This window comes from Pseudomonas sp. AC070 (assembly GCF_979258635.1).
Window position 1 is genome coordinate 4,236,534 of sequence record NZ_OZ409871.1, and the last position, 115,343, is coordinate 4,351,876.

Sequence of the window (115,343 nt, forward strand, 5' to 3'; positions counted from 1 at the left end):
CTCGCTTTTCAGCACCAGGGTGCCGATGCGGTCCGGGCTGGCGGCAGGGGTTAGCGGGCGCAGGCTGATGGTGGCAGGAAGGTCGGCATTGAGGTTGAAGCCGCGAACATCCAGTAACTCGGCTAAATCGATCTGACCATGTTCAACCACACGAATCGGCGCGCGGCGGTTGATGCGGCCGAGGCGTTGTACCAGCGCGTCGTAGTGTTCGTCCGTTACCAGGTCGCGCTTGCTCACCAGAACGCGATCTGCGAACCCAACCTGGGCCTGGGCGATGGGCTCGGCCAGGTGGCGGTCGGCGTTGGCGGCGTCGACCACGGTGATGATGCCGTCGAGCACGTAGCGCTCACACAGTTCTTCTTCTGCGAAAAAGGTTTGCGCGACTGGCGCCGGGTCGGCCAGGCCGGTGCACTCGATCACCAGGCGATCGAACGCCAGCTCGCCGCTGTCCAGACGGTCGAGCAGCAGGTAGAGGGCTTTCTCCAGCTCGACGTGAATGGAGCAGCACACGCAGCCGTTGGCGAGGGTCATCACCTGCACCGGCTCGGTGCCGAGCAGTTCGCTGTCGATGGGGGTTTCGCTGAATTCGTTTTCGATAACGGCAATTTTCAGCCCATGTTCGGCCTTGAGAATATGCCGCAGCAAGGTGGTTTTGCCGGCACCGAGAAACCCGCTGAGAACGGTGACGGGAATGGGAGCGTGACTCATGGTTACGTCCTGAACAGTGACGCCGTGGGGCGCCTAAATAGAAAACGCCACGACAAGCGTGGCGCCAGAAATTTCAACAGAAGAAAAGTGCGGTCGATTCAGCAGCAGCGAATGGGCCGCCCCTTTCCGCCGCCATAACGGGCTTCCTGACGTTCACGAAAGAACTCTTCGTACGTCATTACCGGTTTGTCCGGATGCTTGTTCGCCATGTGCTCGACGTAATTGTCGTAATCGGGCATGCCCACCAGCATGCGCGCGGCCTGCCCCAGGTATTTGCCCATGCGACTCAGGTCATTGAACATGGTCTGTCCTCAATAAAGCGGGCCGGCGCGGTGCCGGCCCGTGTCCACACAACGAATTGCTTAGATGTGCGGAATGGGTTCAAACGGGGTTTCTTTGTCGCTGCGCTCCGGGCGAACCCAGGCCGCGCGGCCGACTTTGATGGCGTAGAACAGCACGCTGAACACGACGAACAGGAACAGCACCGTGAGGGTGGCGTTGGTGTACGCGTTGAAGATCACGTGCTGCATTTGCTCCGCATCTTTAGCCGGGGCAATCACCTGGCCGGCGGCCAAGGCATCGCTGTACTTGCGGCCCAGCGCGACGAAACCGACCGCCGGGTTGCTGTCGAACAGCTTGATCAGGCCCGCAGTCGTGGTGCAAATCAGCAGCCAGGCAGCCGGCAGCATGGTTACCCACGCGTATTGCTGACGCTTCATTTTGATCAGCACCACGGTGCCGAGCATCAGCGCGATACCGGCCAGCATTTGGTTGGAAATGCCGAACAGCGGCCACAAGGTATTGATGCCGCCTAACGGATCGACCACGCCTTGGTACAGCAGCCAGCCCCACATCGCCACGCAACCGCCTGTGGCAATGATGTTGGCCACCCAAGAATCGGTTTTGCGCAGCGCCGGCACGAAGTTGCCGAGCAGGTCTTGCAGCATGAAGCGTCCCGCTCGCGTACCGGCATCAACCGCCGTGAGGATAAACAGCGCCTCAAACAGAATCGCGAAGTGGTACCAGAAGGCCATGGTGTTTTCACCCGGCAGCACGTGGTGCAGGATTTGCGCGATGCCCACCGCCAAGGTCGGCGCGCCGCCGGCACGGGCCAGAATGGTGGTTTCACCAATGTCACGCGCCGTGGCTTCCAGCACCTCAGGCGTAATCATGAAACCCCAACTGCTCACGGTTGCCGCGACCGAAGCCACGTCGGCACCCACTACAGCGGGTGGGCTGTTCATGGCGAAGTACACACCCGGTTCAATCACCGAGGCAGCGACCATGGCCATGATTGCCACGAACGACTCCATCAACATGCCGCCGTAACCGATGTAGCGCGCATGGGCTTCGCTCGCCAGCAGCTTCGGCGTGGTGCCGGAAGAAATCAGCGCGTGGAAACCCGACACTGCACCGCAGGCAATGGTGATGAACAGGAACGGGAACAGACCGCCCTTCCACACCGGGCCGGTGCCGTCGACAAACTGAGTGAGCGCCGGCATTTTCAGCTCTGGCATGGTGATCAGAATGCCCAGCGCCAGCGCGATGATGGTGCCGATTTTCAGGAAGGTAGACAGGTAATCACGCGGGGCCAGCAGCAACCACACCGGCAACACCGACGCCACGGCGCCGTAGCCGATCAGCATCCAGGTAATTTCAATGCCGGTGAAGGTGAACATCGGCGCCCATTCCGGGCTGGCAGCGACCTGGCCTCCAAGCCAGATGGAACCGAGCAACAGCAGCAGGCCCACCACCGAAATTTCACCAATGCGGCCCGGGCGGATATAGCGCATATACACGCCCATCAGCATCGCGATCGGGATGGTCGCCATCACGGTGAACATACCCCACGGGCTCGACGCCAGGGCTTTCACCACGATCAGCGCCAGCACCGCGAGGATGATGATCATGATCAGGAACGCGCCAAACAGCGCAATGGTGCCGGGCACCTGGCCCATTTCTTCGCGCACCAGCTCACCCAGCGAGCGGCCGTTACGGCGCGTGGAAATGAACAGCACCATGAAGTCTTGCACCGCACCGGCGAGAATCACCCCCGCAATCAGCCAGAGCGTACCGGGCAGGTAACCCATTTGCGCAGCAAGCACCGGGCCCACTAACGGACCTGCGCCTGCAATAGCCGCAAAGTGGTGACCGAACAGGATGTGCTTGTTGGTCGGCACGTAGTCCAGACCATCGTTATTCAACACAGCGGGAGTGGCGCGGTTGGGGTCCAGCTGCATCACCTTATTGGCGATAAACAAACTGTAGTAACGGTAGGCAACTAGATAGAGGGCCACGGCGGCCACCACTATCCATAACGCGTTGATGGCTTCACCGCGGCGCAAGGCCACGACACCCAAGGCACCGGCGCCCACTACGGCCAACACTGCCCAAGGCAGATGGCGTAGGACGCTATTGTTATTGTTCATGGAAAACTCCGAATGGATGGACGTACAAGCGGCCTTTCGAGTTTAGACGTTTCCGTGCCGCAAGGTATCCGACGTTGGTCTAGGCGCACTGCATAGACCCCCAGCGGCCAGGAAAATCTGTGTACGTAGTGCCACGACCTCAGGCTGATTTAGTCGAGTCAAAGCGTCGTGTGGGGATTGGAAACGGCACTACCAAGTCACACGAACAAAATTATTGAGTGACGCGAAAAAACCTGCAACTTCCACAAGTCCTACATCAATAAGGCCAACTTCACACATTTTATATCCCCCCTACAACCATGTAGGCAGCAACTGACATTCGCAGGCGAACCACATTCTACTCGGTAGCTCTAGGCGCATTAAGAATGCATCTCCCCATAGATGCATAGATTACCGACCATGAACCCATCTACCGTTTCACAAGCCGGCGACACCAAACCGCTATCTTCACGACGCCACTTCTGCTCGCTCTCCGACGCGATAGTTAAAGCCGCACTAATCGGTGTTTTCGCGACCGCCGTTTCACCGTTGGTGCAAGCGGCGGATCCAACTCCGCGGATTAGCCCTATTGACCGCGAACAAGACTTGCAAAACAAACAGCGGCAACAGGAGGAAATAAACCGCCAACTCGAAAAAAACCAACGGGATTCCCAGGCCCCTCAACTGCAACTGTCCGAGCCACCCGAGCCAACTGACAATGGGCCTAAGTTCCTGATCACTACGATCACCATCAATAGTGGCGATCAAAGCAATAGCACTGTCAATGTTGATGAAGTGCTCGCTAAATATAAAAACCGCGAACTCGGCAGCAGCGATCTGTTCGGCTTGATTCGAGACGTCAGTAATCGATATGCCGATGAAGGTTTCTCTACTACGACCGTAAGCCTTGTGCCCAAAAACATGAAGCAAGGCGAAGTAGAGCTGAAGATAAATTGGGGCTACGTCGAGGGTTGGTTAATTAACGGAAAACCGCCCAGCGGTCCGTACCAAAAACTCTTAACCGCATCGGCCATGCCCGCACTTTCAGGGAAGCCATTAAACATTCGGCAAGTTGACCAAATGGTAGAAAACCTGAATAACGCAGCGAAAACCGCGCGCGTTGATATTCAACCTTCTGAGCGTCATGGTTATTCATATTTGAACTTGGTTATTGAGGACAAAGGGCTGCCGAGCGTCACGGTCAAGGTTGATAATTCTGGAATGGACAGCCCGAGCAAAGGCCGTTACCGCTTCAGCGCATCGACCAGCATTAGTGATCTGTTACTGGGCAACGATACCGTCGGCCTTAACCTGAGTACCCGGCGCTATGAACTCAGTGAAAGCAATTCAGAGTACAACGCCGGCGTTACATACTCGGTTCCGTTCGGATTTTCTAAAGTTGATCTTCGATTCAACCATTCGCAGTACGAGCGACTAACGCCTGGCGGTAACTACGGCACCTATAACACCAGCGGTGACTCGCAAACCTACGCCGCCAAGTTCAGCCATGTACTCAGCCGCGGAAAAACGGACAAATTAACAGCATCAGCTGAAATAGAACATAAAGAAAGCGCCAACTATCTAGAAGATGCTTTTCTGGGTACAAACAGCATGCCTTATTCCAACGTCAAGTTCGGCCTGGAACATATCACGCAGCTCGCCGGTGGTTCTTTATATTCCGACGCCACGTTTAGCCAAGGCATCTCCTCCTGGGGTTCCAAACAAGCCGCTTACGATGATCATCACCAGCCCAAGCACTTTCAAAAGCTTGGATTCAATACTGCCTGGTCCCGTCCATTCAAATGGCAAGACAGGGACTTTAGCTTTTCGTCCCGGATTGGCGGTCAGTACTCAAAAGATAACTTGCTAGTCGCCGAAAAAATGGGACTTGGCGATGAGTTCACCGTTAGAGGATTCAGGGGCCCGCCTCTATGGGGCGACCAAGGGATCTATATGTCAAACACCCTAACGCGCTCACTGCAACTATTAGGCGGATCTATTTCTCCATTGATCGGCCTCGACTCCGGCTATGCGCGAGACGTAACTAAAGAGAGCAACGGTGGCGCGATTGCTGGGTTAGCCATAGGAGGCAGCGGAAATTGGCGCTATGGCGGCGCCTCAATAACGCTAGGCCTTCCGTTGTATATGCAAGACGAATTAAAGGACAGCAACGACAGTGCCGTCCTTTATATGAGCACCTACGTCAACTTTTAAACTACTTATATTCAACAGGATGCACTTTCATGAACAAAAATTGTTTTCGACTGATATTGAGCAAAACCATTGGCTGCTTGATCCCCGTCGCAGAAATCTGCACAGCACAACGCAAACCTGGGCAAACGCGGGGCGCATCCGCTACCGGTACACATCGCTGGGCTCTGAAAGCGCTGCCTCTCGCGCTGCTTGGAATCTTGCCCCAGGCATTCGCACAAATTGTGATAACGCCAAACCAACAACCAAATATGACCCAATCCGCCAACAACGTACCGGTGATGGAAATCGCCGACCCTAATGGCAAAGGCCTTTCTCATAACCGTGTCAACGATTTTAACGTGACGAAGCCAGGGCTCATTTTCAACAACAGCATGCACGATGGTGACAGCCAGATGGGTGGCTATGTTATCCATAACCCGAACCTGAGAAACGAAGCCACCGCGATCCTTACGGAAGTAACAGGCAATGGCGTCAGCAGCCTGTCCGGTACACTTGAAGTCTTCGGCGGGCGAGCGGACTTGTTCATCGTAAACCCCAACGGCCTGTACCTGAACGGCGTCATGACGCTGAACAGCGGCGGCCTTATAACCAGCACGGGCCGCTTCGGAACTAGCGCCGATCCGTGGGGCCTTACCGTAGGCGAATCCAGCGGGCGCATAATCATCGGCGCCGAAGGGGTGAATACCGACGGTCTGAGTTATTTCGAGGTCGTTGCACGCGGCATCGATATCAATGGCGAAGTCGGCTCTGCCTCTGCGCAGACGGATATCGGTCTCATCGCGGGTCTTAATACCTACAACCTCGAAAATCGCCGTCACTACGTCCAGGCCACCAGCGCAGCGAATACGCCGCAAGTGGCAATCAGCGGTTCCGCAGCGGGTGCCATGCACGGCCGGTTTATTACCCTGCGAAGCACTGAGTCCGGCGCGGGCGTCCGCCATGACGGCCAGATTCATTCGGCTAAAGACATTCTCATCTCCTCGAATGGCGATGTCGTTCTGGACGAAATGCATAGCAGCTTTGACGTAACCCTAGAAGCCGCTGACATTTCAATCAAAAGCGTCGAAGCAGGCAACGACGCGATGCTGAAAAGCAGTTCGAACATAGCGGTGAATCGCCTCACCACCGGCCGCAACGGCATTCTGCTTAGTAAAGATTCCATCACCCTAGGGGCCAGCGATCCGGGCGACGGCGCGCGAATCGCTGGCTCCCTAGATCTTCATGCAGATAAGAATGTTCGCGTTAATAACGACATTCAAACCGACATGCTCAATGTCAAAGCGCAAGGTTTGCTCATTGACAACGCGGTTGTGCATGCCACTGGTAAACAAGCCACCAGCGTTACGAAAGCGGTAATCATCGACGTTGATGATTTTACGTTGGCTGGCGAAATGGAACTCTTCGATAAAGATGGAATGAATCTGCTTCCGATTGAGAACGGTTTAATCGGATCAATAGGTTCCCCCTCGATAGCGGACGGCGTAGGCGTTTCAGCCGCCGAATTCGTACTGAAACAAACAGCCGCGTTGTTATCTGATGGTGGCATTGATATCAGCGCCAACCGCTTCGACAACAAAGAAGGGTTAATAAAAGACACCAGTACACTGGGTATTAACATCAGTGCAGAGAAGCTAACTAACCAAGGCATCGTGCAAACAGCCGGCGACATTGCATTAACAGCAGATGTGTTAGCCAACCTGTGTTTTAGCGGTGCGCAGGTTGCCGGCGGCGAACAACTATTATGCGGCGGTCTGAGCGCGGGCGGCGACGCAACTATTAAAGCCGGACTATTACGTAACGAAGGTGGCCTCGGTGCCCAGGGCTCGCTCGCCCTCGAACTGGGTGCAGGTGAACATACTAACGGCACGCGTGCAGGGATCGTCGGTAAGGAAAGCTTGCGCATAACCAGCATGGGCGGCCAGGAAAGTAGCCTGACCAGCGAGGGCACCATAAAGTCGGAGAAAGATCTGCACATTACCCTCGACGCGCTAACCTCAACTGGCGACGGAGAGATAATAGTGAGCGACGGTGCCATGTCGCTTGATTTGCAAAAAACTTTCGACAACGCAGGATTAATCCAGGCTGGCACCTTAACTGCTTATGCGAAAGATATCTTTAACCGAGACGGTGCAAAAATAGAGACTACAGGCGACACAAAACTCTCCGCGAAGAACAGCATCCATAACGAATTCAATACCTACATCGTTTCATCGGGCGATCTTGAATTTACCGCCGGTAAGGATATTTGGACGGCTGCGGATATCTCCGCATTAGGGGACAATACAATTTTCCAAGCGGGCGGCAATTTAACGAACGCAGAAGGTAGCGTGTATGCGGGCCAAAACCTCACATTGATCAGCGGCGAAACGCTGACAAACGAAAACGGTGCCAACATTTTCGTCGAAGACACACTAACGATGACGAGTGCCGAAGATATTAACAACCTCACCGGCTCGATGATCGCTTCCAACAACCGCTTTATTATTTCAGCCGGGGGCACATTAACAAACTCTGACGAGTCGATGATCTTTGCCAAAGACGTAACTATAACCGCGGCAAAAGTAGTTAACTCAGGCGAATCGACGATCTCGGCCGAAAAATCGCTGAACGTCACCGTGAGCGGCGACATTCAAAACGAGTCGGGCTCTTTAATCGAAAGCGGCGTCGTGAATCTCAGTGCTAAAGGTGGGATTGTAAACGACAACGCTATCATTACCGGCGACACGCTGGATATCGCAGGCGGCACTGTAACTAATAGCAACAAAGCCGAAATAGATGGAACAAACGTTAATATCACTGCGGACGGCAAGTTCCTGAGCGAAGGCGGTGCTACGACAAAAGGGGATTTGGTCACCATCGATGCCAAGCAATTCGATGCCCAAAACAGTTTTGTTCTAGCGTCTGAACATTTGGATATCAGCACCGAAGAGATAAAAAACACCGCGACCGTTCACTCTAAAAAAACCACTACCGTCAATATGAAAAACGGCGCGAGCATGGTGATCGGCGTAGGCGATAAAGGCCCCACCGCTGACGTTTTGCTCACCCTTAACACGCACGACTTGCAGGTGAATGGATCACTCAGCAACCCCGGTAGCGTTCAGATCAACGCAGCTGGCAACGTGCGTAACGACGGGGATATTTTTAGTGGCGGATGGCTCAATATCGACGCGAAAGGCAGCATAGACAATCTCGCCAAGCGCCTTATTTGGGCTAAAAATGCCATTGTTCTTAAGGCAGGTACGACCATCACCAACTGGCGCGACGGGATGTTTCGCACCTCCGAGAACCTGACACTTGCAGCGAATGCAGTCATCAACGATGTAGGTCGAATTGAAAGCGGCGGCGATATCAAAATTGATGCAGCCCTGTTGGAAAACCGCAGCGAACTGACTGGCGATATCACGCTGAAAGAAATCGGCGGTGATAAGGGCATTGTGCATACAGATAATTGGTATTCGGAAGACTACGGGTTGATCGAGACAGAATACTTTCATACCGAGTTCTGGACGCCACGCTACTCTGCGGACGAGTTAGTGGTCAAACAAGGGATAATCAAAGCAAGCGGCAATTTATTTATCAACCAAGGGTCCGGTAAAGTTGGAAATCCATTAGTTCGCAACCTTGGAGGCCAGATTCTAGCCGGCAAAAACATGTCAATTTTCGGAGACCTGGAAAACTTCGGCGCCGCAAAACATATTTCGCTGATCGACATGCTGAAAAACGCAGGCGCTTACGCGCGGTGGAGCGTAACTAGCGGTGTTGTGCATGATGGCCCGGAGCTCCATACAAACCTATTTGACTTGTTCGACAAGAATCTTTTAGCAGAAGACTCATCTGCAATAGTGATTCAGGGTTTTGACAAATGGATGTATTCCCTGCGCAAAACCTCAACACCTGAAGGTAATACGTTGTTAAGCGCCATCTTCGGCGCGGACTGGAAGAACCTGAACCACGCCACGATGCGTAAACGCTGGGTTGCCTTTAAATCCGCACCCGACCAAACAATGGACTTTTACGCTGACAAACAGGCCGAGATCTCGGCTGGCGGCACTCTTCTTCACACCGGCGGGTCGCTTAAAAACGGCATCGGCGTAGAGTGGGGAGAAAACCGCACCATTGATGTACAAATTGGCGACGAGCAGTTAACTACCGTAGCCGGCGAATTGGACGCCCTGTTCAATCGCGACAGCGCTTTCGACTTCAACGGCGATTATCTGGAAGACCTACGCAACGCCCTTAACTCACTGGACACGTTAGAAGAATTAATTAAGGACAATCCATTATTTACAGCTAACCCGCTGCCTGACTTTAGCCTGGTTAACACTTCCGTTACGATTGATCCAGTCACGGGCCAAGCGCGTCCTGCGTACCAAGGTATCTATCCGTTGTACACAACTCGCGTGTCGTACGACACAGACGCGTTCTACGGGTCGGAATATCTGTTCGGAAAAATCGGCTATGACCCAAGTTTGACCGTTACTGTGCTCGGCGACGCATACTTTGATAACGAGCTTATCGTTCGTTCAATTGACCAAACCGTCGGTAACTTCTTCGCCGTGAATAAAGGGCTGAGCGGTCCTAAATTGGTGCAACAACTTCTGGACAACGCGGCCGTAGAAGCGGCCAAGCAGGGTTTCGTACTGGGGCAACCGCTCACGCAAGAGCAATACGAGAACCTGGAGAGCGACATTGTCTGGTACGAGCCGCAAATAGTGGATGGCCAGACTGTTCTTGCGCCCAAGTTGTACGTGAGCAAGAGCACACTTGAAGCGCGCAAGCAAGATCAAAACAGCGGCGGCATGATTACCGCGGAAAACATATACGTTGATGCAACGTCGGTAGATAACATCAACGGTGTGATGCGCAGTAAGAATGACACCGTGATCTATTCAGAAACCGACGTTAATAACGTTTCCCAAGGCGGGACCGACACCGGCATCTACAGCGGCGACCGAGGCCGCCTCACCGTAGCCGCTGAAGGTAACGTGCTAAATCAAGGGGGCAACCTCCAAGGCTTCGAACAAAATGTTGTGGGCGGCACGGGCGTGACCAGCACGGCCACCACTGGCTTCAACGAGAAGGGAAACCTGGAAGTGCGCAACAACGGCTTCCTTGGCGGCGGCCAGACCGCTGCGGGTATCGAACAGAAACTCGACGCCTTGGAAAAAGAACAACAAGCACAAGCAGCCGCTCGTGCGGCCGCAGCAGCTGCGGCCGCTGCGCTAGCGGCGGCCGAGAATGGGCCGTCGGACCCAGCGGGTGCTGCTGCACCGCATGTAGCAGCTGCGGCCAAGCCCAAGTTGGAAGTTCCCAAACCGGACGTTCGAGCAATATTCGAAGAGGTCATGCAGCAGTCGCAAGCAGGAAAAGTTGCTGACGACGCGGTTTCTTCTTTGAAAGTCGCTTCCGGTGGGAACATTAACCTGATCGGCGCCCAAACAGCGGCAGATCGCGTGGAGTTACAAGCTGTTGGCGATGTGAACATGGAAGACATTATGGAGGTCAGTTCCGACTTCACATCGAGTACCGAGCATGGCTTCCTTTCTGTCCAAACTACGAGAGAGACCTTCGGGAACGCTTCTTCCCATGGCAACCAACTCAATGCTAACGAACTGACCATCACCGCCGGCGGCAATTGGAACGTAACGGGTAGCGACGTTAATGCCTTAAGCAGCGAGGTGGACATTGGCGGAGATGTGACGGTTGCAGCCGGCAAAGAACTCGCTAACTACGAGAAAGTCCAGAAAACGATGCAAATTGTTGCTGACGTTACTGCAGGGGCAGTGGGCCATGAAGCGAAGGCTGGTTTTAATAATTTTGATACTCAACAGGGGCCTACTGGCGGCAAAAATCCGTCCTTCTCTGATAAAGACCTTAATGAAAACGGCGGCGACGTTTCCGGAGCTAACAAGAATCGCGGAGATACAAACGGCGTGCGGGCCAGAGTTGGGCTGGAAATCGTTGAGACCAAGGAGGTCATTCAGGACAAGGTTTATACGAACTCGCAGCTGAACCTTGGCAGCGGCTCAATGAACGTAAGAGGCACGCTCGACATCGGTGGCGCTGATATCAACGCCTACGCGCAGCTAACCGCTGAACAGCGCGAAACCATGAGCGCTCAGGAAATCGAAGACATGCGCAACTCAATGCCTACGCTTGACATTGTCGCGGATGAGATTAAAACCACGAAGTTTGAGGACACCCACAAACATACATTTGAACGGGAAGAGACATTCATCGGAGCGACCGCGGAAGCTCACTCTTCGCTGCTGGATGTTTCGGCGAATATTCAAAAAACCATCGAAAAGGCTAACGATGGTATGGAGATTGATCCAGCGCTTACCGCAGCCGCTCAAGCTGGCAACGTTACGCAGGCTGTCTTCGGCGACACACTTGGCGCGTCTCGGAGTGTGGGTGTCAAGAACACTAAGACCACCACTGAGACAGAAAGCAAATCCGAAAACATCAATCAAATCGGTGGGAACATCAGTCTGACAACCACCAGGGGCAACATTGATCTAAACGGAGTGAATATCGCCGGAGGTAGCGTAGCCCTCGATTCTGCGGGAGATATCAATCAGCGCGCAGCTCAAAGCAGTAGCACCAGCAAATCGGAAACCATGATCCATAACGTTGGCCTCACAGATTCCGTCAGCGTAGGCCCAATGGGAGCCGGGGCTGGAGTGTCGATAGGCGCGGACGGTAACTACGACAAAACCAAGGAAAACTCGCAGACCTTCACTAACGGGATGATTAGCGGCACCGACGTCAGCATCAAGGCCAAAGGTGACCACAATATGGAAGGCGCCAACATCGAAGCCGGCCATTTGGATTACCACATTGACGGCAACCAGAACATCACGAGCAAACAGGATGTTCATAACATGGAGCATGAGCGTGGCAGTTGGAGCGCTTCTGTAGGGGTCGCAGTCACTACCAATGGAATTATCCAGCCAACCGGTAGCTTCTCGGGTTCTGGCGGCAAGGACTATGACAATAGCCGCCTGACCGCTGAGCAATCGGGTATCAGCTCCGGTTCCATGGACTTCTACGTAGGGGGCAACCAAACGCTTACCGGCGCCCACATTCTTAACTCTTCGGGTCAAGGCTCATATCGAGTAGAGGGCACCACTACGGCTGCTGCTCTGGAAGACTTCCGTAACAAAGATGGTGGCTACGGTGGCGGAGGCGCTGGCGTGAGCAAGACGGGCGTGCCGTCGGTGACCATTCAGGCCGGTCGCGTTGATCAGGTTAAATACAACGCCACGCAAAACAGTACCGTCGACTTGGGTGGTATGGAGATGAGTGTGGGCGGCGGCGTGGTAGGGCAACTCAACCGCGACGGCAATAAGCTGACTAACGTAACGCAGAATCGGAAGATCGCGGGTACCGACATTAAAATCGAGCTTAGCTTGCCGACCTATAGCAAGCAGAAGAAGAAAAACAAAGTTGAGCCTCAGCGAAAGCTTGCTGACACCGGCTCGGCCAATCCTCCTTCTGCTGCCCGGCCATCTACCAGCTCTGTTGATCTGCCAAACGCTCCGTCTCGACCAACCAGCGCGGCGAGCGCAAACGTAGATGTGCCTAACGCTCCATCGCGACCAACCAGCGTGGCGAGCGCAGACGTGGATGTGCCTAACGCCCCATCGCAACCAACCAGCGCGGCGAGCGCAAACGTAGGTCTTCAAAACGCTCCATCGCGACCAACCAGCGCGGCGAGCGCAAACGTAGATGTGCCTAACGCTCCATCGCGACCAACCAGCGTGGCGAGCGCTGACGTGGATGTGCCTAACGCTCCATCGCGACCAACCAGCGTGGCGAGCGCAGACGTAGATGTGCCTACCGCTCCATCGCGACCAACCAGCGTGGCGAGCGCAGACGTGGATGTGCCTAACGCGCCATCGCGACCAACCAGCGTGGCAAGCGCAGACGTAGATTTGCCGAGCGCTCCATCGCGACCAACCAGCGTGGCGAGCGCAGACGTGGATGTGCCTAACGCTCCGTCTCGACCAACCAGCGTGGCGAGCGCAGACGTAGATGTGCCTAGCGCGCCATCGCGACCAACCAGCGTGGCAAGCGCAGACGTGGATGTGCCTAACGCTCCGTCTCGACCAACCAGCGTGGCAAGCGCAGACGTAGATTTGCCGAGCGCTCCATCGCGACCAACCAGCGTGGCGAGCGCAGACGTGGATGTGCCTAACGCTCCATCGCGACCAACCAGCGTGGCGAGCGCAGACGTGGATGTGCCTAACGCTCCGTCTCGACCAACCAGCGTGGCAAGCGCAGACGTAGATTTGCCGAGCGCGCCGTCGCGGCCGACCAATGTGGCGAGCGCAGACGTGGATGCTCCCGATTCATCATCCAAGCAGCCCGTCAGTACAGCGAGCGCGGACGTTGCGATTAAGGTTCCAGCACGCAAGCGTACCAGCGGTAATAACGACTTAGCTCGCCACATAACGTCGCAACAGGTCGGCACGCAGCTAAAGAATGCCTTGGCGAAACTCAACGCGCCTGACAACGCCACGGTGAACTCGCTGAAAACCGCGCCGGTGACCGTTAAGGTTGTAGGCCCTAATGGCAAGCCCGTTAACATAAAAATCACCGACGCTTCGTCGCTAAAAAAGCTTCACGGCATGCGTATCGTGACGGGCGAGCAGGCAGTCGGGATCAAGCCGGTGGGGAGTAAATACGGTAAGAGTTCGGAGACGTACATCACTATCAAGGAAGTATCGCAAGGACGATTCATCTACAACTTTACGTCGAGGAAACCAGCAGCTTTAAAAATGTAAACCTCGTAAATGCCATAGCGGTGGGTGCTCACTAACCCACCAACCTCAATAAAAAAGGGCTGGTTTCTAACCAGCCCTTTTTTTGTGCCTGCAATTTAGCGTCCGACGTTAAGCCGGTTGCTTGGCATACCGTGCCAGTTGGGCGTCTTTGCTCATCACATCCAGCGTATTGGCCAGCACTTGCTCGCTGGTCACGTCCGCCTTGGAGAAAATGTTGCCGAAGTTTTGATGGGTCACCTGGGCGAAGTGCGCGCGGTCGCCTTTTTCAACGCCGAGCAACGTGGCGTAGGCGTCTAACGCTTCCCCCTGACCTTGGGCCATGTCTTCGGCAATGGAGTCGAGCATGCCGTTCATGGCCAGCATGGAGCGGCCGCCGTACCCGAGTTTGACGTGCGAGTCGCAGCCGTTGGTGCCAGAGGTGAGGCCAAACGTGGCGTTCCCGGACGTGCCGTTGGTGGTAGTCGCGAGCAAGTGTGGCGCTAGGCCGCGCTGCCCTTCAAACAGCATGTTGCCCCATCCGCAGCCACCGCCGCCGGCCTGATCGGCCTGGGCCGCAAAGCTGGCCGCGCTGAGTACCGCCACTATCAAACCTTTGCCAAGCAATCGCTTATCCATGTCTGCGCTCCGCAGTGATTGTTTTTTAAACGCTCTTGCAGCTTTGGTGACACATACCCCGCTGTCAAACCGACGCCGGACGACCGGTAGGCTTGGCACGCCTTCAGCGCTCATGCACCATGGCGCGCCGCCTCCCTTGAGCCCTGCTGCACGTGCCCGTTTCACTGCCTTTGTGGCGAACCCTTTGCGTTGTTTTTTTGGCCGTCATCACCCTGGCCGGCTGCGAGCGGCCGCCCGCGATTGCGCTGGATCAGCAGGTGTATATCTGGCAGCGGCAGTGGCGCGCGAGCCATGCCCAAGCGCTTGCCCAAAGCCGTGCCGACTTTTCCACGCTGCGCGTATTGGCCGCGCAACTGCATCCACGTGAAGGATGGATCCAGGCGCGCATCGACCCGCAGTTGCTCAAGCAAGATGGCCGGCCGCTGGTGGCGGTCATCCGCCTCGATGGTCAACTGCCCCGCCTCGACAGCGCCGCTATCGCCGTACAGATGAAGACTTTGATCAGCACCTGGCAGGCAATGGGCTTGAACCTGCGTGGCGTGGAAATTGACCACGACTGTGCGAGCAATCGGCTAAGCGAGTACGCCGCCTTTCTTCATACCCTGCGCAGCCAAATCCCACTTAACCTCGCCCTGAGCATCACCGCCCTGCCCGCCTGGCTGAGCAGTCCGACGCTGACCGCTGTGCTTGCCGAGGTCGACAGTTCGGTGCTGCAAGTGCACGCCGTTCGCCGCCCTTCGCTTGGCTTGTTCGAGCCAGAGCAGGCGCTGCGTTGGGCCGTTGCCTACGGCGCGCTTAGCCCGAAACCGTTTTTGCTCGCCCTGCCCGCCTATGGCGTGGCGCTGGCTGACAACGGCGAGGTGGAAAGCGAAGCGCCGCCGATGCAAGGCGGCACGCGCCGCGAGCTGCAAGCCGATCCACAGCAAGTGGCCGCATTGCTCAAACAATTGCAAAGCACGCCCATCAATCACCTGACCGGGCTGATATGGTTTCGCCTGCCGCTGGCCGAGGACCGCCGTGCCTGGCCGCTGGCGACGCTGCAAGCGGTGCTGCACCAGCAGCCGTTGCGCGGCGATGTGCAGGTCGTCGTGCTTGAGCACGGTTCGCTGTATGAAGTGAGCGTGACCAACCAGGGCAACGCGTCCGCCCCGTTGCCCGCGGAACTGACGACGCCAGCCAAAGGCTGCGAGGCCGGCGACGGCGCGCGCGATTACCGCCTGCAAGGTCCGCTCGACAACCCACGCTTCGTGCGCCAACAGCCCGCCCAACTCGCCGCCGGCCAGACCCGCGTACTCGGCTGGGTACGCTGCCATCATCTCGATCAAGGAGGATTTCGTGTCACACCTTAAGTTGCGTCGTCACGTGCTTGCCGTCGCCGTCAGTGCGGTTCTGGCGAGTGCCGCCGCCGAGGCCTGCGGCCCGGATTACCCGTTGCGATTGCTGGGCGACCGCGCCAACAGTCTGGCCGAGTTGCCTGAAAGCAACTTCACCTTCGAGGCCGGACGTCTCGCCGTCTCGGTGCCAGCCCTGAAACCCGCAGCGCCAGCAGACACCGAAAGCCGCTGGGATGAAGCGCAAAACCGCTACCTCGACGAGCGGGAAGTGGCCGAGCCCAAAGGTTTAAGCCCTGACCAAATGGCGAAGATCCTCGAACTGCGCCAGCTCACCGACGCCGCTCAGGCCGAAGCAGCGGGCGCAAGCTTGCCCGCCGAGCTGCGCCTTTACACCGCCGGCGCAGTGGCGTTCATGCAGGCGGACGATGCCACGGCGCAGGCGTATTTCCGTCAGGTGCTGGCGCTGCCGGCCGGCGAACGTCAGCTGCGCGGCGCCTGGGCGGCCTATTCCCTGGGACGCAGCCTGGCCCGTTCCGCCGACGCGGCGCGCGCCGCAGACCTCACCGATGAACAACTCAGCCACGCGCGCCAGGCAGATGTCGACGGCGCCAAACAAGCCTTCCAGCAAACCCGCCAACTGGTGCTCGACGGCGCCAGCGATGCCATGGAACTGGGCATCGCCAGCCTCGGCGAAGAGGCGCGCCTGGAACTGGATGAAGGGGATTGGTCGGCTGCTATCGGGCTGTACGCCAGCCAGCTGAAACTCGGCTCTACCACCGGCTACAGCTCCATGAAGGCGCTTGCCGTCGACCTCAGCCAGATGCCGGAAGAGCAACTGGCGCCGCTGCTTCAGCAAGTGCCGGTGCAGCGCCTGCTGACGGCCTACCTCATTAGCCATGCCGGCTGGTCGTATGGCGAGCAACCAGCGGGCGAGCAAACCTTGGTGAAACTGCTGCAACGGGGCGACATTGCCAATATGGCCAACGCCGACCGCCTCGCCGCGCTGAGTTATCAAGTGGGCGACTACGCCGCCACCGCCGCCCTGCTCGAACATGCGCCCGACAATGGCCTGACGTGGTGGCTGCGAGCAAAAATCGCCTTGCGCAACGGCGATCAGAGCAGCGCCCAGGCCGCCTATGCCAAAGCCGCCCAGGCCTTTCCTGAAGACGAGTCCTGGGGCTGGCGCCGCGACGCTGACTGGAACAGCGAAACCCTGCAGCCGCACTGCCGCGTCGAGGGCGAAGGCGCCATTCTGGCGCTGCAACGCGGTGACTACCTCGAAGCCTTCGAAGCCTTGTACCGCAGCGGTTATATCTACTGGGGCGACACAGCCGAAGTCGCCGAACGGGTGCTGACCACCGACGAGCTGAAAGCCTTCGTCGACGCCAACGTGCCGGCCCCGCCCTCGATTGCCACCCCGCCCGAACCGTACGTTTACCAACCGCGCTCAGTCGCCGCCCAACTGCGGCAACTGCTGGCACGCCGCCTGTTGCGCGACGGGCGCTATGACGAGGCGCCGGGCTATTTCTATGAAGTCAGCCTGCAAACTGCTGCTCGCGAGTACGGCCAAGCCCGGCAAGCGGCGCAGTCGCGCTGGACCGACACGGGTAAAGCCGAGGCGCTTTATCAGGCCGGCAAGCTGGCGCGCAGGCAAGGCATGGAGTTGCTCGGGTATGAAATGTCGCCCGACTTCGCCTGGTTCGACGGCATGTATTCCCTGGACCGGGTGCAGGTTCAGACGCCAGGTGGACTGTTGAGCCAAGCTGAAACCGAGCGGCAAAACGCCAACCTGGCGCAGCCCAACAACCGCTACCACTACCGCTGGGTCGCGGCCGAACTGGCTAACCAAGCCGCCGACTTGCTGCCGACCACCAGCCAGGCCTACGCCGCCACGCTGTGCCGCGCCACCGGCTGGATTATCTACAGCGACCTGCCGCTGGCGCAGCGCTATTACCAGCGTTACGTGGACAACGGACCGGTGGTGCCCTGGTCCGGAAATTTCGGCCAGAACTGCGAGGAGCCGGATTTCGAGCACGTTACCCAGCGCCTGTGGCAGTACCGCCTCGACACCACCTGGAAAGCCCTGCGCCCGCATAAATTCTGGCTGTTCGGCCTGGCGCTGGTCGCCGGCCTGGCAGTGGTGGGCTACCGGCGAAAAAAGCGCGCCGTCACACTTCAGCCAACGCAGCCATAGCCGGTGCCGCAGCCTTGGCTATAGTGATGGAACCGAAATGCCCCGATGAAATCGGATAGACACTGCCTACTGGAGCAAACCCCATGAGTGAGTCAACCAACGAGCGTCGGCGCTTCCAGCGCATTGCCTTCGACGCCAGCACCGAAATCGCCCAAGGCGATCAGCGCTGGACGGTTGAACTGCACGACCTTTCGCTAAAAGGCCTGCTGGTACAGCGTCCGGAAAACTGGAATGGTGATGTCAGCCAGCCGTTCGACGCCCATGTGCACCTGAGCCCCGACGTGCATGTGCGCATGGAAGCCACCCTGGCCCGCGACGAAGGCGGTTTGCTGGGCTTCGAATGCCGGCACATCGACCTCGACTCGGTCAGTCATCTGCGTCGGCTGGTGGAGCTGAATCTGGGTGATGAGGATTTGCTTGAGCGAGAACTGACCTCGCTCGGCGAGGCCTGAGGGAAACGACGTTCTATCCCCCCACCGTCATCCCCGCGCAGGCGGCGGTCCGACGGTTCGGGATCCAGAATATTTCGACGAACGCCTATTCAGCCCCAACCAAGACTGCGCGTCGTGAACAGCGCTGGCTTCACCGCCCCTACTCAAACAACGCATCCAACGCCTGCTCCAACCGCGTCACCGCAATAATCTGCAGCCCTGGCGGCGACTCTTTCGGCGCGTTGCCTTTGGGCACAATGGCGCGTTTGAAGCCATGTTTAGCCGCCTCTTTCAAACGCTCCTGCCCACTGGGCACCGGTCGCACTTCACCCGACAACCCCACCTCGCCGAAGACCAGCAAGTCGTGGGGCAGCGGCCGGTTGCGCAGGCTCGACATCACGGCGGCCATCAGCGCCAGATCGGACGCGGTTTCCATCACTTTCACGCCACCGACCACGTTTAAAAACACGTCCTGGTCGTGGGTCGGAATACCGCCATGGCGGTGCAGCACGGCGAGCAGCATCGCCAGCCGGTTCTGGTCCAGGCCCAGGGTCACGCGCCTCGGGTTGGCCAGGTGGCTGGTATCGACCAATGCCTGCACCTCGATCAACATCGGCCGTGTGCCTTCCCACGTCGCCATCACCACGCTGCCCGGCACTTCTTCCTGAGCGCGGGTGAGGAAAATGGCCGAAGGGTTCGACACTTCCTTTAAGCCACGGTCTGTCATCGCGAACACGCCCAGCTCGTTCACCGCGCCAAAGCGATTTTTCACCGCCCGCAGTAAGCGCAGGCGACCGTCGGACTCGCCTTCGAAATACAGCACGGTATCGACCATATGTTCGAGTACGCGCGGCCCCGCTAGCGCGCCTTCTTTGGTCACGTGGCCGACCAGAAAAATCGCCGTGCCGCTCTGTTTGGCATAGCGCACCAACAGCGCCGCGCTCTCACGTACCTGCGCCACGCCGCCGGGGGCCGATTGCAGTTGTTCAGTAAATATCGTCTGGATGGAGTCGATCACCATGACCTTGGGCTTTTCTACCCGCGCCGTGGCGATGATCGATTCGATGCAGGTTTCGGTCATCACCTTGAGCTTGTCTTCCGGCAAACCGAGACGGCGGGCGCGCATGGCCACTTGTTGCTGCGATTCCTCGCCGGTGACGTACAGCGCCGGCAGGCGCGTGGCGATGTTGCATAGGGTTTGCAGCAGGATGGTGGATTTGCCGATGCCGGGGTCGCCGCCGATCAGCACCACCGAGCCGTCGACCAGACCGCCGCCGAGCACGCGGTCCAGCTCCACCGAGGCGGTGGAAAAGCGCGGCATTTCTTCAACGCTGACTTCGGCCAGGGTTTTGAGCTGCGCCTGTTGCCCAGCCCAACCGGCACGTCCGCTGGCCGCCGTTTCGCTGCCGACCTCGATCATGCTTTCGACCAAGGTGTTCCAGGCGCCGCATTCGCCGCACTGGCCGGCCCATTTGGGGAAGGTCGCACCGCACTCGGTGCAGCCATACATACGCTTGGCCTTGGCCATCTCAACCCCCTCGCCGAAAAGCGCCGATGATAACGCAGCTACCCCGTTTCAACGCGGCGCGGGCGTGCGAATTTCACCGGTGGCCAGCCGAGCGGCGCTGTTGCCCAGGCCATCTTCGGCGTTCAAATCCGCACCTTTGGCGGCCAGGGCATCGAGCAGTTCCGCGCGGTTGAACAGGCCGGCGTACATGGCGGCGGTTTGGCCGGCGCCGTTGCGTTGGTCCGGGTTGCAATCGGTTGCCAGCAGGCGCCGGGCAATGCTCACCTCGCCCTTGAAAATGGCGCCCATCAAGGCAGTGTTGCCGCGCTGGTCTTGCTGACAGGCGTCGGCACCGGCCTGCAACAGCAGCTCCACGGCCGCTTGCTGGCCGTGGTAGGCCGCCAGAATCAATGCGGTGTAGCCCTTCTCATCCTGGCTATCGAGCGGGTAATGGGCGTCGATAAAGGTTTGCAGCACCGGTACATCGCCTGCCCGTGCTGCCTCAAAAAAGTAGCTGCGCAGTTGCGCCTGTACATCGGCGGGCTCGCTCGGAGTAGCCGCCGAAACCAGCGCGCTGAATGCCAATGCGCCGAGCAGTACAACGGTTCGAATAATCATCACAGCGCTCCTGAAAAAACGGCGGCCCTCAGCAGAAGGCCGCCGCTATTACCCTTAGTCCGACAGCTTGGCGGCCAAGGCTTTCACTCGCTCCAAGTCGCCCTTGGCGACCTTCGCGACACCCGTGCCGTATTCAGGGTCGGCCTTGTACAAGAACGACAGGATGATGTGCTTGCTCTGCTCATCGGTGGTAGCCAACGAACCGCCGAAGCTTGCGATCAGATCGTCGCGCTCTTTCTTGCTGTAAGAGCGGTACAGATCACCGGCCTGTTTGAAGTTTTGCTCGCGCTGAATCTTCTTCTGCTCAGTGCTGCCCGACAGCGGCAAGCTGCTGTAGCGCGCGCTGGCAACTTCTTCACGCGGCTCCAGGCGGCTGGGCTGATAGTTGACCCCCGAGGTGGTTTTGCCGCTGTTCATGGCGCCGTCCTGATTGCCGTTGTTCACCTTCACCCGCGGCTGGTTGATGGGCAACTGCAAGGCATTCGCGCCCAGGCGATAGAGCTGGGTATCGGCGTAGGAAAACACGCGACCCTGCAGCAAACGGTCTTCGGAAGGTTCGATGCCAGGCACCAGATTGGCGGGCGCCATGGCCACCTGTTCGGTCTCCTGGAACACGTTGTCGGTATTGCGGTTAAGCACCATCTGCCCCACTTTGCGCTCGGGCACATCCGGCCAGATTTTAGTGGCGTCCAGCGGGTCGAACGCGAACGAGCTCAGCTGTTCAGGCTTGAGCACTTGCACGTACAGATCCCATTTGGGGAAGTCGCCTTTTTTAATGTGCGCGATCAGATCATTGCCCAAGTGGCTGTAGTCCTTGCCCTGCACTTGCTCGACTTGTTTGGGGTCCAGATTATTAATGCCTTGCAAGGTTTTCCAGTGAAACTTCACATAACGGATTTCACCGTTGGCATTAACCAACTTGTACGCGTGCACACCATTACCGTCCATTTGCCGATAGCTGGCCGGGGTGCCGTAGTTGGAATACAGCTCGGTTAACGTACGGGTCGATTCAGGCACATGGGAGAAAAAATCAAACCGGCGCGAATCATCATCCAAGTTGGTACGCGGGTCCGGCTTAAAGGCGTGCACCATATCGGGAAACTTGATGGCATCGCGAATAAAGAAAGTTGGGAAGTTATTACCTACTAAGTCCCAGTTACCGTCGGCGGTGTAGAACTTGGTGGCAAAACCACGGGGGTCGCGCAGGGTTTCGGGGGAGTGGTTGCCGTGTACTACGGCGGAGAAGCGCACGAACACCGGCGTGACTTCGCCGGCGGCAAACACCTTGGCTTTGCTCAGGTCGCTGAGGTCGTTGGTCACCGTGAACGTGCCATGGGCCCCGGTGCCACGGGCGTGTACGACACGCTCAGGAATGCGCTCGCGGTCAAACCGTTGCAGCTTTTGCAGCAGTTGTACGTCTTGCAGCAGCACCGGGCCCGTGGCACCGGCCGTTTGCGAGTTCTGGTTGTCGCCTACCGCTGCGCCGTTATCGCGCGTGAGCGTGGCGGCCTGGACGGAGAGGGAAAGAAACCCCACACAAAACAGTGAGGTGGCAGGAACAAAGGTTTTTCTACTCATGATCGTCTCCCTATTATTCTTCAGCGCATCGATTGCGCTTTAGGAGACTAGAGCGGCAGTGCCGAGTTTCTAAATAGAAACTTCCAACCGAACCGATAAAGAGAAACTGCTAGTTGATGGAACAATGCAGGCGTATTCGCGCGAATAACTTACTACCCACATAAGTAACTGACCGATATCAATTCGAAATAAATACCAAACCTGCCGCGAGCATAAACCAGAAATAACCGAAACGTTAATTACATTATTCCGTCTATATAAAGACGGTTTAGGCGGACCAACCCGCTCCCTGGGCGAGCGGCTTGGCCCGCGTGGGCGAACTAACCGTCTTTGGCTGCCTTTTCCAGCCGTTGCGCAATGTCGAGGCTGAGTCTCACCCGCTCGTTTTTCAGCGCCTTGAGCGCCATGTCATCCATGGCCTGACGCCCGTCCTCCACCTGGAAAATCTGCTTATCCAGCGCCGCGTATTCGGCGGCGAGTTTGCTGAAGTGCGCGTCCTGGCCCAGCAGCCGTTGCAGCTCGCCCTGATATTCGGGGTATTCCACATGCAGCGGATGATGTTCGAGGGTCATAGGCCGTCTCCTGTCGCAATGGGTGGGTTGACTCTCTGACAGCCTAGACCAGAGGCAAAAACGGGGAACGCCCGGCGCCAGGGCCGGTCACTTGAAGCTGGGAGCGGCGAAACGGGTGCTCTACACTGCCCCCCAACCATCATTAGCAACAGGGAGTCGATCTATGAGCATACTCAGCGAGTTCAAAGCGTTTGCAGTCAAAGGCAATGTCGTCGACATGGCGGTCGGTATCATCATCGGCGCCGCGTTTGGCAAGATCGTGTCGTCGTTTGTGGGCGATGTGATCATGCCGCCTCTGGGTCTGTTGATTGGCGGCGTCGACTTTTCTGATCTCGCCATCACCCTCAAAGCCGCCCAGGGTGACGCCCCGGCCGTGCTGCTGGCCTACGGCAAATTCCTGCAAACCTGCCTGGACTTCGTGATCGTGGCCTTCGCCATTTTCATGGGCGTGAAGGTCATCAACAAACTGCACAAAGAGCACGCCAAAGCGCCTGCTGCGCCAACTGCCGAAGTGGTGTTGCTGACTGAAATTCGCGACCTACTGAAAACCGAGCAAGCGCCTGTGCCGCCCACCGTAGACAGGCAACAACCGCTCTGACCCTTGCCGTTCGGGGAGCGGCTTGAGCCGCTTCTAGAACAGGCTTTTGGCCAGGGTCGCCGCTGACATCAGCACCAGCACGCCACCGATCAGCCCATGCAATGCCATCGGCTTGCGCCGAAACAACACCTGCCCCGCCACATTCCCCAGCAGCGCCGGCACCAGCAGGCTGGCGGCCAGGCTCAGGTGTTCATGGCCGAGCACGTTCAGCCAGCACAAACTTCCCAGCGCCAGCACATCGCTCACGGCGAAAAACACAATGGCGGTGGCCCGCACACTCGCCGCTGAAAGCCCGCTGCGCAGCAAGTACACCACCACCGGCGGCCCGCCTGCCGACGCCATGGCCGTGACCAGCCCGGACACAAACCCCGCCGACACCGCCCAGCCAGTCTTCACCTCACTGACCGCCGCCGGCTTGCGCCACAGCACCAGCACCCCGCCCACCAGGCAGAGCAGCGCGACAACCGGCGCCATCCACTGTTCGGGCACGCGCGCCAACGCCAATGCCCCCACCGGCACCGCCAGCACCATGCCGAGCACCAGGCGAATGCCCACGCCCCGGTGAAACTGCCGGACCGCGCCCGACCACAGGCTTGCGCTGCACAGCAGGTCGAGCAGCAGCACCACAGGAATTGCCAATGCTGGCGGGCACACGGTGAGCAAGCCCAGCGCCAGCACCATGGCAAAACCGAAGCCGCTGTAGCCGCGCAACAGCCCGGCGACGAACGCGAGTATCAACAGCATGTCAGGCACCCCTGGTGGTGGAGGCGCAAGTGTAAGGAGGCGGCTCACCTTGCTGCGAGGGCCAGATCCGCCAAGTCGCCGAGCCACCTGGCGCGTATTGCACCGTTTTCGCTCCACGCACCGAGCGCGCACCAAAATGGCGCACCAAATCGGCCGCAGCCGCTACCATGCCGTCGATAAAAGCTGATCAACAGGCCAACAAAACCGCCGTCTTTGGCAGCGTTGCCCTGCCGAGCGCACCGCTTCAGCGCAAGAGGCACGGCTATTGCTCTAACCCGTCACAGTCCGAATTCAATTAAGCCTTTGATGAACGCACCGCTCACCCCAGCCCTGTTCACGCCCAACTGGTACGCCGAGTTGGAGCTGGCCTATGCCCGCCAGGGCGAGAGCACGCGCCCGGTCATGCGCCGGCATCAAGGCCCGCTGCGGGTGCAGAAGCATTTGTATGCCGAGGGGCCTGAGGTGTGTCAGCACATCATCGTGCACCCACCGGGCGGCATTGCCGGTGGCGACCGTTTGAACATCAGCGTGCAGGTGCAGGAGCAGGCCTGGGCGCAGCTCACCAGCCCCGGCGCGGCCAAGTGGTACCGCGCGGCGGGACCGGCGTATCAGCAGCTGAACATCAGCGTCGCCGCCGGCGCCACGCTGGAATGGCTGCCGCAGGAAACCATCGTCTACTCCGCCGCCCAGGCCGAGCTCACCACGTGCATCGAGCTACACGGCGATGCGCGTTTGCTCTATTGGGACATGGTCGCGTTAGGCCGCCCGGCCGCTGGCGAGCGCTTCGACAAGGGCCACTTTCAAGCCCACCTGGATATTCGCCGCGACGGCACATTGCTCTGGCATGAACGCCAACGGGTAATCGGCGGCGATGGCCTGCTCGACTCGCCCATCGGCCTCGACGGCCACCCTGTATTTGCCACGCTGCTCATCACCGGCGAGCTGGACGCTGACTTACTGGAACAGTGCCGCGAACTCTGCGCCGGGCCCCATGCCCGCGTGCGCGGCGACCTTAGCCAATTGCCCGGCCTGCTGGTTGCACGCTGCCTCGCTGTCGAGGCGCTGCACGCGCGAGCCTGGCTGATCGATCTTTGGCGTGTGCTGCGCCCGGCCCTGCTGGGTCGCGCTGCCGTCGCGCCGCGAATCTGGAGTACCTGACCGATGGACCTGAGCCCACGCGAAAAAGACAAGCTGCTGATATTCACCGCCGGCCTGGTGGCCGAACGGCGCCTAGCGCGGGGCGTGAAGCTCAACTACCCGGAAGCCATGGCGTATATTTCCGCCGCCCTGCTCGAAGGCGCGCGCGACGGTCGCACCGTGGCCGAGCTGATGCATTTGGGCACCACGTTGCTCAGCCGCGAGCAGGTGATGGAAGGCATCCCCGAGATGATCGCGGAAATTCAGGTTGAAGCCACCTTTCCCGATGGTACAAAGCTGGTCACTGTTCACCAGCCCATCGCGTGAGAACAACCAGATGATTATTCGTGACGCCCTTGCCGCCGACCTGCCCGCCATCCGCGACATCTTCAACGACGCCGTGCTCAACACCACGGCCATCTGGATGGACAGCACGGTCGATCTCGCCAACCGCGAAGCCTGGTTCGCCGCCCGTGCGCAGCAGGGTTACCCGATTCTGGTGGTGCTCGACGACAGCAGCGAGGTGGTCGGCTACGCCTCGTTTGGCGACTGGCGCCCCTTCGACGGCTTCTGCAACACCGTCGAGCACTCGGTGTACGTGCGCGCCGACCAACGCGGCAAAGGCCTTGGCCCGTTGCTCATGCAAGCGCTGATCGGGCGCGCCAAAGGCTGCGGCAAACACGTGCTGGTGGCGGCGATTGAAAGCGGCAACGCCGCCTCGATTCGTCTGCACGAGCGCCTCGGTTTCAGCATCACCGGACAGATGCCACAAGTGGGTCGCAAATTCGGCCGCTGGCTCGACCTGACCTTTATGCAACTGATCGTCACCCCCGAAAGGAGCGCGCCATGATTCCTGGGCAATACCAGATTCAAGACGGCGAAATCGAACTCAACGTCGGCCGCCGCACCGCCACGGTGAACGTCGCCAACAGCGGCGACCGGCCGATTCAGGTGGGCTCGCATTTCCATTTTTTCGAAACTAACGACGCCCTCACCTTCGACCGCGCCGCCGCGCGCGGCATGCGCCTGAACATTCCCGCTGGCACCGCCGTGCGCTTTGAGCCGGGGCAGTCGCGGGATGTGGAACTGGTGGAACTAGCCGGCTTGCGCCGCGTGTTCGGCTTTGCCGGGCGGGTGATGGGCGAGCTTTAAAAGCCCCTCACCCCGGCCCTCTCCCGCAAGCGGGAGAGGGGGCGTTGGCTTGGCTCCCCTCGCCCATTTATGGGAGAGGGGCTGGGGCTGAGGGCAAGGGCACACACAGAAGCACTTCTGGAAACCGACTATGAAAATCAGCAGACAAGCCTACGCCGACATGTTCGGCCCCACCGTCGGCGACAAAGTGCGCCTGGCGGACACCGAGTTGTGGATCGAGGTGGAGAAAGACTTCACCAGCTACGGCGACGAAGTGAAGTTCGGCGGCGGCAAGGTGATTCGCGATGGCATGGGCCAAAGCCAACTGTGCGCCGCCGACGTGGTGGACACCGTGATCACCAACGCGCTGATCATCGACCACTGGGGCATCGTCAAAGCCGACGTCGGCCTCAAGGGCGGGCGCATCGCCGCCATCGGTAAAGCCGGCAACCCGGACATTCAACCTGAGGTCACCATCGCCATCGGCGGTGCCACCGAAGTGATCGCCGGCGAAGGCATGATCCTCACCGCTGGCGGCATCGACACGCACATTCATTTCATCTGCCCGCAGCAGATCGAAGAAGCCTTGATGAGCGGCACCACCACCATGATTGGCGGCGGCACCGGCCCGGCCACCGGCACCTACGCCACCACCGTCACGCCCGGCCCATGGCACATGGCGCGCATGCTTCAGGCTGCGGATGCGTTCCCGATGAACATCGGCTTTACCGGCAAGGGCAACGTCAGCCTGCCGGAGCCGTTGATTGAACAAGTGAAAGCCGGCGCCATCGGCCTGAAGCTGCACGAAGACTGGGGCACCACGCCCGCCGCCATCGACAACTGCCTGAGCGTGGCCGACCAATACGACGTGCAGGTGGCGATTCACACCGACACCCTGAACGAGTCGGGCTTTGTCGAAACCACCCTCGGCGCGTTCAAAGGCCGCACCATTCACACCTACCACACCGAAGGTGCCGGTGGCGGTCATGCGCCGGACATCATTAAAGCGTGCAGCCTGCCCAACGTGTTGCCCAGCTCGACCAACCCGACCCGCCCGTTCACCCGCAACACCATCGACGAACACCTCGACATGCTCATGGTCTGCCACCACTTGGACCCGAGCATTGCCGAGGACGTGGCCTTCGCCGAAAGCCGCATCCGCCGCGAAACCATCGCCGCCGAAGACATTCTTCACGACCTGGGCGCCTTCTCCATGATCAGCTCCGACAGCCAGGCTATGGGCCGTGTCGGCGAGGTGATCACGCGCTGCTGGCAGACCGCTGACAAAATGAAAAAACAGCGCGGCGCCCTGCCCCAGGACGGCGCGGGCAACGACAACTTCCGGGTTAAACGCTACATCGCCAAATACACCATCAACCCGGCCATCACCCACGGCATCAGCCATGAAGTGGGCTCGATCGAAGTGGGCAAATTCGCCGACCTGGTGCTCTGGCGCCCGGCGTTTTTCGGCGTGAAACCCACGCTTATTCTCAAAGGCGGCGCTATTGCCGCCAGCCTGATGGGCGACGCCAACGCCTCGATCCCCACGCCCCAACCGGTGCACTACCGCCCCATGTTTGGCAGCTACGGCAGCATGCTGCATGCCACCAGCCTGACCTTCATCAGTCAGGCGGCCATGGACCTTGACGTGCCGGAGCAGTTGGGACTGAAGAAACTGATTGGCGTGGTGAAAGGCTGTCGCAGCGTGCAGAAGAGCGACCTGATTCATAACGACTACACGCCACAGATTGACGTGGATCCGCAGACGTATCAGGTGAAGGCGGATGGGCAGTTGTTGTGGTGCGAGCCGGCGGATGTGCTGCCGATGGCGCAGCGGTACTTTTTGTTTTAGGGGATGGTTTCGGGGGGATGGTTTTGTGGTCCCCGGTGAAGGTGGGGTTTGTGGCCGTTACGGTGTCCCCTTCACGAGCCTGGATCCCCGCGTGCGCGAGGATGACGGAAGTTTTTGTCAGGTCATCCGTCATCCTCGCGAACGCGGGGATCCAGAATTTCGGACCGTACGCGGGTCGGACAACCCAACCCATTCAAGACTCTGGTTTCCGAATCGTCGGACCGCCGCCTTCGCGGGAATGACGGATGACTATGCAAAAACCTCCGTCATCCTCGCGCACGCGGGGATCCAGAATTTCGAACTAAACGAAAATCCAAAATCACCGACTCAACCCCAACAACCCCCAACAATCCTGCGAATACCAATCCGCCAATTCCGGCCACAGATTCTCCGGCACATTCACCAGCACCGTCTGGGTCCCAGCTGCCCGCCCGCTGTCGAGGTCGAAGCGGTAATCGCCGACCATCACCATCTCACCCGGCGACACCTGCCACTGCTCGGCCAAGTGCAACAACCCACCGGGATGCGGTTTGGGCGGCGCTTCATCGCGCCCGAGCACATCGTCATTCGCGAAGCAGTCAGCCAAGCCAATCGCCTCAAGCGTCAGCAGCGCCAGCGAGTGTGCGTTGCGGGTCAGAATGCCGAGCTGATGCCCGCGCCCGTGCAGCTCGCGCACCAGCTCGACCGCCCCCGGCGCCGGTTGTGAATTTAGCGCCAGCTCGCGCTCGTGCTCCAGCAGCCACGCATGTTTGGCCGCCGCCACATCGGCCGGCAGTGCGGCAAGGTGGTGAAGAATGTCGTCTTCTGGGGGAATGTCCAGATGCCGGCGGATGGCAGCAAAGTCATGCACGGCAATGGTCAGCGTGCCGTCCATATCGAACACCCAATGGCGAATAGCAGCCAGGCTCATCAGTTCACTCCAGTGCGAAATAGCGCTGAAGTATACGGAGCATCGAGGCTAAAGCCTCTCCTACAGGCGATCACAAACCTGTAGGAGAGGCTTCAGCCTCGAGCTTTTTCTAACCGGCCACTCAGTAATTCAACGTCATGATGATGCTGTCTTGATAATTCCCTGCCGGCACGTTTTGTTGCGTCGCGTCAATCAGCGCATCAAAGGTGAAGTTCTGCGCCAAGCCGGTGCCCAGAAACGCCATCGGCTGGGCGGCGTTCCAGATCACCGTGGTGTCCGGCTGGTACAGGTTGTAGTTCATCCGATTCGCGCCGCTGGCCATGCGCCGCCAAGGGGCGAGGTAGTTGGCGCCGTTGTCGAAGCTGACGCTGTAGCCTTCGTTGTTGGTGCAGGTAACGTTGACGGTCTGGGTCACTTTGGCGAACTGGTTGACCAAGGCTTTGCTGCCGAAGTCGACGTCCAGAGTGGCGGTATTGATGAGGCACGATTTGGTTACCACCAGCGTCAAGGTCGCACTGGTCAACACGCCCGTGCCCCAGTTGGTTGGGTCGGTGCAAAACACAATGCCCAGCACCGGCGCGCAGGCTTGTACCAAGCCAGGCGAACGATCCCAGGCGCAGGCGCCGAGCAGACCGCTGTCGCAGATGGCGTAGTACCAGCGAAAACTCACGGTGCCGGTGTAGGTGCCGGCTTGTACGTTTGGCCCCAACGGCACAGTGAAGTACAGGGCAATGCCGTTGCTGCCACCGCCCAGCGACAACACGGTAAGCCCGGTGGCGGTGCCGGTGACGCCGTTTTGCAGCGGCGCGCCGCCCTGGGTCGTGCTCACGGTGTAGGGAATGCTGTAGCCGCCGTTGGTGAGGTTAAGGCTGGCGGTGTCGAGCATCAGGCGAATATATGAGCCGGACAATAACGACAGGCCGCCCGTGCAACTGATGCCCGCTGCGCCGTAGTTGCCGACGGTGGTGGTTTTCAAGGCCAGCGAGCTGATGGTGCCGAGGCTGACGTTAGTGGCGCCGGTGGTACACACCGCGCTCGCCAGCCCACTGACACTCAACAGCAGCGCGCCCAGCAGCCAACGGCGCAAGTAACGGAGCAGGCCCGGCGGGCTGCCAATGTTCGACATGGGGCGCATGTGCCCTCCTCTATTGAGCGGCTCACCGGCAGGTCAACGGACCCACCAAGGTGACTTCTTCATCCGTGTCGGCCAGGGCGAATGCGGTTTTGCACACCTGACCATCAGGGCGCGTGACAAGCAGCGCGTTCTGCGCACTCAGGCCTTCGAAATAAACCAACCCGTCCCAGCCCACGAAGGCCCGCAGCGTGGTGCCTTCCACCTTCACTTCGCTGCCACGGGGAATGACTTCGCCGCGGCTGTCGATCAGCACAATGCTGGCGGCGACCACGCGGTGCAGGTCGAAGGTGAGCAGCGCGCCGCTGCCCTGGTGCACGGCGATTTTGTTTTCCACCTGCGGCACGCGAAAGTTGGCGGGCAGGCCGAGGGGGTCGATTTCGTATTGGCCGCCGTAGTACGACGGCACCGAGGGCACCAGCAGATGGCCGCTCTTGTTGGTATTGCCCATCAGCTGATGCTCGAAGCTCACGGGCACATCGCTGACGCCATTGGTGCTGATCAACACAAAGGCATCGTCCACTCGATTGCCGGGGAACACCTCGCCGTCCATGGCGATAAACGAGCCGGTGACGTCGCCCCATTGCGTCAGGCGCCCGTCGTCGCGGTACACGCCGCCTTGCAGCTGCGCATAGGGCGTGCGCCAGGTGACGTCGGCCTGTTCGTAGGTGCCGCCGCCGGTGGCGTACCCGAGGTTGTAACCCACGCCGCCACTGGGCGGCGGCGTGCGGCCGAAGTTGACGCGCTCGCGCAACTGGCCCTGGGTGTCGCGCTCGACGCTGGCGCTGAAGGTGGAGCGCAGGTCGAACGGAATGATCAGCTGCATCACCGCCGAGTATCCCTCGCCGTCGAGGTCGCGGTTCATCGCCACGTACATGCTGCTGTTGCCCCACAGGCTGCGCGACCACGACAGGTTGACCAACCGCGTGCGCTGGCCGTCCATGGTTTCGCTGGCGAAGTAGCCGACGCCGACATTGCCGAGGTTGCCGGGGCTGAAGGAAAAGGTGATCTGGTCACTGGATTTGGCCAGCGTCAGCTCATCGCGCCCAATCTCCAGTGCGCTGAGCATGCTCACGTCGACAAAGCCTTTGCTGCGCTCGACATGCTGGGCGCCGAAGCCGAAGCGGTTGGAGTAATAGCTGTAACCAACGTTGGCCTGCTGGCCTGTGCTGCCTTCGTACTGACTCTGGGCGAACGAGCTGCTGAGCGTGCCGAAATTGCCCAGGCCGATAGTGGCGCCCAGGCCGCCCAGGCGCAGTGCTTCGCCGACTTCGGCGTGGGTTTCGGCGGTGAAAAAATCGGTCACGCCGTAGCGGAACGTGCCGCTGCCGACCGAGGCGCCGTAGGAGAAGTTCTTTAGCCCATAGTCGTCGCGCAATTTGCCGGCCGACACCGAGTAGTCGTAGAGGTCTTCCTGCAACAGGGAGTTGGTGACGTAGAACGGCACGTCGGTCGCCACCTGCCGGCCGAGCGCGTCGGTGGTGACGACGGTGGCGTTACCGGCGCCGCTGATATACGGCACGTTGCTGACGGTATAGGGGCCGGGGTTGAGCTGGTCGCTGCTGACCTTGGCGTTGTTGATAAACAGATCGACGGAGGTCGGCACGCTGGCTTCGCCGGTAAAGCGCGGCAGCGGGTAGGTGATCAGGTCAGGGCGCAGGGCGAAGTTGCGTGACACCTGCACGCCACCGATACGCACGGCGCTGTTCCAGGTGAGCGCGCCGGTGATCAGGTCGCCGGCGATGTAGCGCGTCATGGTTTCCTGATTGTTGTAGCGCCAGTAGGTGTCGTAGCGCATGTAGCCGTCCTGGTCGGCGCCCAGTTCGTTGAAGCTGTGGCGGTACACGCCGGTATTGCCCACCACACCTGCGCTGCCAAATACGCGCTGCTCCAAAAAGCCGCTGAGGTAATGGCTGCCGTCTTCGGTGTCGTTGTAATAGGCGTCGTAGTTGAACAGCACACCCAACGAGCTTTGCGCCGGCACCGAGGCGTACACCGAGCGCTCGCCCACCTGCTGCTCGGGCAGCCAGTCGCTGGGCAGCACAAGCTTTAAACGCTGTAATTCCTGGTCATAACTGAATTGCAAACCGCTGACGGTATCCAGTGCCTGCTCGCCGCTGGCTCCTTCTGCCAGGCGCACGCCCACGGCGCGTAACTCTTCGCTGTCGACGAAATAACGCTCACCGCGAACGGTCACCTGCACCACGCGATCACTGGGCAATTCATTCACCACCAATTCCAGAAACAAGGTGTATTCGCCGGCTGCGGCGTCCGCTGCCGCCGGTACGTCGGGCGTTGCCTCGGGCACTGCGCTGGGGCGCATTCGTGCGGCCGGCAAGCCGTCCAGCTGCGGCGCAGGTGCCGGCAACTGCGGCGCCCCGGCGGTTGCTGAAGGCGGCGTGGCGGCCACGGCGTCACGCAAGGGCATGGGCTCGTTTGCCGCGACCACCACTGTCGGCCCCGCCGTCGTTTGCTGAGGCGCGGCGGCCACCGGCACGGCAGGCGCGGCGGCCAAGGCGTCGCGCAAGGGCCAGGGCATGGAGCTGGTCGCCTGCGCGCTGGGCAACCACACCGCCAGGCAGGTGAACAGCACATACGCGCCACCGGCGCCGCCCTTAAAAGGCGACGGCGTCGGCGCTTCCCTGACGCTCAGCATCCGCTTTGCTGACTATCGTTGCGGCGAAATCGGCTGGAGATCAGCCAGTTCGTTTATTCGAGCCTCCAACGCAAACGAGTCGCCCGCTACGGCAGCTGGCAACTCCCAGCGCATTCGCGCACCGGGCAATACGTAACCGAGCAAGCCTTCGGCGATTACCGTGCGTTTTTCGCCCTGTTTTACCGACACGCTCGCCAATCGCGCGTGGGCCGGTCCCTGATTGTTGAGTAGCAGGAAGCGCTTGCCGCCCTCGTTCTGCACCTGGAAACGCAGGTCGGGTTTGAGCAATTGAATGCCCGGTTCCGGTTTGCTGGTAGCGCTGGCCAGGCTTACGCCATCGCCGAACACGAACAGCGGCACGGAATAGCGCATCTGGAATTTCACGCCGAGGGCAGCATCGGTTTTGGCGTCGGGCGGCAACAGTTCGTCCACCAGCACGCGGAAGGTTTGCTCGGTGGCGGCCGGCACGGCCTGCATCTTCATCAGGCGGATCATCTGCCGCTTGCCCGGCTCGATGGTGGCCACGGGCGGACTGGCGACCACGGTGCGCTGCGCGCTGAGTTGGTCGCCATAGTCGGCCTGGCCCCAGGCCAACACCCGGATCTGCAAGCTGATGGGCGCCTGCCCGCGATTTTCCAGCCACAACGCAGCGGCCTTTTGCGAGCCCTCGATTTGCGGATTGATGGGCCAGATCAGCACTGAACTGGCGGCCTCAGCCAGCCCACTGGCCAGCGCAAGCAGCAACGCTGCAACGGGCAGAATCCGGTAACGGCTCCATTCAGGCATTGGAAGCTCCTTTTAGGTTGGTGTCCGCGCTCGCCCAGCTCAGTAGGTGATGGTCACCGTCACCGTGTCGCTGTAGATCCCGGCAGATGGCATAGGCGTGACAGCGAACAACCGCGCGAATACCGGGTACGCCACGGTTGCACTGCCGGCGGGGAAGGTAAGACTTTTCACCGTGCCGCCATTGCTACCGTTGCCCCAAAGGGTAGTACCGGTGTCTTGGTACAGCTGGTAGCGCAGGGTTTCGGCGCCTTTATTCAGGAAACGGCCGCTGGCGATGTTGCTGGTATTGAGGCCGGCGCTGATGCCGATGGTGAGGCTGGTGCCCGGCGTGCACTGCAGCAGAATCGAGCCGGCGCCCGTGGTGCTGGTGACGTCGACGTTGCCGGGCAACAAGCTGACCTGGCCAAAATTGATGCTGCCAAAGGTGGTCACATCCGCGCCGCCGCTGCCCAGGATGCAGCCGTTGACGATGGCCGCCTTGACCAAAAAGTTCTTCTGAATGGGGATGTCGTTGACGTTGGTATCCGCACGGCTGAAGGCGCTGACCATCAGCAGCAGCCCGCCTAGCAGACGGGCAAGCCTTGGCACAGTGAACCGGCCCACCCTCATTACCAACTCACAGTAACGGTGACGGTATCGGTGTAGGTGCCGGGGGTGGGCGCCGCTTGTTTGGGCACGCGGCCGAACACTTGCAGGTATTGGTCGGCGCCGTTGCCTGTGCCGGTGACGCCGGTGGTGTTGTCCCACACCGTGGAATACGCCGCCGAGGTGTAGAGGTTGTAGCTGATTTGCGCTGACGCCGGCCCCGTCATGCGTCTCGCCGCCACGTTGCCGCTGCCGCCCGCACTGAGCAGCACGCGGTACGGCGTATTGAGCAAGCAGTTCACCCGCAGCGAGCCATTGCCCACGCTGCTGCTGGTCGATACCAAGGTGTTCAGGGAAAAGTAGGTGCCGAAATTCAGCGTACCGAATTGGCCCAGCGTGGTAGGCGCCGTGCTTCCGGCACTGCACGCTGGAAGCACCTCGGCGGTAAGGCCGATGGTGGCGGACTTGGTGACAGCCAGAGCGTCAGTGCTTCCCAGCATTACGCTAAACAGCACTAGCCATCGGCAAGACGTATCACGTAGGCAACGCATGGCGGTTCCTGGCGTCGGGAAGCGTGGCAGTGGCGAACATCCCTGTTGCGTCTGAATGAAGCCCTCGGGAGGGCGGCGAATTCAACCCACTGCACCCGAACGTTTTGCGTCACCAGGTGATGGTCACTTGCACGGTGTCGGTGTAGGTACCGGTAGCGGGTGTGGTCTGGTTCGGCACGCGGCCATACACGACCATGTCCTGATTGGCGCCATTGCCAATCCCGGCCAATGCGGTGCCGCCGTTGGTGCCATTGCCCCACGGCGTGGAACGCGCAGCGTCCTGGTAGAGGTTGTAGAGCACGTAATTACCGCCGCTGGCCATGCGCCGCTGAGTACCGGTGCTGTTGAGCCCCGAGTTCAGCGCCACGCTGTAGTTGGTGGCGTTGGCGCATTCGATGCCAAACGAACTGCCGGCACTGGCGCCGACCGATTGGGCATCGATGTTGTTGGCCAAACTCGGGTAGGAGCCGAACGTGATGCTGCCGAAGTTGTTGGTGGTGGCGTTACTGGTGCCGTTATTCACGGTGCAGCCGGCGCCAATAATGATCTGGATGCCCAGTTGACCCTGCACGGTTCCTGCTGCATCCACCGTCAACGAGTACGGCACCAACAACAGGACAGGGAACAGCAGAAAGCGGCGTTTCATCTCTAAGAACTCCTACGAAATAGTCGCGTTTTCACGCTTAGTTGCAACGTAGTAGAAATTCGGCCGCATTCAAAACAACTTTATGGCGTCAACTAACAAGCAAAACCGTGTCGGTAAAATCTGTAGGAGCAGTAAGTAATTGTTCTTTGGAACAGGTCGTTAGTTTTGTAAGTGAAAGTAGTCGGTTGCTGTAGCCAATCACTTACAAAACAAACCGCGATTAAACCCCGAACAAAACCTGGCATGCGTTGTATTTCGAGGCTTAGAGAGGGGCTAACGGCAAATTGATATGTCAGATAAGCGCTTGTTGTCTCAACTGTTTTACAACAGCGCCGTAGACGAGGCGGCGGCATTCCTATAGGCCGCCATATAGCGATTGGCGCTAACTTTTATTTCAACTTGGTTTTAAACCGAGCGAATTAGCGCCAGTCTTCGCGCACTCTTGTCAGTCCTTCTTGCGCAACAGAAGCCACTAATTGGCCCGCCCGATTAAAGATACTGCCGCGCGCAAAACCACGGCCATTGCCCGACCACGGACTGTCCATTGCGTATAGCAGCCAGTCATCCATGCGCAGGTCGGCGTGAAACCACAGCGAATGGTCGAGGCTGGCCACCTGCATGAACTTCTGAAACACCGACACCCCGTGAGGCAGCATCGAGGTGGTGAGCAAGTTGAAGTCCGAGGCGTACCCGAGCAGGTATTTATGCAGCTGGCGTTCGTCCGGCAGGGTGCCGTCGGCGCGGAACCACACGTACTTGATCGGCTCGCGCACCACTGGCTCGAACGGATTGGCGATGGTCACCGGACGAATTTCGATGGGCTTGGGGCTGGTGGCGCGTTCGAGCATGCGCGGCGGAATGAACTCGGCGGCCAGGGCGGCCAGCTCGGTTTCCGATTTGAGATCTTCCGGGCCGGGTACGTCGGGCATTTGCAGCTGATGGCTGAAGCCTTCTTCATCGGTTTGAAACGAGGCGCTGCAGGTGAAAATCGGCGCGCCTTTTTGAATCGCGGTGACGCGGCGGGTGCTGAAACTGCCGCCATCGCGCACGCGGTCCACCAAATACACCACCGGCAAACTGGCGTCGCCCGGGCGCAGAAAATAACCGTGCAAGGAATGCACATGGCGCTCGGCGTCCACGGTCTGGCTGGCGGCCGACACACATTGGCCCAGCACCTGGCCGCCATAGAGTTGCCGAAAACCAAGGTCCTGGCTGACGCCACGGAACATATTTTCCTCGATCTGCTCCAGGCTCAGCAGGGCCACCAGATCATCGAGTAATTGGCTCATCGGTCATTCCTCATCACGCATTATTCAGGCGGAGGGAATGGTAAAGGCTTTGCCGGCGGATGTCGGCTCCTGGAGCAAAAAAGCCCGGTGGCCATTGGTCCAACCTCGGCGGCTATTGCGCCAACCAGGTTTGGCGAGCAATGCGATACAGCACATGCGCACGCAACGGGTGTTGCGCCGGCAGGTTCGGGTGCTGAAAGTCGTCCGCCGGATCACGCCGCATGCCGATGCGCTCCATCACCCCGCGCGAGGCGACGTTCGACGGCACGGTAAAGGCCACCACTTCCGGCACCTGCAAGCGCTCGAACGCACAGGCCAGCGCCGCCTCGGCTGCCTCACTGGCAAAGCCCTGCCGCCAACTGTTTCGCGCCAGGCGCCAGCCGATCTCGATAGTCGGCCCATCCGTGCGACAGAACGGCGCCTCGAAACCCACCAGGCCCAAGCCGGTAAAGCCGATAAACGCCCCGTTGTCTTTGCGCTCCAGCGCCCACAAGCCAAAGCCGTGTTCGGCAAAGTGCGCCCTCACCCGCGCCATTAACGCGGCGGCTTCGGCGGTGCTTTGCGTGGCGGGGAAAAACCGCATCACCTCGGGGTCGGCAACCATTTCGGCGAAAGGCCGCAAGTCGTCGTCACGCCAGGTTCGCAGCAGCAAACGCTCGGTGTGCAGTTCAATCGGTGCGCTCATGCAAGGTTCCTTCACAGTGCTCGGCTTGAGGTCACCCGGTGGGGCGGGGATACTGGCGACCTCTTCTTATCGGTTCAACGTATGCGTGTGCCCCTGGTCTATCACGACGACTACAGCCCGCCCTTCCCGGCCAACCATCGTTTTCCGATGGAGAAATTTCGTCTGTTGCGTGACCACTTGATAGACAGCGGCTTGACCACAGACGCGCAACTTTTTCGCCCCGACATCTGCCCTGCCGACATTCTCGCCCTGGCCCACGAGCCGAGTTACATCGAACGTTTTCTCAGCGGCAACCTCAGCCACGACGAACAACGCCGCCTCGGCCTGCCCTGGAGCGAGGCGATTGCGCGGCGCACCGTGCGGGCGGTCGGCGGCTCACTACTGACCGCCGAACTGGCCCTGCAACACGGCCTGGCCTGTCATTTGGCTGGCGGCACGCACCACGCCCATTACGACCACGCCGCCGGTTTTTGCATTTTCAACGACCTGGCCATTATCAGCCGCTACCTGCTCGAAGCCGGGCGGGTGAACTGCGTGCTGATTTTCGACTGCGACGTGCACCAAGGCGACGGCACCGCACGCATTCTTGCCGACACGCCTGAAGCCGTGACGGTGTCGCTGCACTGCGAAAAGAACTTTCCCGCCCGAAAAGCTCAAAGCGATTGGGACATTCCATTGCCCATGGGCATGGGCGACGACGATTACCTGCAAGTAATCGACGACACGCTCAATTATCTGCTGCCGCTGTACCAGCCCGATCTGGTGCTGTACGACGCCGGGGTCGACGTGCACAAAGACGACGCCCTCGGTTATTTGCAGCTCACCGACCAGGGCGTAGCCGCGCGTGACGAGCGCGTGATTCGTCACTGCCTGAGCCGGAACATTCCGGTGATGGGCGTGATCGGCGGCGGCTACGACAAAGACCGTGTGGCGCTTGCACAGCGCCATGGAATTCTTCACCACAGCGCGCAACGGGTCTGGCAAAGCCAAACCTGATCGCGCCTCGAGGCACCTTTAACACCATGTACTACGGAGAAAAATTCAACGCCTGGACCCACCTGGTCGGCGCTGTACTGGCCGCTATTGGCGCGGTGTGGCTGTTGGTATTGGCAGGCTTCACGGGCGATGTGTGGAAAATCGTCGGCGTCGCCATTTACGGCGTCACCCTGGTGCTGCTTTACAGCATTTCGACCCTCTACCACAGCGTGCGCGGCCCGGCGAAACGGCTGCTGCAAAAGCTCGATCACCTGTCTATCTACCTGCTGATTGCCGGCAGCTACACGCCGTTCTGCCTGATCACCTTGCGCGGGCCATGGGGCTGGACGCTGTTCGGCATCGTCTGGGGCCTGGCGGTGATCGGCATGGTGCAGGAAATCAAACCGCGCTCGGAGGCGCGCGTGTTGTCGTTGATCATCTACGCCGTCATGGGCTGGATTGTGCTTATCGCCGTCAAGCCGCTGATTGCTGCGCTGGGCCTCACCGGTTTCAAATGGCTGGCTGCGGGCGGCGTGCTGTACACGGTGGGCATCATCTTCTTCGCCTTTGATAGCCGCTTCCGCCACTGGCACGGCATATGGCACTTGTTCGTGATCGCCGGGAGCTTGCTGCATTTCGTGGCGATATTTTTCTACGTGCTGTGAGGTCAGCAATTTTCGCTACTGGCTTGAAAGTGGTTCAACGCCGCCGCGCTTCTTCAACCTGACCGCACGGGGCAAGCTGCCCCGCACTGCCGCCGTGCAGCCCCTTGGTTGAACAGGAAGCCCTGCCATGAAACATCGTCCCCACTTACTTCGCACCAGCGCCAAGGCGGCCTTGTTGGCCGTCAGTATCAGCGTATTCACCAGCGCCATCGCCGCGCCCAAAGTCGGCGATCTGGAAGTAGTCGCCGAACTGCCGATGCGCCCCGGCAACGTCACACCGGCGCCCGGTAACCGCGTCTTCGCCACAATCCATCCACTCGACGCGCCAAACGCCGCGCAACTGATCGAAATCACCGACCGCACCCATTTCAAGGCCTGGCCCAACAGCGACGTGCAGCGCGGCACCGCTGCGGCCAGCGACGAAAAAATCGACAGCCCGCTGGGCATCTTCGTCGATGGTAAAAACCGTCTGTGGATAACCGACATGGGCCTGAACCTCGGCAAAACCCGCCTGTGGGCTTTCGATATCGCCACCGGCAAGCAGCTGTACCGAATTCAATTGCCGCAGGCCATCGCCCCCAAAGGCAGCTTCATTCAAGACCTGACCGTCGACGACGTAGCGGGCTGGGTATACCTCGCCGACATCGCCGACCCGGGCCTTATCGCCGTGGAAATCGCCACTGGCAAAACCCGACGCTTCGGCGGCCATCCAGCCCTGCAAGCCGAGGCAGACGCGAAGATGGTCATCGGCGGCAAAGCCATTCAATTCCAGGGCAAACCCGCCAGCGTGGCAGTCAATCCGCTGACCCTTTCAGCCGACCGCAGCACCCTGTTCTTCGGCGCCATGAATGGCAAAACCTGGTACTCCGTGCCGAGCAAGTTGCTGCGCGACGGTGCCAGCGACGAGCAGATCGGCGCGGCCATCAAAGCGGTCGGCGCCAAGCCGATCTCCGACGGTGCCGCCACAGATGCGAACGGCCGGCACTTCTTCACCAACGTCAACGACGGCGGCATCGACGTGCTCAACACCGACGGCACGTTGCAACCGCTGGTGCGTGACGCCCGTCTCGACTGGCCAGACAGCGTGCACACCAGCGACAACGGCTGGCTGTACATGTCCGTCAACCAGCTCTACAAAGCGCCCGCCTTCAGTGGCGCAGAAGACAGCGGCAAAGCGCCTTATCTGGTGATGCGCGTGTGGCCGGGAAAATAACACCCGCCGTTGGCGACATTCGCGCCTGAAACCGCGGCGATAGATGCGTATGGTTAGCGCTGGCTAACCCTACGCACGGAGCCCCGCAGCCATGCTTCAGCCGCGAGTTTTCAAGATCTACCCCAACTCCACCAACCCGGTCGAAAACGCCCACACCGCCACCCCTGCCACCAGCACCAACGCCCCGGCACCCACCGCCTCCGCCCGCGAAAAAACCGCCGACTTGCGTCCACTCTCCCGATGCGCAAACCAGAACACCGGCAGGCCCAGCACAAACAACAAACTCGACATCAGCACAAACTGCGGCCCCGCCGCATACAACAACCACACCGCATACACGCTGCCCAACACCCCGCTGCGCAGCGCCCGGCCTCGCTCGGCCATGTGCCCATGCTGCAACGCAAACCGCCACAGGTAGGCGGTGCTCGCCAAGTAGGCCGGCAGAATCATCACCCCCGTCACGCTGATCAGCCAGATCCAGGCGTTCTCGGCGAACAGCACCACGAACACAATCACCTGCATCACCGCGCTGGATAACCACAGCGACGGCGCGGGTGAGTGAAAGCGGTTTTCGCGGGCGAGAAAACGCGGAAACACGCCATCTTTCGCCCCCGCAAATGGCAACTCGGCGACCAGAATGGTCCAGGCCAGCCAGCAACTGAGCAGGGAAATCAGCAGGGACACGATCACGAACACCGCGCCCCAACGGCCCACCAGCCGCTCAAGAATGTACGCCGCTGCAGGCTCATCCAGCGCAGCCAGTTCCGGCTGGGTCATAAAGCCGAACGGCAGGGCCGACAGGAGGAAGTACAACAGCGTGCACACGACCAGTCCGATGTATGTGGCTTGTCCGACTTGCTGCGGCTTGCGCGCGCGGGCAGACATCACCACCGCGCCTTCGATACCGATAAATACCCACAAGGTGACGAGCATGGTGCTTTGCACCTGACTGGTGACGCTGCCCAATTGCTGGCCCATGCCCCAGACATCGAGGCGAAACATGTCGGCTTTGACCATCACTGCCATGATCGCGATGGTTGCCAACAAGCTGCCGACGTTCAGCACGCTGGCCACCGAGCCCAGCACCGCCGCGCGGCGCACGCCGAACAACACGGTGAAGTGCATCACCCAGATCAGCAGCGACGCGCCGCCGATGGACAGCCAGTTCTTGCCGTCGCCAAACGCTGGAAACAAATAGCCCAGCGATTTCATGATCAGCACCGCAAACGCGACGTTGCCAAACGCCGCGCTCAGCCAGTAACCCCACGCCACCTGAAAGCCGGCCAGGTTGCCGAAGCCTTCGCGGGCGTACGCGTAAACGCCGGCAGTGAGGTCGGGGCGTTGCGTCGAGAGCAGGCGAAAGCAGTTGGCGAGAAAGAACATGCCGACCAACGTCAGCAGCCAGGCGATGGCGATCGCGCCGAGGCTGGCGTGGGCCGACATGTTTTGCGGCAGGTTGAAACCGCCGCCGCCAATCATGGAGCCGATCACCACACCGCTGAGTAGAAACAGCCCAAGCTTGGCTGGTGCTGCGCTGCTGTCATCGTTTGCCATCGCTCAATCCTTAGCCTTGCGTGCCCGCAGCTGAGTGTAGCGGCCGTTTTTGCCGGCCTCGGTTAGAATGCCCCACCTCCCAGCCGTAGCCCGTCGCCATGCCCGCATCCCACGCCACTGCCTCCCTGCCCGTCGTCGTCATCGGTGGCGGCCCTGCTGGTCTGATGGCCGCCGAAGTGCTTGCGCTGGCCGGCATCCAGGTCGAACTGTTTGACGCCATGCCCTCGGTCGGCCGCAAATTTCTGCTGGCCGGCGTTGGCGGCATGAATATCACCCATGCTGAAGCCAAACCGGCGTTTATCGACCGCTACGGCAAACGGGCCGGCGAGATTGGCTCGCTGTTGCACGGTTTCGATGCCGAGCACTTGCGCGCCTGGATTCACGGGCTGGGCATCGACACCTTCGTCGGCACCTCGGGCCGCGTATTCCCCACCGACATGAAAGCCGCGCCCCTGCTGCGCGCCTGGCTCAAACGCCTGCGCGAACACGGCGTGGCGATTCATACGCGCCAGCGCTGGTTAGGCTGGAGTACCGATGGGCGTCTGCGCCTGGCGGGCGTCGACGGCGAGCAGCTCATCGAAGCCCGCGCTGTGGTGCTGGCGCTAGGCGGCGGCAGTTGGGCGCGCCTGGGTTCCGATGGCGCCTGGCAGGCGCTGCTGGCCGAGCGCGGCGTGCCGTTGCAGCCTCTGCAACCGAGCAACTGCGGCTTCGAAGTGGCAGGCTGGAGCGCCGTGTTCGCCGAGAAATTTGCCGGCGCGCCGGTCAAATCCTGCGCCCTCGCGCTGCCCGGCCAGGCGCCGCGCCTGGGCGAATTCGTGGTGACCGCGCACGGCGTGGAAGGCAGTTTGGTCTACGCCCTGTCGGCGCCGATTCGCGACACCCTCACCGAGCACGGCAGCGCCACCGTGTACCTCGACCTGCTGCCGCATAAAAGCCCCGAGCAGGTATTGGCCCTGCTGAAAAAACCTCGGGGCAGCAAATCCATCAGCAACCATTTGCGCAGTGCCCTCGGCCTGGAGGGCGTGCGCGCCGGCCTGTTGCGCGAATTAACCGACGCTGCGACCTTCGCCGATCCGGCAAAGCTGGCTGCAGCCATCAAGGCGCTGCCGCTGACCGTGGTGCGCACCCGGCCCCTCGACGAAGCCATCAGCAGCGCCGGCGGCGTGCCGTTCGAAGCGCTTGACGCCCGCCTGATGCTCACCACCCTTCCCGGCGTGTTTTGCGCCGGCGAAATGCTCGACTGGGAAGCGCCCACCGGTGGCTACTTATTGACTGCCTGCTTTGCCAGCGGACGCCAGGCGGGATTCGGCGTTCTCGATTGGCTGCGCTAAAACCGTCAGCCATCTCGACTATTGGAACCATCGTGCTAGATTTCCGGTTTACGCTGCACCACCCGTAATCGCCCGCACGAGGCCGCCATGTCCGTCACCTTTCGCCCAGCCCGCCCCGATGATGCCCCCGCCGCCGTTCCACTGATTTACAGCTCCGGCCCCGCGGCCTTCGATTACGTGTTTGGCGCGGAGCAGGTGCTGGGGTTTTTGCACCGGGCGTTTGTCGGTGAGCGCGGACAGTTCAGCCATCGGCAGCATTGGGTGGGTGAATGGCGGGGGCGCGTGGTCGTTGCCGGCACCTTGGTCCGCAGCGAAGACAATCTGCGCCATATGCTGGCGGCCACGCAGCAGATTCTCGGCTTCTATGGGCTGTGGGCAGGCGCCGGGGTTATGCGCAGAGGTTTGCAGGTGGAACACCTGATCAAGCCGCCCAAGAAAGGCTGCAATTACCTCGCCCATTTAGGCGTGCAAGCGGGCCTGACGGGTCAGGGCATTGGCAGTCAGCTGATCGAGCACTTGCTGAAACTGGGCAGCGCCCGTGGTTTGCCGAAGGCGGCGTTGGATGTGTCCGCGCAGAACCCGCTGGCGCAGGCGCTGTATGAGCGCTGGGGGTTTCAGGTGATGGCCCGGCGCGTGTCCACCTTGCCGGGGGTGCCGGACCATCACTATATGGAGCGCGTTCAGACGCCGTGAATGCAACGCCGCCTGTACGGGTTTACTTCAGGTACCACCCCCACGGATCGGTGCCGATGTATTCGGTGACCTGTTTCACCTCCAGATAATTGTCCAGGCCCCAGCGACCCAACTCGCGGCCAATGCCACTTTGTTTCATGCCGCCCCATGGCGCCTGGTTGAAGGTGGGTTGCGAGCAATTCACCCACACGATGCCGGCGCGCAGACCATTAGCCACGCGCGTGGCGCGTTGCGGGTCGGCGCTCATCACGGCGCCGGCCAGGCCAAAGCGGCTGGCGTTGGCCATGCGAATGGCATCGGCTTCGGTGGCAAAGCGCTTCACGCACAGCAACGGCCCAAACACCTCTTCACGCCAGATGATGCTGTTCTCGGCCGGCTCATCAAAAATGGTCGGTTCAATGAAATAACCGCGCTCCAAATGCGCTGGGCGTTTTCCGCCGGTGAGCAATTTCGCGCCGCTGAGCTTGGCTTGTTCCACAAAGCCGATCACCTTTTCCAACTGCCCTTGGCTTACCAACGGGCCGAGCAATACGCCCGGCTCCATGCCGTTGCCAATGGTGATGGCGCGCGCTGCTTCCACCAGACGTTCGAGCAACTTGCTGGCGATGCCTTGCTGCACCAGCAGGCGCGACGTGGCGCTGCACACCTGGCCTTGGTTCCAGAAAATACCGAACAGAATCCACTCCACCGCTGCCTCGACATCGGCGTCGTCGAAAACGATAAAGGCTGACTTGCCCCCCAGTTCGAGGCTGATGTTTTTGATGTCGGCAGCGGCGGCCGACATGATTTTCGCCCCGGTCGGCACGCTTCCGGTGAAGGCCAGTTTGTCCACTTGCGGGTGCTGGCTGAGCGGACTGCCCGCCTCCGCGCCCAGCCCGGTGACGATGTTCAGCACACCCGCCGGCAAGCCGATGCGGTCCGCCGCAGCGGCCAGTTCCAGCGCAGTAAGCGGCGTCAGTTCAGAGGGTTTGAGCACCACCGTGGCGCCCGCCGCCAATGCCGGGGCGACTTTCCACGAGGCCATCAGCAGCGGGTAGTTCCACGGAATAATCTGCCCGGCCACGCCAATCGGTTCGCGACGAATGTGGCAGCGAAAGCGCTCATCGGGCAATGCCAACGGTTCGTTCTGCTGGCCATCCAGCTCGCGCGCCATGTCGGCGTAGTAGCGAAAGCAACCAATGGCGTCGCCGATGTCCCACTGCGCCTCGGGCAGCGGTTTGCCGTTGTCGCGCACTTCCAATTGCGCCAGGTCGTCCTGGCTGCTTTCCAGTTCGCAGGCCAGCGCGTCCAGCCATTGGGCGCGCTCGGCGCCAGTGGTTTGCCCCCAGCCATTGTCGAAGGCGCGACGTGCAGCGCGCACGGCGTGGTCGATGTCTTCCTCGGTGCCCGCCGGTACACGTTGAATGACCGTTTCGGTGGCCGGGTCCAGGGTTTCGAAATGGCCGCCCAGATCGGGGCTCACCCATTGCCCGTTGATATACAGCTGATCGCGCATGACGCTCTCCTTACGCCGACACGCCGGAACGGCGGTTTTGCAAATAACGGGAGGTGAACAACAGCGCCAGCGAGGCGAGGATGATCACCGTGGATATGGCATTGATCTCCGGAGTAACGCCCCGGCGGATCGAGGAAAAAATGTAAATCGGCAAGGTGGTTTCCGAGCCCGCGACGAAAAACGCGATGATGAAATCGTCAAAGCTGAAGGTGAACGCCAGCAGAAAGCCGGCCATGATCGCCGGCGCAATCTGCGGCAGAATCACCCGCCAGAAGGTTTCCAGCGGCGGCGCGTAGAGGTCGGCCGAGGCTTCGAGCAGCGATTTATCCAGCGCATCGACCCGCGTGCGCACAATCACCATCACCAGCGCCATGGTGAACAGCGAGTGCGCCGCCACCACGGTGAAAAAGCCCATGCGCAGTTTCGGAATGCCTATGTCGAGCGCCGCCAGTAGCGGGTTGAACAGGTCGAACAAGGTGATAAACGCAATCAGCGTGGCGATGCCAATGACGATGCCGGGCACGATGATTGCGCAGTACGTCAGCGCATCGAACAGCATCCGCACGCGGCCGCTGACGCGCTGCAAGCCGAACACCGCCAAGGTCCCAAACAGCGTCGCCAGCGTGGCCGAGCACAGGGCGATCAGCGCGCTGTTGCCCAGCGCTTCCATGATGAACGGGTTTTCAAACGCCCGGCCAAACCACTGCGTGGAACAGCATTCGAATGACAGGCCGCTGCGCCCGGCGTTGAAGCTAAACAGCATGATCAGGGCGATGGGCGCATACAGAAACAGGTACACCGACGTGGAATAGCCACGCAGCCATAACGCTTTGTCGTTCATGTCAGAGCATCCCGTCTTGCTGGCGGCCGCCATAGCGCGCCACCAGTTTCAGATACACCGCGATAATCGCCAGCATCATCGCCACCAGGGTCATAGCCACCGCGCTGCCGAACGGCCAGTTGCGCGATTGCAGGAACAGGTCGACCAGCGCGTTGCCGACGAAGAACACCTTGCCGCCCCCCAGAATCGCTGGAATCAGGAACTCGCCCATCAGCAAGATGAACACCAGCATCACGCCGGTAATCACGCCCGGGGCGGACAACGGCAGGCTCACGCGGCGGAAGGTTTCCAGCGCGCCGGCGCCTAGGTCATGGGAGGCTTCGAGCAGGCGTTTATCGAGTTTTTCCAGGCTCACGAAAATCGGAAACACCATCAGCGGCAGGTAGCCGTAAACGATGCCAATGAGCACCGCCGTCGGCGTGTTGATCAGGCGCACGTCGTCCAGACCCAGGCTGGCCAGCAGCGCGGGAATGCCCTTGCCGCTGAGGATAAAAATCCACGCATAGGTGCGGATCAGAAAGCTGGTCCAGAACGGCACGATGACCAGCGTCAGCAGCAACGAGCGGTTGCGCCGCACCTTCACCGCCAGGAAATACGCCAGCGGATAGGCCGCCAGCAGACACACCAGCGTGCCCAACGGCGCGAGAATCAGCGTGTTGCTGAACGCCGCCGCGCGGGAGGCCAGATTCAGGTAATTGGCAAAGGTAAACGCCGGGCTGTAGCCGCCGACGGCGCTGCGCTCGCCAACGCTGAACAGCAGAATGACCACCAGTGGCATCAACAGCAGCAGCACGAACCACAGCGTCGAGGGCAACAACAGCAGCCAGGTGATACGCCGACCGAGGCTGGCCGGTTGCGCCGGGGCAGGCGCGGCCGCCACAGGGAGCGGCGCGCTAACGGCAATGTTCATGGGGGAGTCCTTGGGCATATGTCAGTCTCACTCGGTCAGCCCCCTCTCCCTCTGGGAGAGGGTTGGGGTGAGGGTGCTTTCCAGCAAAACCCTCTCCCTAACCCTCTCCCGCAAGCGGGCAGAGGGGACAGACCGTGGTGGCGTTACGCGGCCTTGAAACGCGCCATCAATTCCGCCCGCACCGGGCTGGTAAGCGTGGCCGCGGCGCCAAATTCCAGGGCGCTGAGCAGTTCAGCGGCCGGGTACATGATCGGGTCGCTGAGCATTTCTTTGGGCAGCAAGGCGTCTACGCGTTTATCGCCGCTCGGGTAGCCGTGGGCTTCGACTTCCAGCTTGTTCACCTGCGGGTTGAGCAAGAAGTTGATAAAGGCGTAGGCCGCGTCGCGGTGTTCGGCATCTTTGGGAATGGCGAAGAAGTCGCTCCACAACTCGCCGCCTTCCTTGCCCAGGGTGAACTGCAAGTTCGGTAGGTCGCGGTGCAGTTGTGAGCCGTCGCCGGTCCAGCACATGGACATCCACGCATCGCCGCTGCGCATGCTCGGCTGGTAGTCGGAGTTGATGGCGAACAGGTGAGGCTTGACCTCAATCAGCAGTTTTTCCGCGTCGGCCAGCTCTTTCTCGTCCAGCGAGTTGAAGCTGTAGCCGAACGATTTCAGGGCGTTGCCAATCGCTGTCAGTTGGTAGTCGTGCACCATCACACGGCCGGTGGCCGGGCCTTTGGCCAGGTCCCAGAATTCTTTCCAGGAGGCGGGTTTGCCTTTGATTTTCTGGTCGTCGTATACAAAGCCCGTGGTGCCCCAGTTTTTCGGCACGGCGTATACCTTGCCGTTGACGATGCCCTGTTCCATAAAGCGTTTTTCGTAGGCGTTGGGGTCGAAGTTGCTCAGGCGCGTGAGATCCAACGGCTCGATCAGCCCCAGTTCGACGTAGGTGCTGATGGTGTAGTTGGTGGGCACGAACACGTCCCAGCCGCTGCCACCGGCTTGCAGTTTGGCGAGCATTTCTTCATTGGAACCGAACACACTCATTTGCACCTTGGCGCCGGTCTGGCTGGCGAAGGCTTCGAGGTTTTTCGCGTTGTGGTAGTTGGGCCAGGTGGCGATGGCGACGCGGTCGCCGATGGCGCCTTTTTCGGCAGCGAAGGCGTTGCTGGTCAGCACGCCGGGCATGTTGGTGGCGACCACTGCGGCGGCCACGCCCAGACCGGTGCGGCCGAGGAAGTCGCGACGGGTGATTGAGCCGTTCTGCCAGCTACGCATGGTCTTTATAAAATCTTTACTGTCCATTTTCGTTAATCCCCTTCGGTGATTGCTCCGGCTTTCTGGTCGTCGGCCATGCTGCGTTGAAAGCGCGGCTCAGATGCTCACGTACAAAAGTACGCTGCGCTCTTCGCCACACTTTCGCCTTGCCTGGCTCTAGCCCGGAAACCCTCTTATGGTTTTAAAAACATAAACAGCAGCAAAACAGGAGTACATAAACTGGCTACAAGCCCATCGCCAAGCCATTGGCCTGGTCCCATCCAATCTGCACGGCGGCGCCGTGTTCGAAACTTGCCTGGTTGTGTTCGCGCACTCGCGGAACGCGCACGCAGACGATGCCGAAGGGATCGGTGCGCACGCGGTATTCAGTGAGGTTGCCCAGATAAATGCGGTCTTCCACGCGCCCGTTCAGGGTCACTTCGCGGCCCAGCGGCGTGTTCGCCGCGCCGATGCTGATCAGCTCCGGGCGCACGGCAATGCAGCCTTCCACTTGCGGGCTCAAGGCCACGCCACTCGGGCTGCGCGGGCTACTCAGTTGCAGGCCTTGGGCGGTTTCAAGTACCACGCTGTCGCCGTCGATGCGGCGCACGGTGCCGCTGAACAGGTTGGATTCACCGATAAAGTCGGCGACGTAACGGCTGGCTGGGGTTTCGTAGAGCTGCTCGGGGCTGGCGGTCTGCACGATGAGGCCGTCCTGCATCACGCTGATGCTGTCGCTCATGGACAGCGCCTCTTCCTGGTCGTGGGTCACCAGCACAAAGGTGATGCCCACTTCGCGCTGCAAACGCAGCAATTCAGACTGCATTTCCTTGCGCAACTTGCGGTCCAGCGCGGCGAGGGGTTCGTCGAGCAGCAATACGGTTGGCTTGTTCACCAGCGCGCGGGCCAGGGCCACGCGTTGTTGTTGCCCGCCCGATAGCTCGCTCGGTTTGCGTTGCCCGTAGCCGCTGAGGCGAACCATTTCCAGGGCTTCGTCGGCCAGGCGCCGCTGTTGTTTTTTGTCTGGGCGCGGCGTTTGGTAGCGCAGGCCATAGGCGATGTTCTCGGCCACGCTCAGGTGGGGGAACAGCGCGTAGCTCTGGAACACCATGTTCACCGGCCGCTGGAACGCCGGCACGCCCGCCACTGAACGACCGGCGAGCAACACCTCGCCTTCGCACGGCTGCTCGAAGCCGGCAATCATGCGCAAGGTGGTGGTTTTGCCGCAGCCTGAGCTGCCGAGAAACGAATGAAAGGCGCCGCGCCGCACCTGAAAGCTCACGCCGTTGACCGCCGGCGTGGCGCCGTAGCGCTTCACCACCTGACGGAATTCGATATCGAATGCTTGGCTGGAATCGCTCACCGCTCGCCCCTTTCTGGTTCTTATGTGCGTTGGGGAGAAACTAGCAACGGGGGTTTGCGGGCGTATATATCCCTTGGGGGATAGAGAGCGAATGAAAGTAAAAGCTCGAGGCTGAAGCCTCTCCTACGGAGTCGCGGGGAACGTGGGACCGCGTAGGTTGGGCTGAGTCAAGAAGCGTGACGCAAGGCGAACTCTTCGCCGCCCTCGGACCCTGCCAGCTCGCGAATAAACAGGCCCAACAATTCGGCCTGGCTGCCAATGCCTAGCTTGGCGTAGATGTTCTTGCGGTGAATTTTCACCGTGCCGGGGCTGATTTCCAGCTGCTCGGCCACCGAGGCGCTGGAGTGGCCGCGCAGCAGTAGCTGCACAATTTCCTGCTCACGCGCCGTCAGGCTGTGGGCGCCGAACTGGTCGAAGGCCGCGCGAATTTTGTGGTCGAGGTCTTGTGCCGGGCGTTGCACCCGGCACTCTTGCCACGCCTCACGCACCACCTCGGCCACCACCGCTTCGGCGCACTCCAGCAACTGCACCTCGTCGCGGCTGAACGCTGGGCTGGTGGTGCTGCGCATCAGCGACAGCACCGCCTTGGCGCCGTCGGCGAGGTCGACAAAAAACGCCACTTCTTCGGCCAGGCCGGTCAGTTGGTAATAGTTGAGGTAGTACTCGCCGAGGTAGAAATGGTCCGGGGCAAATTGGCGCAAACGCCACAGGCCGGGCGCCTGGTTGCGGGTGCAGGCGAGGTAGAACGGGTCGAGCAGATAGGGACCAACCTGGTAATCGTCGACGTAGATTTTGCGTTTGTCCGCCGCAAAGGTGTCAAACAGCGCCAGCGGGCGGTGGTTGCCTTCGTAGATGAAGAGAACGAAATGGTCGACCGGGCAAATTTGCTTCAACCATTGGCTCAAGCCCTGCAAGCGCGGCCGGCCGCTCGGCAGGGTGAGTAAATGGGCGAATCCAGTGGTCCAGTGTTTCAGGTCCTTGTGGCGCATAGCGGTGCTGCTTCAGCCAAATGTTCAGAATAGCGAACGAGAATGCAGGTTTTGCGCCATTATCCTGAAACCCCCAGCCTGGCGCCCGATGGCGCTTTTAACCGGCTCGGTGATGCACCAGCATGGGCCGATAAGCACCAGTAAACGTCACTGCAGGTAACGTCTGTTCCACTGAGCGGCAACCAGCACTGACGACTATGCTTGCTTTCATTCGGTCAGCGGCTGGCCGCATTTCTTCTTGCTCATGGTGGTAACGCGATAGTGATTCCTCTGTTGGTCTGCGACGACTCCATGATGGCCCGCAAGCAGTTGATCCGCTCACTCCCAGCGGATTGGCCGGTGTCTATCACCCAAGCCGCCCATGGCCAGGAAGCCATGCAGGCGATTCGCCAAGGCCTCGGCCAGGTGGTGCTGCTCGACCTGACGATGCCGGTGATGGACGGCTACGAAGTGCTTGCCGCCCTGCGCGCTGAAGGCTTGGCGGCGAAAGTGGTGGTGGTCTCCGGCGACGTGCAAGAAGAGGCCATGCGCCGCGTGATGGAACTGGGCGCGCTGGCCTTTATCAAGAAGCCGGCTGAACCCGAAAAGCTGCGCGAAACCCTCGAACGCCTGAACTTGCTGGGCCAGCCTGCCCCGCCGGCTGAGGTGCCGGAGCGTCCGGCGTTTGAGCTGAAAGTGAATTTCCGCGACGCCCTGCGTGAAATCACCAACGTGGCCATGGGCCGCGCCGCCGCGTTGCTGGCCAAGGTGCTGGGGGTGTTTGTCGAGCTGCCGGTGCCCACCGTCAACATCTTCGAAGTCAGCGAATTGCACATGACCCTGGCCGATGCCCAACGCGGCGAGCGCTACAGCGCGTTGTGCCAGGGCTTCATCGGTGACGGCATCGCTGGCGAGGCGCTGCTGCTGTTTCACGATTCGGAAATTGCCGATATCGGCCGCCTGTTCAAGTGGCAGCCCAAGGACGAACACGATGTGTCGGAAATGCTCCTGGACCTGGCGAGCATTCTGATCGGCGCGTGCCTGAGCGGCATTTCCGAGCAGATCGACGTGCGCTTTTCCCAAGGCCACCCGCAACTGCTCGGCCTGCACAGCTCGATTGAAAGCTTGATCACGGTGAACAAACAGCGCTGGCGCAAAACCCTGGCGGTGGAGATCAGCTACAGCCTGGAGGGCCATAACGTGCACTTCGATTTGCTGCTGCTGTTTACCGAAGACTCAATTCAGCGCCTGACGTACAAAATCAATTACCTGATGAACTGAGACCCGGCCCATGCCTGCGCAGATCGACATCAAAGAAGTTCACTGGCTGCTGGACATCGTGCAATGCATCGATGTGGGCGTGATCGTGCTCGACCGCCAATACCGGGTGGAAGTGTTTAACAGCTTTATGGAAAACCACTCCGGCCTGGGCCCGGATGAGGTGCACGGCAAGTCGTTATTCGACTTGTTTAAGGAGATTGACGAAGACTGGTTTCGGCGCAAGGTCGACACCGTGGTCACCCTCGGCACGCGGGCGTTCAGCCTGTGGGAACAGCGGCCGTATCTGGTGCACTTCAAAAACTACCAACCCATCACCGGCCGCGCCGACTTTATGTACCAGAACGTCACCCTGCTGCCGCTGGCCTCTAGCGGCGGGCAGGTGGAGCACATTTGCGTGGTGATCTACGACGCGACCGAGGCGGCGGTGCATAAGCGGGTGTCGTGAGAGCCCGCCAATTCCAATTTATGTAGGAGCCAGCTTGCTGGCGAACCCTGGAAACGCCGATTTCCGATGTTTGCAGGGTTCGCCAGCAAGCTGGCTCCTACAAAAAGGCAGCGTTATTTCTTCTTGCGCGGCCCGGTATTAAAGCTGGGCACCTTGCGAATGGCTTTCACCGGTGCGTCCAGCGGTTCGGCGCTTTCGGTCCATTTGCCGAGGGTTTTCTTGCCGCCGCCGCCGCCGGTTTTTGGTTTTTTCGGTTTCTTCGGCTTTTTCAGTACCTGGCCGGTGGGGTCGGTCATCGGTACGCGGTGCTCGGGTTCGAAGTCTTGTTCTTCGCTGCGTTGCAGGGTCTGGCGGGTGAGCACTTCGATGGCCGATAGCAGTTGCACTTCATCGGCACAGACCAGGGAAATCGCCTGGCCGCTGTTGCCCGCGCGGCCGGTTCGGCCGATGCGGTGCACGTAGTCTTCGGCGACGATAGGCAGGTCGAAGTTGACCACCAGCGGCAGGTCGTCGATGTCCAGCCCGCGTGCCGCTACGTCGGTGGCGACCAGTATTTGAACCTCACGTGTTTTGAAACGGTCGAGGGCGCGCTGGCGGGTGGCTTGCGGTTTGTCGCCGTGAATGCCCTCGGCGTTGACGCCTTGCTGCTGGAGCATTTCGCAGAGCTGATCGACGCCGTTGCGGGTTTTGACGAATACCAGCACCTGGCCCCAGCGGTGCTTTTTCAGCAGGTGGGAAAACAGCTCCGGCTTGCGTTTTTTATCCACCGGAATAACCCACTGCTTCACGCTGCTGGCCGCCACGTTGCGTGGGCTCACTTCGACGCTCAGCGGGTCGTTCAGGGTGTTGCCGGCCAGCGCGCGGATGGCGTCCGAGAAGGTGGCGGAGAACAGCAGGGTCTGGCGCTTTTTCGGCAGCGCCGCGTAAATATCGCGCAGTTCTTCGGAGAAGCCCAGGTCGAGCATGCGGTCGGCTTCGTCGAGGATCAGGGTTTGCAACTGGCCGAACTTGATGGCGTTCTGGCGGAACAGGTCAAGCAATCGGCCGGGCGTGGCAACGAGGATGTCTACGCCTTTGCGCAGCTTCATCATCTGCGGATTGATGCTCACGCCGCCGTACACCGCATAGGTGGTCAACGGCAGATTCTGCCCATACACACGAATGCTTTCGTGCACCTGCTCGGCCAGCTCGCGGGTCGGACACAGCACCAGCGCGCGCACCGAGTTGCTGGCAACGGTCGGGCCTTCGAGGGTCAAGCGCTGCAGCAGCGGCAAGGCGAAACCGGCGGTTTTGCCAGTGCCGGTCTGGGCGGCGGCCATCAGGTCGCGACCGGCCAGCACGGCCGGAATGGCCTGGGCCTGAATCGGCGACGGGGTTTTGTAGTCGAGCGCTTCGAGCGCGCGCAGCAGGGGTTCGATCAGACCAAGGGCGGCGAAAGTCATAAGGGTAACCAGGGGGCGTTGCCAGGAAAGCGCGCAGTTTACCCTGTCCGCTTCTTCAGGCGTTACGCGCCAGTTTCAGCGCTTCGCCAATTTTCGCGGCCGGCACTTTTTGCAGGCGGCACAGCAGGTTGTGGGAGATGGCTTGAATGCCGTGCTCGTCGCGCAATTGGCCGGTCATAAACAGGGTGAGGTTGGCCGCCATTTCGGCGTCGGCCATGGCCCGGTGAGCCTTGCCGGTGACGGGCAAGCGCGCCCAGCTGTTGAGCGTGCCGAGCTTATGGTTCGGCGCCTGCGGCAACAACCGACGCGCCAGCAGCATGGAGCAGGCAAAGGTTTGCCGGCGCTGACGGCGGATCAGCGCGAGCTCGGCGTCCCAAAATTTTTGGTCGAACGAGGCGTTGTGCGCCACCAGCGGAATATCGCCAACAAACTCGGCCACCGCCTCCATCACCTCATCGGCCGGCGGCGCGGCGCGCAACATGGCGTTGCTGATGCCGGTGAGGTTCTCGATGAAGGGCGGCACCCAGACGCCGGTTTTCATCAGGCTTTGAAAGCGCCCGACGATGCGCCCGTCTTCGACGATCACCGCCGCAATTTCAGTGGCGCGGCAACTCTGGCCAGGGGAAATGCCGGTGGTTTCAAAGTCGATTACAGCGATGGGTTCCACGGTCGGTCTCGGCGGTTTCAACGGCCGCGTAGGTTAACAGCGTTTTCGCCTTCTAACGCCGCTCAAGGCCGAGCGAGCTAGAGCTGCGCAAGGCAAAAATGGTTTTTGAAGCGCAGTTGGCTGTAGCCAATGAGCATTCAAAAAGCATTTTTAACGCCGCGCAGCCGACGCGCAACCGGCCGGTAGTTACCGCAGCAGTAGCGCGCCTTCGATGGGTACGTAACGTGTGGCCGCCCGCACCAATGATTGCGCCGTCAGCCCCGGCACGCCGTAGGCCACGGCTTCAGTACCGTAGCTGCGAACCTTGTCGAGCAGCATGTCGAAGTCGCCATCGCCCGAGGCCAGCACCACGCAATCGACGCGTTGGGCGGCGTCCATGATGTCGATGGTAATGCCCACGTCCCAGTCGCCTTTGGCCGAGCCGTCGCTGCGTTGGATGTAGGGTTTGAGCCGCACGGTAAAACCGAGGTTGCGCAGAATCTGCTGGAATTGCTGCTGCTTGGGATCGCCACGGTCGATGGCGTAGGCGTAGGCCTCGACGATTTCGCCGTGCTGGGCAATGTCTGCCCACAGCGCCGAGTAATTGAAGTGGCAGCCATGGGCCTGACGTACGGTGTAGTAAAGGTTCTGCACATCGGCGAACACGGCAATTCTTTTCACCAGCCTGACTCCTGGGCGGCCAAAGTGGGGGCAGTATGCCATCACTGCGTAAGAAATAGCCGAAGCATTCTGCCAACCGGTCGCCACAATTGGCCCGTTGGAGCACCGCCGCCCTTCGGCTACAGTGGCGACCTTGCTCCTGCTGGCGTGACCGTTTCGATGAATCCTTTGCCCGTTATCCGCGATGCCTGGTTCTTTTTCAGCCGTAATCTGCTGAGCATCGCCCTGCTCTGCCTGCCTCTGATCATGCTGGAGTGCCTGGCTCAATACGCCTTGGCCAGTGCCAGCGGGCCGGACACCTCGCCGGCGTACAGCGTGGTGATCGGCTTGTTTTTCTACCCGCTGTACACCGGCTCGCTGATTATTTTTCTGGCGGCGCGCAGCAGTGGTGAACAGCCCGCGCTGAGTAACGTGTGGGCGTTGGCCCTGAGCCTGTGGCCGCGCTTTGCGGTGCTGGCGGCGCTCAGCACGTTGTTGATCATGGTGGGCATCAGCTTGGTGGTGATCCCCGGCTTGTACGTGATCGTCAAGCTGGCCTTTTCCGAATACCTGTTGGTGCTGCGCGGCGTCAGTCCGCTGGCAGCGATGCGCGACAGCTTCAGCCAAACCAACGGCCATTTCGCCCGGATTCTGCTCTGTGTGCTGAGCGTGATGGTGCCGCTCTGGGCGCTTGATTTGCTGAGCTTCAACCTCGCTGGCAAAGACAACGAGCTGATGCTGTTCGCGCTGGATTGCGCCAACGGTTTCCTGCAACTGTTCGCCAGCGTGGTGACGTTCCGGCTGTTTATGCTGATCAGCAGCGAAACGGCGCGCGGCTGATTTCCAGCTAGGCTTGAGGAGTGCCGTTTCCGGAGCCCAGGCCATGCCCGAGAGCAATCCCAGCGTTCTTTCCCACGTGTCTGTTGGTACCAATCACTTCGAACGCGCGGTGGCGTTTTACGACCGGGTGCTGGCGACCCTGGGTTGCCAGCGGCTGTTGGAGCATCCCGGCGCCGTGGCGTACGGCCGTATGTACCCCGAGTTCTGGCTGCAAACCCCCTTCGACGAGCAACCCGCCACCGTCGGCAACGGCACGCACATTGGTTTTGTTGCCCAGGACAAAGCCTCGGTGGACGCCTTCTACGCCGCCGCCCTTAACGCCGGCGCCAGCGGTGACGGCCCGCCCGGCCCGCGTCCGCATTATGGCGAGCAGTATTACGGCTGCTTCGTTCGCGACCTGGACGGCCACAAAATCGAGGCCACCTATTGGGAAGCGACCTCGCTGTACGAAATTTATGTAGAGCCCCCGGCCAGCTGAGGTCGGTTAGCGCTGCGCCTGATAGCGCTTGGCCTGACGCTTGATCCAGCCTTCGGCCAGCATGTTTTTCAGCGCCGTGCTCATCAGCGCTTGCTCGGCGGATTGCTCCAGCACACGGGAAAAGCCAACAAACAGTTCTGTTTTTGCCAACGGCTGGTAACGCGCCTTGACGATGGTGTCGGCGTATTGCGGCTGCAGCAGCTGATAATCGACCTGGCAGTCGGTGCCGATAAAGGCGGCCAGCCTTCCGCGCAGCAACATTTGTAGCAATTGCTGCTCGTTGTTGACGCCGTGTTTGACCAAGGCGGTGTCGGAGTCGAACGGCTCGAAATAAACCGACTCATGGACGAAGCCGATCACTTTGCCTTGCAGGTCGGCATAGCGCTGCACCTGCCCGGCCGCCCCGCTGGCGGTGTAGAAGCGCGGTGCGCAGGCGTAATACGGGGTGGGCAAATACTGCACGTACTGTTCACGGTCGGCAGTTTTCGCCAGGCCGATCATCAGGTCGGCGCGGCCTTGTTGCAGGTCCGCCAGGCCTCGCGCCCACGGCGCCCGCTGGATGTCGAAACGCAGCCCGCTGCGGCGCCCGATTTCGTTCAGCACGTCGATGTCTAGCCCCACCAGCTTGCCCTGCGCATCGAGCATGCGAAACGGCGGCCAGAGATCGGTCATCACCCGCAACGGCGCGCGCTCGGCAGCAACCACGAGCTGGCAGAGCACGGTGAGCAGCAACAATGCCCAGCGCATTTATCATCCTTAATAAGAGGCCCGTACCCTTGGCTCGGGCGGGATTGTCGAGAGATCGTACAACCGCGGCGTAATCTACAGTGCTGCCTATGACATTCGCCAGCCGCCCAGCCCATTTGGGCTAAGACGTTGCGCTCGGTTATGCTCCGGTTCGCATCTTTCTCGCCAATTGGCCACTGCCCATGCCTGTGTTACGCCCGTTTTCGCTACGAAAAGTCCTGCTGATCCTCGTGCTGCTGGCCCTTGCCCTAAGCGTGCTGGTGTACAGCATCACCTGGCACCCGGCCGACCGCGAACCCGCGGCGCTGAGTTGCGATGTGAACACCGCCACCTTGCAGCCCGGCCAGGCCCTCAAGGTGATGACCTGGAACGTGCAATACCTGGCCGGCAAACGCTACGTGTTTTGGTACGACCTGGCCGACGGCAGCGGCCCCGATACCCGCCCCACCGCCGCCGACCTGGCCTACAGCCTGGACGAAGTGGTGCGCATCCTGCGCGACGAACAAGCCGACATCGTGCTGCTGCAAGAGCTGCACGAGAACACCAAGGCCACCGACTACCAAGACCAGATGGCACTGCTGCACGAGCGGCTGGCCGATCTTTATCCGTGCAGCAGCCAGGCATTTTACTGGAAAGCCTCGTTTGTGCCGCACCCGAAAATTCGCGGCAGCGTGGGCATGAAACTCGGCACCCTGAGCCGCTACCGCATCAGCGAGGCCGAGCGTTTGCAATTGCCCACGCCGCCGGCGGATTTGCTCACCCGTCAGTTCAACCTCAAGCGCGCCTTGTTGGTCAGCTACTTGCCGATCCGCGACGGTGGCCAAATGGCGGTGATCAACACCCACCTGGATGCCTTCGCCCAGGGCGACGACACCATGCAGCGGCAAGTGGCAATGATTGACGAGCAACTGCACGCCTTGAACGTCGCTAATACGCCGTGGTTGATCGGTGGAGATTTCAACCTGTTGCCGCCAGGGCAGTACGAACGCCTGTCCGAACGCCAGCGCAGTTGGTATGCGCCGCAAAGCGAGCTGCAGGTGTTGGCCGGCAAATACCCGATGATTCCAAGCATCGAAGAAACCGGCGGCGCGAATCAGGCGGCGTGGTATACCCACTTCCCCAACGACCCACAAGCCAGCGGCCCGGACCGCACCCTCGACTACCTGTTCCATAGCCCAATGCTGGCGCGGGTAGCGGCGAATGTGCGGCAGGTGGATACCTTGCGTATCTCGGATCACCTGCCGCTGATCGCGCGGTTTTTGTTGCCGGAAAAGGCGCAGCCGTAATGCAAAAGCATCGCGGCTAGTCGGAATGCCGCCCAGCCGCTCCTACAGGTGTTGAGATGCCTGAAGTGCGCCCCAAAAGTTGGACACGTACTGGTTAAGCCATGACGGCCTTTGCTCTGTAAGCAACAGGGCTGAGGCCGCCTAGCTTCATCTTGATCCGATCATGGTTGTAGTAACGGATGTATTCGTCCAGCCCGGCTTGCAGCTGAGCGACGTTATCGAAACGCTCGCGGTAGAAGTACTCCGACTTAAGCGTGCCAAAAAAGCTCTCCATTGTGGCGTTGTCCAGGCAGTTGCCTTTGCGTGACATGCTTTGCTTCAGGCCTGCTTTTTCCAAGCGCTCCCGGTAGTCAGGATATTGGTAGTGCCAGCCCTGATCTGAGTGCAGCAGCGGTTTTGCCGTCTCGGGCAGACCTTCAAGCGCTTGCTCCAGCATGCGGCCTACCAAGGCGTAACGTGGTCGGGTGTCGGTTTGATAGGCAACGATTTCGCCGTTGAACAGGTCCAGCACCGGGGACAGGTAAAGCTTTTCGCCGGCCACTTTGAACTCGGTTACGTCCGTGACCCACTTCTGGTTTGGCTGGTCCGCTTCAAACTGACGGGCCAGAACATTAGGCGAAGCCTTGCCGACCAAGCCCCGATACGAGCGGTACTTTTTCGGTCGCACCGTGCACTTAAGATTTAGATCGCCCATGAGGCGCCGCACCGTTTTGCTGTTAACCATCTGGCCAGCATTACGCAACGCAGCGGTCATTCGGCGATAGCCATAGCGCCCCATATGCTCCTCCTGAACGCTCTGGATAGAGGCTTTCAGAGGCGCGAACCGATCTCCGGTGTTCATCAGATTGAGCTGGTAGTAATACGTGCTGCGCGCCAACTGCGCGACTTCAAGCAGTTCTTCGAGCGAGAAATGATCACGCAGCTCGGTGATCAACTTCGTTTTTTCTTTGCTGCTTTCTCCTGCCTTTTCTTCTCCTCCCTGTGCTCCTTGAGCTTTTTTAGCCAGGCGTTCTCCACTTGGAGCTTGCGTAGCTTGAGCAGCAACTCAGCATGCGAAAGATCTTCATCGCTTGTGGTTTCAGGTGCAGAGGGCTTGGCGGGAGGTAGTGTCATAACGGCGGGCGGTCCTTTCCTGGCTGACTCCAGGGCTTCAAAGCCGCCACTGTAATACTGCTGCTGCCATATGCCCACTTGGGTTGAATTACCCAAATTGAAAGCCGCGGCCACGCAACGAAAAGAAAGATTTTCACGCCACATCTGCTGAAGAACAGCGAGCTTGAACTCTGCGCTATAGCTGACTGGCCGGGCCCGCAGGCTGGCATCGCCATGCAACCGGTAGGCTTCTACCCAACGCCGAAGCAGGGTGGGATCTAGCTGGAATTGCTCAGCAATAAAGCGAAAGCCTCGGCCTCGCTCAAGAAAGGCGGTGATAACAGACAGCTTGAACTGCGTTGTGTACTTGCTCATGGAAGAAGCCCCAAAGGTTGGATGGGTGTCCAACTTTTGGGGCGCACTTCAGCCTTTTGTAGGAGCGGCTTCAGCCGCGATTTCCTGCAAACGCTGAAATCAAAAGCTCGCGGCTAATCGGAATGCCGCCCAGCCGCTCCTACAGGTGTTGAGATGCCTTTTGTAGGAGCGGCTTCAGCCGCGATTTCCTGCAAACGCTGCAATCCAAGCCGCCCCCCCAATAGCCGCGCTCGCTTTGTTTAAATCCTGAAACTACGTACCAGCTGGCTCAGCTGCGCCGCCTGCTGTTCCAGTTCTTTGCAGGCCTGCAAGGTGGTGCGCAGGTTTTCGACGCCGTCCTGGTTGAGGGTGTTGATTTCGGTGATGTCCATGTTGATGGTTTCAACCACGGCGGTTTGTTCTTCGGTGGCGGTGGCGACCGACTGGTTCATGCCGTCGATTTCGTCGATGCGGCTGGTCACACTGCCCAACCGCTCGCCCGCCAGATTGGCGACCTGCACGGTTTTGTCGCTCTGTTTCTGACTTTCTTCCATGGTGCTCACGGCGCTGCGGGCGCCGGTTTGCAATTCGTCGATCATCTGCTGAACCTGCTGCGCAGACTCTTGCGTGCGGTGCGCCAGGTTGCGCACTTCATCGGCCACCACGGCAAAGCCGCGCCCCGCTTCACCGGCACGCGCGGCCTCGATGGCGGCGTTCAAGGCCAGCAGGTTGGTCTGCTGGGAAATGCCGGTGATCACTTCGAGAATCTGGCCAATGTTGGCCGTCTTGGCGTTCAGCGTTTCGATGGTGCCGCACGACTCGCTGATTTTTTGCGACAGCTCGCGCATGGAGCTGATCGACTGACCCAGCACCTGCTGCCCTTCGGCGGACAAGGCGCTGGCGTCGGCCGAGCTTTCCGAAGCAACAGCCGCATTGCGGGCAATTTCATGGGCGGCAGCGCCTAACTCGTTGATGGCCGCCGCCACGCTGGTGGTGCGCGAGGCCTGCTGGTCGGAGTTCTGCAACGAGGCATTGGAGGCGGCCAACACGCGGGACACCACTTCGTTTACGTGATGGGTAGCGGAAGAAACCTCTTTAATCGACTGGTGAATACGCTCGACAAACCGGTTGAATGACGTACCCATCTGGCCAAACTCGTCCTGGCGCAACACCACCAGCCGCCGGGTCAGGTCGCCCTCGCCTTCGGCGATGTCCTGCATGGCCTTGCCCATGACAAACAACGGCTGCATCAGCGCGCGGATCAGGATGCTGAGCAAGGTGATGATGGCGATTACGGCAATCACGGTGGCCAAGGTGGCGGTTACGCGGAATTCTTTGAGCATCGAGAAGGCGAAGGACTGCTCCAGTGCCAAGCCCAGCTGCCAATTTGCCGACGCAATGCCTTGCATTGGCGTGAACTGCACCAGCATGTCCTCGCCGTTTACCGTCACGTCGCTGAGCCCGCTTTTGGCCACCAGACCACTGCCCGGAAAAGCTTCGCCGAGGGTTTTGAGGATCAGGTCTTTGTTGGGGTGAATCAGAATTTTGCCGTCGCTGCTGACGATAAACGCATGGCCGTGGCCGTCGAAGTCCAGCGAGTTGATGGTAGCGCTGACGCTCCCCAGATCGATGTCGGCGCCGGCCACGCCGATCACTTGCCCGCCTTGTTTAACGGGCGTGGCAACGGTGATCACCAGCTTGCCCGACGAGGCGGCGATATAGGGTTCGGTGACCACGGTTTGCCCGGCGGCCATGGCGGCTTTGTACCAGCCACGCGCGCGGGGGTCATAGTCTGCGGCGCGTGAGCCGGCCGGCACCGAGAACATCAGGCCGTCGGCGCCGCCGAAGTAGCTGAGCTGAAACGCCGCGCCATACACAGGCAGGCCGACGATTTGCTTGAGCGTGTCTGGCGCTGCGCCTTGTGCGCTGATTTGCTGCGCCATGGAATCAACCAGCGCCATGTTGCCGCGCAGCCAGGTCTGAATATTGGAGGTGGTCAGCGCGCCCAATTCGCCCATGGAGCGCTCGGCATCGACGCGCAGGGTTTGCCGTTGTCGGTAGTCGTTGAACAGCACAAACACGGTGAAGGCAAATACCACGGTTAAACCTGCCGCCAACAAAATCTTGTGGCGAAACTTCAGATTGAGCGCCATACCATCATTCTCCAGGGTGTTCGGCGAAACAGTTGAAGGGCAGCTATCGGCCGCCCTGGGCATTGCATGAGTGCCACTTAGCGGCGAGGTTTGGCGCGGGCGGTGGGCTCGGCGATCAACGGGTCGTCAGGCCAGTAGTGTTTCGGGTAACGCCCTTTCAACTCCTTTTTCACTTCGGCGTAGGTGCTGCGCCAGAAGTTGGCCAGGTCTTGCGTGACTTGCACCGGTTTGCGCCCTGGTGAGAGTAGATGCAGTTTCACCACCTGGCGGCCCCCGGCAATGCGCGGCGTGTCGGCCAGGCCGAACAGTTCCTGCATGCGCACGGCGAGTACGGGCGGTTCATCGTTGTAGTCAATGCCGATACGCGAGCCGGACGGCACTGTAATGGCTTTGGGCGCCAGTTCTTCCAGGCGCTGCGGCAGCGGCCAGGGCAGCAGGGTTTGCAGTATGTTGTGCACATCCAGCGTGCCGAAGTGGCTCAAGCGCGTGACCTTACCGAGATAAGGTTGCAGCCAGGTTTCCAGGCTCGCCAGCAGGGCCGCGTCGCTGACGTCGGGCCATTCGCTGCTGGCGTTCTGGGCCAGGTCGAGGCGGCGCAACAAGGCAATGCGCGCTTGCCACTGGCGCAGCTCGGGCGTCCAGGGCAACAGCTCCAGGCCTTTGCGGCGGACCAGGCCGAGCAAGGCGCGGCTGCGGGTGGCTTCGTCGAGGTCGGTCAGCGGCTCGCGGTTGAGCACCAGCTCGCCGACGCGCCATTGCCGTTCGGCTTTCAGCGCGCCCTGGCGCTCGTCCCATTCCAGCTCCTCGCGCACCGTCACTTGCTCGCGCAATACGCTGTCGAACAGCGCCGGCTCGAGTTCGGCGGCCAGGTAGATGCGCTCTTCGCGCTGGCCCTGACGGCTGCCCAATTCGGCGACCACCAGCCAGGGCTGTTTCATCAGCGCATCCGGCTCACCGAACTGCGCCGCGCGGCCGTTGGCCAAGCGGTACTCGCCGCCGCCCGCACGGCGCTGCTGGGCGACACGGTCTGGGTAAGCAAACGCCAGCAAGGCGCCAACCCACCGCGGGTGATCGGGGTCGCTGACGGGCTCGGTGGGTTTGCCGCGCAGGTACGAACGAAATTGTTTAGCCAGTTGCCTGGCCCGCTGCACGCTGCCCTGCCCGCCTCGCTGGCCGCGTTCTTCGCCGCTGAGCAGGGCCAGGCGACTGTGCAAGTCCGCCCCGCCGCCGCGTTGAATGTCGCGCTCGCCGAGCAATGCGGCGATGTCGCAGGCCAGGTCGCCCAGCCCCAATGCCTGCCCACGAAGCAGCAAATGAGCGATGCGCGGATGAGCCGGCAGCTCGGCCATGGCCTGGCCGTGGGCCGTGAGTCGACCGTTTTCCTGCAACGCGCCGAGGCGCATCAGCAGGTCTTGCGCCTGGGCGTAGGAGGCGCTGGGCGGCGCGTCGAGCCAGGCCAGTTCCTTGGGCGTAACGCCCCAGCGCGCCAGTTGCAAGGCGAGGCCGGCGAGATCGGCTTGCAGAATTTCCGCGCTGCCGTAGGCGGCCATTTGTTCGTGCTGGGCCTGGGACCACAGGCGATAACACACGCCCGGTTGCAAACGACCGGCTCGGCCGGCGCGCTGGGTGGCGCTGGCGCGGGAGATGCGTTGGGTGTCGAGGCGGGTCATGCCGCTACCCGGATCGAAACGCGGCACGCGGGCGAAACCGGCGTCCACGACTACGCGCACGCCATCGATGGTCAGGCTGGTTTCGGCAATGTTGGTGGCGAGCACCACTTTGCGTTTGCCCTCGGGCGCAGGCTCGATAGCGGCGCGTTGGGCGCGCAGGTCCAGATCGCCATGCAATGGGCACAACAGAATGTCGCTGCGGCCTTGCAGCGCTTCGGCCAGTTGATCGTTAACCCGACGGATCTCGCCCTGGCCGGGCAAGAACACCAACACGCTGCCGGGTTCGTCGTTCAACGCTTGCAACACGGTTTGCACCGTGCGCGGTTCAATGCCTTCTTTGGCATACGGGCCCGCTGGCTGGAAGGGGCGGCCCCACTGGGTTTCCACCGGAAACATGCGCCCTTCACTGCGCACTACCGGCGCGTTGTCCAACATCGCCGACAAGCGCTCGCCTTCCAGCGTGGCCGACATCAGCAGCACTTTCAGCGGCGGGTAATCGCGCAATAACGCGCGGCCGTTAAGGGTGAGGGCCAGGGCCAGATCGGCGTCGAGGCTGCGCTCGTGGTATTCGTCAAAGATGACCAAGCCCACGCCTTCCAGCGCCGGGTCGTCTTGCAGGCGACGGGCGAGAATGCCCTCGGTCACCACTTCAATGCGGGTGGCCGCGCTCACTTTGCTTTCCAGACGAATGCGGTAGCCGACGGTTGCGCCCACCGCTTCGCCCAATTCGCTGGCCAGCCGTTCCGCCGCAGCGCGCGCGGCGAGACGGCGCGGTTCGAGCATGATGATCGACTGCCCGGCCAACCAGCTTTCGTTGAGCAACGCCAAGGGCACGCGCGTGGTTTTACCGGCACCGGGCGGCGCTTCAAGCACGGCTTCGTGGCGCTCGGTTAGGGCCGCGCGCAGGGCAGGCAAAACAGCGTCGATGGGCAGCGGAATCATGGACATGGAAAGGTCATTGGCGGCGTTCACAGTGGGGCGGCGAGTATACCGGCGAACGGCCAGTCGCTACCTGTGGTCTTAGCTGGGCAGCGCTTGCTGCGGCGAGCGTGCATGGCTTGTATAGTTGCCCACTTTCCAGATTCAGCGAGCGAAGGTCGGCGGTGAAACCGCCCCAACGCCGCGCACAATTTTTATCTCAAAGGAGTGTTTGCGATGCCCGTAAAGTCTCGTGTTATTGGTGGTGCATTGATCGTTGCCCTGCTCACTCAATTGAGCGCGTGCGGCAGCATTTTCTTCCCGGATCGTCGTGGCCAGATTGAAGGCAAAATCGACCCGGTGGTCGCCGGTCTCGACGCCATCGGCCTGCTGTTCTATGTGATTCCCGGCCTGATCGCGTTCGGCATCGACTTCGCCACCGGCGCCATCTATTTCCCCGAAGGCCAGAGCGCGCAGATCGATCCACAAAAACTGCAAGACACCCTCGGCGCCGACGGCAAGGCCGACCCGGTTCGCCTCAAAGCCCTCATTCAACAGGAAACCGGCCGCACCCTGCCGCTGGATGACCCGCGCCTGATTCAGCACACCGGCAGCCTGCAACAGCTGGCCGCTTTTGGTCTGCGTCCCGCCGCATGAAATTGAGCGCAGCGCACGAGCGCCTGCTGCGCCAAGCCACCTTCGCCTCGCTGGCGGTGGCGATCACCCTGATCGTGGCCAAAGGCGTGGCGTGGTGGTTAAGCGGCTCGGTGAGTTTGCTGGCCGGCCTGACCGACTCGCTGCTCGATGGCGCCGCCTCGCTGCTTAACTTGCTGGCGGTGCACTACTCGCTGCGCCCCGCCGACGATGACCACCGCTACGGCCACGGCAAAGCCGAAGCCTTGTCGGCAATTGCCCAGGCGTTGTTTATTGCGGTGAGTGCGGTGTTGGTGGCGGTGCAAGCCATTGAGCATTTGCGTCACCCAGAACCGCTCGGTTCGCCCGAGCTCGGCATTGCGGTGATACTGCTGTCGCTGGCGCTGACGGTGGCGCTACTGGCTTTCCAATACCGCGTCATCCGCATCACCGGCTCCACGGCCATTCGCGCCGACTCCCTGCACTACCGCTCCGACTTGCTGCTCAACAGCAGCATTCTTTTGGCATTGGTGTTGGCCTGGTTTGGTTGGCAACAGTTGGACGCGCTGTTCGGGCTGGGCATTGCCGCTTACATCCTCTGGAGCGCGGTGCAGATTGCCCGTGAGTCGGTGGCGGTATTGATGGATGAAGAGCTGCCGACCGACGTCAGCGCCAAGATGCTGGAGCTGGCCTGCCAGGTGCCCGGTGTGCTGGGTGCCCATGACTTGCGCACGCGCATCTCTGGCACGCATTGGTTTGTGCAGTTGCATTTGGAGTTGCCAGGAGAGCTGAGCCTGACGGTGGCTCATGAACTGTGCGAGCAGGTGGAGAAGGCGATTATTGCGGCTTATCCACGGGCTGAAGTGTTGGTGCATGCCGATCCGCAGGAAGTGGTTCGGCAGCGGGGATGAGTAGGAGATCAAGGTAACTGTAACGGTTTCAAAACCGCGTCATTCCCGCGAAAGCGGCGAGCCTACGACTCGGAATCCAGGTTGGCGCAGGCAAATGCGCTCGTCATGCAAGCCTGGATTCCGGCCTGCGCGGGAATGACTGTGGACGTAAGCTGGGACACACCCCAACTTATCGCAGGGGTGAAGCCCAGCAGTGACGATCACGCAAACGTAATCTCGTCACCATCGACCACACCGGTCACGGTCGACCCCGGTGCGAACTTGCCGCTCAGGATCAGTTGCGCCAGCGGGTTTTCGATCCAGCGTTGAACGGCTCGTTTCAGCGGCCGAGCGCCGTAGACCGGGTCGTAACCCACGGCGATCAGCTTGTCCAACGCCTCATCGCTCAAGTCCAGGTTCAGCTCGCGCTCAGCCAGACGTTTGCGCAGGCGGCCCAATTGAATCTGGGCGATGCCGGCAATCTGGTCGCGGGCCAAGGGCTCGAAAATCACCACTTCGTCGATACGGTTAATGAACTCCGGCCGGAAGTGGTTGCTCACTGCGTCCATCACCGCCGCTCGCTGGGCTTCCTGGTCGCCGACCAATTCCTGAATCTGAGCGGAACCGAGGTTCGAAGTCATCACGATCACGGTGTTGCGAAAATCCACGGTGCGGCCGTGGCTGTCGGTTAGGCGGCCGTCTTCCAGCACTTGCAGCAGCACGTTGAACACATCCGGGTGCGCCTTTTCCACTTCGTCGAGCAGCACCACTGAGTACGGTTTACGCCGCACGGCTTCGGTGAGGTAACCGCCCTCTTCGTAGCCGACGTAACCTGGCGGCGCGCCGATCAGACGAGCAACCGAGTGCTTCTCCATAAACTCCGACATGTCGATGCGCACCAGCGCCTCTTCGGTGTCGAACAGGAATTCGGCCAAGGCTTTGCACAGCTCGGTTTTACCCACGCCGGTCGGGCCGAGGAACAGGAACGAACCGCTCGGCCGATCCGGGTCTGACAAACCGGCACGGGAACGGCGCACGGCGCTGGCCACTGCGGTCACGGCTTCGTTCTGGCCAATTACACGTTGGTGCAGCAGGCTTTCCATTTTCAGCAGTTTTTCCCGCTCGCCTTCGAGCATTTTCGCCACAGGAATACCGGTCCATTTCGAGACGACTTCGGCAATTTCCTCTTCGGTCACGCGGCTGCGCAGCAATTGGTTTTCGGTTTTGCCGTGCTGGTCGACCATCTGCAGGCTGCGTTCAAGATCAGGAATGATGCTGTATTGCAGCTTGGCCATTTGCTCCAGATCGCTGCGACGGCGCGCGGTTTCCAGCTCTTGCCGGGCTTGCTCGATCTTTTGCTGAATCTGCGCGGAGCCCTGCACTTCGGCTTTTTCCGACTTCCAGATTTCCTCCAGATCGGCGTATTCGCGCTCGAATTTGGCGATGTCTTCCTGCAATTTGTCGAGGCGTTTTAGCGCCGCGTCGTCGCTCTCTTTTTTCAGCGCTTCACGCTCAACTTTCAGCTGAATCAAGCGACGCTCCAGGCGGTCCAGCACTTCCGGCTTGGAGTCGATTTCCATACGGATGCGGCTGGCGGCCTCGTCCATCAGGTCGATGGCTTTGTCGGGCAGCTGGCGATCGGTGATGTAGCGGTGGCTGAGTTTTACTGCGGCAATGATGGCGCCGTCGGTGATCGCCACTTTGTGGTGAACCTCGTAGCGCTCTTTCAGGCCACGCAGGATGGCGATGGTGTCTTCCTCAGTCGGCTCATCCACCAGCACTTTCTGGAAACGACGTTCCAGCGCCGCGTCTTTTTCAATGAACTGGCGGTACTCGTTCAAGGTGGTGGCGCCCACGCAATGCAGCTCGCCACGGGCCAGCGACGGCTTGAGCATGTTGCCGGCGTCCATGGCGCCCTCGGCTTTACCGGCACCGACCATGGTGTGCAACTCGTCAATAAAGAGGATGACGCGGCCTTCCTGTTTAGACAGTTCGTTGAGCACCGCTTTCAGACGCTCTTCGAACTCGCCACGGAACTTGGCGCCGGCGATCAAGGCGCCCATGTCCAGCGACAGCAGGCGTTTGTCTTTGAGGCCGTCGGGCACTTCGCCGTTGACGATACGTTGCGCCAAGCCTTCGGCGATGGCGGTTTTACCCACGCCGGGTTCGCCGATCAGCACGGGGTTGTTTTTGGTGCGGCGCTGCAACACTTGAATGGTGCGGCGAATTTCGTCGTCACGGCCGATCACCGGATCGAGCTTGCCTTCTTCGGCGCGCTTGGTGAGGTCGACGGTGTATTTGTCCAGTGCCTGACGCGACTCTTCCACGTTCGGGTCATTGACCGCATCGCCACCGCGCAGGTTATTCACGGCGTTCTCGAGCGCCTTTTTGCTCACGCCCTGACCGAGCAGCAGCTTGCCGAGCTTTGTGTTTTCGTCCAACGCCGCGAGCAGCACCAGTTCGCTGGAAATAAATTGATCGCCCTTCTGCTGCGACAGCCGATCGGCCTGGTTGAGCAGGCGCGCGAGGTCTTGGGACAGATTGACGTCGCCCGTTGGGTTTTGAATTTTGCCCAGTTGGTCGAGCTCTTTGGTCAGCGCCTGACGTAGGACATTGACGTCAAAACCGGTCTGCATCAGCAGCGATTTGATCGAGCCGCCTTGTTGTTCAAGCAAGGCCTGCATCAGATGCAATGGCTCGATGGCAGCGTGGTCCATGCCCACGGCCAGAGACTGGGCGTCGGATAACGCCAATTGCAATTTGCTGGTTAAACGATCGATACGCATAGGTTTACCTTCCTTTAGAGGGCAGCCGGCGCAATGAACGCACCTGATAAAAAATGTCTGCCGAGATGCTCAAGTAAGTGAGGCCGATTGTTCGGGATTCAAGGTGCGTTGCCGGCGAACGCGAGCGAACGGGCCGACCACGCGGCCGACCGGCGCGTTAACTGACTGTAGATGACGAACGAGGCGGCGCCGGGTTCAACTCAGGGAGCGAGCCATACCAGAGAGGCGAAACGGCCGGTGCGGGCGGCGCGGCGGTAGGAGAAAAAACGGGGGTCGCTGACGGTGCATAAGCCGCCACCGTAAACGGCCGTTACGCCGCGAGCGGCCAGGCGCAGGCGGGCAAGCTGATAAATGTCGGCGAGGTATTTTCCAGCATTGGCGCTAGGGATGAACGCTTGCTCGGCCTGTGGTTGAACGGCCATGAACGCCTCGCGTACCTCGGCGCCCACTTCAAAGGCTTGCGGGCCAATGGCCGGCCCCAGCCAGACCAGCACTTCGCTTGGCGGTACGGCGAGTGAGTCAAGCGTGGCTTCCAGCACGCCGTTGACCAGCCCGCGCCAGCCTGCGTGTGCTGCCGCCACGCGCGTGCCGGCGCGGTCGCAAAACAGCGCGGGCAAGCAGTCGGCGGTCATCACCGTGCAGGCGATGCCGGGCGTGGCGGTCCAGCTGGCATCGGCTTCGGCAACAAGTGTGGGGTCGGCAGCGGCGACGGCAACGCCGTGCACTTGTTTCAGCCAGGCGGGCTGGCAGTGCAGCTGAGTGATGAGGGAATGGCGGTTGGCGGCGACGGCGCTAGCGTCATCACCGACATGGTCACCGAGATTGAAGCCATCGAACGGGGCTTGGCTGACACCGCCGGCGCGGGTGGTAACGCAGGCTTTGACCTGCGCTGGCGCAGGCCAATCCGGCGTTAGCCAGAGGGACGCTTGTTCGACCGACACGTGCTCAGCCGACAAAGGCTTCGCGGTCCTGGCGCAGCAGCGACAGCAGCCAGACGAAGTCTTCCGGCAGTGGCGACTCCCACTTCATGCGCTGGCCCGTCACCGGGTGCGTCAGCTCAAGAAAGCGCGCGTGCAGCGCTTGGCGCGGGAATTCTTTCAACGCGAGCAACATGGTCGGGTTGGCGGCTGGCGGAATGCGGAAGCGGCCGCCGTATGCCGGGTCGCCCACCAACGGGAAGTTGATGTGCGCCATGTGTACACGAATTTGGTGGGTGCGGCCGGTTTCGAGCTTGACCCGCGCGTGGGTGTGCGAGCGGAAGCGCTCCAGCACGCGGTAATGGCTGATGGCTTGTTTGCCGCCTTCCATTACAGCCATGCGCTGACGTTGCTGACCGTGGCGACCGATCGGCGCGTCAATCTTGCCACCGGCGGTAATCACGCCAATGACGATGCATTCATAAATGCGGCTGACCGAACGTTTTTGCAGCTGGTCGACGAGTTGCGTCTGCGCCTGAATATTTTTGGCCACGACCATTAAACCGGTGGTGTCTTTGTCCAGACGATGGACGATCCCGGCGCGCGGCACATTAATAATGTCGGGCACGTGATGCAGCAGCGCATTGAGCAAGGTGCCGCTTTGGTGGCCCACCGCCGGGTGCACAACCAGACCCGCCGGCTTGTTGATGACCAGGATGTCGTCATCTTCGTAGACGATGTCCAACTCGATGTCTTCGGCCACCCATTCGCCTTGTGCTTCCTGCTCGGCGTTGAGCTCCAGCACGCTGGCGCCATGCACGATGTCACGGGGGCGCACCACCTCGCCGTCCACCGTCAACAGACCTTCTTTGATCCAGGCGGTAAGGCGCGAACGCGAGTGTTCACTGAAGAGTTGAGCGGCGACTTGGTCGAGGCGCTGGCCGCCCAATTCGGACGGAACCTCGGCGCGCATCTGGATGGCTAACTTATTAATTGGAGGAATGCTCGGTAACGGCGCGGCGTAGGCTTTGGTTTCGGCTACGCGCTTGTGGTTAAATACGGCGTCTTTGTCCCGGGGTAACCGGGGCGCTCATCATAACAGGACGGCTCTGCTCAAGACAGCCAGCCGTCACAGGGACGCAAGCCGCCATGCAAGTGAAACACCTGCTGCTGATCGCCATCCTCGCTCTCAACGTTGCTTGTTCTTCTAATGAAGTTGTAGACGAAAACCTGAGTGAGTCCGAGCTGTACCAGCAGGCACAGACCGATCTGGACAACAAGAGCTACACCAGCGCCGTCACAAAGCTGAAGGCATTGGAGTCCCGTTATCCGTTTGGCCGCTATGCCGAACAGGCGCAGTTGGAACTGATTTACGCCAACTACAAAAACGTTGAGCCGGAAGCTGCCAAGTCCGCCGCGGAACGTTTTATCCGCCTGCACCCCCAACACCCGAACGTTGACTACGCCTATTACTTGAAAGGCCTGGCCTCGTTCGACCAGGACGTGGGCCTGCTGGCGCGCTTCCTGCCGCTGGACATGACCAAGCGCGACCCAGGCGCCGCGCGCGACTCCTTTAACGAGTTCGCCCAGCTGACCAGCCGCTTCCCCAACAGCCGTTACGCCCCCGACGCCAAGCAGCGCATGATTTACCTGCGCAACCTGCTGGCGGCCTATGAAGTACACGTGGGCCACTACTACCTAACGCGCCAGGCTTACGTAGCCGCCGCCAACCGCGGTCGTTATGTAGTTGAAAACTTCCAGGAAACCCCAGCCGTCGGCGATGGCCTGGCGATCATGACCGAGGCCTACCAGCGCCTGGCCCTGAACGACCTGGCTGACACCAGCCTGCAAACCCTGAAGCTGAACTACCCCGACCACCCAAGCCTGGTCGACGGCAAGTTCGTGCCCCAGGAAGACGAAGCCGACAACCGCAGCTGGCTGAGCAAAGCCACCCTGGGCCTGATCGAAAGCGACGCGCCGCTGCCACCGGGCGAAACCCGCGCCAGCCAGGATGTGATCAAGCAGTACCAGGATGCCGAGCAGGAAATTCCGGAAGACTTGCTGCCGCCTGAAGACGAAAACAGCGAAGCCGAGGAAGAACATGAAGCGGAAGGCAACAACACCGACCGTTCTTGGTTCAGCTACATGACCTTTGGCGTGTTCGACTGAATACGTAACGGGTAAATAAAGAGGAGGCTTCGGCCTCCTTTTTTATTGCGCGGAGTTATTGCTGGCGGAATCAACGCACAGCTAATCATTTGGCCGCTGTCCGGGCGCCATCACCTTGGCTAAACTGCCAGCCTCACGAAATGAAGAGTCGACTATGGGACGCTTGTTAATCTGGATCGGTTTGATCTGTGCCGTGTACTGGCTGTGGCGTCGTGCAACGCGCCCTGCCCCGGCCAAACCGGGCATTGAAGAAGCCGCGCCGATGGTGCGCTGCGCCCATTGCGGCGTGCACACGCCTCGCGTGAGTGCCGTCAACCAAGGCTCGCAGTGGTTCTGCAGCCAGGTTCACCTCGAGCAGGGCGCTACCCGCAGTGACCGGTGAAGCCCTGACGCTCAGCAGCCTGCAAGGGCAGCGAATTCTCAAGATCTACCACCTGTACCGCGTCGTAATCGGCGTGATGCTCGTGGTGCTGATATCCAGCGAGCTGGATAGCCAGCTGCTGCAAATGGCCAACGACGCGCTATTTAAATATGGCAGTTGGCTGTACCTCATCCTCAACGCCTTCATTGCCGTGGTGGTGCGCCGTCCGCAGCACCTGGCGCAAGTGTTCAGCCTCAGCATGGTCGATGTGATCCTGCTGTCCGGCCTGTTCTACGCGGCGGGCGGCACACCCAGCGGTATCGGCAACTTGCTGATCGTTGCGGTAGCGATTGCCAATATTCTGCTGCGCGGTCGCATCGGCCTGCTAATCGCCGCCGTGGCCGCCATAGGTCTGATCTACCTGACCTTCTACCTGAGCCTGAGTAATCCGGCCGCGTCGGCCCAATACGTGCAAGCCGGCGCACTCGGCGCGCTGTGCTTCGCCGCTGCATGGTTTGTGCAAGGCGTAACCCGCCGCCTGCAAGTCAGCGAAACCCTGGCAGAAAAGCGCGCAGCCGACGTTGCTAACCTCGAAGCCCTCAACGCCCTGATTCTGCAGCGCATGCGCACCGGCATTCTGGTGCTCGACGGTCAGCACCGCGTGCTCTTGGCAAACCAGGGCGCGCTGAGCCTGCTTGGCCGCGACGAGCTGGCCGGAAAAATCCTCGACCCGCACAGTCCCGAATTGGTTAAGCGCCTTCAGCACTGGCAGCGCAACCCCACGCTTCGCCCCTCAAGCATGCAAGCAGTGAACGACGGCCCCGTGCTGCAGCCCAGCTTCGTCACCCTGCAGCGCGGCGAGAAACAAGACACGCTGGTGTTCCTCGACGACATCTCTCAAATCGCCCAACAGGCACAGCAACTCAAGCTCGCCTCCCTTGGCCGCCTCACCGCCGGCATTGCCCATGAAATTCGTAACCCGCTGGGCGCCATCAGCCATGCGGCGCAACTGCTGCAAGAATCCGAAGACCTCGATGGTCCAGACCTGCGCCTGGCGCAGATCATTCAGGACCACTCGCGGCGCATGAACCTGGTCATCGAAAACGTGCTGCAGCTGTCACGCCGTCGCCAGGCCGAGCCGCAGTTGCTCGACCTCAAATACTGGCTGCACCGCTTCGCCAGCGAGTTCCGCACCACCACCAGCGAAAGCCAACTGCTGCATCTGGAAACCGCCGGCAGCACCATCCAGACGCGCATGGACCCCAACCAGCTCACTCAAGTGCTGACGAATCTGGTAGAAAACGGCTTGCGCCACAGCGCGATCAAAAACAAGCAAGGCCAGGTCTGGCTGAAGCTGTTCCGCGATCCCGACAGCGACCTGCCGATTCTCGAAGTATTGGACGACGGTGCCGGCGTGCCAGCCGAACACCGGCAGAATATTTTCGAGCCCTTCTACACTACTGAAAACAAAGGCACGGGCCTCGGCCTGTACATTTCCCGCGAACTCTGTGAAAGCAACCAGGCCCGTCTGGATTACAAAACCCGCGATGTCGGCGGTGGCTGCTTCCGCATAACCTTCGCCCACCCGCGCAAATTGAGCTGACCATGACCGCCCGGCAAAAAGCCCTGATCGTCGACGACGAGCCCGATATCCGCGAGCTGCTGGAAATTACCCTCGGCCGCATGAAACTGGACACGCGCAGCGCGCGCAACGTCAAAGAAGCCCGCGAATGGCTAGCCCGCGAGCCGTTCGACCTGTGCCTCACCGACATGCGCCTGCCTGACGGCACGGGGCTGGAACTGGTGCAGCACATTCTCCAGCGTCACCCGCAAGTGCCGGTGGCGATGATCACCGCTTACGGCAGCCTCGACACGGCGATCAACGCCCTGAAAGCCGGCGCCTTCGACTTTCTGACCAAACCCGTCGACCTTGGCCGCTTGCGTGAACTGGTTGCCACGGCTCTGCGCATTCGCAGCAACGACGGCGAGGAAGTGACCGTCGACAACCGCCTGCTCGGCGACTCGCCGCCCATGCGCGCGCTGCGCAAACAAATCTTCAAGCTGGCGCGCAGCCAGGCGCCGGTTTACATCAGCGGCGAATCAGGCAGCGGTAAGGAACTCGTCGCGCGCCTGATTCACGAACAAGGCCCGCGCACCGAATTGCCCTTCGTGCCCGTGAACTGCGGCGCGATTCCGTCCGAGCTGATGGAAAGCGAATTCTTCGGCCATAAAAAAGGCAGCTTCACCGGCGCCATCGAAGACAAACAAGGTCTGTTCCAAGCGGCCAACGGCGGCACCCTGTTTCTCGACGAAGTGGCCGACCTGCCGCTGGCCATGCAGGTGAAACTGCTGCGCGCTATTCAGGAAAAAGCCGTCCGCACCGTCGGCGGCCAGCAAGAAGTGGTGGTGGACGTGCGCATTCTCAGCGCCACCCACAAAGACCTCGCCGCCGAAGTGGCCGCCGGTCGTTTCCGCCAGGATTTGTACTACCGCCTGAACGTGATCGAGCTGCGGGTGCCGGCCCTGCGCGAGCGCCGCGAAGACATCGCGCAACTGTGCGACGTGATGCTCAAGCGCCTGGCCGAGGGCACAGGCCTAGCCGCCGCCAGCCTCGACCCCGACGCCCTGGAAAAGCTGAAAAACTACCGTTTCCCCGGCAACGTGCGCGAACTGGAAAACATGCTCGAACGCGCGTACACCCTGTGCGAAGACGACCGCATTCAAGCCAGTGACCTGCGCTTGGCCGACGCCAGTGGCTCGGGCGAAAACGGCGAGGCGAGCCTGGCGCAAATCGACAATATTGAGGACTACCTCGAAAACATCGAACGCAACCTGATCATGCAAGCGCTCGAAGAAACCCGCTGGAACCGCACCGCCGCGGCCCAGCGTCTGGGGCTGACCTTCCGCTCCCTGCGCTACCGCCTGAAAAAGCTCGGCATCGATTGATCAGAGCGCCCCGAGTCGACCCTGCGGTGCGTAAGGCGTGGGGTCGATGATCGGCGGGTTGCCCAGCATCAAGTCCGTCAGCAACTGACAGGACGCCGGCGCCAGCACCAGCCCGTTACGGTAATGGCCGCAGTTCAACCACAACCCCTCGAACCCCGGCACCGGCCCAATAAACGGAACGCCCTCCGGCGACCCCGGCCGCAACCCCGCCCAATGCCCAACCACCTCGGCATCTGCCAAGGCCGGCAGCAATTCGAAGGCCGACGCTTTCAAGCTGGCGAGTGCCTCATCGGTAGGCGTCTTGTCGAACCCGCAATGCTCCAGCGTGCTGCCGACCAGAATGTGGCCGTCCTTGCGCGGGATCGCATAACGACCTTTCGCCAATACCATGCTCGGCAAAAAGTCGGCGGCGCATTTGAACAGAATCATTTGGCCTTTCACCGGCACCACGGGCAAGTCGAGCCCCAGCGTGGCGAGCAATTCGCCACTCCAGGCGCCAGCCGCAAGAACCACGCGTTCAGCGCGGATTTCGCCTTCGGCGGTGTGCACGCCAACAACCTTGTCGCCCTCGCGAATAAACCCCGTAACCGACGTTTGCTCACGCAGCGTGACGTTGGGCATCTGCATCAGCGCGGCGCGCAGCGCTTTGACCAGGCGAGGATTCCTGACGTTGGCAACGCCACTCATGTGGACGGCGCGCTCGTAGCCTGAACCCAGAACCGGGACTGCGTCATACACCGCGCTCATGGGCACCGCAGCCAGCGGTCGGTGTTGGGCCTGCGCCCACGACAAGGCTGCGGCTTCGTCATCAAGATCCAGCCAGTACAGGCCGGTCACGAAGACTTCCGGGTCGATGCCGGTTTGCTCAAGCAACTGTTTGCCCAGACCGGGATAGAAATCCTGAGACCAATGGGCGAGTGCGGTGACGGCTGAGGTGTAGCGCCAGGGATAAAGAGGGGAAACGATGCCGCCGCCTGCCCAGGAAGACTCGGTGCCGGCGGTGGTGCGGTCAAGTAAAACCACGGGTTGGCCTTGCTTTGCTAGATTGAAGGCAGACATCAAACCGATTGCTCCGCCGCCCACGACCAACACCTTGGTATTCACCCTCGCCTCCAATCAGCGCCCGAAAATATAGCCGCCGGAGGTTAGCAAAAAAGCTGACCGCGCGCTCCATTTCGGCCTCCTTTACCCGAAGCCATTAACCTCGCTGGACTTAATAAGTACGCACTGAACTGGTCGTGCTTCTCGCAAAATGCCAACCAATCGACACTCACCGAACCACTGGCGGCGGGGCATACGCAACTCGTCGCGCAATCTGCTCGCTCATCCTTCGCAGGACGCTGTAGGAATTTTCTTAGGTTAGATTCCATCCGTGCATAAAGGAATTCCAAATATGGTCTCGTCCAAAGGTTTCACGCTCGTCGAGCTGATGGTGGTCATTGGCATAATCGCCATGATCACCGCGTTCGGCGTACCCGGCTTTCGTACTCTTATTGCGGACAATCGGCTCACCAGCACCTCGAATAACATCATGGGCGCATTGCAGATTGCGCGTAGCGAAGCGGTCACTCAACGCACGGTGATCAAGGTCTGCGTGTCGAATGCAGACAATACCGCTTGTGGCAACAGCACAGACTGGAGCGCCGGGCTGTTGATATTGCGCGCTACCACCGTCCTTAAAGTGGTGCCCTCAAACAATACTGGCGTGACCGTCACTGCCTCGCGCAATGAAATCCAGTACGCCGGTAACGGCACTACCACCGCTGCCACCATTTCAGTCAGCGACTCTCGTAGCGGCTCTTCTCGCTCAATCAAAGTCAACGCCATCGGCCAAGCGTGCGCGGGGAGCACCTGTTCATGAGCAAGCGTAATAGAGGCTTTACCCTGGTGGAGGTGCTGGTCGCCCTGGTGGTACTGGCGATCGGTCTGCTCGGCATGTCCAGCCTGATGATGACCAGCATGCAGTCCAACCAAAGCGCCTACCTGCGCAGTCAAGCCAGTGTGCTGGCTTACGACCTCATTGAACGCATGCGCGCCAACAAGAACCGAGCGATCACTACCGACGACTATACGATGGCAGTCACGGTTACCGACCCACCTGCAGATCCCAGTTGCCCGAGCAGCGGCTGTAGTCCGGCGCAACAAGCGCAATTGGATCAACGTCAATGGATCACAACCCGCAAATTGAGCATCCCTGGCTCAACGCAGGTCGTTACTCGCAGCAACAATAACGAGTACGTGATCACCATTTCTTGGGAAGACTCCTCGGCCCTACAGCGCAGCACCTCGACTTCCAGCTTTGTCGTAAGGGTCAACCTATGAACAAGCAGTACGGCCTTTCTCTAATCGAATTGATGATTGCGGTATTGATCAGCTGCTTGTTGATTCTTGGCGTCACACAAATGTTCGGCAACACCAGTCAAACCGATCGCACCAGTAGCGCCATCGCTCGCGTACAAGAAAGCGGGCGCGTAGCTCTCGAACTTATCGGAGACGACGCCCGCCGGGCCGGTTACCAGGGCTGCAGCTCATCGGCCAACACAACGGTGGTTGGCAGTGTGACGTTTCCCACCCAAGCCATTGTTGCTGCAGAGAAAAGCGTGACGTTCCGGTTCGCTACCTTGGAAAACACGGGCACTCTTTTTTCCGCCAATAAGGCATGTGACGGTACTGCGCTGTATTTGAAGACCGTGGTGTATGACCAGTGCAGCAATGGCACGAGCCTGTGCATGAACGGGACGGCCATTTTGGACAATGCATTGATTACAGGGATCAGCTTTGGCGTGCTATCGGGAGCCAATACCAAGTGGATTGAAAGCTCTGCCGTCACCCCTGCGCAACTGGCTGATGCCCACTCGGTGCGAGTCACGTTAGATATCACCGACACGCTAAACAAGATTACCCGCACTTACTCCAACACCTACGAACTCAGGAACCGCCTGTGATGAATTCCCGAGCCAAGCAGTCCGGAATGGCGTTGTTGGTCAGCCTGATCATGCTGCTGTTGCTGACCATCATTGCCATTACTGCCGCCCGCCAATCAACACTGCAAGCGCGTATGTCCGCCAACAGTCAGCAGCAGAACATTGCATTCCAGTCATCCGAAAGTGCGATTCAGGCTTGGGTAGCCGATTACACGGCCAACCCTCGTATCGCCACTATTACGGTGAACAAGAATTTGACTACGACGGTGCTTGCTACTGCCACCGCCGCGCTTCCCAGCAACTGCGCCACAGTGATTCCGGCTTACTCGCTTAACGCCTCTGGCGATACGTTCCAGTACGCCTGTTTTGACATTCAGAGCAATGCGAAAGCCTGCGTGGATACCGCCTGCGCGGACGCCACCAACCCAGCGCGGGCCCGTCACTTCCAGGGCCATCTGGTTCGCTATTAAGAGGCAAGGAGAAATTCCATGAACACTAGGTTCAATCTACGCAGTCTCCTTGTCTCGGCAGTCGCCTCGACGTTGGTGCTGCAAGCCAGCGTCAGTTTCGCTGATGACACTGAGATCTTCTTCGGCGGCTCAGCTGTTGCCACAGGCATTCAGCCAAACGTGCTGTTTGTGATGGATAACTCGGGTTCTATGAGCGGCGCCCGAATGACCCAGTTAAAGGCTGCGTTCAAAACCATTATTTCTGGCGCAGGCAACATCAACGTCGGTGTGATGTCGATGAACACGACCCCGCGCCTGCTATCTCCTGTGCAAGACATCAACCAGCCGATGAACTTCAAACTGGCTTCACCGGAAATGCTGGTTAGTGGAGATGACGCCACGTACAGAACCGGCACCACTGTTCCTGTGACCACCGCCAGCACCACCATCAGCGATCCAAACCTGATCATGGGTTACGTAAAAAATGCCGACGCCGCTGGCGCCGTGATCAATACCATCACTCGCTCGCTGGGCACCGCCTCGACCTACGACACCGATAACGCCTCCTACTATGTGATGACATCCAACGGTTCAGACTATGTCTGCTCGGCAAAAATCGTCGATGCCGCTAGCGTGTGCACCGGTGCGAAAACTCAAATTAACGCGACGAGCGCTGCCAGCGGTAACGATGGCGTAATGCTGTTCCGCGCACTCAACATTCCTGCCAGCTCGACTATCACTAGCGCCAAGTTGTATCTCACGCCGGCTAACGCAACGGCGCAGCCAGCCTTCTCGGTAAAAATCGAGAACACCAAAACAGCGGCCGCTTTCAACAGCGATACCACCTTTACCGACCACAACTTTGGAGTAAGCAATCTGCAGACCTCCGTTGCCGGTGCCGCGCTAGTAGGCGGGGAAGTTGTGTTGGACGTCACCACTGCGTTCACTAACCTTAAGGCTGTCGCGCCGGCGTTAAACCCGATTGCAGATATTGCGATGCGAGTTCGCGGCACAACCGCCACCGATTACCCTTACTACATCGGCACAGGTGCAGCTAATGCTCCGCGCCTCGTCGTGACTTGGACTAACAGTGAAGACGTAACTCGCACCACCGGCATTCGCTTCCAGAACGTGGCCATCCCCAAGGGCGCAACCATCACATCTGCACGTATTGATTTCGTGCCAGCCGCTTCTGATGATCGCCCGGTTACCTATACGGTATCGGCGCAAAACGTCGGCAACGCTCCCGTATTCACAGCAAGCGAAAACTTCACGGCACGAACCAAGACGTCGAATACAGCCACCTGGACGCCTTCGGAATGGCGCACTCAAGCGCCGCAAGTGTATGTGGAAGGTCCGATCGTTACGGGTTTGGTGCAAAGCGTCATCGACAATAACTCCGACTGGTGCGGCAACAACTCAATGGCGTTTTTTGTAACGCCAACAGCCGGCAGCGGCAGCCGCACCGCGTTCAGCGTAGATGCCGGACAAGACTTACAACCCGTGCTGAACGTGAATTTTACGGGCGGCGACACAGGCTGTCTGAACCCAGTTATCAAGATGGCGGTTTACGACCCTAAAGACGATGCCGCCCAATCTGCGGTAGGCAAGAGCCCGAACCTAACCGCAACTTCCAATGCCTTTACAAACCTGGTCCTTGGCAGCCGCTACATCAACGTGCCCGTGGTTAAGAACGCTACCGTTCTCGACGCTCAGTTGATCGTTACCCCGAACAACACTACGGCCGGTACCGCTAATGTTTATTTTGAAAACGTGGGCAACTCGTTGGCTTACGCCGCTACGAACAACAACCTGAGCGCCCGCGCAGTAGGCACCGCGACGACTTGCAGCTTCAGCCCAACCGCTGCGGGGGTTCCTCTGACCTGCGCTGACCCCGGCTTAGCCACGCAGCTGCAAGCTGTTTTTGCACGCGCCGACTGGGCGGATGGCAACGCGTTGTCCGTGCTGCTGAAACCAACAAGCAGCGGTACTGCGTTTGCGGCAAGAACTCGTGAAGTAAGCCCTGAGTCCGGTATGCAGTTGCGTATCAAGCTTGCCGACGGTGGACTCGGCAAAAAAGGTTACACCGTGCGCGAATACACCGATGGCATCGTGCAAGCTCTGGTAGCGAATGGGGGCACCCCAATCGTCCCTACGCTGTGGGATGCGGCAAAATATTTTGTGCAGACGCCAAGCAAACATGTGGGCGCAGATCCAAGCCCAATCACGAGCTCGTGCCAGGCAAACTATCTGGTATTCCTCACTGACGGTGAGGCTAACGGCACTACCAATGAAGCGAAGGCCGGGGTGAATACTCTTACAGGAAGCCCTACGAACTGCACCGTCGACAGCACGAACGACAGCGAAAGATGCGCCCGCACTCTGGTTGGTTGGATGAACAAATCTGACATGGCCCAATACGACGGCACCAACACCATTCAAACCAGCACGATTGGCTTCAACACCAGCGGCAACGTGCAAGCGACCAATCTGCTGAACAAACTGGCAGAGTTAGGCGGTGGCAAAGCGTACCAAGCTGAGAACGCCAGCGACCTTACGAAAGCCTTTGACGATATCGTGCAGGCGGCTCTGGCTACCAACACAACCTTCGTGAACACCAGCGCACCAGTGAACAGTTTCAACCGCGCGGACAACCTCGATCAACTTTACTTCGCGTTGTTTAAGCCGTCGGAATTCGACCGCTGGGCGGGGAACTTGAAACGCTACCGCCTGAAAACTGAGGGCACGGTGGCAACAATCGTTGACGCGGATGATGCCGCTGCCATTGATGCCAATACCGGTTTTTTCAAATCGACAGCGCGTAGTTTCTGGAACAGCACACAAGATGGTGCGGACATCACCAAAGGCGGTGCCGCGGTGAAACTACCGAATCCGGACGACCGTAAACTCTATACCTTCACCGGCGCCAACCCTGCCGGATCCGCAACGGCCCTGGAGGTGTTGAAGTCGACCAACGCCAATATCACCAAGGCGAAGCTGGGTGATTCGAGTATGGACAACACGGCGCGGGTCAACCTGATTAGCTACATTCGTGGCGGCCCCGATGCCACCGGCACAGCCAGCCGCTTTGCCTTGGGTGACCCAATTCACTCCTCTCCTCGGCTAGTCACTTACGGCTGCACCGCGTACAGCGGAAGCACCTGTACCGCGCCCGACCTCACCGCTGTGATGGGTAGCAACGAAGGGTACATACACGGTTTTGACACTGATACCGGAGTCGAACAGTTCGCCTATATGCCCCAGGAACTGCTGCCGAACATCAAGCAACTGCGCGACAACGCAAAATCCAGCTCCGTTAAGCCACGTCTGTACGGCATGGATAACACCGTTACGCTTTGGGTTAACGACGTCAACGGCAACGGCGTGATTTATGGTGATCCTGCTACCGGCGCCACCACAGGCTTGAATACTGACGAGTTCGTTTACGCCTATGCCACCATGGGACGCGGCGGCCGAAACATCTACGCACTGGATATTACCGACCGTGACAACCCGAAAATTCTCTGGCAGATCCTCGGTGGAACCACGACAGGCTTTGAAAACTTGGGCCAGACGTGGTCGACGCCAGTCAGAACGAAAATAAAGATCGGAACGACCAATACTGACGTGCTGATCTTCGGCGGCGGCTACGACACCAACCAAGATGCCCTGAACAGTTCCACCAGCGTGTACTCCGACGACTCCATGGGTAACTCCGTCTATATCGTCAACGCTAAAACAGGTGCGCTCATATGGTCAGCGGGCAAGGCCGTCAGCGGCTTTACCCAGTCGCTGCCGAAGATGAAATACAGCATCCCTAGCGGCGTGCGAGTAATTGACCTTCAGCAGAACACTAATGGGGTCCTGGTGGCCGATGCCGATAGGCTCGCCGATCAGTTTTTCGTTGGGGACATGGGTGGGCAGGTATGGCGGTTCTACATCAATAACGGCGCGGCAGCTGGTGCGACCTTAGTTACCCCGGCAGGCACTAGCCAGGACGGCGTGTTCGCCAGCGTTGGTGGAACTACAACAGCGTCGGCCCGACGCTTTTACAACGAACCGGACGTGTCGCTGCTTAACGTCAATGGCAGTCGTTCCCTCGCTGTGAGTATTGGCAGCGGCTACCGTGGCCATCCACTTAACGAGTACATCCAGGACCGTTTTTACTCGTTCCGTACGGCCACACTGTTTAAGACCACGAGTGAGGCTACCCTCACAGAAAACAGTTTGTACGATGCGACGGCCAACCTTGTACAAGGCGGCAGCGACGCGCAAAAAACCGCAGCGGCGACAGCATTTGCACGTACAACGGGAGGGTGGTACATCACCCTGACCAACACCGGCGAGAAAGTATTGTCGCGGGCGCTTACAAGCGGCGGCGTCGTGTACTTCAACACCTATGAACCGACTACGGCCAGCGCGGCCTGTAGCGCAGCAGTAGGTGTAAACCGTTCGTACTCGGCGCGACTGATGGATGCGACGCCAGCCTCGGTCCCCATCAACGGTGTCGGCAAACCGGCGGATCGATCGCAAAGCAGCAACAGCGGTGGGATTTCGGGTGACCCGCAATTGTTCTGCAGCGGCAACAACTGCTGGGTACTGCCGGACCCAGCCGTGCCTCCGGTCCTGACCGAGACGCCTCCGCTGGGTAAAACATACTGGATTGACCAGTCTGATCTGGACTAGCGTTTATTGACTACAAGCAGACGGGCCAAGCGGCCCGTCTGCTGCATTTATAAAGGGCTGTGCAGTATGAAAAAGCAGAATGGCTTTACCCTGATAGAACTGATGATTGCGGTATTGGTGCTGGGCGTCTTGACGGCTATTGCCATTCCCTCTTACCAGGGATACGTGCGCCGGACCGCATGTGAAGATGCCAAAGCAACCCTGATGGGCGCGGCAAATTTGCTCGAGCGCTTCCGAGCACAAAACAATACGTATACCGGCGCTGCTCTAGGCAGCTACGTCCAAGCCCCAGTGGACGGAAAGAAACAGTTCACTATCTCTATCGATTCGTCTTCCACTGCAACCACATTCGGCCTAACCGCCACCCCAACTGGTTTACTTTCCGGCAAAGGCACCCTAACGCTGGCATCGACAGGTGCCCGTGGCGCAACAGGCACCTTTAGTACCATCAACGCGTGGCAAAGCTGCCAAGGCATCTGAACATCGCGTCAAATAAAAGGGCTGCAAATGCAGCCCTTTTTGTTTGACGCGTGTCGACTCAGACAGCCTTCAACCGCAACTCCTTCGGCATCGAAAAGGTCACATTCTCCGGCCGCCCTTCCAGTTCCTCAGCGCCGGTAGCGCCCCACTCTCTTAACTTCTGCACCACACCCAGCACCAGCACCTCAGGCGCCGAAGCACCGGCGGTAATGCCGATGCGCGCTTTGCCTTCAAACCAGCCTTGCTGCAAATCTTCGGCGCCATCAATTAGGTATGCCGGGGTGCCCAGGCGCTCGGAAAGTTCGCGCAGGCGGTTGGAGTTGGAGCTGTTGGGGCTGCCGACGACAAGCACCACGTCACACTCGCTGGCGAGCTGTTTGACGGCGTCCTGGCGGTTTTGCGTGGCGTAGCAGATGTCGTCTTTGCGCGGGCCACCGATGCTGGGGAAGCGGCTGCGCAGGGCGTCGATGACGCGGCTGGTGTCGTCCATCGACAGCGTGGTTTGGGTGACGAAGGCCAGGGTTTCGGGGTTGCGCACTTGCAGGTTGGCGACGTCGGTTTCGTCTTCGACCAGGTAAATAGCGCCGCCATTGCTGGCGTCGTATTGGCCCATGGTGCCTTCCACTTCCGGGTGGCCGGCGTGGCCGATGAGGATGCATTCGCGGCCGTCGCGGCTGTAGCGGGCGACTTCAATGTGCACCTTGGTCACCAGCGGGCACGTGGCGTCGAAAACTTTCAGGCCGCGCGATTCGGCTTCTTTGCGTACGGCTTGGGAAACGCCGTGGGCGCTAAAGATGACGATGACGTTGTCGGGCACCTGGTCCAGTTCTTCGACGAAGATGGCGCCGCGGGCGCGCAGGTCTTCGACGACGAATTTGTTGTGGACCACTTCGTGGCGAACGTAGATCGGCGGGCCGAATACTTCCAAAGCGCGGTTGACGATTTCAATCGCGCGGTCAACGCCGGCGCAGAAGCCGCGCGGGTTGGCGAGTTTGATTTGCATGGCCAGTTCTTGCATGGGGCTTCTCTCTTCCGCCCCGAGGGCAGGTGCCAGGTTACCGGCGGGTCAGGCCGGTTTGACGTCGATGATTTCGACCTGAAAACTCAGGGTCTTGCCGGCCAGCGGGTGGTTGAAGTCGATGGTGACGTGGGTGTCATCAAACGCTTTGACCACGCCGGGCAGCTCGGTGTTGGCGGCGTCGTTGAAGATCACCAGCAGACCATCCGACAGCTCCATGCCTTCGAATTGCGAACGCGGCATCACTTGCACATTTTGCGGGTTGGGCTGGCCGAAGCCGTGTTCCGGTTCCACTTGCAAGGTGCGTTTGTCGCCGGCCTTGAGGCCGAACAAGGCGGCTTCGAAGCCGGGCAACAAGTTGCCGTCGCCAACTTTAAAAGTGGCGGGTTTCTTGTCGAAGGTGCTATCCACCACGTCGCCGTTTTCCAGGTTCAGGGCGAAGTGCAGGGTGACTTGTTTGTCCGGGCCGATACGCAGGGCGTCGTCAGTCATGGGCGGGCTCTCCGGCTTTTTTGCTTTTGAACATGTCCAGGGCCAGCAACACGGCGCCGACGGAGATGGCGCTGTCGGCGATGTTGAAGGCTGGGAAATACCAGCGGTTCTGCCAGTGCACGAGGATAAAGTCGATGACGTGGCCGAGCACGATTCGGTCGTACAGGTTGCCCAGCGCGCCGCCGAGCACCAGCGACAGGGCCACGGCGAGCAGGGTTTCTTCAGGTTTGAGGCGCTTGAGCCAGACCACCAGCGTGGCACTAACGGCCACGGCAATCAGGGCAAACAGCCAGCGCTGCCAGCCAGAGCTGTCGGCCAGGAAACTGAAGGCAGCGCCAGTGTTGTAGGCCAGCGTCCAGCTGAACAGGTCGGGGATGATCACGATCTGCTGGTACAGGGTCAGGCTGTTTTCAAAGTAGAGCTTGGTGGCCTGATCGAGGATCAGCACCACCAGGCTCAGCCACAGCCACGACAAACGACCGAGACGGCTGGTGTTAGGCATAGTGACGAACCTCGCCAGCGCCGCTGATGTTGTCGACGCAGCGACCGCAGATCTCCGGGTGCTCCGGGTTCACGCCGACGTCTTCACGACAGTGCCAGCAGCGCGCGCACTTGGCGTGAGCTGATTTCACCACTTTGAGTTTCAGACCGGCGACTTCGGTTACCACGGCGTCAGCTGGCGCGCTGGCCAATGGCGCTACGGCAGCGGTCGAGGTGATCAGCACGAAGCGCAGCTCATTGCTGAGTTTGCTCAGGTCGCTGACCAGCGCGTCTTCGGCGTACAGGGTCACTTCGGCTTGCAGGTTGCCGCCGATAGCTTTGGCGGCGCGCTGGTTTTCCATTTCCTTGTTCACGGCGACTTTCACAGCCATGACGCGTTCCCAGTAGGCGCGGTCCAACTCGAAGCCTTCGGGCAGCGCGGTGAGCCCTTCGTACCAGGTGTTGAGCATCACCGATTCGTTGCGCTCGCCCGGCAGGTATTCCCACAGCTCGTCGGCGGTGAACGCCAGGATCGGCGCGATCCAGCGCACCAGCGCTTCGGCGATGTGGAACAGCGCGGTCTGGCACGAACGGCGCGCCTGGCTGTCGCTGGCGGTGGTGTATTGGCGATCCTTGATGATATCCAGGTAAAAGCCGCCCAGCTCCTGCACGCAGAAGTTGTGCACCTTGGAGTACACGTTCCAGAAACGGTATTCGCCGTAGTGTTCCTGCAGCTCGTTTTGCAGCAGCAGGGCACGGTCGACGGCCCAACGGTCCAGCGCCAGCATGTCTTCGGCCGGCAGCAGATCGGTAGCCGGATTGAAGCCGCTGAGGTTGGAAAGCAGGAAGCGCGCGGTGTTGCGGATGCGGCGATAGGCATCGGCGCTGCGTTGCAGAATCTGATCGGAAACGGCCATTTCACCGGAGTAATCGGTGGCCGAGACCCACAGACGCATGATGTCGGCGCCCAGGGTGTCGTTGACTTTTTGCGGAGCGACGACGTTGCCCAGCGACTTGGACATTTTGCGACCGTTTTCGTCGACGGTGAAACCGTGGGTCAGCAGTTCGCGGTACGGGGCGTGGTCGTCCAGCATGCAGCCGGTCAGTAAAGAGGAGTGGAACCAGCCGCGGTGCTGGTCGGAACCTTCCAGGTACAGGTCGGCGCGCGGGCCGGACGCGTGGCCCATCGGGTGCGAGCCACGCAGCACGTGCCAGTGAGTGGTGCCGGAGTCGAACCAGACGTCGAGGGTGTCGCTGATTTTGTCGTAGTTGCCCGCTTCCTCGCCCAGCAGTTCAGTCGGGTCGAGTTTGAACCAGGCTTCGATGCCTTCGTGCTCAACGCGCTTGGCCACTTCTTCCATCAGCTCGACGGTGCGCGGGTGCAGCTCACCGGTGGCTTTGTCGAGGAAGAACGGGATCGGCACGCCCCAGTTGCGCTGACGCGAGATGCACCAGTCCGGGCGGTTGGCGATCATCGAATGCAGGCGCGCCTGGCCCCAGGCCGGTACGAACTGGGTGTCTTCGATGGCTTTCACTGCGCGCTGACGCAGGGTGTTGCCGGTGTTGGGCTGTTTATCCATGCCGACGAACCACTGCGCGGTGGCGCGGTAGATCAGCGGGGACTTGTGACGCCAGCAGTGCATGTAGCTGTGGCTGATGGTTTCGGTGTGCATCAGCGCGCCCACTTCGCTGAGTTTCTCAACGATGGCGGGGTTGGCTTTCCAGATGAACTGGCCACCGAAGTGCGGCAGCGACTCAACGTACACGCCGTTGCTCTGCACGGGCGTGAGGATGTCGTCGTTGACCATGCCGTAGCGCTTGCAGGTCACGAAGTCGTCTTCGCCGTAGGCCGGGGCGGAGTGAACCACGCCGGTGCCAGCGCCCAACTCGACGTATTCGGCCAGGTATACCGGCGAGAGACGGTCGTAGAACGGGTGACGGAAGTCGATCAGTTCCAGGGCTGCGCCGGGCGCCGTGGCAACCACCGTGCCTTCGAGGCCGTAACGGGTCAGGCAGGCTTGCACCAGTTCTTCAGCCAGGATCAGCAGCTTGTCGCCAACATCGACCAGGGCGTAGATGAATTCGGGGTGGACGTTGAGCGCCTGGTTGGCCGGGATGGTCCACGGGGTGGTGGTCCAGATTACAATGGCGGCGGGCTTGCTCAGCGCTGGCAGACCGAATGCAGCGGCCAGTTTGGCGTCGTCGGCAATCGGAAACGCGACGTCGATGGTCGAGGATTTTTTGTCCTGGTATTCCACTTCGGCTTCAGCCAGGGCCGAGCCGCAATCGAAGCACCAGTTAACCGGTTTCAGACCTTTGAAGACGAAACCGCCTTTGACCATTTCGGCCAGGGCGCGAATTTCGCCGGCTTCGTTGGCGAAATCCATGGTTTTGTACGGGTTGGCCCAATCGCCCAAAACGCCCAGGCGAATAAATTCCGCCTTCTGCCCTTCTACCTGCTCGGCGGCATAGGCGCGGCACAGTTCGCGGGTTTTGTCGGCGGGCAGGTTTTTGCCGTGGGTGACTTCCACTTTGTGCTCGATGGGCAGGCCGTGGCAGTCCCAGCCGGGCACGTATGGCGCGTCGAACCCGGACAGGGTTTTCGAGCGCACGATCATGTCTTTGAGAATCTTGTTAACCGCGTGACCGATATGAATGGTGCCGTTGGCATAGGGCGGGCCATCGTGCAGCACGAACTTGGGCCGATCTTTACCAATCTCACGCAGCTTCTGGTACAGGCCAATGCTGTCCCAGCGCTGCAGAATCTGCGGTTCGCGCTGTGGCAGGCCGGCCTTCATTGGGAAGGCGGTATCCGGAAGGTTTAGCGTGGCTTTGTAGTCGGTCATTTCAGGCTCTTCACTTAAGCGGTTGACCCTGCCAAAGGGCACGGGCGGCGGCGACATCCGCGTGTATCGCCGTCTTCAGCGCCTCCAGGGAGGCGAAACGCTGCTCATCGCGCAGCTTGTGGTGGAACGCCACCGTCAAACGTCGGCCATAGAGATCGCCGACAAAATCCAAAAGATGCACTTCCAGGTGCGCACTGCCATCGCCCTGCACTGTCGGTCGTACGCCAATATTGGCGACGCCGGGCCAGGGTTTGCCGTCGAGCTCGACGGTTACCAGGTACACGCCAGTCAACGGCACACGACGCCGCTTGAGTTGTACGTTCGCCGTCGGCGTGCCGAATTGGCGCGCCAATTTCTGACCGTGCAGCACGCGCCCGGAGATTTGAAACGGACGCCCGAGCAGGCGTTCAGCCAGGGCAAAATCAGCGGCAGCCAACGACTCGCGAACTCGCGTGCTGCTGATGCGCAGCCCGTCGATTTCAACGGTGCTGGCGGCTTCCAGGGTGAAACCTTCCACCTGCGCGGCGGTTTGCAAAAAGGCGAAATCACCCGCGCGATCACAGCCAAAGCGGAAGTCGTCACCCACTTCCAGATGCTGCACACCCAAACCTTCCAGCAACACGGTTTGCACAAACTCCGCGGCGCTGAGTTCACGCAAGCGGCGATTGAAAGACAGGCACAAGACGCGATCAACGCCTGCTTCGGCGAACAAGACGAGCTTGTCCCGCAAACGCGTCAGGCGCGGTGGCGCGGTGTCGGGGCCGAAAAATTCGCGGGGCTGCGGTTCGAAAATCACCACGCAACTGGGCACGCCCAATTCGTCCGCACGCTCGCGCAGCCGCGCCAGGATGGCCTGGTGGCCACGGTGCACGCCGTCGAAATTGCCGATAGTGGCAACACAGCCTCGGTGTTGAGGCTGCAAGTTTTGAAGCCCTCGAACCAGCTGCATAGGACGCTTCTTGCTCACAAAGTGGGCGATTATACGCACACCCGACGCTGTGCAACAGGCGACAGCGGATGTGGATGTACAGGCGAATAAATCTGCGTTTTACGTAGGGATTACGCCAGCGTACGGCGGGCGAAATCACGCAAACGGAAGCCCAACAACAGCAGCACGCCGAAATAGGCGGCAATACCACTGGCTACCAATGCGCCCAGACGAAGCAGGCGAATCAGCATGTCGCCCTGATCCCACGCGGGCATCCAGTGCATCACGGCAATCAGCACCGCAGCCATCACCACCACGGCGACAACGAGCCGGATGAGAAACAGCGCCCAACCCGGCTGCGGCGTGAACAACTGCTGCTTGCGCAACTGCCAGAACAACAGGCCCGCATTCAGACAGGCCGCCAAGCCAATCGACAGCGCCAATCCGGCGTGCGGGTACGGCAAGGTAAAGAAGAACACCAAGTTCATCGCCTGCGTAGCCGCCAAGGTCACCAGCGCGATACGCACCGGCGTGGCGATGTTCTGCCGCGCATAGAAACCAGGCGCCAACACTTTCACCAGAATGATGCCGAGCAGGCCCATCGAATAGGCGATAAGGGCGAATTGGGTCATTTGCGCATCGTGCGCGCTGAACTTTCCGTACTGAAACAGCGAAACGGTCAATGGCTCCGAAATAATGGCCAACGCCAGGGCGCACGGCAGCGCCAGCAAGAAACACAGGCGCAACCCCCAGTCGAGCAAGCGCGAGTATTCCTCGGTGTTTTTGCTGGAGAAGCTGCGTGATAACGCCGGCAGCAAAATGGTGCCAAGCGCCACACCCAATACGCCGGACGGCAGTTCCATCAAGCGGTCGGCGTAGTACATCCACGACACGGAACCGGCCACCAGAAAGGAGGCGAAGATGGTGTTGATGATTAGCGAAATCTGGCTGACCGATACGCCGAGGATTGCCGGCCCCATTTGCTTCATCACGCGCCACACACCGGCATCGCGCAGGTTGAGGCGTGGCAGAACCAGCATGCCGATCTTTTTCAAATGCGGTAGCTGATAGAGAAACTGAAGCAGACCGCCAACCAGTACCGCCCAACCGAGCGCCATGACCGGCGGATCGAAATACGGAGTCAGGAACAGCGCGAACACGATCATGCTGATATTGAGCAAGGTCGGCACGAAGGCCGGCACGGAGAAGCGGTTCCAGGTGTTGAGAATCGCGCCGGCCAGGGAAGCTAGCGAGATGAGCAATATATAAGGAAAGGTCACCCGCAGAAGTGATGAGGTCAGCTCGAACTTTTCCGGCGAGTCGACAAAGCCTGGCGCCGTCACCCAAATCACCCACGGCGCGGCGATCATGCCCAGAGCTGTGACCACGGCCAATACCAGCGTCAGCAACCCGGACACATAGGCAATAAAGGTGCGCGTGGCCTCCTCGCCTTGCTGGGTTTTGTATTCCGCCAGAATCGGCACGAAGGCCTGGGAGAACGCGCCTTCGGCAAAAATGCGGCGCAGCAGGTTGGGCAGTTTGAAAGCAACAAAAAAGGCGTCGGTGGCCATGCCCGCGCCGAAAATGCGCGCCACGATTGTGTCGCGAACAAAGCCCAGCACCCGGGACAACATGGTCATCGAGCTGACCGCAGCCAGCGACTTGAGTAAATTCATAACGCTCGTTCTACCGCATCAAGTAAGCTGCGCCACCGCAAATATCGGCGCCGCACCAAGGGCCGCAAGGCAAAGGCGGCGAGTGTAGAACCGGCCGGCGAATAAATCACCCATGCAGGGTGAGCACGCCCGTCGGACGGTGGGTCGATCCTTAACCCGCAACACTGAACCGCGCTTGACAAGCCTTCGACACATCGGCATGATTCGCGGCCTTATTTGTTTAGTCATTTCCCCAAAGTTTCAAGGAGCTCGACGGTGGCCAATACACCTTCTGCCAAAAAACGCGCTAAACAGGCTGAGAAGCGTCGTAGCCATAACGCCAGCCTGCGCTCCATGGTTCGTACCTACATCAAGAACGTGGTCAAGGCTATCGACGCCAAAGACCTCGAACTTGCACAAAAGGCTTACACCCTGGCTGTGCCTGTAATCGACCGCATGGCCGACAAAGGCATCATCCACAAGAACAAAGCAGCTCGTCATAAGAGCCGCCTGAACGGTCACATCAAGGATCTCAGCCAAGCCGCTGCTGCCTAAGTGTGATGCGTTGAAAAGACCGGCCTCAGGGCCGGTTTTTTATTGCCTGGAGAAAACTCGGGGCGATAGAAAAGGCGAGCCTTGCGGTTCGCCTTTTCAGTTAGGGCTGCTGCACCCAGGGCAGAATCGGGATGGCGGTGACCGCGTTTTGCGGGCTGCCTTCGATTACGCGGTCGCTGTAAACGAGGTAGACCAGCGTGTTGCGCTTCTTGTCGAAGAACCGCACCACTTGCATGGTCTTGAACACCAGCGAAGTGCGCTCTTTAAACACCTCTTCGCCGTCTTTCAAATTGTCCGGCACGTGAATCGGCCCAACCTGACGACAGGCAATCGACGCCTCGGCGCGGTCTTCCGCCAACCCCAACCCACCTTTGACGCCGCCGGTTTTGGCCCGCGACAAGTAGCAAGTCACGCCTTCAACTTTTGGGTCATCGAACGCCTCGACGACGATTTTGTCGTTCGGCCCAACCCATTTGAATACAGTCGACACCTGGCCGATTTCTTCCGCCGATGCCGCAAACGCCAAAGGCAGCAGTAACGCGCCCAACCATCCATTGATCATTCGCACTGCTCTCTCCCTCTCAGCCAAAGGCGCAGCCGCCCAAACGGCGCGCTTACACCAGAATCAAGTTGTCGCGATGGACCAGCTCAGGTTCGTCGACATAACCCAGCAGACGCTCAATCGCATCGGAGGGCTGGCCGACAATTTTCTGCGCCTCGGCCGCGCTGTAGTTCGCCAGACCGCGAGCGATTTCGCGCCCTTGCGGATCGACACATACCACCATTTCGCCCCGACGGAAGTTACCCTGCACGCTTTTCACGCCCACCGGCAACAAGCTCTTGTGGCTTTCCAGCAGCGCTTTCACGGCGCCAGCATCGAGCTCCAGCGTACCGCGGGTTTGCAGATGCCCGGCGAGCCATTGCTTGCGTGCAGCGAGCAAACCGCGCTCAGGCGCCAGCAACGTACCGAGCCGCTCGCCCGCCTTCAGCCGCGCCAATACTTGCTCGATGGCGCCGCCAACAATAATGGTGTGCGCACCCGAGCGCGCCGCCAGCCGTGCGGCGCGAAGCTTGGTCTGCATGCCGCCACGACCCAGCGCACCACCGACACCGCCGGCCACTGCATCCAATGCAGGATCATCGGCACGCGCTTCGAAAATCAGCTGAGCATCAGGATTATGGCGCGGGTCGGCGTCGAACATGCCGTCGCGGTCCGTGAGAATCACCAGCAGATCCGCTTCCACAAGGTTGGCGACCAGCGCCGCCAGGGTGTCGTTATCGCCGAAGCGGATTTCGTCGGTGACCACGGTGTCGTTTTCGTTGATGACCGGAATGGCCCCCAGATCAACCAGGGTACGCAGCGTGCTGCGCGCGTTCAGGTAACGCTTGCGGTCAGACAGGTCGTCATGGGTCAGCAAGATTTGCGCGGTATGCCGGCCATGTTGCGCAAAGCTCGATTCCCAAGCCTGCACCAAACCCATCTGCCCCACCGCCGCAGCCGCTTGCAGCTCATGAATAGCGCTCGGTCGCGACGCCCAGCCCAACCGGCTCATGCCGGCCGCCACCGCACCCGACGACACCAGCACCAGCTCAACGCCAGCCTCACGCAAGGCCACCATCTGCTCGACCCACACGGCCATCGCACCGCGATCCAGGCCGCGCCCGTCAGCGGTCAACAGCGCACTACCGATCTTCACCACCCAGCGCTGAGCGCCAGTCACCTTGTCCCGCATGGTCATCCAACCTTGGCCAGAAGAGCGGCGCCGCGCCACTCGTGCGAATTAGTCAGCACAACGCCGCTAATTAGCGGCGTTGTGGTTTTACTCAGTCTCGGACGTAGATGATCTCTGGACCATCATCGTCATCTTCCTCATCCCAGAAGCCGTCGTCGTTGTCGTCCGTACCGGCCACCTTGACGCCAGCGCGACGCAGGGCGCGCTTGTCATCCAGCGCCTGCAGCTGCGCGCGGGCTTCATCTTCGATGCGCTGATCGAGTTGCGCCAGCTCGGCTGCGTACTGCGGCTCTTCGGCGATACGCACGGAACGCTCTTCGAGGTAACGCATGATATCGAAGCAGAGCTTTTCTGTGCCTTCTTTACCAATCGCCGAAATCACATAAACCGGGCCAGTCCACTGAAGACGATCAGTGATCTCCTTGATGCGAGCCTCTTGCTCTTCCTCAAGAATCTGGTCGGACTTGTTCAGCACCAACCAACGATCACGCTCAGCCAGCGACGGACTGAATTTGCCCAGCTCAGACACGATTGTTTCGGCGGCTTCGGCCGGATCGGAAAGGTCCAGCGGCGCCATGTCGACGAGGTGCAGCAACAAACGAGTGCGCGCCAAGTGCTTGAGGAAGCGAATGCCCAGGCCGGCGCCATCGGAAGCGCCTTCGATCAAGCCGGGAATGTCGGCGACCACGAAGCTCTTGTAGCGATCGACGCTGACCACACCCAGGTTTGGCACCAGCGTGGTGAACGGGTAATCCGCCACTTTTGGCTTGGCGGCCGAAACCGAGCGAATAAAGGTGCTTTTGCCGGCGTTCGGCAAGCCAAGCAGACCCACGTCTGCCAGCACTTTCAATTCCAGCTTGAGGTCGCGAGACTCGCCCGGCTTACCCAGCGTGGTCTGACGCGGCGCACGGTTGGTACTGGATTTGAAACGGGTGTTGCCAAGACCATGCCAGCCGCCGTGGGCGACCATGATGCGCTGACCGTCTTTGGTCAGGTCACCGATGATTTCCTGGGTAGCGGCATCAATGATGGTGGTGCCAACCGGCACGCGCAGCACGGTGTCTTCACCCTTGCGCCCGGTGCAGTCGGCGCTGCCGCCATTGGAGCCGCGCTCGGCGTCAAAGCGACGCGTGTAGCGGTAATCAACCAGGGTGTTGAGGTTTTCATCCGCGACCATGTACACGGAACCACCGTCGCCGCCATCGCCGCCGTTCGGCCCACCGTTCTCGATGAACTTCTCACGACGGAAGCTCATGCAACCGTTACCACCATCACCTGCTTTTACAAAAATCGATACTTCATCGACGAATTTCATCGGCACGCCTCCCGCCGCAATAGCGGGCTAGATAACACAAGGAACATAAGACTTTTGCAAAACCCAGCGAAACAGCTCCCGGTTGATTTTGCAAAAGCCTCAAGCTTTCAGAAACAAAAAAGCCCCGTCGCGAGACAGGGCTTTTCCAGCAACATCGCGATTAAGCCGCGATGACGCTCACGTAGCGACGACCGAAGGCGCCTTTAACTTCGAACTTGATCACGCCTTCGACTTTAGCGAACAGAGTGTGATCTTTACCCATGCCAACGCCGTAGCCAGCGTGGAATTGGGTACCGCGCTGACGCACGATGATGTTGCCTGCTTTGATAGCCTGGCCGCCGTACATCTTCACGCCAAGGCGTTTAGATTCTGAGTCGCGACCGTTGCGGGTACTACCGCCAGCTTTTTTGTGTGCCATGAGTCAATACTCCTAATAAGGATTTGGGCCGAAAGAATTAGGCCGAAATACCAGTGATTTTGATCTCAGTGAACCACTGACGGTGGCCCTGACGCTTCATGTGGTGCTTGCGACGGCGGAACTTGATGATGGTCACTTTATCGTGGCGGCCTTGTGCAATCACTTCGGCTACTACTTTGGCGCCTTCAACAACTGGTGCGCCGATAGTCACGTCGTCACCATTGCCGATCAGCAGAACGCGATCGAACGTTACGGCTTCGCCAGTGGCGATTTCGAGCTTTTCGATCTTGAGGTATTCACCTTCGGCGACTTTGTATTGCTTGCCACCGGTAACAATTACTGCGTACATAATTTTGCTCCGTTAATCCTGCTCACCCAGCGCTTTATAGGAATAGTCGTCGGCTGGCATGGCTGCTTGGGGCCGGAAGGACGCCCTTGCAATTGCGTAAGGCAGGTGCTGCCCAGGGAAGTTCAGGGGCCGCGATTGTACGCAAGGCTTTGCCCCCGCGCAAGCACCCGCAGCACTTGCCTTGACAGCCTTACACCTGCCCCCTAGCATGCCGCGCAACCTTCGAGGAGCACGTGTCACTGATGCAACCACAGGCCTTCTATAACGTGGTGGCGGACGATTTTACCGCCGTCGATGGCATTATCAGACGACAACTGGTCTCCCGCGTTCCTCTGGTAGAGAAAATAGGCGACTACATTATTTCCGCCGGCGGCAAGCGTTTGCGCCCGCTGCTGGTTCTGCTCTGCGGTAAAGCGCTGGGCGGCCAAGGTGATGATTTGCGTCTGTTGGCTGCCACCATCGAATTCCTTCATACCGCGACCCTGCTGCATGACGACGTTGTCGACATGTCCGGCATGCGCCGTGGCCGTTCGACCGCCAACGCGCTGTGGGGCAATGCGCCCAGCGTACTGGTCGGCGACTTCCTTTATTCACGCTCGTTCGAAATGATGGTTGAGCTTGGCTCGCTGCCGGTGATGCAAATTCTTTCGCGCGCCACCCGCGTGATTGCCGAAGGCGAAGTGCTGCAGCTTTCCAAAGTGCGCGACGCCAGCACCACTGAAGAAACCTATATGGAAGTCATCCGCGGCAAAACCGCGATGCTCTTCGAGGCTTCGACCCACAGCGCCGCTGCCTTAATTGGCGCGACCGCTGAACAGTCGACAGCGCTGCAAGCGTTTGGCGACAACCTTGGCGTGGCATTCCAGTTGGTGGACGACCTGCTTGACTACCGCGGCGACGCCGAAACCCTCGGCAAAAACGTGGGCGATGATCTGGCCGAGGGTAAACCGACCCTGCCATTGATCTACACCATGCGCGAAGGCACCGCTGAGCAAGCCAGCCTAGTCCGCACGGCTATTCAGAAAGGTGGCCTGGAAGACCTGGAAAGTATCCGCGCGGCTGTCGAGGCATCCGGTTCGCTGGATTACACCGCCAACCAGGCTCGTGACTACGCCGCTCGCGCCATCGCCTGCCTGGACGTACTGCCAGCCAGCGAATACAAAGACGCGCTGGTCGAACTCAGCGAATTCGCTGTCGCCCGCACTCATTAAGTCTCGCGTCACCAAAAAAAGCCCGGCCCCGCGCCGGGCTTTTTTATGGGCGCGAATCAGGTACTACAGAGCCGTACAAATTAGCCCTTGCTATTATATCAATAGGAATTATTCTCATCCAACCAAGAGAAGGAGATGAGCCATGACCTATTTGATTGATGCTTGGCTAGACCGTCCGCACCCGTACCTGCGGATTCTGCATCGCGACACCGGCAAGGTATGTGCCGTGCTTGAGGAAGAAGCGCTGGACGAATTGCGCGAGCAGGGTGATCTGGATCTGTCCGGCCTGAGCTCCAGCGAGCCGACAGTACTCAAGGAGTTGGTCCGCAACCTGTTCCTGTTCTGTTATTCCCGCGCGCTGCGCCCTTCTTCCGACCTGCACTGACCGGGAGCCCAACCGTTGACGCACCTGCCCCGAAAACAAAAAGGCCGAGAGCAATCACTCTCGGCCTTTTGCGTTCTGGGCTACCTGCTCGCTTATCGCAAGCCGCTCTGAAACCGAGCGCAGTAGGTTTTTTACAGAATTTCCAGCAGCTCTACGTCGAACACCAGCACGCTGTGCGGCGGGATGCTGCCAACCGCCTGGCCGCCATAGGCCAGTTCGCTTGGTACGTACAGGCGCCATTTGCTGCCAGTGCCCATCAGTTGCAGCGCTTCGGTCCAACCAGCAATCACACCACCCACCGGAAATTCTGCCGGTTGGCCACGATCGTACGAGCTGTCGAACACCGAACCGTCGGTCAGGGTGCCGTGGTAGTGAGTACGTACGGTGCTGTCGCGGGTCGGCTTGGCGCCGTCGCCAGCGGTCAGCACTTCGTATTGCAGGCCGGATTCCAGAGTCACGATGCCAGCGCGCTTGGCGTTTTCAGCAAGGAACGCACGGCCTTCGCCAGCAGCGGCTTCAGCTTTGGCAGCTTGCTCGGCCTGCATGATTTCGCGGATGACTTTGAAGCTGGCCGACATGTCTTCCTGGCTCACACGGCTGGCGTGGCCACGGAATGCGTCGGTCAGGCCGACCAGAATGGCGTCGAGGCTAACGCCCGGTGGCGGGTTGTCGCGCAGCTGGTCGCCCAGTTGGCGGCCGATGCCATAGCTGACGCGGCTCTCATCGGTGGTAAAGGTGTCGATATTCTGTTCAGACATGGCGCTACTCCGCTGAGGCCAAAAAAGGGCGGCCAGCCTAGCACAGATGCGCCGGCTGGCATGCGGCGAGCCGCTTAGTGATCGTGCTTGGTGAGCTTGTCGAGATAGCCCATGGCGAACGCCGACACCACGAAGGTCATGTGGATGATCACGTACCACTTCAGGTATTCGGGCTGAATGTTTTTGGCATCCATAAACACCCGCAACAGGTGAATGGACGAGATCGCCACGATGGACGCCGCCACCTTCATTTTCAGCGAACTGGAGTCCATTTTGCCCAGCCAGTTGAGGCGCTCTTTGCCTTCTTCGATGTCCAGCTGCGACACGAAGTTTTCGTAGCCCGAAATCATCACCATCACCAGCAAGCCGCCCACCAGCGCCATGTCGATGAGCGACAGCAGCACCAGAATCAGCTCGGATTCAAGCAGCGTGAAGATGTTCGGCAGGATGTGAAAAATTTCCTGGAAAAACTTCAGCGCCAACGCCAGCAACCCCAGCGACAAGCCGAAGTAGATCGGCGCCAGCAGCCAACGGGAGGCGTACATCGCGTTTTCAATAATGCGTTCCATGGTCGCTCACAGCAGGTAAAAAGTGAGCGCGAGTATACCCAGCGCACTTGACGAGACAAGGTGGGCAGCGAGCGGAAAAGGTAACTGAATTGAATGGCCAGATCTTATCTACACGTTCTGTGGATAACGTTGTGGACGGCCTTCAGATAGACGGCTCCAGCAAGCGCCACGCCGGGCTTGCACGGCGACGCTCAAAAGCTGCGCAAAACAGACTGCTAAGTTTCCGGCCCGACTTGGTAATCGCCTAAATGGCGGCCACGGTCAGCATTCACACGGCGCAATTCGGCTTGTAAATGCAGGCACCAGATAGCCGGTTCATCGCTCTCGCTGTAACCAAGCTCGGCGAGGTTCGCGGCGATTGCTGCGAGCACCTCTTCAGCCACGTAGGGCCCGTGGAATGGGCCTTGCGTTTTAATTGCAGAAGGTTGGGAGGCGGCCATTCCAGCGCCGCAAATGAGAACCCACAGCCCGTTTTCGCCTGCCAGCGGGCGGATCACGCATTCGATACGGGTGATCAGGCCAAGGCAATGACGGGTAAGGCAGAGGCGGCGCGGCATCACGGCGGCCCTCTTGTGGTGTGGGGTCAGACTACACCTGGCCCGACGGTTCAGGGAAGCCTGCAGGTTATCCCCGCCACCTGTGGATAACTCTGTGGATGGACCGTGGGAAAGCCGGCCCAGCCACCATCCGCTGTGGCCGGGCTTGAACTGCTCAATGACTGACCAGCCATCGGGCGATCATTCGATCATTTGACGTCGGCTTTTGACCCCGCTTTGCCGGTCAACACGGCGGCGGCTTCCGCTTCGACGCTTTTCTCTTCCTCTTCTTCGAGGCCCATTTCTGCAATTTCACGCAAGCGCTCCACGACCCGCGCGTTCACGGTGCCTTCGGGGAACTCACCGTTCTCGTCCGCCGTGCCGACTGCCTCGCCAACCAACAGCCCTAACGCCTCGTCCACCTGCCGCACGGCGTAGACGTTAAACAACCCGGCGCGGACCGCTTGCAGCACGCGCTCGTCGAGCATCAAGGTCGCCACGTTGGCGTACGGAATGATCGCGCCCTGCTCGCCCGTTAAACCGCGTGCTTCACACAGCCGGAAGAAGCCTTCGATTTTCTCGTTAACCCCGCCCACCGCCTGCACTTCACCGAACTGGTTGATGGAGCCGGTGATCGCAAAGCACTGCTTGAGCGGCGTGCGCGACAACGCGGAAATCAGCGTGCACACCTCGCCCAGCGAGGCGCTGTCGCCGTCCACGTAACCGTACGACTGCTCCAGGGCAATGCTCGCGGAAATCGCCAGGGGGAATTCCTGGGCGTAACGGCTGCCGAGGTAGCCGGTCAGAATCATCACGCCTTTGGAGTGAATCGGCTGACCGAGATTGACCTCGCGCTCGATGTCGACAATGCCGCTGTTGCCTGGGTACACCGTGGCCGAAATACGCGCCGGCACACCAAAGGCCGAGTCGCCCACTTCCAGCACCGTCAGGCCGTTGCACTTACCAACGGCCGCGCCCGCGGTGTCGATCAGAATGATGCCCGCCAACATGTCATCGAGAATCCGCGCCGAGACGCGCCCGGTGCGCGTGGCCTTGGCTTTCAACGCGCGCTCGATATGCCCGGCGTCAGTGACCGTGTCGTTGGCTAGCTGGCGGATAAAGTCTGCCTCGCTGACCAACTGGAACAAGTCGCCAATGCGCGCCGACAACCGCCCCTGATGCTCGGCCAGGCGCGCGCTATAGGTCGCCAAGCGCGCCACCGCATCGGCGGTCAGCGGCGCCATGCCCTCTTCCGAGGTACGGGTTTTCAACAGCTGGGCAAACTGCTCGAGGCTGTCGTCGTGCAGGGGAATGTCTTCATCGAAATCGACCAGTACGCGAAACATCTCCTGGAAGTCCGGGTCGTGGTCTTGCAGCGCGTAATACAGCTGACGGGAGCCGATGATCACCACTTTGATGTGCAGCGGAATCACTTGCGGCGTCAGCGTCACGGTGGCCAGGCGGCCCAGCTCACCGAGCGGCGATTCCATCTTCAGTTTGCGTGCATGAAGGGCGCGCTTGAGCGCGTCCCACACAAACGGCTCACCGAGCATTTTCTCCGCTTCCAGTACCAGAAAGCCGCCGTTGGCCCGATGCAAAGCGCCTGGGCGCAACTGGCGATAGCTGGTGTAGAGCGCACCTTGGTCGGTGCTGTATTCGATGCGGCCAAACAGGTTGTCGTAGGTGGGGTGCGACTCGAACACCACCGGCGCGCCGCCGCTGGCGTGGTGACCGACCACCAGGCTCGGGCAGTACTGCTCTTGCAGAAACTTGCGCGCCTCGGCGTCGACTTTATCCACATCCACCAACTGCTCGACCACGGTCTTCAGCAGGTTGACTTGCACCGCTTGCAAATAGGCGCAGACACCGGCGTTTTCCGCGTACTTTTCCGACAGCGGCCCCAGCAACGGCTGCAGGCCCAAGGTAATGGTTTCTTCATTGAGCTGGCGCAGTTGGTTGCTCGACTCACGCTTCCACTGCGGAAGGCTGGCCAGCTCTTCGTTCAGACGCTCTTCCAACGCCGAAATGTCGGCGTGATAACGCTCGCGTTCGGCTTCAGGCAATTGCGCAAATTCGGCCTCGTCCAGCGCCTTGCCTTCCTTCATTGGGGTGAAGGCGATATTGGTGCTGTCGCGGTACAGGGCGATTTCTTTTTCCAGCGACAGGCGCTCGATCACATCCAGCGCACGGTCGTAACGCTGATTGAAGGCGCGGTCGATGGCGCTCTTTTTTTGCTGGTAGGCCGGGTGCTCAAACACGGCCGGAAAGGTGGCCATCAGGTTGTCGATCAGGCCTTCGATATCGGCGATGAACGCCGTGGCGGTGCCAGGCGGCAATTCCAGCGCGCGGGGCTCGCGGGTTTCATCGAAGTGGTTGACGTACACCCAGTCCGACGGCGTTTCCAGACGCTTGCCTTCAGCCTTGAGGTAACGCTTAACAAAGGAGAAGCGGCCGGTGCCCGGCTCGCCCATAACAAATACGTTGTAACCGGGGCGCGGCATGGCCACACCAAACTGCAGCGCCTCTACCGCGCGCTCCTGGCCGAGTACGCCGCGGAACGGTTCCAGATCGTCGGTGATGGTGAATTTGAACTGACTAGCATCGAAGGGACGGGTTAGCGCGTCGGGCGCCAAGCGCAAGCCATTGGCAACGGGATCAGGCATCGAAAATCCTTAGTTCAGATGGGCAGTCATCGTTCGCGGCCATTCTGGCGCTGCCCGATTCTGTCTGGCAAGGCGTTCTTCCTTGACACCAACGCCCCGCCCTACAAAGCTCCGTGCACCGCGTTAGAAGAAGAACAACCACCTTGAAACGGACTTTATTCGCTCTGGCGTTAAGCGTCGCAGGCCTGGCCCAGGCCGCCCCGACGCTGACACAACAGCGCCTGCAAACGCTGGCGAACGATCCGTACTGGATTGCGCTGAACCACTATGAAACCGGCAAGTTCGGCGGCTGGCGCAGCTATGTGGATGACCCGCATTTCTTCCTCGCGCCCAACGGCGAAAGCCACCCGGACGCCGAGCTGGCCGCCACCTTGGCGGCTATGTACGCCGCGCCCGACAGCGGCGATAAACATGCGCAATGCGTTTACCCGGCACGCACCCGCTGGCTGCGCGAACAGCTGCAGCTCAGCGATTTGCCAACACCCGAGTGCAGCGAATTCAACGCCTGGTTCAACGACATCGCCCCGCACAGTGCGGTGCTGATTTTTCCTGCGGCTTACCTCAACAGTCCGTCGTCCATGTTCGGCCACACCTTGCTGCGGATCGACCAGGCCGACATCGACAGCGACAACACTGCCCTGCTCAGTTACGCCCTGAACTTCGGCGCGTTTATCGAGGGCATGGACAACAGCATTCTCTATGCCTGGAAGGGCCTGATGGGCGGCTACCCCGGCCTGTTCGCGCTGGTGCCCTACCGGGAGAAACTCGCCGAATACCGCAGCCTGGAAAACCGTGATTTATGGGAATACCGGCTGAACCTGACGCCCACCGAAACCGCGCGCATGGTCGAACATGTGTGGGAGCTCAAACAGATCCGCTTCGACTATTTTTTCTTCGACGAAAACTGCTCCTTCCGCTTGCTCGAACTGCTGGAAATCGCCCGGCCTGGCCTGGAGCTGACCGAGCAATTCCCGATCACCGCCATTCCGACCGACACCGTGCGAGCGGTGAAAAACGCCGGCCTGGTTAACAGCATCGACTATCGCCCTTCGCGTGAGCGTGAATTGCTGGAGCGCGCCAGGCCGCTGAGCAGCGACGAACAACACTGGGCCCTGAAAGTGGCCGATGACCCGACGCAGCTGCAAAGCCCGGCTTTCATGCAACTGGCCACTGATCGCCAGGCCTTGATTCAGGACGCCGCCTTTCGCCTGCAACGCTACCGCAGCGCCAGCGGCGAGCGAGACAGCGGCAGCGCCCAACGCAGCTATGCCTTGTTGAAAAGCATCAACCGTAACCCACCGCCGCCGCTGAAGGTGGAACGTCCTGGCTTGCCCGAGCAGGGCCACGAGTCGCGCACCTGGCAACTGGGCGCCGGCAGCCGCGACGACCGCGCGTTCGCCGAGTACGGCCTACGCATGGCCTACCACGACCTCAACGACAACCTTTACGGCTTCCCGCTCGGCGCGCAAATCGAAATCCTGCAACTCAAACTGCGCCAATACGAAGGCAACCATTGGCAGCTGCAACGGCTCGACTTGGCGAACATCCGCTCGTTGACGCCGCGCAACGAGCTGTTGCAGCCGTGGTCCTGGCAAGTGGCGAGCGGGCTGGAGCGCGTGCTTGGCGAGGATGGCGACGAGCGTCTGGTTAGCCACCTCAATGGTGGCGTCGGCGGCACGTGGGCGTTGACGGAAAACACCCTCGGGTTCGCCCTCGGCACGGTGCGCATCGAGCACAACAGCGATTTTGCTGCGTTCGTGTCACCGGCCGCCGGCTTTAATACCGGGCTGCTGTGGAACAACCCGGTGGGCAACCTGAGCGTGGAAGCGCGCGGGGACTACTTCGCCAATGGCGAGGTGCGGCGCAGCCTGAGCCTTAATCAGCAATGGGAAATTTCGACGAATTTGGGTCTGCGCTTATCGGCCAAACGCGAATTCAGCCAGCTCGCATCGCCTGAGAACGAAGTGAGCCTGGAATTGAAGTGGTACCACTATTGAGCGTGGCGGCTGACGCTTGTTGGGCTTCGCTTCGCTCAACCCACATGGTTGATCCCTAGGTATGGTTGAGCCCAGCGCCCTCTCCCCTTCCACACAAGCTTTACGCCGTTTTGACGTTTTTCTCACAGATTCCCGTGCACAGTGGCGCTACCCGCTGAGGAGAGTTCACGTGCGCCCGTTCCTGTTGTTAATCCCCATCCTGGCGCTGCTCGGCGCCTGCCAAAGCAGCTACGACTATTTAGTCGGCCAGGGCTACCCGGAGCCGTTCGCCGCAGGCTACAGCGACGGCTGCGGCAGCGGGCGTCAAGCGGCGGGCGCAATAAGTGGCGGCTTCAAAAAAGACGTGCCGCGGTATTTGAAAAGCGCGCAGTACGCCGAAGGCTGGACCGATGGTTTCCGCCAGTGCCAGGCCGAAGCCGAAAGCGCGCAGTTACGCGCCTATGAAGACCATCGCAACAGCGACCGGGATGAAAAATGGGAGCATGACACCGACCAGGCCATGGCTAAGGCGATGCGCTCCCGTTAACGCAGTTGTTACAGGCGCATACCGATGTCGATGGCGCGGCGAGCCAGGTTGAGCACGGTGGTGCTCAGCAGCTCCAGCACCCAACGCAAAAACGCCACGGTCAGGTTGGCAGCAGACGGCAATGGTCGGCCGAGAAAGCGGAATATCTGCACGATCAGGCTGTTCAGCGAATCACCGATGGCCGCGCACGCATTGGCGCCCGTGACCAATAGCCCAGCAATCTGGTCGAGCACTGTCATGGTCCCGGTAATCGCCGTGCCGGCGACCACACCCAGGGCCTTGCCGATCACATACTGCATGGCCTGGGAAATCATCATCAGCGAGGTCGCCGACAGCATCAGCACGCTGCCGTTGGCGTTTTTCAGCCACGCCTGCACATCGCGCTCGAGCGTGGTTTGCTGCACGCGGCGCAGCCCGCTCCAGGTCGCATCGCCAATGGTGGTTCGGTAGTTGCCCATTTTGTGCGCGTCGAACGAAAACGAACTGCCCCACGGAAGCTGACACACGGGACCGTCATCGGGCGCGTGGGCGAAGGGGAAGATGGGAATCATGCTGACCGGATCGGCCAAGTGATACACGCGGTGGATATTTTCCGAGCCCAGCTTGCTCGTCAGGTTGCGGGCGAAACCCGCCACCCCGACGCGTGGCGCGCCGAAGGTGTACAGCTTGACGTTGCCAATGCCGGCCTGACTGAGATGGTCTGCCGCCAATGAGGCGAGCGCGCCGCCCAGGCTGTGCCCTACGCAGTGAATGGTGCTTGGCTTGCGCCCGCGCATAAAGCGGTCGAGGTCATCGCGAAACGATTTGAAGGTTTCGTTGAAACCGGCGTGCACCGGCCAGGCGCTTGGGCCCTGTTGCAGGCCGCAGTTGGCATCGGTGAGCCAGTCCTGAGTGATGTCGGTACCGCGAAAGCCCAGCAGCACTTCGCCTTGTCGTGTGCCCAAGCCTTCGACGCCATAGGTGAAACCGGTGGTCTTGCGAATGATCGCGCCACTGGTGCCGGCAGACTGCTGCGCATTCTTGAAATCGAACAGGCCGCCCAAGCCTTCGGCGGAGGCGTAATCCTGCAGGGTTTCCGTCGAGCCCATGCCTTTGGCGTAATACACGTGGAAGGCGACGCTGGCTGCTTGTTTAGGAGATAAAGAACTCAAACCTGATTCCCTTCTGGCTCTGAAACAATGAAGTCACTAATAGCCGAGCTATTAATGCCGTGATTATTTTTGCGGCACGCAAATACCGAAACTGCGAATTTCCGGATGGCCCGCTGGCTCATCATTGAGGTCGCACACCAGATTTAGTGGCTGCCCTTTCAGTTCGCCGTTTTCGTCGTAGTTGTCTTTACCGTGCAACCAGCCTTTGTAGTCCTTGCCCTGGTAAGACAGGCGCAGCTTCTGCTCGATGACAGGCTGATGCGGCAAGCCTGCGGTTAGCGATTTGCCGGTGATGACCGGAAAGTGGAAACGCCCTTCGGCGTCGGTGACGGCGACCTTGCTGCCTTTTTCGTCCTTCCAGTGCCAGTCGTACTCCTGCGTCACTTCAACCCCTTGCACGGGTTTGCCATCAAGCAGAACGATGCCGTTGACCTCGGAAAACAAATACAGCGTCTTGGAAAATGCCATTGCGTGTCCCTGTACCAATAGTCCCAATAGAAGCATTGCCATAGAGGCTGCGATGCGACTCATGTGTAGATCCCTCTGTATCGCGCCAGGCGGCACGTAACCGCTTCTGACAGCAACCGCGCACAATCGATCCGGCCGCTTAGATAAGTGCGAAGTATATCCAAGGCCCGAAGCTGTTTGCGGCAGACCGATGAGCAGATCACCAGAGTTGGATGTGCGTCATGGTTTTGCGACCTGGCGCTGTATTGCCGTTTCCAGGGTTCGCGACCAAGGTCGCTCCTACAAAAAAAACGGAGCCCTTGCGGCTCCGTTTTTTTTCAACCCAACGCTTACTGCGCCAGCTTCTTGTGCCGTACCCGATGAGGCTGGGCGGCTGCGTCGCCGAGGCGTTTTTTGCGGTCGGCTTCGTATTCGGTGTAGTTGCCTTCGAAGAAGACGGCTTGCGAGTCGTCTTCGTACGCGAGGATGTGAGTGGCCACGCGGTCCAGGAACCACCGATCGTGGGAGATCACAATGGCGGCGCCAGGGAAGTCGAGCAGCGCTTCTTCCAGCGAACGCAGGGTTTCTACGTCGAGGTCGTTGGACGGTTCGTCGAGCAGCAGCACGTTGGCGCCCTCTTTGAGCGTCAACGCCAGGTGCAAGCGACCACGCTCACCACCCGAGAGGTCTTTGACGAACTTCTGCTGGTCGCCGCCTTTGAAGTTGAAGCGGCCTACGTATGTGCGCGATGGCACCTCGTAGTTGCCGATCTTGATCATGTCGGAACCGTCGGAAACCATTTCCCACACGGTTTTGTTGCCATCGAGATCGTCGCGGCTCTGGTCGACGCAGGCCAGTTTCACGGTTTCGCCCACTTCGATGCTGCCCGAATCCGGCGTTTCCTTGCCCATGAGCATGCGGAACAGGGTCGACTTACCGGCACCGTTACCACCGATCACGCCGACGATGGCGCCTTTGGGCATGCTGAACGACAGGTTGTCGATCAGCGCGCGGTCGCCGTAGCCTTTGCTGACGTTGACGAAGTCGATGACTTTGTCGCCCAGGCGCGGGCCGGCAGGAATGTAGATTTCGTTGGTTTCGCTGCGCTTCTGGAATTCCTGCGATTGCATTTCTTCGAAACGCTGCAGACGGGCCTTGGATTTCGACTGGCGGGCTTTGGCGCCTTTGCGCACCCACTCCAGTTCTTCTTTCATGGCCTTTTCATGAGCCGACTGCTGCTTGGACTCTTGCGCCAAGCGGTCAGACTTAGCCTCCAGCCAGCCTGAATAGTTGCCTTCGTACGGAATGCCGGCGCCGCGGTCGAGTTCCAGAATCCAGCCGGCGACGTTGTCGAGGAAGTAACGGTCGTGCGTGATCGCAACCACGGTGCCGGGGAAATCGTGAAGGAAATGCTCCAGCCAGGCCACCGAGTCGGCGTCCAAGTGGTTGGTCGGTTCATCGAGCAGCAGCATGTCCGGCGCGGACAGCAGCAAGCGGCACAGGGCGACGCGACGTTTCTCACCACCGGAGAGGTGAACGACTTTTGCGTCCCAGGCCGGCAGACGCAAGGCGTCGGCAGCCACTTCCAGCTGACGCTCGAGGTTGTGGCCGTCGGAGGCTTGCAGAATGGCTTCCAGCTTGCCTTGCTCGGCGGCGAGGGCGTCGAAGTCGGCGTCGGGTTCGGCGTAGGCCGCGTACACCTCGTCGAGGCGCGCTTGGGCGTTTTTGATCACGCTAACGGCTTCTTCGACAACTTCACGAACGGTTTTTTCCGGGTCCAGCTGCGGCTCTTGCGGCAGGTAGCCGATGTTCAGATCCGGCATCGCGCGGGCTTCGCCGTTAAATTCGGTGTCGACGCCGGCCATGATTTTCAGCAGCGTGGATTTGCCCGAACCGTTGAGGCCGAGCACGCCAATTTTGGCGCCAGGGAAAAAGGACAGAGAAATATTTTTCAGAATTTCCCGCTTCGGCGGCACTACTTTGCCCAGCCGATGCATGGTGTAGACGTATTGAGCCAAAATTAAGCCCTCAATGGCGAGAGTAAAGAAAACCCAAGTATATGATATTTGAAGAAATATCGAGGCGCCTGGGCAATGGCCGAAAAGCCACTGAGCAAACAAGAGCACTTGGGTATAGCCGAACAGGGCAGCACTTTACTATGGCCATCGGTAAGGCAGTGCGTTTGCAGCGCAAAGATGGCGGCGCTTAAAACGCTAAGGCGGCCACTACCATTTATATGACAGGCTGAGTTGACCGGTGAGGCCTCGGTAGTTGGCGAGCGGAGTGTCATACCAGGCACGTTCGATGGATGCCGCGAGCGAAACCTTCTGGCCGAGCGGCTGAATTCTACGCACCGCCGCCGACTTGAAATGACCCGACATCGTTTCCGGCAGCCATACGTATTCCTGTATTGAAGTGCCGTTGCCCAACCATAGCTGGGTCGCACCTTTACCTGCGGCGTCGTGAAGCTGCAGCATCAGCGAGGCACCAAAGCTGCTGCCCACTCCAGCCAGTGCGTAATGCGTGTAGCGAGCACGCGCGGTGACCCGCTCCATGTAATAGGCACCCGACACATACAAGTTATTGGAATGCACGCCGCCGTAATACTCCGAATGTTTGGCGCCCAAGGTCAGCGTGGTTTGGGGAATGCCTTTATAGGTCACGTCCTGGTCGAACACTCGCCGTACGAATACCGGACTGTTGGTCGAGGCCGTCACGCTGGAACGCGTCAGGAACAATGGGTTCCAATGCCTATAAAAGGTGCCAGACACGCTGCGGTCATTGAATGAGCTGTTCGCCACATCATCGAAGTCGCGCTCTCCATGGGCGAGGTTGACGACATACGTATTGGCGCCGAGCACGCTGGCGTATTCGGCATTAATGATTTCTCGCGAACCGTAATCGCCGGTGTACTGAGTATGAAGCGCGCCCACGGTCAACTTTTGGTGGTCAGCTGCCTGCGCGGCAACGGCAAAAAATCCAAGCGAGACGAGCACGTAACGAAGCACGTGTTCCATGCGTATAACCCTTAATAACTTAAAAAGACTCAAGCGTTTGCTTGATGCGATAGCGCCCGGTGGGCAGGTTCTTGGCCACGGTGATTCGAGGCGCGAACAGCGAGTCGGGCGGCACGATACGGCCGGGCAGAATGACCACCTGAATGCCCAGCGCCGTGCCGCGACCGATTAGGCAGCCGAGCTTTTCCAAGCCCGTATCAACGCTGTGGCCATCCAGCAGAACGCTGACGGTGTGGCGGTCGAGGCGGTGATTGCTGGTGCGAACCTGAGCGCCGAGGTAGGCCTCATCTTCGACCTGGCTGTCGGCCACAAAACACTGCGGGCCGATGGCAACGTTTTGCCCAATTAAGACGTTCTTCAGCTCACTGGCAAAACCAATACGGGTGCCATCGCCGATACTTGCTGGCCCTCGAATCACGCAGTTATTTCCGATCAGGCAGTTTTCCCCGATGACCACCGGTCCCTGAATAAACGCGCCATGACAAATTCGCGTGCCCGCCCCAATCACCACCGCTCCCCTGATCACCGCCCCGGGGTCGATATCAGCGTCGCGGTGAATAAACGTGGCTAAGCCATCGAGTTGCTCCGCCTGGCGCTGCAGTTCAATCCACCACATAGGCGTACCTCGTGGGTTTGTCTCGAAGCGGCTCACGGCCGGTGAAAAAACCTTTCAGGCCGTGCACCAGCCAAATGGCATAGGCCAGCAACACATAGAGCACGGCGAGCGAGGCGAGCGGGATCAGCCAGTATTTCTCATGGTGAATCGCGCTGATGGTGCCCAGCACGCTGACGGCCAAAAGCCACAAGACTGGAAAAATGGCGTAGATGAGTCCTTGAGGAAAACCGAAGTGTTCGATGGTGACAGGCCAGAGAACTGCATAACTCAGGCAGCCAAACAACACGGTGACCACCATCGGCAGCATGGAGAACAGGCCGAAGCGGGTGAGCAATAGATGACGGTGCAAGCGCATGCACACGGCGTAACCCACAATCCAGCGACGCCAGCGCTTCCACTCTTCAATCAGCGTGTTGCACTCCTGCGGGTAAACAATGCAGCGATTCGCTTGGCGGATCTTGTAGCCGTGGTGCACCAGGGTCCAGGACAGGTCCAGGTCTTCCACTTTGGTACGGTCGGAAAACCCGTGTTTGCGCAGAAGGTCCGTTTTGAACATCCCGCACGCGCCAGAAATAATGAATGGCGCGCCGCCCACAATTTGCTGGAACGTCCGTTTGATGGTGATCATCGGCAGCTTTACCGAAGCACGGATATACGGAAGTAGCCCTGCACCCTCCAGATTCGACGAGGGAATCCCGCCCACCGCATCCGCGCCATCTTCGATTTCCGCCAGCATGTAACCTAAGCCGTGCTTGTCGTGAGGTACGTAAGTGTCCGCGTCAGTCAAAAAAACCTGCGCCGCCGTCACGTGCCGCAGGCCATTCATCAACGCCCCGCCTTTGCCGGTATTTTGTTGGTTCACCACCACCAACCGCTCACCACAGCGCTGCGCCAAACGCGCAAGTACCTGGGCGGTTCCATCGCTGGAGCCGTCGTTCACACACACCACGCGGTTGATATACGGGTTACGCAAAAGATTAAGCAGCGACTGCTCAATACAAGGTTCTTCATTAAAAGCCGGAATAATGGCATCTACACAACGGAGCGCCTGACTGGGACCGCGCCGCGATCGTTTATAGGTGTAGGCAAGCGCCGCGCAACACATCACTAAAAATAAAATCTCCATACACACTCACATCACTAACTTATAAGGAATATAACCTTCACTTGGACCCAACCCAACTTGATGACCACGAAACTGCGCACTGCAAATAATTTGGTCCGCCTGCATGTACGTTCGATTTCGTTGACTCACATGAAACTCCAGCGATGCCACTTTGTCCGGAATAAACGCTTCCACACACTCGAATACGACCGGCATAAAGTTCGGCCAGGAACTGGGCGTTTCATAACTGAGAATTTGCTTGACGGACCTGCAGGCAATAATGCTCGCTTCATAAACAGCCCGATGATCTTGATGGCGATCATCTTTGAACATCGTGTAAACCCGGTCTGGCTGAAGCGCTTTGCAATGCGTTTCGATGAGACTTACCAATTCCGCGCCCATGGTGTGCAGCTTGGTATCCGGCAGGCTGGCCTGCACGATGTCCTCGACGCCTAGCCTGCGCAGTGCGCGATACGTTTCCAGACTCCGATCATAATTGCCTTGCAAACCGCACAGCCCTTCGGACAACACCAATACCCGTACGTGAACGCCCGACGCAACAAGTTTGGCCAGCGTTGCTCCACAACCAAGCTCAACATCGTCAGGATGGGCGCCGACGGCTAATACGGTTTTAACAGACAAAACTTCCCCCTCTTCGCAATAGACGAATTAAAAATAACAAGTTGATAATTAGAAACCGCTAAATAACTAAAAGTGCATGACAAGTAAAAACGCGATTCGAACATAGTGGGGCAGTTAACTTCCCGATGACAATAGAGAAAATAGCCGCAGGAATTAACAAGCCAAAACGGCGAATTCAGAAGCGCATCAACTGACTGATTCGCGTTGACTACGAGAACCTCCCTTACAAGCCCGCTGGCACCGACCGGAAAGGAGCTGCAAAACTAATTGAAACCAACTAAAAAGTTTTCCTTCCAAACTTCTTGCGGGCAAAGGGAAAGGAACTCAAAGTCCATGGGCATTGTCTGGAGAAAGAGCAGGCTCTTCTGATGGGTTCACTCGGTCATGTGCTCATCTGCCGCTCACCGAAGCGCTCGTCGGCATAGCTGGCACTTTGCCACACATGTAGGCATTCTTAGCCGTTTTGGACGACCTGCCGCCGTTGGCAGCCGTTAACCTGCTACATCTGTAGTAGCCGTCAGCGCAGGATTTTCGCCAGTGCCTCGATCTCTCACCCATAAGCGCGTCCCCGGCGATCCACTCGCCGCTTCCTTGCCGAATTCGGTAAAGGGCGCATTGGTGGCGCTCGTTGTATTGATGCTGGGTCTGCTGTTCTGGCAGCTGTATCACGAGGTGCAACAGAGCACCGACAACCGTGAAAAGCGTGAGCATGAGTACAGCCAGCAGTTGGCTGAGCACATTGGGCTGAACATTAAACTGCGCGCCGACGCAGCCCTCGCGTTGCTGAGCCAAACCGCCGACCAGCCGCCTGCCCCCGAGCAAACCGGTGAGTTGCTGGACAACCTGCGGGCCATATTTCCGTCGTTACAGAGCATCGTCTGGTTGGACGCCGACGGGCGTTCGCTGACTGATACCCAGCCCAATGCCACCGACGCGGCGTTCATTGCCGCTCTGCACCAGCGCAATCAGGGCCAGTCCTATCAATACGTGTTCAGCCCGGTTGGCGAGGGCATGATCTACGCCTATTTGCACAAGGCTGACGACTCCGGCGACTGGGTGGTTCGTATTGGCTTGGAGCAAGTACGCCGTACGTTGGGCGAGCTGTACACCGGCGAGCACCGCTGGCAACTGATTGACCATCAAAGCCACCGCGTCGTGGCGGAACACCCTATCCCCAGCGGCGGCGGTACTCAGCTGACTAGCCCGCTGCAAATAGCCGATTCCGTGCATCTGGTTCCCTTGCCTGGCACCGACTTGATGGTGCGCAGCCTGTTCGACCGCCAGCTCGGCTGGACCGAGCAACTGTCGGCCATCACCGGCAAGTTCCTGCTGTTTATGGCCTGCGCGTTCCTGGCTTTGCTGGCCCTAGTGCGGCTACTGCGCGAACAGCGACGCCTGCGGGAAATGACCACGGCCTCGCGGCGTGAGCTGCGCGACGCCGCCACTGCGCTGGGCGCTATCGAAGAGCGCGTGGTGGTGACGGACGTGACCGGCCATGTGCGCTACCTGAACCCACAAGCGGCCGTGCTGTTTGGCATGCAGACCTATGAAGCACGCGGCCGGCATTTGCTCGATTTGCTGCCTGGGCTGGACCCGGCGTTATTGACCGACGCTGAGCAGTTCGAGGACGGCAACCCCGAGTGGATCGAGCTGGAGCAGCACGACCAAGTGCGCGTGTTCAGTATCACCCGCAGCCTGTTTCAAGACGGCGAAGAACACAGCCAGCCAGGGCACGTTTGGGTGCTGCGCGATGCCACCGAGCAGCAGATGGCGCTGCATATTCTTGAAGACACGCGCCGCCGCTATCAGGACATTTTTGAAGGCAGCGGCGTGGCCCACTGCGTACTCGACCTGGCTGATCTGCGCACCTATCTGCACATTCACAACATCAACAGCCTGAGCGAGTTCGATCACTGGCTGCAGACCTACCCTCACCTGCACGAAGAGCTGATTCAGCACCTGCATATCACCGAGCTGAATCAGGTGGCGCAGCAACTGCTGGGCGTGGAGTCCACGCGCGAGCTGTGGGATCACTTGGTTGATGTCGGCCCCATCGTGCCGGAAAACGTGCGTTACCAATTGATTGGCGCAGTGCTGAGCAAGCAGCGGCAAATCGAGATGGAAAGCCAGATCCTCACACCGCAGGGCCACGAACGTCATCTGTGGCTGGTGCTGCGTCTGCCCGAGCAGAACGATGATTTCCATGCGGTGACGGTGAGCATGAGCGACATCACCGCGCGCAAACGCATCGAGCTGTCGCTCATCGAGCGCGAGCGTTTTTGGTCGGATGTGGCCCGCGCCGTACCCGACACGCTGTATGTGCACGACATGACCGACCGCCGCGTGCTGTTTAGCAATAACCGCCTCGGCCAGCAGTTGGGCTACAGCGGCAAAGAGCTGCGCGACATGCCCGGCCATTTCTGGGAAGTGGTGTTGCACCCTGACGACGCTGAGCAATACGCGCGCATGCGCAGCCTGCAACAGGTGGTGAGCGACGGTCACTTGCTGCAATGCCACCTGCGCTGGCGCCACCGCGACGGCAGTTGGCACTGGTTCGATATTCGCGAACAAGCCCTGAGCCGCACACCCGAGGGTCGCGTGCATCGCCTGATCGGCGTGGCCAAAGACGTGACTGACCAGATTGAAGCCAGCGAGCTGATGCGCAATAACGAGCGCCGTTATCGCTTGCTGGCCGAGAACATCAGCGACGTTATTTTCACCACCGACAGCACGCTGCAGCTCGATTACGTCAGCCCATCGGCGCTGGCCATGTTCGGCTATACGCCGGAATGGATTATCAGCAACGGCTTCCACCCGCTGGCGGCCAACCCGCGCCAGCTGGCCGATGTCGACCAGTTGCTGCTGCGCGTGCGCGCCGCATTGAGTGACCCGCAACGCCTGCGCGACCTGCGCCAGCAATTGGCGACGCGCTTGTTTATGGTCGATTGCGTGCGCGCCGACGGCCACAAACTGCCGACCGAAGTGCGCCTGACCTTGATGTGGGACCAGGACGGCCGCTTTGAAGGCATGCTCGGCGTGGGTCGCAACATCAGTCAGCAGCGCCGCGCGGAGAAAGATTTGCGCATGGCCGCTACCGTATTCGAACACTCGACGGCGGCCATTTTGGTGACCGACCCGGCCGGCTATATCGTGCAGGTCAACGAAGCGTTTTGCCGGGTCAGCGGCTACACCAGCGCTCAGGTGCTCGACCAGCAGCCGGGCATGTTGATGGCGGACGGGCAACAGACCAGCCACCAGGCGTACATCCTCAGTCAGCTGGGGCAGAACGGCAGTTGGGAAGGCGAGGTGTGGCTCAAACGTCGCAACCAGGAAAACTTCCCGGCCTGGGTGGGCATTACGGCGGTGCACGACGATGAAGGCGACCTGGTCAGCTACGTCAGCTTCTTCAGCGATATCAGCGAACGTAAAGCCAGCGAGCAACGCATTCACCGCCTGGCGTATTACGACGCGCTGACCAACCTGCCCAACCGCACGCTGTTCCAGGACCGTTTGCACACTGCCTTGCAGCATGCCGAGCGGCATCTGGAGTGGGTGGTGCTGATGTTCCTCGACCTCGACCGCTTCAAACCCATCAACGACTCGCTCGGCCACGCCGCCGGCGACCGCATGCTCAAAGACGTGGCGCAGCGGCTGGCCGCCTGCGTGGAGGTCGAAGACACCGTCGCGCGTATGGGCGGCGATGAATTCACCTTACTGCTGCGCGCACGCGACACCCGCGCCGGCGCCCTCACCCGCGCC

General features: G+C 60.0%; 97 protein-coding genes and 1 pseudogene (2 of these 98 cut by a window edge). 39 read left to right on the forward strand and 59 right to left on the reverse strand.

What is annotated here, in order from left to right:
• The 3 genes from yjiA to ACZZ0Q_RS18965 all read right to left on the reverse strand — a co-directional run.
• Positions 1-708: the 5' portion of a GTPase gene (gene yjiA, locus ACZZ0Q_RS18955; protein ID WP_463541195.1), read on the reverse strand. Its footprint begins 267 nt before the window's first position; only the first 708 of its 975 coding nucleotides appear in the window; the start codon lies at positions 706-708; its stop codon lies off the left edge, out of view.
• A 98-nt stretch (positions 709-806) separates the two neighbouring features.
• Positions 807-1,010 (reverse strand): YbdD/YjiX family protein, encoded by a 204-nt coding sequence (locus ACZZ0Q_RS18960; RefSeq protein WP_122452145.1) that lies wholly within the window; start codon positions 1,008-1,010, stop codon positions 807-809.
• A 60-nt stretch (positions 1,011-1,070) separates the two neighbouring features.
• Entirely contained in the window at positions 1,071-3,137 is a 2,067-nt protein-coding gene (locus ACZZ0Q_RS18965) for a carbon starvation CstA family protein (protein ID WP_463541194.1), read from the reverse strand.
• 399 nt (positions 3,138-3,536) lie between these two features.
• Between ACZZ0Q_RS18965 and ACZZ0Q_RS18970 the strand changes: the two genes are divergently transcribed.
• Together ACZZ0Q_RS18970 and ACZZ0Q_RS18975 are read left to right on the forward strand one after the other, a co-directional pair.
• A complete protein-coding gene (locus tag ACZZ0Q_RS18970; protein WP_463541193.1) occupies positions 3,537-5,330 on the forward strand; it encodes a ShlB/FhaC/HecB family hemolysin secretion/activation protein in 1,794 nt (597 codons plus the stop codon).
• Between the two features lie 29 nt (positions 5,331-5,359).
• Positions 5,360-14,122, forward strand: coding sequence for a two-partner secretion domain-containing protein (locus tag ACZZ0Q_RS18975; protein WP_463560844.1), 8,763 nt, complete (start codon positions 5,360-5,362; stop codon positions 14,120-14,122).
• Between the two features lie 108 nt (positions 14,123-14,230).
• Here ACZZ0Q_RS18975 and ACZZ0Q_RS18980 read toward each other — a convergent pair whose 3' ends face one another.
• Entirely contained in the window at positions 14,231-14,737 is a 507-nt protein-coding gene (locus ACZZ0Q_RS18980; RefSeq protein ID WP_463541190.1) for a DUF3015 domain-containing protein, read from the reverse strand.
• 197 nt (positions 14,738-14,934) lie between these two features.
• Between ACZZ0Q_RS18980 and ACZZ0Q_RS18985 the strand changes: the two genes are divergently transcribed.
• The 3 genes from ACZZ0Q_RS18985 (at position 14,935) to ACZZ0Q_RS18995 (ending at position 18,717) form a co-directional block, all read left to right on the forward strand.
• Positions 14,935-16,086, forward strand: coding sequence for a DUF3142 domain-containing protein (locus tag ACZZ0Q_RS18985; protein ID WP_463560846.1), 1,152 nt, complete (start codon positions 14,935-14,937; stop codon positions 16,084-16,086).
• Entirely contained in the window at positions 16,073-18,265 is a 2,193-nt protein-coding gene (locus ACZZ0Q_RS18990; protein WP_463541188.1) for a hypothetical protein, read from the forward strand. The genes ACZZ0Q_RS18985 and ACZZ0Q_RS18990 overlap by 14 nt, the downstream gene beginning before the upstream one ends.
• Before the next feature lie 83 nt (positions 18,266-18,348).
• Positions 18,349-18,717 (forward strand): PilZ domain-containing protein, encoded by a 369-nt coding sequence (locus ACZZ0Q_RS18995; RefSeq protein WP_122492899.1) that lies wholly within the window; start codon positions 18,349-18,351, stop codon positions 18,715-18,717.
• A gap of 139 nt (positions 18,718-18,856) precedes the next feature.
• On the opposite strand, the gene radA is transcribed toward ACZZ0Q_RS18995, so the two are convergent.
• From radA to ACZZ0Q_RS19015, 4 genes are all read right to left on the reverse strand, one after another.
• Complete coding sequence (gene radA, locus ACZZ0Q_RS19000; RefSeq protein WP_122492900.1) at positions 18,857-20,224, reverse strand: DNA repair protein RadA; 1,368 nt, start codon at positions 20,222-20,224, stop codon at positions 18,857-18,859.
• Between the two features lie 48 nt (positions 20,225-20,272).
• Positions 20,273-20,821, reverse strand: coding sequence for an ankyrin repeat domain-containing protein (locus ACZZ0Q_RS19005; RefSeq protein WP_463541187.1), 549 nt, complete (start codon positions 20,819-20,821; stop codon positions 20,273-20,275).
• A gap of 54 nt (positions 20,822-20,875) precedes the next feature.
• Positions 20,876-22,399: a catalase KatB gene (gene katB, locus ACZZ0Q_RS19010; RefSeq protein ID WP_463541186.1), complete on the reverse strand. Its 1,524-nt coding sequence runs from the start codon at positions 22,397-22,399 to the stop codon at positions 20,876-20,878.
• Positions 22,400-22,719: 320 nt separating this feature from the next.
• Complete coding sequence (locus tag ACZZ0Q_RS19015; protein WP_463541185.1) at positions 22,720-22,971, reverse strand: YdcH family protein; 252 nt, start codon at positions 22,969-22,971, stop codon at positions 22,720-22,722.
• 163 nt (positions 22,972-23,134) lie between these two features.
• On the opposite strand from ACZZ0Q_RS19015, the gene mscL reads away from it, so the two are divergent.
• Positions 23,135-23,569: a large-conductance mechanosensitive channel protein MscL gene (gene mscL, locus ACZZ0Q_RS19020; RefSeq protein ID WP_463541184.1), complete on the forward strand. Its 435-nt coding sequence runs from the start codon at positions 23,135-23,137 to the stop codon at positions 23,567-23,569.
• A gap of 33 nt (positions 23,570-23,602) precedes the next feature.
• On the opposite strand, the gene ACZZ0Q_RS19025 is transcribed toward mscL, so the two are convergent.
• On the reverse strand, positions 23,603-24,313 hold the full coding sequence (locus ACZZ0Q_RS19025) for a sulfite exporter TauE/SafE family protein (protein WP_463541183.1): 711 nt from the start codon (positions 24,311-24,313) through the stop codon (positions 23,603-23,605).
• A 306-nt stretch (positions 24,314-24,619) separates the two neighbouring features.
• Between ACZZ0Q_RS19025 and ACZZ0Q_RS19030 the strand changes: the two genes are divergently transcribed.
• The 5 genes from ACZZ0Q_RS19030 (at position 24,620) to ureC (ending at position 28,433) form a co-directional block, all read left to right on the forward strand.
• Complete coding sequence (locus ACZZ0Q_RS19030; protein WP_463541182.1) at positions 24,620-25,471, forward strand: urease accessory protein UreD; 852 nt, start codon at positions 24,620-24,622, stop codon at positions 25,469-25,471.
• 3 nt (positions 25,472-25,474) lie between these two features.
• Positions 25,475-25,777 (forward strand): urease subunit gamma, encoded by a 303-nt coding sequence (gene ureA / locus ACZZ0Q_RS19035; RefSeq protein WP_463541181.1) that lies wholly within the window; start codon positions 25,475-25,477, stop codon positions 25,775-25,777.
• Positions 25,778-25,787: 10 nt separating this feature from the next.
• Positions 25,788-26,300 (forward strand): N-acetyltransferase family protein, encoded by a 513-nt coding sequence (locus tag ACZZ0Q_RS19040; protein ID WP_463541180.1) that lies wholly within the window; start codon positions 25,788-25,790, stop codon positions 26,298-26,300.
• On the forward strand, positions 26,297-26,602 hold the full coding sequence (locus tag ACZZ0Q_RS19045; RefSeq protein WP_463541179.1) for an urease subunit beta: 306 nt from the start codon (positions 26,297-26,299) through the stop codon (positions 26,600-26,602). Before ACZZ0Q_RS19040 ends, ACZZ0Q_RS19045 begins: the two co-directional genes overlap by 4 nt.
• A gap of 130 nt (positions 26,603-26,732) precedes the next feature.
• A complete protein-coding gene (ureC, locus tag ACZZ0Q_RS19050; RefSeq protein ID WP_463541178.1) occupies positions 26,733-28,433 on the forward strand; it encodes an urease subunit alpha in 1,701 nt (566 codons plus the stop codon).
• A 319-nt stretch (positions 28,434-28,752) separates the two neighbouring features.
• Here ureC and ACZZ0Q_RS19055 read toward each other — a convergent pair whose 3' ends face one another.
• The 9 genes from ACZZ0Q_RS19055 to ACZZ0Q_RS19095 form a co-directional block, all read right to left on the reverse strand.
• Positions 28,753-29,343 (reverse strand): HAD family hydrolase, encoded by a 591-nt coding sequence (locus ACZZ0Q_RS19055; RefSeq protein ID WP_463541177.1) that lies wholly within the window; start codon positions 29,341-29,343, stop codon positions 28,753-28,755.
• 121 nt (positions 29,344-29,464) lie between these two features.
• Positions 29,465-30,478: a Csu type fimbrial protein gene (locus ACZZ0Q_RS19060; RefSeq protein ID WP_463541176.1), complete on the reverse strand. Its 1,014-nt coding sequence runs from the start codon at positions 30,476-30,478 to the stop codon at positions 29,465-29,467.
• Positions 30,479-30,500: 22 nt separating this feature from the next.
• Positions 30,501-33,131, reverse strand: a complete 2,631-nt coding sequence (locus tag ACZZ0Q_RS19065; protein WP_463541175.1) for a fimbria/pilus outer membrane usher protein — start codon at positions 33,129-33,131, stop codon at positions 30,501-30,503.
• Between the two features lie 12 nt (positions 33,132-33,143).
• On the reverse strand, positions 33,144-33,917 hold the full coding sequence (locus tag ACZZ0Q_RS19070) for a fimbrial biogenesis chaperone (RefSeq protein WP_463541174.1): 774 nt from the start codon (positions 33,915-33,917) through the stop codon (positions 33,144-33,146).
• Between the two features lie 39 nt (positions 33,918-33,956).
• Positions 33,957-34,520 (reverse strand): Csu type fimbrial protein, encoded by a 564-nt coding sequence (locus ACZZ0Q_RS19075; RefSeq protein ID WP_463541173.1) that lies wholly within the window; start codon positions 34,518-34,520, stop codon positions 33,957-33,959.
• Positions 34,521-34,525: 5 nt separating this feature from the next.
• Positions 34,526-35,002 (reverse strand): Csu type fimbrial protein, encoded by a 477-nt coding sequence (locus ACZZ0Q_RS19080; protein ID WP_463541172.1) that lies wholly within the window; start codon positions 35,000-35,002, stop codon positions 34,526-34,528.
• 160 nt (positions 35,003-35,162) lie between these two features.
• Positions 35,163-35,699 carry a Csu type fimbrial protein gene (locus tag ACZZ0Q_RS19085; RefSeq protein ID WP_463541171.1) on the reverse strand — a complete coding sequence of 179 codons (537 nt, stop codon included), beginning with the start codon at positions 35,697-35,699 and terminating at the stop codon, positions 35,163-35,165.
• Between the two features lie 419 nt (positions 35,700-36,118).
• Positions 36,119-36,988, reverse strand: coding sequence for an acyl-CoA thioesterase II (gene tesB / locus ACZZ0Q_RS19090; protein WP_463541170.1), 870 nt, complete (start codon positions 36,986-36,988; stop codon positions 36,119-36,121).
• A 112-nt stretch (positions 36,989-37,100) separates the two neighbouring features.
• Positions 37,101-37,673: a GNAT family N-acetyltransferase gene (locus ACZZ0Q_RS19095; RefSeq protein ID WP_463541169.1), complete on the reverse strand. Its 573-nt coding sequence runs from the start codon at positions 37,671-37,673 to the stop codon at positions 37,101-37,103.
• Between the two features lie 81 nt (positions 37,674-37,754).
• Between ACZZ0Q_RS19095 and ACZZ0Q_RS19100 the strand changes: the two genes are divergently transcribed.
• From ACZZ0Q_RS19100 to ACZZ0Q_RS19110, 3 genes are all read left to right on the forward strand, one after another.
• Positions 37,755-38,669 (forward strand): histone deacetylase family protein, encoded by a 915-nt coding sequence (locus ACZZ0Q_RS19100; protein ID WP_463541168.1) that lies wholly within the window; start codon positions 37,755-37,757, stop codon positions 38,667-38,669.
• A gap of 26 nt (positions 38,670-38,695) precedes the next feature.
• On the forward strand, positions 38,696-39,313 hold the full coding sequence (gene trhA, locus ACZZ0Q_RS19105) for a PAQR family membrane homeostasis protein TrhA (RefSeq protein WP_463541167.1): 618 nt from the start codon (positions 38,696-38,698) through the stop codon (positions 39,311-39,313).
• 127 nt (positions 39,314-39,440) lie between these two features.
• A complete protein-coding gene (locus ACZZ0Q_RS19110; RefSeq protein ID WP_463541166.1) occupies positions 39,441-40,526 on the forward strand; it encodes an L-dopachrome tautomerase-related protein in 1,086 nt (361 codons plus the stop codon).
• A 117-nt stretch (positions 40,527-40,643) separates the two neighbouring features.
• Here the strand turns inward: ACZZ0Q_RS19110 and ACZZ0Q_RS19115 are convergent, their stop codons facing one another.
• Positions 40,644-42,080: a basic amino acid/polyamine antiporter gene (locus ACZZ0Q_RS19115; protein ID WP_463541165.1), complete on the reverse strand. Its 1,437-nt coding sequence runs from the start codon at positions 42,078-42,080 to the stop codon at positions 40,644-40,646.
• Between the two features lie 98 nt (positions 42,081-42,178).
• On the opposite strand from ACZZ0Q_RS19115, the gene ACZZ0Q_RS19120 reads away from it, so the two are divergent.
• Positions 42,179-43,411, forward strand: coding sequence for a TIGR03862 family flavoprotein (locus tag ACZZ0Q_RS19120; RefSeq protein ID WP_463541164.1), 1,233 nt, complete (start codon positions 42,179-42,181; stop codon positions 43,409-43,411).
• A gap of 87 nt (positions 43,412-43,498) precedes the next feature.
• Positions 43,499-44,104: a GNAT family N-acetyltransferase gene (locus ACZZ0Q_RS19125; RefSeq protein WP_463541163.1), complete on the forward strand. Its 606-nt coding sequence runs from the start codon at positions 43,499-43,501 to the stop codon at positions 44,102-44,104.
• Positions 44,105-44,126: 22 nt separating this feature from the next.
• On the opposite strand, the gene ACZZ0Q_RS19130 is transcribed toward ACZZ0Q_RS19125, so the two are convergent.
• The 6 genes from ACZZ0Q_RS19130 to ACZZ0Q_RS19155 all read right to left on the reverse strand — a co-directional run bounded on the left by ACZZ0Q_RS19130 (position 44,127) and on the right by ACZZ0Q_RS19155 (position 50,940).
• Positions 44,127-45,599, reverse strand: a complete 1,473-nt coding sequence (locus ACZZ0Q_RS19130; RefSeq protein ID WP_463541162.1) for an aldehyde dehydrogenase family protein — start codon at positions 45,597-45,599, stop codon at positions 44,127-44,129.
• A 10-nt stretch (positions 45,600-45,609) separates the two neighbouring features.
• Entirely contained in the window at positions 45,610-46,440 is an 831-nt protein-coding gene (locus ACZZ0Q_RS19135; protein WP_463541161.1) for an ABC transporter permease, read from the reverse strand.
• 1 nt (position 46,441) lies between these two features.
• Complete coding sequence (locus tag ACZZ0Q_RS19140; RefSeq protein WP_463541160.1) at positions 46,442-47,350, reverse strand: ABC transporter permease; 909 nt, start codon at positions 47,348-47,350, stop codon at positions 46,442-46,444.
• 143 nt (positions 47,351-47,493) lie between these two features.
• Positions 47,494-48,636, reverse strand: coding sequence for an ABC transporter substrate-binding protein (locus ACZZ0Q_RS19145; RefSeq protein ID WP_463541159.1), 1,143 nt, complete (start codon positions 48,634-48,636; stop codon positions 47,494-47,496).
• A 196-nt stretch (positions 48,637-48,832) separates the two neighbouring features.
• Positions 48,833-49,951, reverse strand: a complete 1,119-nt coding sequence (locus ACZZ0Q_RS19150) for an ABC transporter ATP-binding protein (RefSeq protein ID WP_463541158.1) — start codon at positions 49,949-49,951, stop codon at positions 48,833-48,835.
• 167 nt (positions 49,952-50,118) lie between these two features.
• Complete coding sequence (locus tag ACZZ0Q_RS19155; RefSeq protein WP_463541157.1) at positions 50,119-50,940, reverse strand: LuxR C-terminal-related transcriptional regulator; 822 nt, start codon at positions 50,938-50,940, stop codon at positions 50,119-50,121.
• A 261-nt stretch (positions 50,941-51,201) separates the two neighbouring features.
• Here ACZZ0Q_RS19155 and ACZZ0Q_RS19160 point away from each other — a divergent pair, with 261 nt between their 5' ends.
• Together ACZZ0Q_RS19160 and ACZZ0Q_RS19165 are read left to right on the forward strand one after the other, a co-directional pair.
• A complete protein-coding gene (locus ACZZ0Q_RS19160; RefSeq protein WP_463541156.1) occupies positions 51,202-52,200 on the forward strand; it encodes a response regulator in 999 nt (332 codons plus the stop codon).
• A 10-nt stretch (positions 52,201-52,210) separates the two neighbouring features.
• Positions 52,211-52,645, forward strand: a complete 435-nt coding sequence (locus ACZZ0Q_RS19165) for a PAS domain-containing protein (RefSeq protein ID WP_122492929.1) — start codon at positions 52,211-52,213, stop codon at positions 52,643-52,645.
• Between the two features lie 113 nt (positions 52,646-52,758).
• On the opposite strand, the gene ACZZ0Q_RS19170 is transcribed toward ACZZ0Q_RS19165, so the two are convergent.
• The 3 genes from ACZZ0Q_RS19170 to ACZZ0Q_RS19180 all read right to left on the reverse strand — a co-directional run bounded on the left by ACZZ0Q_RS19170 (position 52,759) and on the right by ACZZ0Q_RS19180 (position 55,456).
• The gene (locus ACZZ0Q_RS19170; RefSeq protein ID WP_463560848.1) at positions 52,759-54,087 is read right to left on the reverse strand and encodes a DEAD/DEAH box helicase; all 1,329 of its coding nucleotides are present in this window, start codon (positions 54,085-54,087) and stop codon (positions 52,759-52,761) included.
• A gap of 55 nt (positions 54,088-54,142) precedes the next feature.
• Positions 54,143-54,754, reverse strand: coding sequence for a 3'-5' exonuclease (locus ACZZ0Q_RS19175; protein WP_463381761.1), 612 nt, complete (start codon positions 54,752-54,754; stop codon positions 54,143-54,145).
• A 186-nt stretch (positions 54,755-54,940) separates the two neighbouring features.
• Positions 54,941-55,456 (reverse strand): LabA-like NYN domain-containing protein, encoded by a 516-nt coding sequence (locus ACZZ0Q_RS19180; protein WP_206000744.1) that lies wholly within the window; start codon positions 55,454-55,456, stop codon positions 54,941-54,943.
• A gap of 117 nt (positions 55,457-55,573) precedes the next feature.
• On the opposite strand from ACZZ0Q_RS19180, the gene ACZZ0Q_RS19185 reads away from it, so the two are divergent.
• Positions 55,574-56,233, forward strand: coding sequence for a YciC family protein (locus ACZZ0Q_RS19185; RefSeq protein WP_463541155.1), 660 nt, complete (start codon positions 55,574-55,576; stop codon positions 56,231-56,233).
• Between the two features lie 43 nt (positions 56,234-56,276).
• Positions 56,277-56,711, forward strand: a complete 435-nt coding sequence (locus ACZZ0Q_RS19190) for a VOC family protein (RefSeq protein ID WP_463541154.1) — start codon at positions 56,277-56,279, stop codon at positions 56,709-56,711.
• 6 nt (positions 56,712-56,717) lie between these two features.
• On the opposite strand, the gene ACZZ0Q_RS19195 is transcribed toward ACZZ0Q_RS19190, so the two are convergent.
• Entirely contained in the window at positions 56,718-57,458 is a 741-nt protein-coding gene (locus ACZZ0Q_RS19195; protein ID WP_463541153.1) for a substrate-binding periplasmic protein, read from the reverse strand.
• A 182-nt stretch (positions 57,459-57,640) separates the two neighbouring features.
• Between ACZZ0Q_RS19195 and ACZZ0Q_RS19200 the strand changes: the two genes are divergently transcribed.
• Entirely contained in the window at positions 57,641-58,744 is a 1,104-nt protein-coding gene (locus ACZZ0Q_RS19200; RefSeq protein ID WP_463541152.1) for an endonuclease/exonuclease/phosphatase family protein, read from the forward strand.
• A gap of 94 nt (positions 58,745-58,838) precedes the next feature.
• Here the strand turns inward: ACZZ0Q_RS19200 and ACZZ0Q_RS19205 are convergent.
• The 4 genes and pseudogenes from ACZZ0Q_RS19205 to hrpB all read right to left on the reverse strand — a co-directional run bounded on the left by ACZZ0Q_RS19205 (position 58,839) and on the right by hrpB (position 64,955).
• Positions 58,839-60,211, reverse strand: a protein-coding gene (locus ACZZ0Q_RS19205) for an IS3 family transposase (RefSeq protein ID WP_463541222.1) whose coding sequence is annotated in 2 segments (ribosomal slippage) — positions 58,839-59,732 and positions 59,735-60,211 — 1,371 coding nt in all. Because the reading frame shifts where the segments join, the coding sequence is not laid out codon by codon here.
• Positions 60,212-60,450: 239 nt separating this feature from the next.
• Positions 60,451-61,251 (reverse strand): methyl-accepting chemotaxis protein, encoded by an 801-nt coding sequence (locus ACZZ0Q_RS19210; protein WP_463561039.1) that lies wholly within the window; start codon positions 61,249-61,251, stop codon positions 60,451-60,453.
• Positions 61,252-61,305: 54 nt separating this feature from the next.
• Positions 61,306-62,406 (reverse strand): annotated as a pseudogene (locus tag ACZZ0Q_RS19215) (HAMP domain-containing protein); the annotation flags it as partial.
• A gap of 14 nt (positions 62,407-62,420) precedes the next feature.
• Complete coding sequence (hrpB, locus tag ACZZ0Q_RS19220) at positions 62,421-64,955, reverse strand: ATP-dependent helicase HrpB (RefSeq protein ID WP_463542286.1); 2,535 nt, start codon at positions 64,953-64,955, stop codon at positions 62,421-62,423.
• Positions 64,956-65,168: 213 nt separating this feature from the next.
• On the opposite strand from hrpB, the gene ACZZ0Q_RS19225 reads away from it, so the two are divergent.
• Positions 65,169-65,588: a polyribonucleotide nucleotidyltransferase gene (locus ACZZ0Q_RS19225; RefSeq protein WP_122492937.1), complete on the forward strand. Its 420-nt coding sequence runs from the start codon at positions 65,169-65,171 to the stop codon at positions 65,586-65,588.
• On the forward strand, positions 65,585-66,475 hold the full coding sequence (locus ACZZ0Q_RS19230; protein WP_463541151.1) for a cation diffusion facilitator family transporter: 891 nt from the start codon (positions 65,585-65,587) through the stop codon (positions 66,473-66,475). Before ACZZ0Q_RS19225 ends, ACZZ0Q_RS19230 begins: the two co-directional genes overlap by 4 nt.
• A 200-nt stretch (positions 66,476-66,675) precedes the next feature.
• On the opposite strand, the gene clpB is transcribed toward ACZZ0Q_RS19230, so the two are convergent.
• The 3 genes from clpB to rluD all read right to left on the reverse strand — a co-directional run bounded on the left by clpB (position 66,676) and on the right by rluD (position 71,130).
• Positions 66,676-69,240 carry an ATP-dependent chaperone ClpB gene (gene clpB / locus ACZZ0Q_RS19235; RefSeq protein WP_463541150.1) on the reverse strand — a complete coding sequence of 855 codons (2,565 nt, stop codon included), beginning with the start codon at positions 69,238-69,240 and terminating at the stop codon, positions 66,676-66,678.
• 200 nt (positions 69,241-69,440) lie between these two features.
• Positions 69,441-70,196: a peptidoglycan editing factor PgeF gene (gene pgeF / locus ACZZ0Q_RS19240; protein WP_463560849.1), complete on the reverse strand. Its 756-nt coding sequence runs from the start codon at positions 70,194-70,196 to the stop codon at positions 69,441-69,443.
• Entirely contained in the window at positions 70,186-71,130 is a 945-nt protein-coding gene (rluD, locus tag ACZZ0Q_RS19245) for a 23S rRNA pseudouridine(1911/1915/1917) synthase RluD (RefSeq protein ID WP_463541149.1), read from the reverse strand. Before rluD ends, pgeF begins: the two co-directional genes overlap by 11 nt.
• Before the next feature lie 176 nt (positions 71,131-71,306).
• Here rluD and ACZZ0Q_RS19250 point away from each other — a divergent pair, with 176 nt between their 5' ends.
• From ACZZ0Q_RS19250 to ACZZ0Q_RS19265, 4 genes are all read left to right on the forward strand, one after another.
• Entirely contained in the window at positions 71,307-72,326 is a 1,020-nt protein-coding gene (locus ACZZ0Q_RS19250) for an outer membrane protein assembly factor BamD (protein WP_122492941.1), read from the forward strand.
• Positions 72,327-72,480: 154 nt separating this feature from the next.
• A complete protein-coding gene (locus ACZZ0Q_RS19255) occupies positions 72,481-72,708 on the forward strand; it encodes a PP0621 family protein (protein ID WP_463541148.1) in 228 nt (75 codons plus the stop codon).
• Complete coding sequence (locus ACZZ0Q_RS19260; protein ID WP_463541147.1) at positions 72,698-74,290, forward strand: sensor histidine kinase; 1,593 nt, start codon at positions 72,698-72,700, stop codon at positions 74,288-74,290. The genes ACZZ0Q_RS19255 and ACZZ0Q_RS19260 overlap by 11 nt, the downstream gene beginning before the upstream one ends.
• Positions 74,291-74,292: 2 nt before the next feature.
• Positions 74,293-75,633 carry a sigma-54-dependent transcriptional regulator gene (locus ACZZ0Q_RS19265; RefSeq protein WP_463541146.1) on the forward strand — a complete coding sequence of 447 codons (1,341 nt, stop codon included), beginning with the start codon at positions 74,293-74,295 and terminating at the stop codon, positions 75,631-75,633.
• On the opposite strand, the gene thiO is transcribed toward ACZZ0Q_RS19265, so the two are convergent.
• Positions 75,634-76,737 (reverse strand): glycine oxidase ThiO, encoded by a 1,104-nt coding sequence (gene thiO, locus ACZZ0Q_RS19270; protein WP_463541145.1) that lies wholly within the window; start codon positions 76,735-76,737, stop codon positions 75,634-75,636.
• 289 nt (positions 76,738-77,026) lie between these two features.
• Between thiO and ACZZ0Q_RS19275 the strand changes: the two genes are divergently transcribed.
• The 6 genes from ACZZ0Q_RS19275 (at position 77,027) to ACZZ0Q_RS19300 (ending at position 84,172) form a co-directional block, all read left to right on the forward strand.
• The gene (locus ACZZ0Q_RS19275; RefSeq protein WP_463541144.1) at positions 77,027-77,494 is read left to right on the forward strand and encodes a GspH/FimT family pseudopilin; all 468 of its coding nucleotides are present in this window, start codon (positions 77,027-77,029) and stop codon (positions 77,492-77,494) included.
• On the forward strand, positions 77,491-77,955 hold the full coding sequence (pilV, locus tag ACZZ0Q_RS19280; protein ID WP_463541143.1) for a type IV pilus modification protein PilV: 465 nt from the start codon (positions 77,491-77,493) through the stop codon (positions 77,953-77,955). The genes ACZZ0Q_RS19275 and pilV overlap by 4 nt, the downstream gene beginning before the upstream one ends.
• A complete protein-coding gene (locus ACZZ0Q_RS19285; protein WP_463541142.1) occupies positions 77,952-78,578 on the forward strand; it encodes a PilW family protein in 627 nt (208 codons plus the stop codon). The genes pilV and ACZZ0Q_RS19285 overlap by 4 nt, the downstream gene beginning before the upstream one ends.
• Entirely contained in the window at positions 78,578-79,027 is a 450-nt protein-coding gene (locus ACZZ0Q_RS19290) for a PilX N-terminal domain-containing pilus assembly protein (RefSeq protein WP_463541141.1), read from the forward strand. Before ACZZ0Q_RS19285 ends, ACZZ0Q_RS19290 begins: the two co-directional genes overlap by 1 nt.
• 18 nt (positions 79,028-79,045) lie before the next feature.
• The gene (locus tag ACZZ0Q_RS19295) at positions 79,046-83,692 is read left to right on the forward strand and encodes a VWA domain-containing protein (protein WP_463541140.1); all 4,647 of its coding nucleotides are present in this window, start codon (positions 79,046-79,048) and stop codon (positions 83,690-83,692) included.
• 66 nt (positions 83,693-83,758) lie between these two features.
• On the forward strand, positions 83,759-84,172 hold the full coding sequence (locus ACZZ0Q_RS19300; protein WP_463541139.1) for a type IV pilin protein: 414 nt from the start codon (positions 83,759-83,761) through the stop codon (positions 84,170-84,172).
• 58 nt (positions 84,173-84,230) lie between these two features.
• Here ACZZ0Q_RS19300 and ispH read toward each other — a convergent pair whose 3' ends face one another.
• The 6 genes from ispH to murJ all read right to left on the reverse strand — a co-directional run bounded on the left by ispH (position 84,231) and on the right by murJ (position 91,612).
• Positions 84,231-85,175: a 4-hydroxy-3-methylbut-2-enyl diphosphate reductase gene (ispH, locus tag ACZZ0Q_RS19305; RefSeq protein ID WP_463384633.1), complete on the reverse strand. Its 945-nt coding sequence runs from the start codon at positions 85,173-85,175 to the stop codon at positions 84,231-84,233.
• Positions 85,176-85,238: 63 nt separating this feature from the next.
• On the reverse strand, positions 85,239-85,682 hold the full coding sequence (locus ACZZ0Q_RS19310) for an FKBP-type peptidyl-prolyl cis-trans isomerase (RefSeq protein WP_463541138.1): 444 nt from the start codon (positions 85,680-85,682) through the stop codon (positions 85,239-85,241).
• Positions 85,675-86,184, reverse strand: a complete 510-nt coding sequence (gene lspA, locus ACZZ0Q_RS19315) for a signal peptidase II (protein WP_122450164.1) — start codon at positions 86,182-86,184, stop codon at positions 85,675-85,677. Before lspA ends, ACZZ0Q_RS19310 begins: the two co-directional genes overlap by 8 nt.
• Positions 86,177-89,008: an isoleucine--tRNA ligase gene (gene ileS / locus ACZZ0Q_RS19320; protein ID WP_463541137.1), complete on the reverse strand. Its 2,832-nt coding sequence runs from the start codon at positions 89,006-89,008 to the stop codon at positions 86,177-86,179. Before ileS ends, lspA begins: the two co-directional genes overlap by 8 nt.
• Positions 89,009-89,018: 10 nt before the next feature.
• Positions 89,019-89,957 (reverse strand): bifunctional riboflavin kinase/FAD synthetase, encoded by a 939-nt coding sequence (ribF, locus tag ACZZ0Q_RS19325; RefSeq protein ID WP_463541136.1) that lies wholly within the window; start codon positions 89,955-89,957, stop codon positions 89,019-89,021.
• 110 nt (positions 89,958-90,067) lie between these two features.
• On the reverse strand, positions 90,068-91,612 hold the full coding sequence (gene murJ / locus ACZZ0Q_RS19330; RefSeq protein WP_463541135.1) for a murein biosynthesis integral membrane protein MurJ: 1,545 nt from the start codon (positions 91,610-91,612) through the stop codon (positions 90,068-90,070).
• A 255-nt stretch (positions 91,613-91,867) separates the two neighbouring features.
• Between murJ and rpsT the strand changes: the two genes are divergently transcribed.
• Positions 91,868-92,146 (forward strand): 30S ribosomal protein S20, encoded by a 279-nt coding sequence (gene rpsT / locus ACZZ0Q_RS19335; RefSeq protein ID WP_122450168.1) that lies wholly within the window; start codon positions 91,868-91,870, stop codon positions 92,144-92,146.
• A 100-nt stretch (positions 92,147-92,246) separates the two neighbouring features.
• Here rpsT and ACZZ0Q_RS19340 read toward each other — a convergent pair whose 3' ends face one another.
• From ACZZ0Q_RS19340 to rplU, 5 genes are all read right to left on the reverse strand, one after another.
• On the reverse strand, positions 92,247-92,708 hold the full coding sequence (locus tag ACZZ0Q_RS19340; RefSeq protein ID WP_463541134.1) for a CreA family protein: 462 nt from the start codon (positions 92,706-92,708) through the stop codon (positions 92,247-92,249).
• A 52-nt stretch (positions 92,709-92,760) separates the two neighbouring features.
• On the reverse strand, positions 92,761-93,879 hold the full coding sequence (gene proB, locus ACZZ0Q_RS19345; protein WP_463541133.1) for a glutamate 5-kinase: 1,119 nt from the start codon (positions 93,877-93,879) through the stop codon (positions 92,761-92,763).
• Positions 93,880-93,970: 91 nt separating this feature from the next.
• A complete protein-coding gene (gene cgtA, locus ACZZ0Q_RS19350; protein ID WP_463541132.1) occupies positions 93,971-95,194 on the reverse strand; it encodes an Obg family GTPase CgtA in 1,224 nt (407 codons plus the stop codon).
• Positions 95,195-95,354: 160 nt separating this feature from the next.
• Positions 95,355-95,612 (reverse strand): 50S ribosomal protein L27, encoded by a 258-nt coding sequence (gene rpmA, locus ACZZ0Q_RS19355; RefSeq protein ID WP_122450171.1) that lies wholly within the window; start codon positions 95,610-95,612, stop codon positions 95,355-95,357.
• Between the two features lie 37 nt (positions 95,613-95,649).
• Positions 95,650-95,961 carry a 50S ribosomal protein L21 gene (gene rplU, locus ACZZ0Q_RS19360; protein ID WP_108098632.1) on the reverse strand — a complete coding sequence of 104 codons (312 nt, stop codon included), beginning with the start codon at positions 95,959-95,961 and terminating at the stop codon, positions 95,650-95,652.
• 242 nt (positions 95,962-96,203) lie between these two features.
• Between rplU and ACZZ0Q_RS19365 the strand changes: the two genes are divergently transcribed.
• Positions 96,204-97,172, forward strand: coding sequence for a polyprenyl synthetase family protein (locus tag ACZZ0Q_RS19365; protein WP_463541130.1), 969 nt, complete (start codon positions 96,204-96,206; stop codon positions 97,170-97,172).
• A gap of 142 nt (positions 97,173-97,314) precedes the next feature.
• Entirely contained in the window at positions 97,315-97,557 is a 243-nt protein-coding gene (locus ACZZ0Q_RS19370) for a PA4570 family protein (RefSeq protein WP_122450173.1), read from the forward strand.
• Positions 97,558-97,688: 131 nt separating this feature from the next.
• On the opposite strand, the gene ACZZ0Q_RS19375 is transcribed toward ACZZ0Q_RS19370, so the two are convergent.
• The 4 genes from ACZZ0Q_RS19375 to ACZZ0Q_RS19390 form a co-directional block, all read right to left on the reverse strand.
• Positions 97,689-98,315, reverse strand: coding sequence for an FKBP-type peptidyl-prolyl cis-trans isomerase (locus ACZZ0Q_RS19375; RefSeq protein ID WP_122450174.1), 627 nt, complete (start codon positions 98,313-98,315; stop codon positions 97,689-97,691).
• A 74-nt stretch (positions 98,316-98,389) separates the two neighbouring features.
• Positions 98,390-98,884, reverse strand: coding sequence for a TIGR00645 family protein (locus ACZZ0Q_RS19380; RefSeq protein ID WP_463541129.1), 495 nt, complete (start codon positions 98,882-98,884; stop codon positions 98,390-98,392).
• A gap of 215 nt (positions 98,885-99,099) precedes the next feature.
• Positions 99,100-99,441, reverse strand: a complete 342-nt coding sequence (locus ACZZ0Q_RS19385; protein ID WP_122492960.1) for a PA4575 family protein — start codon at positions 99,439-99,441, stop codon at positions 99,100-99,102.
• 188 nt (positions 99,442-99,629) lie between these two features.
• Positions 99,630-102,083 carry a Lon protease family protein gene (locus tag ACZZ0Q_RS19390; protein ID WP_463541128.1) on the reverse strand — a complete coding sequence of 818 codons (2,454 nt, stop codon included), beginning with the start codon at positions 102,081-102,083 and terminating at the stop codon, positions 99,630-99,632.
• A gap of 143 nt (positions 102,084-102,226) precedes the next feature.
• Between ACZZ0Q_RS19390 and ACZZ0Q_RS19395 the strand changes: the two genes are divergently transcribed.
• Complete coding sequence (locus ACZZ0Q_RS19395; RefSeq protein ID WP_463541127.1) at positions 102,227-104,080, forward strand: Lnb N-terminal periplasmic domain-containing protein; 1,854 nt, start codon at positions 102,227-102,229, stop codon at positions 104,078-104,080.
• A gap of 169 nt (positions 104,081-104,249) precedes the next feature.
• Positions 104,250-104,606 (forward strand): hypothetical protein, encoded by a 357-nt coding sequence (locus ACZZ0Q_RS19400; RefSeq protein ID WP_463541126.1) that lies wholly within the window; start codon positions 104,250-104,252, stop codon positions 104,604-104,606.
• A gap of 8 nt (positions 104,607-104,614) precedes the next feature.
• On the opposite strand, the gene ACZZ0Q_RS19405 is transcribed toward ACZZ0Q_RS19400, so the two are convergent.
• From ACZZ0Q_RS19405 to ACZZ0Q_RS19435, 7 genes are all read right to left on the reverse strand, one after another.
• Positions 104,615-105,757, reverse strand: a complete 1,143-nt coding sequence (locus ACZZ0Q_RS19405) for a lipase family protein (RefSeq protein ID WP_163016511.1) — start codon at positions 105,755-105,757, stop codon at positions 104,615-104,617.
• Between the two features lie 63 nt (positions 105,758-105,820).
• A complete protein-coding gene (locus tag ACZZ0Q_RS19410; protein ID WP_463541125.1) occupies positions 105,821-106,225 on the reverse strand; it encodes a DUF6795 domain-containing protein in 405 nt (134 codons plus the stop codon).
• 329 nt (positions 106,226-106,554) lie between these two features.
• Positions 106,555-108,222, reverse strand: a complete 1,668-nt coding sequence (gene ettA / locus ACZZ0Q_RS19415) for an energy-dependent translational throttle protein EttA (protein ID WP_110617354.1) — start codon at positions 108,220-108,222, stop codon at positions 106,555-106,557.
• 207 nt (positions 108,223-108,429) lie between these two features.
• Complete coding sequence (locus tag ACZZ0Q_RS19420; protein WP_463560851.1) at positions 108,430-109,221, reverse strand: YaiO family outer membrane beta-barrel protein; 792 nt, start codon at positions 109,219-109,221, stop codon at positions 108,430-108,432.
• A 19-nt stretch (positions 109,222-109,240) separates the two neighbouring features.
• Positions 109,241-109,837 carry an LbetaH domain-containing protein gene (locus ACZZ0Q_RS19425; protein WP_463560853.1) on the reverse strand — a complete coding sequence of 199 codons (597 nt, stop codon included), beginning with the start codon at positions 109,835-109,837 and terminating at the stop codon, positions 109,241-109,243.
• A complete protein-coding gene (locus ACZZ0Q_RS19430; RefSeq protein ID WP_463560857.1) occupies positions 109,824-110,963 on the reverse strand; it encodes a glycosyltransferase family 2 protein in 1,140 nt (379 codons plus the stop codon). Before ACZZ0Q_RS19430 ends, ACZZ0Q_RS19425 begins: the two co-directional genes overlap by 14 nt.
• A 6-nt stretch (positions 110,964-110,969) precedes the next feature.
• The gene (locus ACZZ0Q_RS19435) at positions 110,970-111,584 is read right to left on the reverse strand and encodes a PIG-L deacetylase family protein (RefSeq protein ID WP_463541121.1); all 615 of its coding nucleotides are present in this window, start codon (positions 111,582-111,584) and stop codon (positions 110,970-110,972) included.
• 636 nt (positions 111,585-112,220) lie between these two features.
• Here ACZZ0Q_RS19435 and ACZZ0Q_RS19440 point away from each other — a divergent pair.
• On the forward strand, positions 112,221-115,343 hold the 5' portion of the coding sequence (locus tag ACZZ0Q_RS19440) for a sensor domain-containing protein (protein WP_463542285.1). The gene runs 1,008 nt beyond the window's last position; 3,123 of the gene's 4,131 nt are visible here — the first part of the coding sequence; its start codon is at positions 112,221-112,223; its stop codon lies beyond the right edge, outside the window.

What these genes read in the sequence shown, in the direction of transcription:
- ACZZ0Q_RS18960 (WP_122452145.1), bottom strand. Translation starts at nt 1,010, where the DNA reads ATGTTCAATGACCTGAGTCGCATGGGCAAATACCTGGGGCAGGCCGCG.
- ACZZ0Q_RS18965 (WP_463541194.1), bottom strand. Translation starts at nt 3,137, where the DNA reads ATGAACAATAACAATAGCGTCCTACGCCATCTGCCTTGGGCAGTGTTG.
- ACZZ0Q_RS18970 (WP_463541193.1), top strand. Translation starts at nt 3,537, where the DNA reads ATGAACCCATCTACCGTTTCACAAGCCGGCGACACCAAACCGCTATCT.
- ACZZ0Q_RS18975 (WP_463560844.1), top strand. Translation starts at nt 5,360, where the DNA reads ATGAACAAAAATTGTTTTCGACTGATATTGAGCAAAACCATTGGCTGC.
- ACZZ0Q_RS18980 (WP_463541190.1), bottom strand. Translation starts at nt 14,737, where the DNA reads ATGGATAAGCGATTGCTTGGCAAAGGTTTGATAGTGGCGGTACTCAGC.
- ACZZ0Q_RS18995 (WP_122492899.1), top strand. Translation starts at nt 18,349, where the DNA reads ATGAGTGAGTCAACCAACGAGCGTCGGCGCTTCCAGCGCATTGCCTTC.
- radA (WP_122492900.1), bottom strand. Translation starts at nt 20,224, where the DNA reads ATGGCCAAGGCCAAGCGTATGTATGGCTGCACCGAGTGCGGTGCGACC.
- ACZZ0Q_RS19005 (WP_463541187.1), bottom strand. Translation starts at nt 20,821, where the DNA reads ATGATTATTCGAACCGTTGTACTGCTCGGCGCATTGGCATTCAGCGCG.
- katB (WP_463541186.1), bottom strand. Translation starts at nt 22,399, where the DNA reads ATGAGTAGAAAAACCTTTGTTCCTGCCACCTCACTGTTTTGTGTGGGG.
- ACZZ0Q_RS19015 (WP_463541185.1), bottom strand. Translation starts at nt 22,971, where the DNA reads ATGACCCTCGAACATCATCCGCTGCATGTGGAATACCCCGAATATCAG.
- mscL (WP_463541184.1), top strand. Translation starts at nt 23,135, where the DNA reads ATGAGCATACTCAGCGAGTTCAAAGCGTTTGCAGTCAAAGGCAATGTC.
- ACZZ0Q_RS19025 (WP_463541183.1), bottom strand. Translation starts at nt 24,313, where the DNA reads ATGCTGTTGATACTCGCGTTCGTCGCCGGGCTGTTGCGCGGCTACAGC.
- ACZZ0Q_RS19030 (WP_463541182.1), top strand. Translation starts at nt 24,620, where the DNA reads ATGAACGCACCGCTCACCCCAGCCCTGTTCACGCCCAACTGGTACGCC.
- ureA (WP_463541181.1), top strand. Translation starts at nt 25,475, where the DNA reads ATGGACCTGAGCCCACGCGAAAAAGACAAGCTGCTGATATTCACCGCC.
- ACZZ0Q_RS19040 (WP_463541180.1), top strand. Translation starts at nt 25,788, where the DNA reads ATGATTATTCGTGACGCCCTTGCCGCCGACCTGCCCGCCATCCGCGAC.
- ACZZ0Q_RS19045 (WP_463541179.1), top strand. Translation starts at nt 26,297, where the DNA reads ATGATTCCTGGGCAATACCAGATTCAAGACGGCGAAATCGAACTCAAC.
- ureC (WP_463541178.1), top strand. Translation starts at nt 26,733, where the DNA reads ATGAAAATCAGCAGACAAGCCTACGCCGACATGTTCGGCCCCACCGTC.
- ACZZ0Q_RS19055 (WP_463541177.1), bottom strand. Translation starts at nt 29,343, where the DNA reads ATGAGCCTGGCTGCTATTCGCCATTGGGTGTTCGATATGGACGGCACG.
- ACZZ0Q_RS19060 (WP_463541176.1), bottom strand. Translation starts at nt 30,478, where the DNA reads ATGCGCCCCATGTCGAACATTGGCAGCCCGCCGGGCCTGCTCCGTTAC.
- ACZZ0Q_RS19065 (WP_463541175.1), bottom strand. Translation starts at nt 33,131, where the DNA reads ATGCTGAGCGTCAGGGAAGCGCCGACGCCGTCGCCTTTTAAGGGCGGC.
- ACZZ0Q_RS19070 (WP_463541174.1), bottom strand. Translation starts at nt 33,917, where the DNA reads ATGCCTGAATGGAGCCGTTACCGGATTCTGCCCGTTGCAGCGTTGCTG.
- ACZZ0Q_RS19080 (WP_463541172.1), bottom strand. Translation starts at nt 35,002, where the DNA reads ATGCTGGGAAGCACTGACGCTCTGGCTGTCACCAAGTCCGCCACCATC.
- ACZZ0Q_RS19085 (WP_463541171.1), bottom strand. Translation starts at nt 35,699, where the DNA reads ATGAAACGCCGCTTTCTGCTGTTCCCTGTCCTGTTGTTGGTGCCGTAC.
- tesB (WP_463541170.1), bottom strand. Translation starts at nt 36,988, where the DNA reads ATGAGCCAATTACTCGATGATCTGGTGGCCCTGCTGAGCCTGGAGCAG.
- ACZZ0Q_RS19095 (WP_463541169.1), bottom strand. Translation starts at nt 37,673, where the DNA reads ATGAGCGCACCGATTGAACTGCACACCGAGCGTTTGCTGCTGCGAACC.
- ACZZ0Q_RS19100 (WP_463541168.1), top strand. Translation starts at nt 37,755, where the DNA reads ATGCGTGTGCCCCTGGTCTATCACGACGACTACAGCCCGCCCTTCCCG.
- trhA (WP_463541167.1), top strand. Translation starts at nt 38,696, where the DNA reads ATGTACTACGGAGAAAAATTCAACGCCTGGACCCACCTGGTCGGCGCT.
- ACZZ0Q_RS19110 (WP_463541166.1), top strand. Translation starts at nt 39,441, where the DNA reads ATGAAACATCGTCCCCACTTACTTCGCACCAGCGCCAAGGCGGCCTTG.
- ACZZ0Q_RS19115 (WP_463541165.1), bottom strand. Translation starts at nt 42,080, where the DNA reads ATGGCAAACGATGACAGCAGCGCAGCACCAGCCAAGCTTGGGCTGTTT.
- ACZZ0Q_RS19120 (WP_463541164.1), top strand. Translation starts at nt 42,179, where the DNA reads ATGCCCGCATCCCACGCCACTGCCTCCCTGCCCGTCGTCGTCATCGGT.
- ACZZ0Q_RS19125 (WP_463541163.1), top strand. Translation starts at nt 43,499, where the DNA reads ATGTCCGTCACCTTTCGCCCAGCCCGCCCCGATGATGCCCCCGCCGCC.
- ACZZ0Q_RS19130 (WP_463541162.1), bottom strand. Translation starts at nt 45,599, where the DNA reads ATGCGCGATCAGCTGTATATCAACGGGCAATGGGTGAGCCCCGATCTG.
- ACZZ0Q_RS19135 (WP_463541161.1), bottom strand. Translation starts at nt 46,440, where the DNA reads ATGAACGACAAAGCGTTATGGCTGCGTGGCTATTCCACGTCGGTGTAC.
- ACZZ0Q_RS19140 (WP_463541160.1), bottom strand. Translation starts at nt 47,350, where the DNA reads ATGAACATTGCCGTTAGCGCGCCGCTCCCTGTGGCGGCCGCGCCTGCC.
- ACZZ0Q_RS19145 (WP_463541159.1), bottom strand. Translation starts at nt 48,636, where the DNA reads ATGGACAGTAAAGATTTTATAAAGACCATGCGTAGCTGGCAGAACGGC.
- ACZZ0Q_RS19155 (WP_463541157.1), bottom strand. Translation starts at nt 50,940, where the DNA reads ATGCGCCACAAGGACCTGAAACACTGGACCACTGGATTCGCCCATTTA.
- ACZZ0Q_RS19165 (WP_122492929.1), top strand. Translation starts at nt 52,211, where the DNA reads ATGCCTGCGCAGATCGACATCAAAGAAGTTCACTGGCTGCTGGACATC.
- ACZZ0Q_RS19170 (WP_463560848.1), bottom strand. Translation starts at nt 54,087, where the DNA reads ATGACTTTCGCCGCCCTTGGTCTGATCGAACCCCTGCTGCGCGCGCTC.
- ACZZ0Q_RS19180 (WP_206000744.1), bottom strand. Translation starts at nt 55,456, where the DNA reads ATGGCATACTGCCCCCACTTTGGCCGCCCAGGAGTCAGGCTGGTGAAA.
- ACZZ0Q_RS19185 (WP_463541155.1), top strand. Translation starts at nt 55,574, where the DNA reads ATGAATCCTTTGCCCGTTATCCGCGATGCCTGGTTCTTTTTCAGCCGT.
- ACZZ0Q_RS19190 (WP_463541154.1), top strand. Translation starts at nt 56,277, where the DNA reads ATGCCCGAGAGCAATCCCAGCGTTCTTTCCCACGTGTCTGTTGGTACC.
- ACZZ0Q_RS19195 (WP_463541153.1), bottom strand. Translation starts at nt 57,458, where the DNA reads ATGCGCTGGGCATTGTTGCTGCTCACCGTGCTCTGCCAGCTCGTGGTT.
- ACZZ0Q_RS19200 (WP_463541152.1), top strand. Translation starts at nt 57,641, where the DNA reads ATGCCTGTGTTACGCCCGTTTTCGCTACGAAAAGTCCTGCTGATCCTC.
- hrpB (WP_463542286.1), bottom strand. Translation starts at nt 64,955, where the DNA reads ATGATTCCGCTGCCCATCGACGCTGTTTTGCCTGCCCTGCGCGCGGCC.
- ACZZ0Q_RS19225 (WP_122492937.1), top strand. Translation starts at nt 65,169, where the DNA reads ATGCCCGTAAAGTCTCGTGTTATTGGTGGTGCATTGATCGTTGCCCTG.
- ACZZ0Q_RS19230 (WP_463541151.1), top strand. Translation starts at nt 65,585, where the DNA reads ATGAAATTGAGCGCAGCGCACGAGCGCCTGCTGCGCCAAGCCACCTTC.
- clpB (WP_463541150.1), bottom strand. Translation starts at nt 69,240, where the DNA reads ATGCGTATCGATCGTTTAACCAGCAAATTGCAATTGGCGTTATCCGAC.
- rluD (WP_463541149.1), bottom strand. Translation starts at nt 71,130, where the DNA reads ATGCGCGCCGAGGTTCCGTCCGAATTGGGCGGCCAGCGCCTCGACCAA.
- ACZZ0Q_RS19250 (WP_122492941.1), top strand. Translation starts at nt 71,307, where the DNA reads ATGCAAGTGAAACACCTGCTGCTGATCGCCATCCTCGCTCTCAACGTT.
- ACZZ0Q_RS19255 (WP_463541148.1), top strand. Translation starts at nt 72,481, where the DNA reads ATGGGACGCTTGTTAATCTGGATCGGTTTGATCTGTGCCGTGTACTGG.
- ACZZ0Q_RS19265 (WP_463541146.1), top strand. Translation starts at nt 74,293, where the DNA reads ATGACCGCCCGGCAAAAAGCCCTGATCGTCGACGACGAGCCCGATATC.
- ACZZ0Q_RS19275 (WP_463541144.1), top strand. Translation starts at nt 77,027, where the DNA reads ATGGTCTCGTCCAAAGGTTTCACGCTCGTCGAGCTGATGGTGGTCATT.
- pilV (WP_463541143.1), top strand. Translation starts at nt 77,491, where the DNA reads ATGAGCAAGCGTAATAGAGGCTTTACCCTGGTGGAGGTGCTGGTCGCC.
- ACZZ0Q_RS19285 (WP_463541142.1), top strand. Translation starts at nt 77,952, where the DNA reads ATGAACAAGCAGTACGGCCTTTCTCTAATCGAATTGATGATTGCGGTA.
- ACZZ0Q_RS19290 (WP_463541141.1), top strand. Translation starts at nt 78,578, where the DNA reads ATGAATTCCCGAGCCAAGCAGTCCGGAATGGCGTTGTTGGTCAGCCTG.
- ACZZ0Q_RS19295 (WP_463541140.1), top strand. Translation starts at nt 79,046, where the DNA reads ATGAACACTAGGTTCAATCTACGCAGTCTCCTTGTCTCGGCAGTCGCC.
- ACZZ0Q_RS19300 (WP_463541139.1), top strand. Translation starts at nt 83,759, where the DNA reads ATGAAAAAGCAGAATGGCTTTACCCTGATAGAACTGATGATTGCGGTA.
- ispH (WP_463384633.1), bottom strand. Translation starts at nt 85,175, where the DNA reads ATGCAAATCAAACTCGCCAACCCGCGCGGCTTCTGCGCCGGCGTTGAC.
- ACZZ0Q_RS19310 (WP_463541138.1), bottom strand. Translation starts at nt 85,682, where the DNA reads ATGACTGACGACGCCCTGCGTATCGGCCCGGACAAACAAGTCACCCTG.
- lspA (WP_122450164.1), bottom strand. Translation starts at nt 86,184, where the DNA reads ATGCCTAACACCAGCCGTCTCGGTCGTTTGTCGTGGCTGTGGCTGAGC.
- ileS (WP_463541137.1), bottom strand. Translation starts at nt 89,008, where the DNA reads ATGACCGACTACAAAGCCACGCTAAACCTTCCGGATACCGCCTTCCCA.
- ribF (WP_463541136.1), bottom strand. Translation starts at nt 89,957, where the DNA reads ATGCAGCTGGTTCGAGGGCTTCAAAACTTGCAGCCTCAACACCGAGGC.
- murJ (WP_463541135.1), bottom strand. Translation starts at nt 91,612, where the DNA reads ATGAATTTACTCAAGTCGCTGGCTGCGGTCAGCTCGATGACCATGTTG.
- ACZZ0Q_RS19340 (WP_463541134.1), bottom strand. Translation starts at nt 92,708, where the DNA reads ATGATCAATGGATGGTTGGGCGCGTTACTGCTGCCTTTGGCGTTTGCG.
- proB (WP_463541133.1), bottom strand. Translation starts at nt 93,879, where the DNA reads ATGCGGGACAAGGTGACTGGCGCTCAGCGCTGGGTGGTGAAGATCGGT.
- cgtA (WP_463541132.1), bottom strand. Translation starts at nt 95,194, where the DNA reads ATGAAATTCGTCGATGAAGTATCGATTTTTGTAAAAGCAGGTGATGGT.
- rpmA (WP_122450171.1), bottom strand. Translation starts at nt 95,612, where the DNA reads ATGGCACACAAAAAAGCTGGCGGTAGTACCCGCAACGGTCGCGACTCA.
- rplU (WP_108098632.1), bottom strand. Translation starts at nt 95,961, where the DNA reads ATGTACGCAGTAATTGTTACCGGTGGCAAGCAATACAAAGTCGCCGAA.
- ACZZ0Q_RS19365 (WP_463541130.1), top strand. Translation starts at nt 96,204, where the DNA reads ATGCAACCACAGGCCTTCTATAACGTGGTGGCGGACGATTTTACCGCC.
- ACZZ0Q_RS19370 (WP_122450173.1), top strand. Translation starts at nt 97,315, where the DNA reads ATGACCTATTTGATTGATGCTTGGCTAGACCGTCCGCACCCGTACCTG.
- ACZZ0Q_RS19375 (WP_122450174.1), bottom strand. Translation starts at nt 98,315, where the DNA reads ATGTCTGAACAGAATATCGACACCTTTACCACCGATGAGAGCCGCGTC.
- ACZZ0Q_RS19380 (WP_463541129.1), bottom strand. Translation starts at nt 98,884, where the DNA reads ATGGAACGCATTATTGAAAACGCGATGTACGCCTCCCGTTGGCTGCTG.
- ACZZ0Q_RS19385 (WP_122492960.1), bottom strand. Translation starts at nt 99,441, where the DNA reads ATGCCGCGCCGCCTCTGCCTTACCCGTCATTGCCTTGGCCTGATCACC.
- ACZZ0Q_RS19390 (WP_463541128.1), bottom strand. Translation starts at nt 102,083, where the DNA reads ATGCCTGATCCCGTTGCCAATGGCTTGCGCTTGGCGCCCGACGCGCTA.
- ACZZ0Q_RS19410 (WP_463541125.1), bottom strand. Translation starts at nt 106,225, where the DNA reads ATGGCATTTTCCAAGACGCTGTATTTGTTTTCCGAGGTCAACGGCATC.
- ACZZ0Q_RS19420 (WP_463560851.1), bottom strand. Translation starts at nt 109,221, where the DNA reads ATGGAACACGTGCTTCGTTACGTGCTCGTCTCGCTTGGATTTTTTGCC.
- ACZZ0Q_RS19425 (WP_463560853.1), bottom strand. Translation starts at nt 109,837, where the DNA reads ATGTGGTGGATTGAACTGCAGCGCCAGGCGGAGCAACTCGATGGCTTA.
- ACZZ0Q_RS19430 (WP_463560857.1), bottom strand. Translation starts at nt 110,963, where the DNA reads ATGGAGATTTTATTTTTAGTGATGTGTTGCGCGGCGCTTGCCTACACC.